Genomic DNA, 83773 nt, shown 5'->3' with positions numbered 1-83773 from the left:
CCGCGTACAAGACCAAGGTGGAGACGGAGCAGCTCGTCGCGTCGCTGCAGCCGCGACCGGCGCCGCGGGAGGGGCTGCGGCGGCTCCCGAGGCCGGAGCAGGCGCCGGCTGCCCTCGCGAAGCCGATCGAGGCGGGCTGCGTCGAGGTCGACGGAGCCGGGGGACGAGCCCCCGCCCTACGGCCCGGGACGGCGTCGGTGGAACCCGTGACGCTCGAGGCGCCTGCGGTGCAGGAGTTCCGGCCAAGCGACCCGCCGCGACTCCCCGCCCCGCGCCGGGCCACGCTCGAGCCGGTCGATGTCGACAGCTACTCGCTGCGGGTCACCGTCGATGCCGAGCTGAAGAAGGACCTCGACCAGCTGAAGTCGCTCCTGGCCCACAAGGTCCGGAACGGCGACCTCGGCGCGCTCCTCCGCGAGGCGGTGAAGTGCGCGCTCGAGAAGCACGGCAAGCGCCGCGGAGCGGTGGAGCCCTCGCGGAAGCTCAAGAGCCCCGCGCCGGCTGAGAAGGCGCCGCCGCTGGCCCCGGGCCAGCGCGAGCCCATCCCGGCCGCGGTGCGCCGCGAGGTCTGGAAGCGGGACGGCGGGCGCTGCGCCTGGTGCTCGCCGGATGGCCGCCGCTGCGGGAGCACCTGGATGCTGGAGCTCGATCACATCCAGCCGGTGGCGCTCGGCGGGCGCAGCACCGCCGACAATCTGAGACTGTGTTGCCGCAGCCACAATTCGCTGCACGCGGAGCGCGTCTTCGGGAGGAAGCACATGAACAAGTTCCGGAGGAACGCGGACCGGCGCGCTCCACCTACCGCCGCCAGCGGAAGCACTTCTGGGGCGTGCGGCAAGGGCGCTGAGCTGGCTGGCTCGACGCGGACGCAGGGACGGTGCGGTACCGGATCGTGAGCCGATCTTGCGGCCGGCGCCGCGGCCGGGGAGTGGCGCCTCGCTGGCGCCGCTCGCCGGACGGTGCCCTGCCTCGACGAGGCGGCGGGCCGCGAGACGGGCACGCACCTCTCTGCTGGCTTTCACGGGCCGAGGGGGACTTGTGGGCAATCATGAGCCCGGCGGGGGAGAGGGGTCTTTCACCCCATGTATTCTCGGGTTCAGTTCATCCCCGGCGTCGGGAAGTGCGGCGTGTCGCCGAGGTCGATGGTCCCGAAGCGCGCCTCGTACTTGGCCAGGTTGTCCTCGAGCGCGTGGAGCAGGCGCTTCAGGTGCTTGGGGGTGGTGATGACGCGCGAGCGGACCACCGCCTTCGACGGTTGCGGCTGGAGGTAGAGCAGGTCGAGCGTGAACTCGGTCTCGTTGTGGTTCACGAGCGCCATGTTGACGAACACCCCGTTGGCGGTGACGGGGTCGATCTCGATCTGGAGCTGGATGGCGGCGGGGGGCGGGGTGGGCTTGTCGGCCATCCCGGCAGGATCCCCGAAACCGGGCCCGGCATGAAGGGCCGTCTGGCGGCGGCCCGGAAGGGAAGTGGCCTCCGGGCGGCCTGAGAGGGTACACGGGAGAGGTGACCGCGCCCATCGCTCGCGCCGTCGCCGCTGCACCGCCCGGCGGCGCGCGCGGCGCGGCCTTCGACCTCGAAGGCGGCCCCGACGCTGCGCTCCTCCTGCACGGCCTCACCGGCTCGCCGTTCGAGGTGCGCCACGTGGCCGAGCGGCTGCAGCAGGACGGGCTCCGCTGCCTGGGCCCCGTCCTGCCGGGCCACGGGGGCTCGCCCGAGGCGCTCGCGCCGGTCGCCTGGCGCGACTGGGTCGAGGGCGCCCGGCGCGACCTGGCGCGGCTCGACGGCGCGCGCCGCGTCTTCCTGGTGGGCTGCTCCATGGGCGCGCTCGTCGCCTGCGCGCTCGCCGCGGCGCGGCCGGGGCGCGTGGCGGGCCTGGCGCTGCTCGCGCCGGCGCTCCAGCTCTCCGGCGCGGCGCGGGTGGCGGGGGCGGTCGCGCGCGCGCTCCCCTTCGGCCGGCGGCTGCCGCCCGTGCCCAAGCTGGGCGGCTCGGACGTGCGCGATCCGGTCGCGCGCCGCGACAACCCGGCCATGGCGGCGGTGCCGCTCTCGGCGGTAGGAGAGCTGCTCGCGCTGGCGCGCGAGGTCGAGCGGCTCCTGCCCGCGGTGCGCGCGCCGGCGCTGGTGGTGGCGGGCGGGCAGGACCACACCGTCGCGATGGAGGGCGCGCGGCGGCTGGCGGCGCGGGTGGGGAGCGGCCCGGCGCGGCTCCTCGTCTTGCAGGAGAGCTTCCACCTGGTGGGCATCGACGTCGAGCGCGACCGCTGCGCCGGCGAGGTGGCCGCCTTCTTCTCGTCCATCCCGCCCTCCGCGGCGGAGGGAACCTCACCATGACGACCTCGCGGCGGCTCGCCTCGTACGTGCTCGCGATCGACCAGGGGACGACCGGCACCACCGCGCTCATCCTCGACCAGCGGCTCGGGGTGCGCGCCAAGGTGAACGTCGAGTTCCGCCAGATCTTCCCGAAGGCAGGCTGGGTCGAGCACGATCTCGACGACGTGTGGGGCTCGGTGCTGGCGGCGGTGCAGAAGGCGCTGCGCGAGGCGGGGCTGCGGGGCGCCGAGATCGCGGCCATCGGCATCACCAACCAGCGCGAGACCGTCGCGCTGTGGGATCGGCGCTCGGGGAAGCCGGTCCACAACGCCATCGTCTGGCAGGACCGGCGCACCACCGAGCAGTGCGTGCGGCTCAAGGGGGAGGGGCGGGAGGAGACCATCCGCGCCAAGACGGGGCTGGTGCTCGACCCGTACTTCTCGGCCACCAAGCTCGACTGGCTGCTCGAGAACGTCCGCGGCGCCCGCGCCAAGGCGGAGGCGGGGCAGCTCGCCTTCGGCACCGTCGACAGCTACCTCACCTGGCGGCTCACCGGCGGCGCCGCCCACGTCACCGACGTCTCGAACGCCAGCCGCACGCTGCTCATGGAGCTGCGCGGCTGCGCCTGGGACGACGAGCTCCTCGACCTGTTCCGGGTGCCGCGCGAGGTCCTGCCCGAGATCCGCTCCAGCTCGGAGGTGTACGGCGAGACGAAGGGCGTCCGCGTGCTCCCCGACGGGATCCCGGTGTGCGGCATCGCCGGCGACCAGCAGGCGGCGCTCTTCGGGCAGGCCTGCTTCGCGCCCGGGGACGCGAAGTGCACCTACGGCACCGGCGCCTTCCTCCTGCAGAACGTCGGGCCGGAGCCGGTGGTCTCGAAGCACGGCCTGCTCACCACCGTCGCCTGGCGGGTAGGGGGCGAGACGCACTACGCGCTCGAGGGGAGCGCCTTCATCGCCGGGGCGGCGGTGCAGTGGCTGCGCGACCAGCTCAAGATCATCGAGAAGGCCTCCGACGTGGAGGCGCTGGCGCGCACCGTGAAGGACTCGGAGGACGTGGTGTTCGTGCCGGCGCTGGTGGGGATGGGCGCGCCGCACTGGCGCCCGGGGGCGCGCGGGCTCATCTCCGGGATCACCCGCGGCACCTCCGCCGGCCACCTCGCGCGGGCGCTGCTGGAGGGGATCGCCTTCCAGATCCACGACCTCGTCGAGGCCATGGTGCAGGACGCCGGCCGCAAGGTGCCGGCCTTCCGCGTCGACGGCGGCGCCTCCGCCAACGACCTCCTCATGCAGTTCCAGGCGGACATCCTGGGCGTCCCGGTGGAGCGGCCGCGGATGATCGAGACCACCGCGCTCGGCGCGGCCTTCCTGGCCGGCCTGGCGGCGGGGGTCTGGTCGTCGCGCGAGGAGATCGCGAAGAGCTTCAAGGTGGGCAAGCGCTTCGAGCCGAAGATGAAGCAGGACGAGCGCGAGCGCCACCTCGCCAAGTGGCGGCGCGCCGTCCAGTCCGCCTGAGGGCGCGCTACGGGAAGAGCCGGTCGAGCGCCTCGGCCACGGTCTCGACCGGCTCCACGCTGAACCCGGCCGGCGCCTCGGCGTGGCGGGCGTTGCCGGCCGGCACGAGCGCCCGGACGAAGCCGAGCCGCGCCGCCTCGGCCAGCCGCGCGTCGCTCTGCGCCACCGCTCGCACCTCGCCGGCGAGCCCCACCTCGCCCAGCACCAGCGTCCGGCCGTCGAGCGGGCGGTCGCGGAAGCTCGAGGCGAGCGCCGCCACCGTGGCGAGGTCGGCGGCGGGATCGTCGAGCGTGAGCCCGCCCGCCACGTTCACGAAGAGATCGCAGCCGAGGATGTCGATCCCGACCTTCTTCTCCAGCACCGCGGCGAGGAGCGCGACCCGGTTCGAGTCGACGCCGAGCGCGGTGCGGCGCGGGGTGCCGAAGGTGGTCGGCGAGACGAGCGCCTGCACCTCGACGAGCAGCGTGCGCGTGCCGGAGAGGGCGGCGGCGACCGCGCTGCCGGGCGCGCCCTCGGGGCGCTCGGAGAGGAAGAGCGCGGAGGGGTTCTGCACCTCGGCGAGCCCGCGCGACTTCATCTCGAAGACGCCGATCTCGCTGGCCGAGCCGAAGCGGTTCTTGTGCGCGCGCAGCACGCGGTACGGGTGGGCGCCGCCGCCCTCGAAGTAGAGGACGGTGTCCACCATGTGCTCGAGGACGCGCGGGCCGGCGATGGCGCCGTCCTTGGTGACGTGGCCGACGAGGAAGGTAGGGGTCTCGGTGGTCTTGGCGTAGCCCATGAGTCGCGCCGTCACCTCGCGGATCTGGGTGACGGTGCCGGGGGCGCTGGTGAGCTCCGGCAGGTACTGCGTCTGGATGGAGTCGATCGCCAGGGCGGCCGGCTCGAGCTGCTGGGCGGCGTGCAGCACCTTCGCCGCGTCGGTCTCCGGGAACAGGTGCAGGTTCTCGGCGCCGACGCCGAGCCGGTCGGCGCGGAGCTTCACCTGCCGCGCCGACTCCTCGCCGGTGACGTAGAGGATGGGCCGGCCCTCGACCGCGCCCGCCAGCCGCTCCAGCGCGGCGAGGAGGAGCGTGCTCTTGCCGATGCCGGGGTCGCCGCCGAGCAGCACCAGCGAGCCCGGCACGACGCCGCCGCCGAGCACGCGGTCGAGCTCGCCGATGCCGGTCTTGAGCCGCGCCTCCTCGCTCGCCTCGACCTCGCGCAGGGGGATGGGGCGGGCCGACCGGGCGACGCCGCCGAACCCGCGCGGCGCGCCGCGCTCCTCCGGCGGCGGGAGCTCCTCGTGCAGGGTGTTCCACTTGCGGCAGGCGGGGCACTGGCCGAGCCACTTGGGGGAGGCGTGCCCGCACTCGGCGCAGGCGAAGACGGTCTTCTGCTTGGGCGCGAGCTTGGCCACGGCCACCCGTAGCATGCAGGTCCGACGCCACCGGCCCGCCGGCGCGCCGCGCCGAGTCGTAAACCAACCCGGGCGGCACGGTTGACGACCGCCCCGGCGCTGGTAGGGTGACCCGCCATGTGCACGGACTCCTGCGCGAACCCGAAGCCGCTCCCCCCCGGCGTCGAGCCCATCAGCGGCGAGGAGGCGCGCCGGCTCATCCACCACACCGCCGGCCCGGAGCTGGAGGCGCTGCTCGCCCGCGCCCGCGCGGTCCGCGAGGCGGTCCACGGCACCGGGGTCTCCCTGTGCGGCATCGTCAACGCGAAGAGCGGGCACTGCCCGGAGGACTGCGGCTTCTGCCAGCAGTCGGCGCACTTCAAGGACACCGGCGCGCCGGAGTACCCGATGATGAGCGCGCGCGAGATCGCGGACCAGGCCAAGGCGGCGGAGGCGGCCGGCGCGCGCGAGTTCTCGGTGGTCACCTCCGGCACGCGCCTCGCCAAGGAGAGCGAGCTCGCCACGCTGGAGGAGGCGATCCGGCTCATCCGCGCGGAGACGACGGTGGAGCCGTGCGCCTCGCTCGGCCTCATGCGGCGGCCGGAGCTCGAGCGCCTCAAGCGCGCCGGGCTCCAGCACTACCACCACAACCTCGAGACCTCGCGCAGCCACTTCGACCAGGTGTGCACGACGCACAGCTACGACGAGCAGCTCGAGACCATCCGCGCCGCCAAGGAGCTCGGCTACCAGCTCTGCACCGGCGGCATCCTCGGCATGGGCGAGACGCCCGAGCAGCGGGTCGAGCTGGCGGAGACCCTGCGCGAGGTGGGCACCCACTGCGTGCCCCTGAACTTCCTCAACCCCCGGCCCGGCACGCCCATGGCGCACCTCCGGGCGATCACCGCCGGGGAGTGCCTGGCCGCCATCGCCGTCTTCCGGCTGATGCTCCCCGCCGCCCACCTCTTCGTCATGGGCGGGCGCGAGGTGAACCTGGGCGCGGAGCAGCACCGGATCTTCGACGCCGGCGCGGACGGCACCATGGTCGGCAACTACCTCACGAGCGCCGGGACGCAGCCGCACGAGGTGGTGGAGATGGTGCGCGGCAAGGGGTACGAGCTGCGCCCGACCCCGGACGCCGAGCGCTGGGCCTTCCACGGCGAGGCGCCGCGCGAGACCGGCTGGAACCGCCGCGCCGCCGAGGGCGATCGCAAGCGGGCGCTGCCGGTGGTGCGGTAGTGCCCGGCGCGCTCTCCTGGCTCGACGGCGCCCTCGCCGGCCTCTCGGCGAAGGGGCTCCGCCGCGCGCTCGAGCCGCTCGACGGGGCGCAGGGCCCGGTGGTGAGCGTCGGCGGGCGCGCGCTCGTGAACCTCTGCTCGAACGACTACCTCGGCCTCGCCGCCGACCCGCGGCTAGTCGCGGCGGCGGTGGCGGCAGCCCAGCGCGAGGGGGCGGGGGCGGGCGCGGCGCGGCTCGTGGCCGGGGACCTGCCGGTCCACGGTCAGCTCGAGCGCCGGCTCGCCTCGTTCAAGCACGCCGAGGCGGCGCTGCTCTTCTCCTCCGGCTACCACGCGAACGCCGGCATCCCGGCGGCGCTGGCGGACCGCGAGGACGCCATCTTCTCCGACCGGCTCAACCACGCCTCGCTCATCGACGGCTGCCGGCTCTCGCTCGCCAAGACGCACCGCTACCCGCACGGCGACGTGGACGCCTTGGCGCGGCTCCTGCGCGGCACGCCCGCGCGCCGCAAGCTCGTCGTCACCGACGCCGTGTTCGGGATGGACGGCGACGCGGCGCCGCTGGCGGCCATCGCCGGGCTGTGCCGCGACGAGGGCGCCATGCTCTACGTCGACGAGGCGCACGCCACCGGCGTGCTCGGCCCCACCGGCGCGGGCTGGGCCGAGGCGGAGGGGATCCGCCCGGACGTGCTCATGGGCACCCTCGGCAAGGCGCTCGGCAGCTTCGGGGCCTTCGCGGCGGGGTCCGCGAACCTGTGCGAGTGGCTCACCTCGCGCGCCCGGACCTTCATCTTCACCACCGCGCTGCCGCCCGCCGCCTGCGGCGCGGCGCTGGCGGCCCTCGACGTCCTCGCCGCCGAGCCCGACCGGCGCGCGCGCGTCGCGCGGCTGGCGGCCCGGATGAAGGAGGGGCTGGCCGCGCTCGGCTTCGACGTGTCGCGGGTGGTGGCGCCCATCTTCCCGGTGGTGCTGGGGGAGGAGGCGGTGGCGCTCGAGGCGTCGCGCCGGATGCGCGAGCGCGGGTTCCTGGTCCGCGCCATCCGCCCCCCGACGGTGCCGGCCGGCACGAGCCGCCTGCGGGTGTCGCTCACCGCCGGCCACACCGAGGCGCAGGTGGACGCGTTCCTGGCGGCGCTGCGCGAGGTGGTGGCCGGCCTGCGCCGGTGCTAGACGCGCTCCACGTGGTAGCCGCGCTCTCGCAGCGCGCGCAGGATCTCCTCCACGTGGTCGTGGCCGCGCGTCTCGAGCGTGAGCTGGAGCGTGGTGTCGCCGAACCGGTGCGAGAACGCGCGGGTGTGGTGCACCTCGATCACGTTGGCGCGGTGGCTCGCCACCGCCGCCGAGACCTTGGCGAGCTGCCCCGGCTTGTCGGGCAGGTGCACGATGATCCGCACCAGCCGCCCTTCCTTGGCCAGGCCGCGCTCGATGATGCGGGCGATCACGTTCACGTCGATGTTGCCGCCGGAGACGAGCGCCACCACCCGCTTCCCCTCCAGCCCGTGCACCTTGTGGTTGAGGAGCGCCGCCACCGCCACCGCCCCCGCGCCCTCGGCGACCGTCTTCTCCTTCTCGAGCAGGTAGAGGATCGCGCTCGCGATCTCCTCCTCGGAGACGGTGACCACCTCGTCGACGAGCTGCTGGACGTGCTGGAAGGTGAGCTCCCCGGGGCGCTTCACCGCGATGCCGTCCGCGACGGTGGTCGCCGCCTCGACCGAGACGAGGCGCCCCTCCTCGAGCGAGGCGAGCATGCAGGGGAGCACCTCGGTCTCGACGCCGATCACCCGCACCTGCGGCGCCTTGGCCTTGAGCGCCGCCGCCACGCCCGACACGAGCCCGCCGCCGCCCACCGGCACCAGCACCGCGTCGAGGTCGGGCACCTGCTCGAGGAGCTCCAGCGCCAGCGTGCCCTGGCCGGCGATGACGGCCGGATCGTCGAACGGGTGGACGAAGGTGAGCCCCTGCGTCGCCTCGAGCCGGCGCGCCTCGGCGTACGCCTCGTCGTAGTTGGCGCCGTGCAGCACCACCTCGGCGCCGTGGCCGCGCGTGTTCACCACCTTGAGCAGCGGCGTCGCCTCCGGCATCACGATGGTGGCGGCGACCCCGAGCCGGCCGGCGTGGTAGGCGACGGCCTGCGCGTGGTTGCCGGCGCTGGCGGCGACGAGCCCCTTGGCCCGCTCGGCCGGCGGCATGGTGAGGAGCTTGTTGAGGGCGCCGCGCTCCTTGTAGGCGCCCGTCATCTGGAGGTTCTCGAGCTTCAGGAACCCGTGGGCGCCGATGGCGCGCGAGAAGGTCTCGCTGCGAGCGCACGGCGAGAGGTAGATGTGCTCGGCGATGCGCTGCCGCGCGGCCTGGACGTCCTCGAGGGTGACCAGCATGGGAACCGCCGACGCTACCGCCGACGGTCCCCGAGGGCAAGGTGAGGAGGCGAGCGAGGCCGTCGCCGAGCCCGCCCGGCGCAGGCCAGCGTCGTTCGCCGGCGGCTAGCGCTGCTCGAGGCGGCGCGCCAGCTCGACGCGGTTCCGCACGCCCAGCTTGTCGAAGATGGTCTTCAGGTGGCTCTTCACCGTCTGCGAGGCGATGCCGAGCCGCTCGGCCACCTCGCGCGACCGCAGGCCGTCGGCCACGAGCAGCGCCACCTCGCGCTCGCGCTGGGTGAGGCCGTCGGCAGCGGTGGCGACGACCGGCTCACCGGGCGAGGGCACGGCGGTGGGGACGCCCTCCCGCCAGAGGTGGAGCTGCGTGCGCCCCTTGCCGACGGCGGTCACCTCGATGCGAAGCCGCTCGCCGAGGCGCTCGACGGTGAGGCAGCGCCGGATGCCGGGCTCGCTCGACTGCGCGCCCTCCGCCAGGCCCCTGAGCTCGACCGGAAGGGCTACCCCGTCGGCCGCCACGTTCCAGAAGGAGCGGAGGATCTCCTCCGCCTGCCGATCGCACTGCAGATGGAACTCGGGGTCGCAGTAGGCTGAGGCACCTCTCGGCGAAGAAGCGCGGGACGTCGCTCGCAGCATGGGCCAACCCCCTGTTCCAGCGCACCGGGTCGGCCACATCATACCTTGTCCCGGCGCACCCACACGGTAGGGTAAACGGACCTACCGTCTACACCTGAAAAGTGGGGATGCCCTGAACGGGGGGTGACGTAGATCAAGTGGCCGGAACCTCAGGGGAACCGGCCGAAGCTCTCAGTGAAGCTCCACCTCGAACCCGAGCCTCCGGGCGGCCTCGAGCAGCTCGTCCGAGGGCCGGATGCGCTGCGGCACGCGGATGGTGGTCTCGGTCTCGCGGGGCACGACCGCGCGCACGGTCACCGCGCAGCCGCCGCCGTGGCGGCCGAGCAGCGCCTTGAGCTCGGTGGCGCGCTCGGGCGTGAGCGCGTCGGCGTCGATGCGCAGCGACACCTCCTTCGTCTTCTGCGTGCGGACGGTGGAGAGGAGCTCGATCTCGAGGGCGGTGATCTCGGCCCGGGGGTTCTCCTCGTCGCGCGAGTTCATCCGGACCTGCCCGTGGACGATGATGGGCTCGTCCCGCTTCACGATCTCCTCCCAGTCGGCCCAGCCCTTCTGCGCGGGGCGGTTCCCCTGCGCGGGCCGGCTGCCCCAGCAGATCACCTCGGTGGTACCGGTGAGGTCCTCCAGGGTGAGGAAGCCGAAGCGGGTGCCCTTCTCCTTGTTCTGTTTCTCTCTGAGTGAAGCGACCACCCCTACCACGGTGACCTTGTCGTCCTGCCGCTTCGCGGCGACCTGCGCGCAGGTGCACGAGGCGTAGCGCCGCGCCTCCTTCTCCGAGCCCTGCAGCGGGTGACCCGTGAGGTAGAACCCGAGCGCCTCCTTCTCGAAGGCGAGCCGCACCCGCTCCGGCCACTCCTCGACCCGGGCCTCGCCCACCAGATCGCCGGGCAGCGGGTAGCGCGGCTTCACCTCCACCGCCGCGGTGAGCGCGCCGAACAGGCTCTTCTGCCCGGAGAGCCGGTCGGCCTGGGCCGACGAGCCGGCCGCGAAGGCCGCCTCGATGCCGTGGAAGAGCTGCCAGCGCGGCACGCCCTCGAAGTCGAGCGCGCCGCACTTCACCAGCGCCTCCACCACCTTCTTGTTGATGCGGCGGATGTCCACCCGGCTGGCGAGGTCGAAGAGGCCCTTGAACGGCCCGCCCTCGGCGCGCGCCTTGAGGATGGCCTCGACCGCCGACTCGCCGACGCCCTTCACCGCGCCGAGCCCGAAGCGGATCTGCCCCTTGTGCTTTGCGCCGGGCGCCGCCGGCAGCGCGCTGAACGCCGCCTGGCTCTCGTTCACGTCCGGCTGCAGCACCTCGATGCCGCTCTGGCGCGCCTCGGAGATGTGCACCACCACCTTGTCGGTGTTGGAGGCCTCGCTCGAGATGAGCGCGGCCATGAACTCCACCGGGTGGTGCGCCTTGAGCCAGGCGGTCTGGACGGTGAGGAGGCCGTACGCCGCCGAGTGCGACTTGTTGAAGCCGTAGGCGGCGAACTTCTCCATGAGGTCGAAGATGCCGCCCGCGACCGTCGGGTCGATCTGGCTCCGCGCGCACCCCTCCATGAAGCCGGTGCGCTCCTTGGCCATGACCTCGGCCTTCTTCTTGCCCATCGCCCGGCGGAGCAGGTCGGCGCGGCCCAGGCTGTAGCCGGCCAGGACCTGCGAGATCTGCATCACCTGCTCCTGGTAGACGATGACGCCGTAGGTGTCCTCCAGGACCGGCTCGAGCTTCGGGTGCGGGTAGGCGACCTTGTCCTTGCCGTGCTTGCGGTCGATGTAGACGTCGACCATCGTCCGCCCGTCCTCGAGCTTCTGGTCGAGCGGGCCCGGCCGGTAGAGCGCGCCGGCGGCGATGACGTCCTCGAACCGCGAGGGCTTCATCTTCATCACCATCTCGGTGAAGCCGGAGGACTCCATCTGGAAGACGCCCGCCGTGTCGCCGCGGCTGATGAGCTCGTAGACGGCCGGGTCGTCGATGGGGATCTGGTCGGCGGTGAGGTCCTTCCGGTCGGGGTGGTTCTGCCGGATGAGCCGGATGGCGTCGTCGATGACGGTGAGGGTCTTGAGGCCGAGGAAGTCGAACTTCACCAGGCCCGCCGCCTCGGAGTCGTCCTTGGCGAACTGGCTCACCAGCTGGCCGGAGTCGGCGTCCTTGGTGACCGGCACGTACTCCCAGAGCGGCTTGCCGGCGATGACCACGCCGGCCGCGTGCAGCCCGGACTGGCGGTTGAGGCCCTCCAGCGAGATCGAGATGTCGAGGATGTCCTTCTCGGTGACCTGCTGCTGCTTCCCCTCGGCGTCCACGAAGGCGTGGACGACCTTCGGGTGCTCGTAGAGGTCGGCCAGCCGCGGCTCCGCCGGGTACTTCTCGGAGCCGAAGACCAGGTCCTTGAGCGGCGGCGTCTTGCCCTGCACCGGCTCGGGGACGAGCTTCGCGATCCGGTCGCCCTCGGCGAAGGGCAGGCCCATGACCCGCACCACGTCGCGGATGACCGAGCGCGCCTTGAGCGAGCCGAAGGTGATGATCTGCCCGACGTTGTCCCGCCCGTACTTGCCGGTGACGTACTGGATGACCTCGTCGCGCCGGTTCTGGCAGAAGTCGACGTCGAAGTCCGGCATCGAGACGCGCTCGGGGTTGAGGAAGCGCTCGAAGAGGAGGTTCCAGCGCAGCGGGTCGAGGTCGGTGATGCGCAGCGCCCAGGCGACGATGGAGCCGGCGCCCGAGCCGCGGCCCGGGCCGACCGGGATCTGGTGCCCCTTCGCCCAGTTGATGAAGTCCTGCACGATGAGGAAGTAGCCCGCGAACCCCATCTTCTGGATGACGCCGAGCTCCATCTCCAGCCGGGCGCGGTAGCCGTCGGCGTCGAAGACGTACCGTCCATCGATCTCGCGGAAGCGGCGGTCGAGCCCCTGGCGCGCCAGCTTGGCGACGTACTCCTCCTCGGAGAGGCCGTCGGGGAGCTGGAACTGCGGCAGGTAGTTCTTGCCCAGCTCGAGCTCGACGTTGCACATCTCGGCGATGCGCATGGTGTTGGCGATGGCCTCGCCCATCCCCGGCAGCGCCGCCACCATGTCGTCGGGCGAGGTGATGTAGAGGCCGTCCGTCTCGTGCCGCAGCCGCTTCGGGTCGGAGAAGGTCTTCCCCGACGCGATGCACATGAGGACCTCGTGCGCCTTGGCATCCTCGCGCTTCGCGTAGTGCGCGTCGGCGGTGGCGGCGAGCGGGATGCCCTCGGACTCGGAGAGCTCCTGCAGCCGCGCGTTCACCTCGAGCTGCTCCCGCATTCCGTTCGACTGCACCTCGAGGAAGAAGGAGCCCGGCTCGAAGATGTCGCGGTACTCGCGCGCGACCCGGCGGGCGCCGTCCATGTCGCCCTGGCGGCAGAGCCGCGGCACCTCGCCCGCCAGGCAGGCGGTGAGGCCGACGAGCCCCTTCGAGTGCTCGCGCAGGAGCTGCTTGTCGATGCGCGGGTCGTAGTAGAAGCCCTCGGTGAAGGCCATCGACGAGAGGTAGCGGAGGTTGCGCCACCCCTCCTGGTTCTTCGCGAGCAGGATGAGGTGCCGGCCGATGCGCTCCGAGCGGTCCTGCCGCCCCTTGTCGCCCGCGACGTAGGCCTCGAACCCCAGGATCGGCTTCACCCCGGCCGCCTTCGCCTGCTTGTAGAAGTCGACCGCGCCGAAGAGGTTGCCGTGGTCGGTGACCGCCACCGCGTTCATGCCCTTCGCCTTCACGCTGGCGAGCAGGTCCTTGATGCGGATCGCGCCGTCGAGGAGCGAGTAGAGCGTGTGCAGGTGGAGGTGGGTGAAGTCGGCCAAGGTGCGGGACTCCTTCGGGAAGTCCCTTCATAGCAGGGGGGGCTGACGGTTCCTACCCGCGGCGTGAGACGCGGGCGTGGAAGTCAGTCCGCGCGCACGAGTCGCTCCAGGTCGCCGATCGAGGCACCGCGCTCCGCCGGCCCCGAGAAGCCGAAGGGGAGGCCGGCCAGGACGAGGCGCGCGCGGCGGGCGCCGACCGGGAGGTCGGCCGCGGAAGGCATCGAGAGCGCGCCGCTCCGGACCGGGTAGGCGAGGACGGTGTCGACGCGAGGGGCGGCGGAGAGCGCCGCGTACGCGAGCGCCTGGTGGACATCGGCGCGGTGGGACTCGCGAACCTCCTGTGAGACGCCGTCCCAGCCCAGCCGCCGGACGTCCATCAGGTGAGGCTTGTACTTCGCGTCCACGAAGATGTGGTGGTCGGGCATCACGAGGAGGAAGTCGGGGACGAGGTGTCGGAGCGTCCTCGGGCGGCCGCTCCACGCCAGCGCGCGGCGCGTCTCGCCGCGGCGCCCGGAGAGCAGCTCGGCGCCGAGGCGGCGGGCGACGTCTGTGAGCCAGCTCTCGACCCATGCCTCCCACAGGGCATCCGCCCGCAGCGACCACGGGAGCCCGTCGAGCGTCTGCTCACCCCCGAGCCCGCGCTCGTCCGCGACCCAGCCCATCGCCTCCCACGCCGCGGTCAGCCAACCGGAGTGGAGGAGCTGCGGGTTTGTCGCGAGCGCTCCCGGCCCCGGCCGCGCCTCGGGCCCGGGGCCGAGTCGGTGAAGCAGGAGCAGGGCCTCGTCGAGCAGCGCGCGTCCCACCGGCGCGTCGGCGGCGCGCTCCAGCTCGCGCCGGACCCGTCCGACCGTCCACCGCATCGCGGAGAAGAGCACCCGATCGTCGGAGAGATCGGGAAAGCTACAGCTGAAGCGCTGCCAGGCGCCTGAGGGCAGCGAGACGCGGGCGTAGTCGCCCCAGTCCACGGTGCCACGCGGCCGCGAGCGGATCTCGCGGTTCAGCTCGAACCGGCGGGAGGCGTGCCGCAGCACGTCGGCCAGGCGGGTCAGCACGGGCCCGGCCAGGATCCAGGGGGGCACCTCCCGCGCCGACCCTGGCACCAGCGCCGCACCCCCGACATCGGGCTCCACGCGAAAGGCCACGCCGCCCAGGACGCGGCCCAACCCCTCCCACTCGAAGCGGGAGCGGACGATGACCCCGAGCGCCACGCGCCGGGTCACCGCGGAGCGAAGCGGCATGGCCCCTAGGCGCGCGCCGGGGACGAGGCGGAGCGCGGCGCCGGTGCGGGTCGTGGAGATCTCGGGGCGCAGGTCGAGCCGGGCGAGCGTGTCCGCGTTCGCGCCGAGGAAGGGCTCGATCCAACCGTCGTTTCCGATCTCTGGCGCGACCAGCGCGTGCGGGACCTCGACCGACGCGCCGTGGTCGAGGGCCCGGAGCGGCTCAGGCGCCTGGCGCGTGCGCTCCCAGACGCGGGTCAGCTCGGCGCGCGTTCGCCCGCGGCGGGTGTGCCCGCGCGGTCGTGCCGCGCGGCTCATGCCAGCGCGCCGTCCAGGGCAGCCTCGACCCGGTCGGCCAGGCCCGCGACCTCGCTGCTGGCGGGGCCGAGGAGCCGCTCGTCGACGTAGGTGCGCAGCAGCGGCAGCAGCTCGTGCCTGAGGCGCAGGCGGATGCGGGAGGCGCGCAGGGGCGTGGGCGCGTCCGGCCGCGGATCGAGGAAATAGGCGTGGCCGGGGACGAGCGCGAGGCCAGCCTCGTCGGCGTGCTCGCTGAAGGTGTCGAGCGTGTCGGCGAACAACTCGGTCGCGAGCTCGTCGCCTTGCGCCCGCACGACCTCCAGGTCGGGCCAGAGATCGAGGAACGCGAACCGCCGGCGGATGGCGAGGTCGACGTGGGCGATGGACCGGTCCGCGGTGTTGAGCGTGCCGAGCACCCTCAGGCCGGGCTCGAGCTGAAGGCGACGCTCCCCTGACGGCCCGATCCCGTGTGGCAGCTCGACAGCGCGGTCGGGCTCGCCCGGCTCGAAGAGCGTGATCGCCTCCCCGAGCACCCGCGCGAGGTCGCCGCGGTTGAGCTCGTCGATGACGAGGACGTGCTCCTTCCCGCGGGCGGCGGCGTTGGCGCGAACGAGGTCGCCCGGGCGCACCTCGAAGGTGAGGCCTCCCGGCGCCGGCCGCGGCGCCAGCCCGACGACGAAGTCCTCGTAGGTACGGGCGGGGTGAAACTGAATGAAGGTGGGCTCACCATGCCGTCGCGCGACGCGCAGCGCGAAGCGCGTCTTGCCGGTGCCCGGGGGGCCTTGCAGCACCACGAACCGCCGCTCGGCGAGGAGCGCGTCGACCTCGTCCTCCGAGTGCCGCGGGAAGAGGCGCGCCAGCATCTCGCGCTTGCGCTCGTCCCACTCCTCCTTGGCGGCCCCCTTGAACCGGACCCCGTGCTCGTGCACGAACAGGTCGAGCAGGTCGCGGACCGTCGAGCGCGCGGCGTCTCCTCTGACCGGGACGGCGGCGTAGATCACCTTGTTGTACGTCTGCAGGGCCTTGTCGATGGTGGGCCACTCGCGCGCGGCCGCGTCGGGCACCGCCGAGCCGAGGTCGAGTAGATCGGGCTTCACCCAGAGGCTGCCGTGGATCCGCTGCAACGCGCGCAGCCGGCGGCGATGTCCCTGCCGCGCCAGGATGTGCGCATCCGGCCCGAACCCGCCCGTGCCGATGACCAGCACCGCGACCGAGCCGCCTTCACCGGGGAACCAGACGAAGGAGGTGCCCTGGTAAGCGCCGGAGTCGTCGTTCTCCGCGATGATGAGTCCGGAGTAGGCCGCGTCCTTCAGATCGCGCGAGACGAACGCCCGGGTCTTGAACTTGTCCCAGTCGCTCGCGTGGCAGCGCTCCTTGAAGGCGGCCTCGATGCGATGCTTCACCTCGTCCTTCTCCGCCTCAGCGGCGCGGCCGAGCGCCATCAGCTCGTACAGATCATCGAACGCGGTGCGGGAGGACATGGGGGCGAAGGTCGCACGGCCCGGCGAAGGAGGGAACGGGAAACGATCGCGAGCACTCGGCAGCAACCGCTAGTGCTGCTTGCGAGCGGCGGGCTTCGCCGTCGTTCTTCGAGCAGTGGGACTCTTGCGGGCGCCGTCCTTTGCCCGCTTGGCAGGACTTGCTGCGCAGATACCCAGTGCGAGGCATTCAAGAACGGAGAGGAGGCGCTCTGACTCGCGTATCTCCTTGCGCACCTTCGGATCGTCGCTGCCCGGGTCGAAGACATAGCCGCTGTGGCGGTAGTACTCGTCCGAGAGCTCCCAGTAGATGTGCGAGTCGAGCGCGCTGGTCAGGAGACCGAGTTGGCGAACCGTGAGGCGGACGGGGAAAGTTCGTGGCATGGGCGGCCCTCCCGAACTCAGCCTAGCTCGAGGCCAGGGTCGTCGGAGTGGACCACTCGAGTGCCTGGAAGAGTGGGGCGGGGCTTCGCCTGCTCGTCCGGAGCGCGCGCGAACTGGGCCATGTGCTTCGGCCCGAACTCCTCCCTCGCCGCGAGCTGGTTGTGGAAGGCGCAGCACACGCGGAGGTTCTCGACCGTCGACGCGCCGCCGCGCGCCACCGGCACCACGTGATCGAGCTGCAGCCGGGTGGTCGAGCCGCAGATGCCGCCGGACGCCATCCTCCACTGGCAGCGCGCGCCGTCGCGCTTCCAGACGGCGCGCTTCACCTCGGCCAGGACGTGACGCGGGTCGGCGGAGGGCCGCGGCGGCGCCGCGCGGGGCTTCTTCACCAGGGCGCGCTTCTTGTCCTGGGCGGCGAGGAGGAGGTCGAGGGCAGCCTCCAGCACCGCCTCCGTGCTGGCGCCGGGCTGGGCGTGCGAGAGGGCGTCCCGCGCGGCGGCGAGCTTGTCGAGGAAGCGGCGAGAGACGGTGGTGTGGAGCCGGCGCAGGTCGGCGGTGAGCGGCTCGACCTCGTCGCGCGGCCGGGGCGGGGCCGCGGGTTGGGCGGTGGCGGCCTGCTCGGCTCGGGCGGAGCCAGGCGTGGAGTCTGGTTCATCCGGATGAACCAGTTGATCGCCGGTCAAGTCGCGAGCCGGCAAGTCGGCGACGGGAGCCGCTGCGGCCGCGCCGCGCGCTGCCGGGGCGCTCGCGCGGAGGGCGGCCGCGGCCGCCGGGACGGCGGGTTCGAGGGCGGTCACGACGTCCCGCAGCGGCACGAGCTCCCGCGGGCGGAGCTCAGCCGCCACCGCCTGCGCCTCCCGCTTCGAGGCGTGGAAGAAGCGCGCCACCACCTCGGCCCGGTTCTCGGGGGTGATCACCTTGGCGAGCTCCACCACACTCGAGAGGCACAGGCGCCCGTCCCCCAGCGGCTCGATCAGCTCGGGGTAGCGCTGGAGCAGCTCGGCCGCGGTCTTGCGGTAGAAGGCGGCGCCCTTCGACAGGCCGAGCTCGCGGTGCAGGAAGTAGAAGAGGCTGGTGTGGCCGAGATCCACCCATCGGCGATCGCGGTCGAACGCTGCGAGGGCGACGAGGAACTCGGCCATGGCCACCTGTTCGCGGCGAAGGAGGTCGGCGAGGTGCCGGGTGAGGGCGCGGGCGTCATCGTTCATGACGGAGAGTGTCGCACGGATTTTCGGGGGCTCCGGGGAGGCCTCTGGCGGGCGCGCTGGAGGGTTTCCGGGGAAGGGTCGCGGCGGGAGTGCGCGGGGCGCACGTTCGGCCCACGGACGGCGCGCTGCGCGCCGGGGAGGGGCGTTTATACGGGGAGCCCGGAGCGAGGACGCGATCGGCCGAGGAGTGCGTCAAGGGAAATGTTCACTCACGGTTGGGTGGGGTGCCTACGGGTGGTGGCCGTCGCATGGGCGAGCGCACTCGGTGTGGCCCCTCTCCCCGGCCCTCTCCCCGGTTCGCGGGGCGAGGGGGACCGACACACGCGGTGGCGCGTGGAGCGGGGCGCCGCGGGGTCGCGGGGCGAGCGAGACCGGGCACCCGCGGCGGTGCGAGGCCTGACACTGGTGGTGACGGTGTCTCCTCGCGGGGCCTTCGGCCTGGCCTCACCGGGCGAGTCGAGGGGTACCCGCGTCCCCCCTCGGCCGCTTTCGGCAAGAGCCCCGCTCGGGATCTCTAGGCCCGTCCCGAGCCGTCGACATCGGCCATCCAGGCGCCTAACACTACGGCCCAACCTCCGAGATGCCCGACCTCGCCGCTACCTGGACGGAGAAGCTCCTCGACGTCACGTCGGCCTTCTCCCGCGCCCGGACCGCGCACGAGGTGGGCGCGGTGGCGGTCGCGTTGGGGGTGGAGGCGCTCGGCGCCTCGACCTCCGTGCTCGCGCTCCGCTCGCGCGACGGCGCCCACCTCGAGCTCATCGCCTCGGCGGGCCTGGCGGAGGAGGAGCGGCAGCAGTTCGCCCGCCTCTCCTTGGAGGTGCGCCATCCGGGTACGGACGCCCTCCGCGAGGGGCGCCCGATCTTCCTCGAGACCCAGGCCGAGACGTCCGCGCGGTACGGGCAGGCGGAAGAGGCCAAGCCGTCGAGCCCGCACCGGGAGGGCAGCTGCATCGCCGTCCCCATCCTGTCGGGCGACCGGGCCATCGGCTTCCTGGGGTTCGGGTTCCGCGCCTTCGTCCCGCTGCCGGGGGCGCAGCGGTCGTTCGCCCTGGCGCTCGCCGCGCAGGGGACGCAGGCGCTGGAGCGGGCGCGGCTGCTCGACGCCGAGCAGCAGGCGCGCCGCCGGCTCAAGGTCCTGGTCGACGCGGCCGAGGCGTTCAGCGCGCCCTCGCTCTCCATGGCGGCGGTGCTCGACGCCATCGCGCGCAAGGTCACCGCCGCCGCCGGCGACGCGTCGGTGCTGCGGCTGCTCACCCCGGACGGCGCCTGGCTCGAGCCGAAGGCGTGGTGGGCGAACGACCCGGCGGCGCGCCGCGAGCTGGGGCGCGCCGTCGCGGGCGAGCGCGAGTCCACGCTCTCCGGGCTGGCGGCCGGTCACCTCCGCGCCGGCGAGGCGCTGCTCATCCCGGCGGTGGACGAGCAGGTGCTGGCCCGCGTCTCGGAGCCGCTGCGCGGGTGGATGGTCCGGCACGGGTTGCACACCCTCATCATGGTCCCGCTCCAGCTCAAGGGGCGCTGCATCGGCATGCTCTCGGTCGGCCGGCTCCAGCCGCACGAGCCGTACACCGACGAGGACCGGATGCTGGTCGAGGGGCTGGCCGCCCGCGGCGCGGCCGCCATCGAGAAGACGCGCCTCTACGAGGAGGTGGTGCGCAGCCAGCGCCTCTTCGAGGGCATCGCCGAGGCGAGCCCGGACGTCCTCTACCTGTACGATCTGCGGCGGCGCCGGAACGTCTTCGTCTCGCAGAGCGTGGAGCAGGTGCTGGGGCGCTCTCCGCGCGACATCGGGGCGCTGAGCGAGGGGTTCATGACCCTCGTCCACCCCGAGGACCTGGCCCGGCTCGTCCAGGAGCAGCGCCGGTTCTCCGCCGTGGCCGACGGCGACATGCTGGAGCACCAGTACCGGATGCGCCACGCCGACGGCAGCTACCGCTGGGTGCGCAGCCGCGACCGCATCTTCTCGCGCACTCCGACCGGCGAGGTGGAGCTGGTGCTGGGCGTGGTGCGCGACGTCTCGGAGCAGGTGCGGGCGGCGCAGGAGCGCGAGGAGCTGCTCGCGCGCGAGCAGCAGGCCCGCCGGGAGGCCGAGACGGCCAGCCGCGCCAAGGACGAGTTCCTGGCCATGCTCGGGCACGAGCTCAGGAACCCGCTCTCGCCCATGATCACCGCGCTCGACCTCATGCGGCTCCGCGGCGGAGACGCCTTCGGCCGCGAGCGCACCATCATCGAGCGCCAGGTGCAGCACCTGGTGCGGCTGGTGGACGACCTGCTCGACATCTCGCGCATCACCCGCGGCAAGGTGGAGCTGAAGCGTCGCGCGCTCGAGCTCGGGGACGCGGTGAGCGCCGCCATCGAGATGGCGAGCCCGCTCCTCGAGACGCGGCGGCACCGGCTGGAGGTGGAGGTGCCGCGGCGCGGGCTGGTGGTCGAGGGCGACCCCGACCGGCTGGCGCAGGTGGTGGCGAACCTGCTCACCAACGCCGCCAAGTACACCGAGCCGGGCGGGGTGGTGTCGGTGCGCGCCGCCCGCGAGGGCGGCGAGGCGGTGGTGCGCGTGCGCGACTCGGGCATGGGCATCCCTCCCGACCTCCTGCCGCACGTCTTCGACCTGTTCGTCCAGGGCCACCGCGCGCTCGACCGCTCGCAGGGCGGCCTCGGGCTCGGGCTCGCCATCGTGCGGAGCATGGTCGAGATGCACGGCGGCCGCGTGAGCGCCGACAGCTCCGGCTCGGGGCGGGGCAGCGAGTTCGTGGTGCGGCTGCCCGCCGCCCGCGTGACCTCGCTCACCCCGGCGCTGCCGCCGCGCCCGCCGGTGGCGCCGCTCGGGCTCGTGCGCGCGCGCCGGGTGCTCGTCGTCGACGACAACCAGGACGCCGCCGACGCGCTGGTCGAGGCGCTCTCCACGCAGGGGCACCTCGCCACCGTGGCCTACGACGGCCCGAGCGGCCTGGAGGCCGCGGCGCGGGCGCGCCCGGAGGTGGCCTTCCTCGACATCGGCCTGCCGGTGATGGACGGCTACGAGCTGGCGCGGCGCCTGCGCGAGGTGCTCGGCTCGGGGGTGAAGCTGGTGGCGCTCACCGGCTACGGGCAGGACCGCGACCGGGCGCTGTCGCGCGCGGCGGGCTTCGACGAGCACCTGGTGAAGCCGGTCGAGCTCGACCAGATCATGGCCGTGGTGAGCGCGCTCGGGCGCGCGGCGATCGAGGCCTCCGGGGCGGCGAGCCCCTAGAGGTGCACCACCGACAGCCCCGGCGACGCCTCGGACAGCCGCTCGGCCAGGACCGAGCGGTGGCAGCGGCGCGGGTTCGCCTCGGCGCACAGCAGGGCGGTGCGGGCGCCGGCCGCCGCCTCCAGGACCGCGGTCAGGATCTCGGGACGCGCGGCGAGGTGCTCGCGGTACCGCGCCAGCGCCCCGGGCAGGTCCCGGGCGGCCTCCTCGCGAAACGGGTTCCCGGCCTCGGGCAGGTGCCGGTACTCGAACCCCTCGGCCGCGAGCGCGCGCCCCAGCGGCGCCTTCGAGAAGCCCGGGCGCGGGGAGCGCGCCGAGGCCCGCACGTCGAGGACGCGGGTGACGCCCGCCTCGCGGAGCCGCAGCACGAGCTGCGCCTGGGTCCGGCCCTCGTACCCGACCGTGAACAGGCGCGCGCGTTCCACGGATGAACGGTAACGGCGGTGCTATACGGGGGCCCGTGAACGGCACCTCCCCCTTCGCCGCGCGCGACGTGCGGCTCCTCTTCGCGACCCGGGCCGTCCGGCTCTTCGCCTACGGCTTCCTCTCGGTGGTGCTCGTGCTGTACCTGGCCGCCGCGGGGCTCTCCGAGGCGCGCATCGGGCTCCTGCTCTCCCTGACCCTGGCCGGCGACACCGCCATCTCGCTCTACCTCACCACCCGCGCCGACCGGCTGGGGCGCCGCGCGATGCTGCTCGCCGGCGCCGGCCTGATGGTCTTCGCGGGCGCGCTCTTCGCCGTCACCGGCAACTTCTGGCTGCTCCTGCTCGCCGCGACGGTGGGCGTCATCAGCCCGGCCGGAAACGAGGTCGGGCCGTTCCTCGCCATCGAGCAGGCAGCGCTCTCCGAGGCGCTCCCGGCCGAGCGGCGCACCGGCGCCTTCGCCTGGTACACGCTCTTCGGCTCCTTCGCCACCGCGCTCGGCTCCCTCGCCGGCGGCGCGCTCGCCTCGGCGCTGCAGCGCGCCGGCGCGGCGCCGCTCAACAGCTACCGGGCGGTGGTGGTGGGCTACGGCGCGCTGGGGCTGGCGCTCGGGGTGCTCTTCACGCGCCTCTCGCACGGCGTGGAGGCGCCCGCGGCCCGCCGGGCGGCGCCCCCGGGGCGGCCCTCGTTCCTGCAGCGCAGCCTCGGGCTCTCCAGCTCGCGCGGGGTGGTGCTGAAGCTCTCGGCCCTCTTCAGCGTCGACGCCTTCGCCGGCGGGTTCGTGGTGCAGGCCTTCGTCGCCTACTGGTTCCACCGCCGCTTCGGCGCCGACCCGGCGCTGCTCGGCGCCATCTTCTTCGGCGCCAACGTGCTCGCCGGCGTGTCGGCGCTCTCGGCGGCGTGGGTGGCGCGCCGGATCGGGCTCGTCCGGACCATGGTGTTCACGCACCTGCCGTCGAACGTCCTCCTGTTCCTCGTGCCGCTCATGCCGACCCTGCCGCTCGCCATGGCGGTCCTCTTCCTGCGCTTCTCCATCTCGCAGATGGACGTGCCGACCCGCCAGTCCTTCACCATGGCGGTGGTCGACCCCGGCGAGCGGTCGGCCGCGGCCGGCGTGACCGGCATCGCGCGCACCGTCGGGTCCGCGCTCTCGCCGCTCGCCGCCGGGCCCCTCTACGCCGCGCCGGCGCTGGCGAGCCTGCCCTTCTTCATCGCCGGGGGGCTCAAGATCCTCTACGACCTGGCGCTGCTGGTCGCGTTCGGGCGGGTGGCGCCGCCCGAGGAGCGGCGCTGATCGCGGCGGAACCAGCGCGCCACCAGCACGTCGGTCGAGGAGTGGGCCAGGATCGAGCCCGCCACCACCAGCGCCACGAGGTGCGCCAGGGCCCGCGCGCGGGGCAGGCCCGAGGCGAGGATGAGCAGCCCGTACACGACCGACGAGAAGCCCTTCGGGCCGAACCAGGCCGCCGCCACCCACTCGCGCCAGGAGAGGCCCCCGCCGACGAGCGCCAGGGCCAGCGCGGCGGGGCGGACCACCAGCAGGACGAGCAGCGCGTAGGCGTAGCCGGAGAGCGGGATCTCGGCGAGCAGCCGCGGCGAGAGGACCGCGCCGAAGACGAAGATCGCGGCCAGCTTGGCGAGCTCGGCGGCCACCTCGCCCACCCGCGCGAAGGCGCGCGCGATGCGCGGCGCGGTGGTGGCCACCACCACCCCCGCCGCGAAGACGCCCAGGAAGGCGTTGGCGTGGAGGGCCGCGGCGGCGGCGTAGGCGAGCAGCCCCGCCGCCACCGCCGAGAGCGGCTCGTAGAGCGGCGCGGCCCCGAAGAAGCGGCTCCGCTCGAGCCGCAGCACGGCGAGCGGCAGCGCCACCCCGAGCGCCACCCCGAGCGCGACCTCGCCCAGCGCCGCGCCCAGCGGCGCGCGCTCCGGCCGCAGCACCGCCAGCAGCACGATCACGAGCGGCAGCGCCAGGCCGTCGTTGAGGCCGCTCTCCACGTTGAGCAGGTGCCGCAGCCGGCGCGGGACCTCCCGGGCGCCCACCACCGCCGCCGCCAGCACCGGGTCGGTGGGGGAGAGCGCGGCGCCCACCAGGAACGCCTCGCCCCAGCCCAGCCCCGCCACGTACCGGCCGAGGAGCGCGTTCCCCGCCACCGTGAGCGGCAGCCCGAGCAGGAGCGCGCGACCGGGGAGCCGCCAGCCCTGGCGGAGCTCGCGCGTGGTGAGCTGGGCGCCGTCCGTGAAGAGGACGATCACGAGCGCCGCCTCCGCCAGCGGGCCGACGATCGCCCGGACGTCCGGGCGCAGCACGAGCTGCGCCGCGGCGCCCGCGAGCAGGAACAGCACCGCCGTGGAGAGCACCGTCCGCTCGGCGAGCGCCGAGACGAGCACGGCCGCGACCAAGGTGAGGGCGAAGGCGAGGAGGAGCATGCGAGGCGAGCCGCCGCCTCACAAGCTCCGCATCAGTGCTTCAGCCCGCCGCCGTGCCCGCCCTCCTCCTGGAAGGCGTGGGTGAGGACGAAGTGGTACACGGCGAAGGGCTCCTCCTTCGAGCCGCCCACCAGCTCGAACGAGAACTGCCCCTCCTCGCCCGACTCCTCCGGCGTGGCCTCCACGTAGAGGACGTCGCGCACGTCGAGCACCAGCTCGGCCACGAGCTGCTTCGCCCAGACGAGCTGGACGACCGGGTTCCGGTCCTCGTCCTCGTCGAGCTGCCAGTGGAACGCGTCCTGGTCGTAGAGGAAGGTGTCGACGGTGCCGGCGCGCACGATGCAGTTGGCGTGCTGGCGCAGCCAGCGCCAGAACTGGTCGAAGGAGAGGGTGGTCCCGGTCTCGACGGTGACGGCCATGGCCGGAATATAGCCGCACTTCCCCCGGGCCGCGGCGCCAAGCGCGCGGAGGCGGCAGGCGCGCCGGGGCCGGCGCCCGGCCCCGACAGCTTCAGAACAGCTCCCACGTGATCGAGGGGACGGCGACCGACATCGTCGAGCCGGCGCCGCTCCCCGAGAAGATCCCCCACCCGGCGGCCGAGATGTCGCCGCCGCACCACACCCACAGGGCGTACCAGTGGCTGCTGTCGACCGTGAACCACGCGTCCAGCGGGTGGGCGGAGGTCGAGCCCGTCTGCCACCCGGTGCCCGACCACCAGGAGTCGTCACTCCAGAGGTCGAGCTGCTGGTCGACCGACCATCCGTCGAGGCCGCCGCTCAGGTTGTAGCGGCCGACGATGAGCCCCAGCCAGCCGTCGGTGTGGGCGCCGTCGAGGACGCACCAGTCTCCCCAGCCGAAGTTGAGCGCGGGGGCCGAGGTCAGGTGGAGGATCCCGTTCTCGGTCTGCGGGCGGAAGTAGATCCCCAGCGCGGCGCGCACGCTGGCGCTGGACCCGTGATCGAAGTTGGCCCACGCCGCGAAGCTCATCCGGCCGGTGCCGCGGTCGGCCGACGAGGCGGCCTCGTCCGGGCTGTTGGAGCTCGCCTGCCAGCTCCAGTCGTAGCTGAACGGGGGGACCACCGTCGCGCCGATGGAGCCGGTGAAGATGCGCTCCTTCGCTTCCGGCGCGGCGGGGGCGGCGAGCTGCTCCTTCGCGTACCGCGCCTGCAGCGCCCGGAGCTGCTTCACCCCGGCCGCCACCTTCTCGTTCTCCCCGAGCAGGTCGCGCAGCGGCCCGTGCACCTTGGCCAGCGCGGCCAGGTGCTCGCGGCGCGCCGCCTCGCCGGCCCGGAAGCGCTGGTTGAGCCGCTGCTCCAGGTCGGCCATCCCGCGCTTCACCAGCGCCGGTGGGGCGATCTTCCCGCCGAACAGCGCCTCGACCGGAAACACCAGGCCCTTCCCGTTTCGCTGGATCGCCATGTGCCGCTCCCTTCGGTCCGAGGCCAGGCCGGCTGCGCAGCCGCTGGCTGTCGGGTGGACCGCTGGAGCCAGCCGTTGTGACGCTTCCCCCCCGGGGGCGGCTGTGGTCTCATCGGGCCGTGGAGCTCCCCGAGACCGCAGCCCGCGCGCTCGCCACCGTCCGCCGCGACGGCGCGGACCTCTCGTTCCCCGTGGACGAGATCTGCCACTCGAAGCGCTTCCGCCTGTCGGTTCGGTACCGCGCGCCCTCGGGCGAGCCGATCCGCCTGGGCCTCCTCTACGCGGAGGACCGCGCCGCGCTCGAGGCGCTCGCCCGGGCGCTCGCGGCCGAAGCGGCCCCCGCCACGCAAGGGGCGCCGCCTGGGGGTTGCACGCGCCCCGGTGGCGCGGATAACGACCCGGCGTGACGCCCCGCACCGTCGCCGAGCACCTCGCAGACGTCCGCCGCGGCGGGAGGATCGCGGGCGCGGACCGGATCGGCGAGGCCGCGGCCGGCGGCCTGCTCGTCCGCGTCGGGCTGTGGGTGGACGGGGAGGGGAGCGTCGTCCGCGCCCGCTACCTCGCCACCACCTGCGCGGCCCTCATCGCCTACGCCGAGGCCGCCTGCGCGCTCGCGGAGGCGCCCGGCGCCGCGCTCCCCGACGCGGCCCGCCTCCGGCGCGCCGTGCGCGGGGTGCACCCCATCCACCACGGCCGCGCCGACCTCGTCGCGCTCGCCCTGGCGCGCGCCCTCCAGGGCTCGCGCCAGCTCGCCCCCACCCCGGAGCCCACGTGAACGTCGCCTACGTCTTCTCCACCCCGAACGCCTCCTTCATCCTCGAGAAGATGATCGCGCCGCAGCTGGAGGAGGGCCGCCACGGCGCGAACGTGGTCGGGATGTTCTTCTTCGTCGACAACAACTACCTGCTCGTGCGCGGCAACCCGACCGGCGAGCGGCTCGCGCGCGTGGCGCGCAAGACCGGCATGCTGCTCATGGGCTGCGACCAGTGCTGCTACCAGCGCGAGATCGCCGACAAGCTCATCGAGGGGGTGCCCGTCGGCTGCTTCCCCGATCTCTACCGGGCACTCTCCGGCGTGCAGGTGGACCAGGTCATCACGCTCTGAGGCCGCGGCCGGTCAGCCGCGCTCCATCCGCGGCAGGAGGTACGCGAGCGAGCGGTCGTAGCGGTAGTCGAGGCCGCGGTGGCCGTCGTCGAACTCCTCGTGGAGGACGTCCACGCCACCCTGGCGCAGCGCCTCCGCGACCATCCGCGCGCCCCAGCGCAGGTTGAACTCGTCGCGGCGGCCGCAGTCGAGGAAGACCGAGCCGAGCCGCCGGAAGGCGTCGAGGTGGCGCGGCACGAAGCGGACCGGGTCGGCCTCGAGCCAGCGCGCCCACACCTCCTCGCGCAGCCGCGCGGTGTCCGGGTCGAACGGCAGCTCGAGGCCGAGGGGCGCGCCCGCGCGCGGCGAGTAGGCGGCCGCCATGGCGACCACGTTCAGCACCGTGTGGTCCTCCCCGGCCGGCTTCGTCTCGCGGGCGCGGCGCAGGAAGCCCTCGAACCAGGCGGCCGGGTCGCTCCCGGCGAGCGCGGCGGCGGCGCGAGGGAAGTCGGGGAGGTAGCAGTACTCGAAGGCGGCGTCGCCGGCGTGCGAGGCGAGGTGGCCGAAGACGCCGGGGTGGAGCGCGCCGTGGAGCAGCGCGCCGTAACCCCCCGAGCTCTTGCCGACGAGCGCCCGCGCGCCGGGGCGCGGGACCGTCCTCCAGCGCGCGTCGGCGAAGGCCACCACGTCCTCGGCCAGGTAGCGGCCGTAGCGCCCGGTGGCCGCGCTGTCCCTCCACTGGCTCCCGCCGAGCCGCGTCCAGCCGTCGGGGAAGACGCCCACGAACGGCGGGACCGCCCCCGCGTGCACGAGCGCGTCGAGCCGCTCCGGGAGCGTGGGCTGAAACGGGGTGACGTTCGCGTACCCGCGCGCGCTGCCGCTGAAGCCGTGGAGGAAGTAGACGGCGGGGTACCGGCCGCCGGCCTCGTAGCCGGGCGGCAGGTACGCGAGCAGCGGGCGCCGCGGCGGGTCGCCGAGCGGGTTCGACGCGAGCGCGGCGGAGTCGAGCTCCGCCCAATCCAGCCGGCCGTGCATGCCGGGAGCATACACGGCCGGCCGTCCCGGCTCGCCGCCCGTCAACGGGTGGCGGGGCCGTGCCGCCGGCGCGAGCTCATCGCCCACCAGATGATGGCGAGCACCACCAGCGCCGCGATGATCCAGAGCCACCCCGAGCCGCCGGCCTGCCGGCTGGTCGGGTCGTTGATGGGCGCGGGAGCCGAGCCTGGCTGGGCGCCCGCCTGGGCGAGCGCCAGGGCCGGCGCGGCCCACAGCGCGAGCGCGGTCGCCTGGAGCGCGGCGGCGAATGCCTTCATGGTTGCCATGCGTACACCTCCGTTCGACCCTTCACGGTCGGCATCGGAGGCGCCGCGCACAACCGGGCGCGGGGCCGCGGGCGGCTAGTGGCCGAGGAACGGCGCGAGCTGGTAGACGCGCGCCAGGAGCTCGTCCGGCAGCGCGGTGTGCCAGTGCCCGGTGAGGCGGGCGCAGGCCCAGGCGCCGAGCATGACCGCCAGCGCGCCGGCGGGCACGAGCCAGGGGCTCATGCCCTGCTTCGCGCGCCGGTTCACGGTGAGGCAATCCGCGACGGTGCAGGCGGCGACGCACGAGAGGCAGCCGGTGCACTCCGCCGTCCACACCGAGGCGCGGCGGTGGACCGGGATCTGCGCCGGGCAGGCGCGCGTGCACGCCTGGCAGTCGTTGCAGGTGGCCGGATCGCGGACCACCCGCTGCGGCGAGCCGAGGCTGGCGAGCCCCAGCAGCGCGCCGTAGGGGCAGAGGTAGCGGCACCAGAAGTGCTTCACGACCACCGAGAGCACCACCAGGACGCCCAGCACGACGCCGGCGCCGGCGGAGAGGCCCTGGAAGAAGAGCAGCATCTTCGCGTCGGCCGCGAGGTTGAACGGCGCCTTCATGAAGCCGTCGATCGCCTCGAGCGGCATCTGCACCCAGACGATCCAGAGGAAGAACGCCAGCAGGAGGTACTTGAGCGAGAGCAGCGGCAGGTCGAGCCAGCGCGGCACCACGAGCTGCCGGCCGCGCCGCCAGAGCGTCTTCTTGCCCACCCACTCCAGCGCGCGCGAGAAGGTGCCCACCGGGCAGACCCAGGAGCAGAACGCCTTGCGCGCCGCGAAGGCGGTGCCGAGGGCGGCGAGCAGGATGACGAGGCCGGCCGGGTGGATCTCGTCCCACTGCCCGCTGTGGACGAACCGCTTCAGGCCGACGAGCGCGCTGATGGGGAGGAACGCCTCCACCGCCGGAGGGCGCGCGACGGTGAGCGGCTCGCCCGCGGCGGCCTGCTCGTAGAAGCGCCAGAACTCCCAGCCGGTGACCGTGAGGAAGAGCGCGTAGGCGGCCTGCACCGCCCAGCGGACGGCCGGCAGCCGCCGGTACGGGTTCTGCCAGCGCGCGGCCGGGGCGGAGGCCGCCGGCGCCGCCTCGCCCTCGCCGGGCGAGCGGAGGGTCACCAGTTGATCGGGCACAAGTGCCCTTCTACCGGACGCGGCCATGTAGGAGGAAGAGGAGCGCCCGGTCGGGAGAGGGCTCGCCCGCCGTGCTAGAAGTCCCCGTGCTCCGCCGCCTCCAGGACGCCGTCCGCGGCTACGCGGGCGGCCTGCCGCCCACGTTCTGGTGGCTGTGGGCGGGCATGCTGGTGAACCGCCTCGGCGGCCTCGTCGTCCCCTACCTCGCCATCTACCTCACCGAGCGGCGCGGGGCGACGGTGGCGCAGGCGGGCCTCGTCGCCTCGCTGTGGGGCCTCGGCTCGATCGCCTCCGGCCCGGTGGGCGGGCTGCTCGCCGACCGGCTCGGCCGGCGCTCGACGCTGGTGGCGGCGCTCGGCGCGGGCGGGATCGGGATGATGGCCCTCGGGTTCGTCGAGCGCATCGAGGTCATCGCGCCCGCCGCGCTCGTGCTCGGGTTCGCGGGGGAGTGCTTCCGCCCCGCCATGCAGGCGGCGGTGGCCGACGTGGTGACCGAGCCCGCCGCGCGGGTGCGCGCCTACGGGCTCGTCTACTGGGCGGTGAACCTCGGCTTCGCGGTGGCGCTCGCCTTCGCCGGCCTGCTCGCCGGCGTCTCGTTCACGCTGCTCTTCCTCCTCGACGGCGCGACCACGCTGCTCTTCGCGGCCATCGTGCTGCAGCACGTGCCGGAGACGCGGCCGCAGGGCGGGGCGCACGAGCCGGCGCTGCGCGGCCTCGCCGCCGCCTTCGCGGACCGGACGCTCTGGCCGCTGCTCGCCCTGAACGTCCTCTTCGCCTCGCTCCTGTGGCAGTCGCACGCGGCGCTGCCGGTGGACATGCGCCGCCACGGCCTCTCGGCGGCGACCTACGGCGCGCTCGCCGCCATGAACGGCCTCGCCATCGTCCTCCTGCAACCGGTCACCACCCGGCTCGTGGCGGGGCGCGACGAGGGGCGGGTGCTGGCCCTGGGCGCGCTCCTCGTCGGCGCGGGCTGGGGGCTCAACGCCTTCGCGGGCGGGACCGCCGTGTACGCGTTCGCCATCCTGGTCTGGACGGTGGGCGAGGTGCTCACGACGCCGGTGGCCTCGGCGGTGGTGGCGAACCTCGCCCCGGCGCACCTGCGCGGCCGCTACCAGGGAGCGTGGAGCATGAGCTGGGCGGTCGCCGCCGCGGCCGGCCCGGGCGCGGGCGCGTTCGTGCTGGGCCGCTTCGGCCGCTCGGCGCTCTGGCTCGGCTGCGCTGGCGTCGGCGTCGCGATGGCGGTGGGGCACCTGCTCGCGGGCCGCTCGAGGCTCCGGGAGCCGCGGCGCGGGGCGAGCTAGCCGCGCCGCACCCGCGCCAGGAGCACCTTCAGCTCGGGGGCGTGGCACCGCGGATCGAGCGGGCCGAGGACGCGGGCGTTGACGACGCAGCGGATGACCCCCTGCACCTCGGGCGCGTCGCAGCGGAGCGGCTCGAGGCCGCTCTGGGCGAGCTCGGCCCGGCTGTCCCGGATCGCGTACAGGAACGCGTCGGCCGCGGCGCGCTGGGGAAGCGGCGCCTCGCTCAGCTTCTCCTCGACGTAGGCCAGGTGCCGCGAGGCGAGGCAGGCCTCGGCCGAGCGCGCCACCAGGTAGGCGCGGTCGAGCTCGTAGGCGAGGCGGACGAGGGCCCGCGGGGCGACCTCCCAGTGCGGCACCCGGTCGCCGAGGCGCACCAGGCCGGCGAGGGCGCGCAGCTCGTCCGAGGAACAGAAGCGATCGATGGCCTCGGCGGGGCTGCCGGCGGGGATGGCGCCCAGCTGCCGGTATCCGGCGCAGAGGGCGGCCTTCTGCACGAGGGGATCCTCGCAGCCGAGCGGCGCTCTCCCGGAGTCCGCGATCTCGGTGCGTACGGCCGCGGCCGCCTCATCGACGTGCTGCAGCTCCTCCAGGAGCTCGGCCCTCCGCGACGGGCCCGCCATCCCGCGGCGCCGGTCCAGATCCTCGGTGCGGAGGTCGGCGGCCAGCTGCGCGCGCAGCTCCCGGAAGAGCCAGAGGGCCGTCGACGCGGCCGCCAGCCGGTACTTGGGCTGCCGCTGGAGGCTGCGCTGCGCGAGGTAGCGCTCCACCGCCTCCGGGGTGGTCGAATCGCCGGCCGCGGGCGCCGTTCCCGCTCCATCGACGTGGACCGGCTCGGGGCGGTGGCGAGCGGTGCGCGGGCAGCGGTCGGGCTCGGCGCCCGCTGCGCCTGGCGATCCCCCCGGGCGCTGCGCCGAGGTGGAGCCCGGCGCACGCAGCATGGCGACGAGGGGCCCGCGCGCCACCGGGGGGGACTTCCGGGGGGGCGAGAGGCGCTCCTGAGGCGCGGCCGGCGCGATCGCCGGGACCGGCGCCGGCGCGCCTGCGCTCCTCGGCCGGAAGGCCCAGTGCGCGCCGAAGGCCAGGAGGGCCAGCACGGCGATCACGGCTGTCCCCTTCACCCATCGGCGCACCGCAAGATCTTACCGTGGCGCGCTCGCCGCGTGTCGAGATTGCGGCGGCCGCTCGCCCGCCGCGTTAGGCGAGTGGGTGGGAGTGTGATGCCCTACGCGCAGGCCGCCGGCGGGACGACCTGGAGGTTCGAGGACCTCCGGGAGCTGCTCGCCAAGGCGACGCCGCACCGCTCGGGCGACGCGCTGGCCGGGATCGCGGCGCGGAGCGCGGAGGAGCGCGTGGCGGCCCGGATGGCGCTCGCGGATCTGCCGCTCTCCACCTTCCTCCGCGAGGCGGTGGTGCCCTACGAGGAGGACGAGGTCACCCGGCTCATCCAGGACCGGCACGACGCGGCCGCGTTCGCCCCCCTCGCGCACCTCACCGTGGGCGGCTTCCGGGAGTGGCTCCTCGACGACGCCACCGGCGAGGCGGAGCTCGCCCGCGCGGCGCCGGGCATCACGCCCGAGATGGCGGCGGCGGTCTCGAAGCTGATGCGCAACCAGGACCTCGTGCTGGTGGCGCGGAAGTGCCGCGTCGTGACGCGGTTCCGGAGCACGATCGGCCTGCCCGGGCGGCTCTCGGTGCGGCTCCAGCCGAACCACCCGACGGACGACCCGCGCGGCATCGCGGCGTCGGTGCTGGACGGGTTGCTGCTCGGCGCGGGCGACGCCGTGATCGGCGTGAACCCCGCCAGCGACGGCCTCGCCGGGCTGGGCGAGCTGTGGCGGATGCTGGACGAGCTCGTCCGCCGCCTCGACATCCCGACCCAGACCTGCGTCCTCACCCACGTCACGACCCAGCTCCGCGCCATGGCGGCGGGCGCGCCGGTGGACCTCGTCTTCCAGTCCATCGCCGGGACCGAGGCGGCGAACCGCAGCTTCGGCGTGTCGCTGGCGCTCCTCGCGGAGGCGCGGGAGGCGGCGCGCGCGCTCCGGCGAGGGACGGTCGGCGACGACGTCATGTACTTCGAGACCGGGCAGGGCAGCGCGCTCTCGGCCGGCGCGCACGGCGGCGTCGACCAGCAGACGCTCGAGGCGCGCGCCTACGGGGTCGCCCGCGCCTTCGGCCCCCTCCTGGTGAACTCGGTGGTGGGCTTCATCGGCCCGGAGTACCTGTACGACGGCAAGCAGATCATCCGCGCTGGGCTCGAGGACCACTTCTGCGGGAAGCTGCTCGGGCTGCCGCTCGGGGTGGACGTCTGCTACACGAACCACGCCGAGGCCGACTCCGACGACATGGACGTGCTGCTCACGCTGCTCGGCGCGGCCGGCGTCACCTTCGTCATGGGCGTGCCTGGCTCCGACGACGTGATGCTCAACTACCAGAGCACCTCGTTCCACGACGCCCTCTACCTGCGCGCCCTGCTCGGGCTGCGCCGCGCGCCCGAGTTCGAGGCGTGGCTCGAGCGGATGGCGCTCGCCGACGCGGCCGGGATGCCGCGGGCGCCGGGGCAGGGGAGCCGGCTCCTCGCCGCGGCGCTGGAGCTCGGGCGGCCGTGAGCGCGCCCCTCGCGCCCCCCGGAGGCGACGGGCCGCTGGCGCAGCTCCGCCGCTACACGCCCGCCCGCATCGGCCTCGGGCGCGCGGGACCGAGCCTGCCCACCCGGGAGGTGCTGGCGCTCGCGCTCGCGCACGCCCGGGCGCGGGACGCCGTCCACGCTCTGCTCGACCTCGCCGCCCTGGACGTCGCGCTCCGCGCGATGGGCGTCGAAGCGCCGGTGGTCCGCAGCGCCGCGCCGGAGCGCGCCGCGTACCTCGCCCGGCCCGATCTCGGCCGCAGGCTCTCGGACGGCGCCGCCGAGGCGCTGCCGAGGCCGGCGGCTGCGCCCGCGGTCGCGGTCGTCGTCGCGGACGGGCTGTCCGCGGTCGCGGCGCAGCGCCACGCGCCGCCGCTCCTCGGCGCGCTGCGGTCGCTCGCGCCGGAGCGCTGGGAGGCGGCCCCGGTGGTGGTCGCCCTCCAGGCCCGCGTGGCGCTCGGCGACGCGGTCGGCGCGGCGCTCGGCGCGCGGCTGGTGGCGGTGCTCATCGGCGAACGCCCCGGCCTCTCGTCGCCGGACAGCCTCGGCGTCTACCTCACCTCCGACCCGCGGCCCGGCCGCTCCGACGCGGAGCGCAACTGCGTCTCGAACATCCGCCCGGAGGGGCTCCCGTACGGCGAGGCCGCCCGCCGGATCGACTGGCTCGCCCGCGAGGCGCTCGCCCGGGGCGGGACCGGCGTCGCGCTGAAGGACGAGAGCGACGCCTCGGCGAGCGCCGGACGTCAGCTCGAGTGAGCGGGAGGAGGGGCATGCTGGCGAGATCCCTCACCGGTCCGAGGGCCTCTGCGGACCTCGAACGAGCGCGTCCGGTGAGAGGCTAGGGATCGCGGTCGCGGAGCAGGCGGATCTCGCCCGCCTGCTCCGGATGCCTCCCGACCTTCCCCGCGTAGACCGCGCGCACCCGCGCGAGGTCACGCTCCACGTCGCCGGTGAGCGTCAGGTAGGTGCGGAGCCCGACCACCTTGGCCCGGTAGTCGATGAAGGCGAGCCCGACCGGCACGCCCGCCGCGAGCGCGAGGCGGTAGAAGCCCGACTTCCAGTGGTCGGTCCGCGCGCGGGTGCCCTCCGGCGCGAGGGCGAGCCACATGCGCGGGCGCCCGCGGAGCTCGGCCGCGAGCCGCTCGGTGAGCCCGGTGCGCTCGCGCCGGTTCACCGGGATGCCGCCCATGCGCCGGAGGAGGCCCGCGACCGGCCAGCGGAAGAGCGTGTCCTTGCCGATCCAGTGCACCGGGAGCCCCGTCGCGAGCTTCGCCAGGTAGCCCAGGGCGAAGTCCCAGTTCGAGGTGTGCGGGTAGACGACGATGACGCAGCGGGGGACGGGCGGCCAGGCGACGTCCACCGTCCATCCGAACGCGGCCAGGACCCACCGCGCCAGGCGCCCGATCCGCGCCGGCACGAGCGGGCGGCTCATCCGATGAAGCTCTCCTGGTAGCCCTCGTCCTCGACGCCCAGCGCCGCGGGGGTGGCGGCGAGCGGCTGGTAGCAGTCGAGCATCACCGCCAGCTCGTTCGTCGTCCGCGCGCCGATCGAGCCCTCGTAGGCGCCGGGGTGCGGGCCGTGCATCACGCCGGCCGGGTGGTGCGAGATGGAGCCGGGGCCCACGCCGCGGCGGCTGGTGAACTCGCCGCGCACGTAGAACAGGAGCTCGTCCACGTCGACGCTCGCGTGCGGGTAGGGGCAGGGGATGGCCTCCGGGTGGAAGTCGACCACCCGCGGCACGAACGAGCAGACGAGGGCGCCGCGCGCCGCGAAGGTGCCGTGCCAGGTCGGCGGCAGGTGCACCAGCCCCGCCCGCGCCTGGAACTTCAGGATGGGGAAGGCGACCGGGTAGACCGCGCCGTCCCAGCCCACGACGTCGAGCGGGGAGGTCTCGTGGCGCAGGCCGTGGAAGGCGCCGTTCCGCTTCACCACCTGCTCGCGGATCCCCTCGTCCATGGGCCCCTGGAACTCGGGGAGGCGGAAGTCGCGCTCGCAGTAGGGCGCGTCCATGCGGAGCTGGCCCGCCTCGTTCCGCCACTGCCTCGGCAGCCCCACCCCGCCGAGGCACTCGAGGGAGAGCCAGCGCTGCGGGCCGGGATCGGGGAGGAGCCGGTGGAGGAGGCCGCGCGGCACGTAGAGGTAGTCGTCCTGCCCGAAGCGTAGGTCGCCGAGCGGCGTCCGCAGGAGCCCGCCGCCCTCCTGCACGAAGTACAGGTCGTCCCCGTCGCCGTTCGAGAAGTAGACCGGGTCCTCGGCCGCCGGCGCGACGAGCCCCACCACCACGTCGGCGTTGTGGAGGAGCGGCACGCGCGCGTCCACCGGCGCGCCGCCGGGCGCGGGCAGATCCTGGGTGCGGTAGTGGCGCTTGGCGATGGGGCGCGGCGGCGCGGGCGGCGGCACCTTCCAGCCGTGGCGCGCCGGCGCGAGGTGCTGCGCGTGGGGGCGGTGCACGTGGTAGGCGATGGTGTACGGACCGTCGAAGCCGGCGCGGGTGAGGCACTCCTCGTGGCGCAGCCGGCCCTCCGCGTCGCGGAAGGCGAGGTGGTGCTTGGGGGGGACCTCCCCGCGGACGACGCGCTCGATCACGTGCTAGGTCCTGCCCGCCCGCTGCTGCTCGCGCTCGATCGACTCGAAGAGCGCGCGGAAGTTGCCGGCGCCGAAGCCGAGGTCGCCCTTGCGCTGGATGATCTCGAAGAAGAACGGCCCCGCCTCCGGCTCGCCGTAGAGGCCGGCCGCGTCCTTGAGGAAGATCTGCAGGAGGTAGCTGCCCGGCGCGCCGCCGTCGACGAGGATCTGGAGGTCGCGCAGCACCGCCACGTCCTCCTCGACGCGCCCGACGCCGATCCGCGCCAGCCGGTCAGGGAGCAGGTCGTAGTAGCTGCCCGGGGTGGGCATGAACTCCACGCCGCGCGCGCGCATCTCGCGCACCGCCCCCAGGATGTCCTTCACGGTCAGCGCCGCGTGCTGCACGCCGTCGCCGCGCTGCTCCTCGTGGAAGATGTTGATCTGCGAGCTCTTGAAGGCGGGCCGCCACGGCTCGTTGTTGGCGAACTTCACCCCGCTCTTCGGGTCGCGCATCACGATCGAGCGCAGCCCCGAGCCGTGCGCCTGCATCGCCTTCTTCCGCGCCTCGCCGGCGGCGTCGGCGGTGTGGAACGCCACCTCCCAGAACTCCTCGAACCCGAGCACGTGCTCCATCCACAGCAGCGCCGGCTTCATGGTCTCGAAGTTGGAGGTGACGTGGTCGATCTGCCCGAAGCCGAGCCGGTTCTGCCCGCCGCGCGGGGCGGGGGGCGGAGCGAGGCCGGGGTAGACGCCGCGGAAGCCCTCCCGCTGCACGAACCGGAAGGTGGTGTCGCCGAAGGGCGTCGTGATGTTGAAGGTGTGCAGCGCGCCGCCGTCGTCCTCGAAGCGCTCGACGTCGGTGACCGGGGTGCCGCCCCGCTCCTCGAGCAGCCGGAAGGCGCGCTGGATGTCCTCCACCTCGAAGATCAGCGTCCCCACGCCGTCGGGGTGCTTGCGCAGCCAGCGCCAGGCGCGGCCGCCCTCGCCGACGGGCTGCGAGCAGAGCACCCGCACCGCGCCGGCCTCGAAGACCGCCGAGCGCTGCCGCCCCTCCCGCTCCAGCTCCGGGGTGGAGAGGGCGGTCTCGGCGAAGTCGAGCTTCTCGGTGTAGAAGCGGCGGCTCCGCTCGAGGTCGTGCACGTAGTAGTGCAGCCCCTCCAGGCGGACGATGCCGATCGGCTCCGGGGCCATGGCTAGCTCCTCTTCTCCGGCGGGGGGGCGTCGGGCTGCGCTTCGGGCTCGGCCCGGCGGAACGCGTCCAGCTCCCGGCAGGCGGCCTCGACGCGCAGGAGCGTCGGGAAGGCGGAGACGTCCACCCCGAACCGCCGGCAGCCGTAGAGCTGCGGGACGACGTAGACGTCGGCCAGGGTGGGCGAGTCGCCGTGGCAGAAGCGCCCCGCGCCGTCCGCGACCGCGCGCTCCAGGCCGCCCACGAAGAGCGGCAGCCAGTGCGCCGTCCACGCCTGGTCGAGGCGGGGCTCGCGCTCGCGCAGCCAGCGGAGCGGCGCCGCGTTCTGGTAGGGCTGGATCCCGGAGTTGACGTGCTCGGCCAGCGCCCGGACGCGCGCCCGGCCGAAGGCGTCGGGCGGCAGGAGGGGCGGCGCCGGGAAGCGCTCCTCCAGCCACTCCAGGATCGCCATCGACTGGACGAGGTGGCGCGCCGCCCCGCCCTCCTCCACCGTCAGCACCGGCACCTGGCCGAGCGGGCTCACCGCCCGGTGCGCCTCGCCGCGCTGCTCCCCTTCGGCGAGGTTCACCGCGCGGTAGGTGAACGGCAGGGCCTTGAGGTGGAGCCCGATGCGGACCCGCCAGGCGGAGGAGCTGCGCCAGTAGCCGTGGAGCGTGAGGTGCGGTGCGGTCATGTGACCACCTGATCGATGCGGCCGAACACGCTCCGGCCGGAGGCGTCGAGCATCTCGATCGCGACCCGGTCGCCGCGCTTCAGGTAGGGCGTCGCCGGCCGGCCGCCCGGGCCGGCGTCGATGATCTCGAGCATCCGCTGCTCCGCCAGGCAGGAGACGCCGCGCGCGCGGTCGGCGTTCGACACCGTGCCCGAGCCGAGGATCGTGCCCGCCGTGAAGGCGCGCGTGCGCGCCACGTGCTCCAGGAGGTCGTAGAACGAGAAGTGCATCTCGGGGCCGGCGTCGCAGTCGCCGACCAGCCGGCCCTGGCAGGTGACCTGGAGCCGCAGGTGGAGGCGGCCCCCGCGCCAGGCGGCGCCGAGCTCGTCGGGCGTGGCGGCGAAGGGCGAGAAGGCGGTGGCCGGCTTCGACTGGAAGAAGCCGAAGCCCTTCGCCAGCTCGCCCGGGACGAGCTCGCGCAAGGTGACGTCGTTCGCGAGGCAGAGGAGGCGCACGTGGCGCGCGGCGTCGCCGGCGCGCGTGCCCTGCGGCACGTCGCCGAGGATGACGCAGACCTCCCCCTCGAAGTCGAGGCCGTACCGCTCGTCGAGGAGCGGGAGCGGGGCGCGGGGGCCGAGCAGGACGCCCGAGCCGCCCTGGTAGACGAGGGGATCCGTCTCGAGGGTGGCCGGCGGCTCGGCGCCGCGCGCCTTGCGCACCAGCCGGACGTGGTTCAGGAAGGCCGAGCCGTCCACCCACTCGTAGGCGCGCGGCAGCGGGGCGGCGAGGCGCTCCTCGTCCAGCGGCTCCCCCGCCAGCCGGCCGCCGTCGAGGTCCGCGGCGAGCGCGCGGAGCCGCGGCTCGCACCGCTCCCACCCGTCGAGCGCCTCCTGGAGCGAGCGCGCGACGGCGCCCGCCGGCGCGACGGCGCGCCCGTCGGCGCGGACCACCGCCAGCCGCCCGTCGCGCGTGCCGTCCTGCAGGGTGCAGAGGCGCATCCGGTGCTCTTAACCGGCTGGCCGGCACTTGTCCGGCGCCTCCGCGGTGCCCATTCCCATCCCAGGATGACCCAGCTCGAACACCTGCAGCGGCACGGGATCCGCCGGGTCGGCACGCCGCGGAGCGGCTTCCGGTTCGTCGCGCCGGGCGGCAAGCCGGTCCGGAACGGCGCGCGCCGGCGCCTCCACGACCTCAAGCTGCCGCCGGCGTGGTCGGACGTGTACGTGAGCCCCCACCCCGGCAAGAAGCTGCAGGCGGTGGGGCGCGACCGGGCCGGGCGCTGGCAGTACCGCTATCACGCGAGCTACCGGCGCCGGCAGGAGAGCGCGAAGTACCGCCGGCTGGTGCGCTTCGCGGCGGCGCTGCCGGCGCTCCGCGCGGCGGTGGACCGCGACCTCCGCCGGCGGGGGCTGCCGCGCGAGAGGGTGCTCGCGCTGGCCGTCCACCTGCTCGCGACCGCGTTCATGCGCGCCGGCTCGCAGCAGTACGCCCGGAAGAACCGGAGCTACGGCGTCGCGACGCTGAGGACGCGCCACGTCCAGGTCGAGGGCGACACCGTCCGCTTCGACTACCCCGGGAAGTCCGGGAAGCGGCAGGTGCGCGAGGTGAAGGACGCGCGCGTGGCGCGCCTCGTCCGCCAGCTCCTCGCCGCGCCCGGCCGCGAGCTCCTCAAGTTCGTCGCGGACGACGGCACGGTGGTCGACGTTCGCCGGCGCCACATCAACGCGTACCTGCGCGAGCAGATGGGCGGCCCGTTCACCGCCAAGGACTTCCGCACCTGGGCCGGCACGCTCATCTGCGCCTGCGAGCTGGCGCGCGGCGCGGCCTCGGTCGTCCCGGGGCGCACCGACCGGAAGCGGATGGTGGTGGCCGCCGTGAAGGCGACCGCGGCGAAGCTGGGCAACACCCCCGCCGTGTGCCGCTCGTCCTACATCTACCCGGCGGTCCTCCAGGGCTTCTCGCGCGGCGAGGTCCTCGCCGACTCCTTCGGGTCGGTCGAGGAGCTCGCGCACCAGCGGGGCCTCCACGCCGCCGAGAAGGCGCTGCTCGCGCTGCTGGCGCGAGGCTGCTGACGGCCCTGGCCCGGGCGGGGCTTCACCACCGTCCCGCGCCGGCGCCGGGCGGGAGGGCTACACTGTCTGGCAGGAGGCCGACATGGCGTTTCCCTGGATGAAGGTCCTCTGCCCGATCGACTTCTCCGACCCGGCGCGCGCCGCGATGCGCGCGGCGGTCGAGGTGTGCCGGCTCACCGGCGGCGAGCTCACGCTCTTCCACGCCTACGAGCTGCCCGGCTACACGCTGCCGGAGGGTTCGGTGGTGGCGAGCCCGAAGATGCTGCAGGACCTCTCCGACCAGGCCGAGGTGCACCTGGCCGAGTGGAAGAAGCTGGCGGAGGGGATGGGCGCGGCGAAGGTGAGGGTGGAGAAGGGCATCGGCGAGCCGGCGCTCTCGGTGGTCGAGCTGGCGCAGGAGCGCGGCTTCGACCTCATCGTGGTGGGGACGCACGGCCGGACCGGCCTGCGCCACGCGCTCCTCGGATCGGTGGCCGAGCGGGTGGTGCGCCGGGCGGGCTGCCCGGTCCTCACCATCCATCCCGAGGGGTACGCGCGCAGGGCGTGATGCGCTGCGCCGCCGCGAGAAGCGCGTGAGGGCGCGGGCGGGTTCTGGTAGGTTCCGGCGTACCTACCCCCCCCCCGAGGAGCCCGATGTCCCGCTTCCAGGACGTGAACAAGGCGTTCGCCCTCGCCCGCAAGAAGTACGACGGCTACTACTCCCAGTGCGCCTACTTCGCGGGCGCCTTCTCGCGCGCGCTGGTGGACGGCTTCGGCTGGCCGCGCGAGCTCGTCACCTGGGAGCGCCCGGGGGCGGGGCCGGTGGCGCACGTCGAGGACGCGCTGGTGCTCGAGGAGGACAGCTACTGGCACCTCGGCCTCCTGCTGCGGCTCTCGGAGGACACCGGCCCGCAGGACGCGCTCCGCATCGCGGTGCGCTTCAAGCGCGCCGGCGAGCGCTACCTGCTCGAGCTCTTCCCGGGCGTCGAGTTCGACCTGACCGAGCCGACCGCGGTCGCGTTCCAGCCCGCGCTCGACGCGCTGTACGACGAGCTCGCGCTGCACTACGAGCGCGGCCTCGAGCTGTTCCTCGAGAACCGCGCCGGGAAGCTGCGCATCCCCTTCTCGCCCCCCGAGCCGAAGCCGCTGCCCGACAGCGGCACGCCGGAGGGCGAGCGGTAGGTCACCAGGTCTTCGCGTCGGAGTGGCAGCCCACCCCGGACTGCGGCGTGCAGCTCGGCTTGGCCCAGGTGGCGATCTTGGTGCCGCTCCCGCCGACGTCGCGGACGCCGTTCACGTGCAGCGCCTTGTTGACCGCGCTCGCGCTGTACCCGCTGTGGCAGGCGCCGCAGCCGGCGCTCACGTGCTCCCCGACCGACAGGTGGTGCCCCGTGTTCGGGGCGAGGCCGTGGCAGCTGGTGCAGGCCGTGATCGCGCCGTTCCAGGCGGGCTTCGGGAGCGTCCCGCCCGAGCTCGTGCCCGAGCTGCTCGTCACCGCGTGGCAGGCCGTCCCGGAGCAGCTCGCCGCCGTGGTGCCGCTGCGCGGCGTGTAGGTCCCGGCGCGCAGGGCCGCCGGCGTCGCGCCGGTGAAGCCCACGTCGGCGACGCCGTTCGCGTGGCTCGTGGTGTAGGTCGCCACGTTCGCGTGGCAGGTCTGGCAGGCCATGCCGCTCGAGTACGTCCCGCCGAGGAGGTGCTTCTGGTGGGCGCCGACGCGGAGACCGGTGGCGGCCCCGGTCGAGTCGGTCGGCGGCGCGGCGGCGAGCGGCGACGACGGGGAGGCCGTCTGCCCGGCCTGGCCGTGGCAGGAGGTGCAGCTCGCGCCCGTCATCTGGAGCTTGCCGTCGATGTGCTTGCCGCCCGCGACGTTGATGGTGCCGTCGGCGTTCATCGTGTCGGGGTGGCAGCCCGCGCAGACGGTGAGGCCCCCGGCGACGCTCGGGTGGCCCTGCGCGGTCGAGGGCGGCAGGGCGTGGCAGGTGCCGCAGGCGGCCTGCGTGCCGTCCACCCGGGTCCACACCGGCGTCTGCAGCGTGCCGCCGGCGTTGAGCGTCGCGCCGTGGCAGTAGACGCCCGAGCAGGTGGCGGTGGCCGGCGCGAAGGTCGGGGCCGCGTTGCCGGTGGTGGCGAGGGCGCCGAAGGTGACGTTGACGGTGCCGGTCGGGTGGCCGGTGGTCGAGGCCGGCACCACGTGGCAGTCGCCGCAGCCGAGCGGGCCGCGGAGCGCGCCGCCCGTGAGGTGGCGCTGGTGCGCGCCCACGGCCAGGGTGGTGGTGGCGGTCTCGCCGTGCGTGCCGGTCGGCGGCGCGGCGTTCGCGCTGCCGCCGTGGCAGGAGGTGCAGGCCGCGCCGTTCACCTCGACCTGCCCGTCGAGGTGGGTGGCGAGGTTGACGGAGGTCTGGGTGTAGCCCGCGTGGCAGTTGCCGCAGGTGGTGAGCTGGACGTGCGGCGCGGGCGGCGGCACCCCGTGGCAGGTGCCGCAGGCGGCCTGGGTCCCGTCCACCTGCGTCCAGCGCGGCGCGGTGTTCGCGCCGCCGGTGAGCGTCGCGCCGTGGCAGTAGGTGGTGCAGGTGGCGCTCGTCCGATCCCAGCTGGCGGCGGCGCCGAGCGAGGTCGCCAGCGGCCCGAAGGCGACCGCGGCGTGCTCCTTGCCCTGGTGGCCGGGCTCGTTCACGGTCGCCGGCACCACGTGGCACTCGCCGCAGGCCACCGGCTCCGCCAGCGCGCCGCCCGCGAGGTGCGCCTGGTGGGCGCCCACGCCGAGCTGCGCGGGGTCGGTGAGGCCGGCCACGGAGCGCGGCGGGGCGGCGTTCCCCTGCGCGGCGTCGCCGTGGCAGCGCGTGCAGTCGGCGAGGGCCGAGGTGGAGGCGGCCGCGGTCCCCGGGCGCGGCGCGCTGCAACCGGCGAGCGCGAGCGTGGTGGCGGCGGCGGCAACGGTCAGCGCGGCGGCGGGTCGGCGGAACATGGGCGTCTCCCTCTCCGCCGCGCGAGGCTCCGCGGGGCGGCTCGTCGAAGGCCGGCAAAAGGCTGTCACCGAGGCAAGGGACGTGCCCGATGAGGTGCGACCTAGACGCGCATCCGGATTCCGCGATGTTGCAAACCCCGAGGAAACATGCGGACATCGACGCACACGCAGCGTTTGCGCGGGTTGACGATAAGCAGTCGTTGGCCGCAGAGTTGTCGCGTGTTCAGGTGATGCGTTCGGGCGAGGGCGACTGGACCCGCCGCGGTGCCCCGCCCCGACCGGCCTCAGTCGAGCGCCGGCTCCGGCTCCTCCCGCGGCGGCCGCTTCCCCCGCAGCGCCTCGTACGTGTAGAGCGCGAGCGAGACCCAGATGCAGCCGAAGGCGAGGGCGTGCGCCGCCGTGAACGGCTCGCGGTAGAGCGCCACCGCGAGCAGGAACTGGCTCGTCGGCGTGATGTACTGGATGAGCCCCATGGTGGAGAGGCGCAGCGCCTTCATCCCGATCGCGAACCAGATGAGCGGCACGGCCGTCACGACGCCCGCCGCGGCGAGGAGGCACGTCACCGCCGCGCCGCCCGTCCCGAACGCGCCGGCGCCGCGCCCCGCCAGCGCGAGGAGGTAGGCGAGCGCGAGCGGCGCGAGGAGCGCGGTCTCGACGAGGAGGCCGACGACCGCGTCGATGCGCGCCTTCTTCCGGACGAGGCCGTAGAGGCCGAAGGTGGCGGCGAGCGCGAGGGAGAGCCACGGGAACGCGCCCAGGCGGAGCGCCAGCGCCAGCACGCCCACCGCCGCGAGCGCCACCGCCGCGCCCTGGCGCCGGGTGAGGTGCTCGCGCAGGAAGATCACCCCGAGCAGCACGTTGACGAGCGGGTTCACGAAGTAGCCGAGGCTCGCCTCGAGCACGTGGCCGGTGTTCACCGCCCAGATGTAGATGAGCCAGTTGGCGGAGATGAGCGTGGTCGAGGCGAGGTAGATGGGCAGCCGCCCGCCCGCGAAGACGGTGCCGAGCTCGCGCCAGCGCCGCTGCCACGTGACGAGGCCGGCGAGGAGCACCATCGACCACACCACCCGGTGCGAGAGGATCTCGAGCGGCGGCACGCTCCGGATGGACTTGAAGTAGAGCGGGAAGAGGCCCCAGGCGACGTACGCCGCCAGCGCCGCCGCGAAGCCGCGCCGCGCGCGGTGCGAGGGATCGGGCGGTGGGGTGGGCGAGGGCATGGACCGCTTCTAGCGTGGCCGCCCGGCTGCTGTCCCGGTAGATTCGCGGCGCGAGGAGGAGCCATGGCGGAGCGCCGAGGGGGAGTGGTGCCGGGCAGCGACGCGCTGAAGAGCGCGCTGCGGTGGCTGTCGGAGCAGCGGACGGCCGACCCGGCCGCGTCGCGCCTCAAGCTCATCGACGAGGCGGCGCTGCGCTTCGACCTGGCGCCGAACGACGTCGAGTTCCTGGCGATGAACTGGAAGGAGTGACCGGGACCTCGGCCCGTTGGGGTCGCGCCCGCGCGCGGCCTTCCCAAGCTCCGGAGGGAGGCCGAGGATCCGGGCATGGCCGACCTCACCACCTCGTACCTGGGCCTGTCCCTGCCGAGCCCGCTCCTCCTCGCGAGCTCCTCCCTCTCGAACCGCGTCGAGAACTTCCAGCTGGCGGAGGAGAGCGGCGCCGGCGCGGTCGTGCTGCGCTCGCTCTTCGAGGAGCAGCTCGAGGCGGCCGAGTCCGCGCTGCAGGAGGCGCTGTCGCTGGGCGAGGGGCTCGGGGCCGAGTCCACCCGCAGCTTCTTCCCGTCGCAGCGGATCGGGCCGGTCGAGTACCTGCAGCTCGTGTCCCGCGCCAAGCGCGCGGTGCGCATCCCCGTCATCGGGAGCGTGAACTGCGTCGCCGCCGGGAGCTGGAGCGCCTACGCGCGGCAGGTCGTCGAGGCCGGCGCGGACGCCCTGGAGGTGAACCTCTACGCGGTGCAGGCCGATCCGGAGCTCTCCGCCGGAGAGGTCGAGGCGCGCTACGAGGAGGTGGTCGCGTCGATCGTGCAGACGGTGCGGGTGCCGGTCTCGGTGAAGCTGTCGCCCTACTTCACCTCGCTCGCCCACTTCGTGCGCCGGCTCGACCGCGCCGGCGCGAAGGGCTACGTCCTCTTCAACCGCTTCCTGCAGCCGGACATCTCGCTGGAGCGGATGAGCCTGCAGAACGTGATGCCCCCCAGCGAGCCGCACGAGATGCTGCCGTCCTTGCGCTGGATCGCGCTCCTCTACGGCCGGACCCCGGCCGACCTGGCGGCCTCCACCGGGGTCCACGACGCGGGCGCGGTGGTGAAGCAGCTCCTCGCCGGGGCGGCGGTGGTGCAGCTCGCCTCGGCCCTGATGAAGCACGGCATCCCGTACCTGGCGACGCTCCGCGAGGGCCTCGAGGACTGGATGGACCGGCGCGGCTTCTCCGACCTGTCCGACTTCCGCGGGACGCTCTCGCAGCGCGTCATCCGGGACCCGGGCGCCTTCGAGCGCGCCCAGTACGTGCACCTCATCCTGTCGCAGAACGGCTAGGCGGCGCGCCCGCGCTAGGGCCGCTTCGGGATCTGCGACTCGGAGCGCTCGCGCGCGGCGCGCTCGTCGTCGCCGTGCACCTCGCCCGCCGCGCGGTCGTCCTGATCGCCGGTCCAGCTCGTGTGCGCGCCCGAGAACCCCTCGAGCGGCCGCTGGCCGATCGTCCGCTCGGTCTCGAGATCCTTCTGCTCCTGCTCGCGGCGGAGCTCCAGCTCGCGCCGGCGCTGCTTCTCGTTCGAGTCCATGCCCGAACCTGGGGCGCCGGCCGGGCCGGCACAAGGCCGGACGGGCCGCGCGGAGGGCAACGGCCGAGTCGGGCGCGCGGCCTCTTGCCGCAGCGGCCCACCGGGGCGCACCCGGACCCCGGTCGACGGGGCCGCGCCGGAGGGCTGAAATGAGCGTGGGGGTCGTGCGTAGGACTGCCTGAACGGAATGGGAGGCACACCATGACGAAGGCGCTCGCGATCATCATCCTGACCTTCGCGCTCGAGGCGGGGTTCCTCCTCCAGATCGCGGTCCCGGCGTAGCGGCGGCCGCGCGGCCCTCAGCGCAGGTCGCGCAGCGTCCGCGCGCCGAGCTCCCTGCGCAGCACGAGGAAGAGCTCGGCGGTGGCGATGGCGTCGGTGAGGGCGTCGTGGGCGCCGTAGGCGGGCAGGCCGTAGCGCGCCCGGGCCGCCCACAGGTTGAGGTCGGGCTCGTGCTCCTGCGCGGCGGGGTCGATGAAGCGGGCCTTCCGGGCGGCCTTCACGATGAGATCCACCGTGTCCACCACCGCCGGCGAGGGCCAGCGGAGGCCCGTCTCGCGGTGCGCGCGGCGCAGGAAGCGCACGTCGATGGCCGCCTGGTGGACGAGCAGCACCCCGTCGCCGAGCCGCCGGTCGATCTCGCCCAGCACCTCCTCGAGCGGCGGCGCCTCGCGCACCTCGCCCGGCACGAGCTGGTGGGCCGTCACCGAGGCCGCGGAGATGGCGCGCGCGCCGTCCGCCCGCACCAGGCTCTGGTAGCTCTCCCCGAGCCGCACCGTGCCCTCGCGCAGCGGCACCATCCCCACCGCCACGATGGGGTCGCGCCGCGGGTCGAGCCCGCCGGTCTCGAGGTCGAGCGCCCAGTAGACGACCTCGTCCCAGGGTGGAGAGGGCCAGAGCATGCGTCAGCGAGCGACCCCGCTCCACGCTCCCCGCGCGCGGCTCATCAGAACAAATCCGTCTTGAAGTGGTAGGCGGCGGTGTCCTGCCAGTCGCGGATCGCCCGCAGCGAGTCCTTGAGTCGGCTGCGCTCGATCGACGACAGCGCCGAGAGGGAGACGCGGTTCACCGGCGGCTTCCCCTCGGCCAGCATCCGCGCCTGCTCGCGCAGCCGGAGCCCCAGGAGGAACCGGTAGGCCTCGCGCAGCGTCGCGCGCACGTCCTCGCCGATGAGCCCGGCCGCCACCACCGCGTCGAGACGCGCCAGCGTGTTGCGCGCCGTCGAGCCCACCTCGAGCGCGTACGGCCGCGCCAGGAAGACGATGGGCGAGATGCCGTGCAGCTTGAGGTCCACCTCCTCGCCGCGCAGGCGCATGAGCAGGGAGGGCGGGGGCCGGAACTCGAGCGCCGCCTTGGCCATGCAGGCCAGGAAGACACGCGCCTTGCTCGCCCGCGCCAGCACCGCCTCGAGCGGCCCGAGATCGAGCGCGCCGTGCACCTTGCGGAAGTCGAAGAAGATCGCGGCCTGCAGGAGCGCCTGCGGCTTCGGGTCGTCGATCCAGCCCCGGAAGCGCGCCTCCCACTCCGGCAGGGGCGCGTGGTGCTCCCGCGCCATGTAGCCGCCGGGGCAGCGCGGGAAGCCGGCCGCCTCGAGGTCGGTGTTGGCGCGCTCCGCCAGCGCGGCGAAGTACGGCTCGCAGCTCGCGTCGCCGCCGTGGACGAGCGCGTTGTCCTGGTCGGTGAGGAGCGTCTGCTCCATCCGCCCCTCGGAGCCGAACGCGATCCAGGCGTACGGCGCGGGCGGCGGGCCGAGCTCCGCCTCGGCCCAGCGCAGGATGCGGGTGAGCAGCGCGTCGTTGAGCCGCGCCACGAACCCCGCGATGACGGTCGCGTCGAGGCCGCCGGCGAGGAGCGACGAGGCCATCTCGCTCACGCGCCCGCCGTAGCCGGGGAGCGCCTCGCGCGAGCCGAGCCGCTCCACCGAGCGCAGCACCGCCGGCGGTCCCTGCGCCGCCGAGCGGAGGAGGTCGCTCGAGGTGAGCACGCCCAGGATCTCGCCGCCGCGCGCGATGGGCAGGTGGTGCACCCCGGTGTCGAGCAGGATCTGCCACGCCTCGTAGACGGCGGTCTTCTCGGGGACGGTGCGGAGCGGCGCCGAGTAGACCCGCGTCACCGGCGTGTCGGGCCCGAGCCCCTCGGCCAGCACCTTGTTGCGGAAGTCGCGGTCGGTGACGATCCCCGGCGGCGCCGTCTCCACCAGGACCGAGGTGACGTGGTGCTCGCGCATGACGCGCGCCGCCTCGCCCACCGTGGCGCCGGCGCCCACCCGCACCGGCGGCCGGCGCACCAGCGTCTCGACCGCCGCGCCCAGGTCGGCCGAGGCGGTCACCACCTGCGCCCGCTCCAGGCTGTGCTTGAGCCGCTCGGCCAGCCCGCTCGCGAAGTGGCTCGCGAAGCGCGCGTCGGTCAGGAGCTCGTGGAACACGGCGCCGGGGAGGCGGTACGCCAGCAGGTCCTCCTCCACCTGTACGTCGAGCGTCGCCTTGCCGGTGATGAGGGAGGTGTAGCCGAAGATCTCCCCCTCCTCGAGCAGCTGCAACATCTGCCCGTCGCGCTCGATGCGGACCGCGCCCTTGCGGATGACGTAGAGGTGGGCGAGCGGGACGGTGCCGCTCGCCGCGAGGCGCGCCCCCGCCGGGAAGTAGGCGATCTCGAGCGAGCCGGCGGCGCGCTCGAAGAGCGGCGCCGGCAGATCGCCGAAGGGGCGGGTCGCCCGCAGGAAGGCGATCGGGTCGAGCGCGGCCATGGTGGCCGGGGGAGCATAGCAGCGGCCGGGGCTCCGCCGGGGGCCTGCGCCGGGAGCCCCGCCCGGGGCGGCGGCGCCGGACCGCCCGCGCGACGCGCCGCGGCGCGCTAAGCCGAGGCCATGGCCAAGCCCCGCGCTCCCCGCCGTCGCCGTCCGGCGACCCGCCCCCCCGCCAGCACCACCGCCCTCGCCCGGAGCCGCCCCGGCGCCGGCGGGCGCGCCCTGGCGCAGGCCGAGCACGCGCTCGACGGCGCGGATCTGGCCGGCGCCGACCTCACCGGCCTCGCGCTGCGCGGCCGGGCCCTCCGCGGCGCGGACCTCACCGGCGCCGACCTCACCGGCGCGAGGCTCCTCGCCTGCGACCTGCGCGGCGCGCGGCTCGCCGGCGCCAAGCTCGGCGGGGCGCGGCTGGCGCTGTGCGACCTGCGCGGCGCGGAGCTCGAGGGGGCGCAGCTCCGCGAGGTGCGCCTCGCCGCCTGCGCCTTCACCGAGGCGCAGCTCGCGCGCGCCGATCTGGCGGAGGGGCGGCTGGCGGCGGTGTCGCTGGCCGGGGCCGACCTCTCCCGCGCCAGCCTCGCCGGCGCGAAGCTCCTCCTCTGCTCGCTCGCCGGCGCGGACCTCACCTCGGCCAAGGTCGAGGGCGCGAGCTTCTTCCTCTCCTGGCTGCCCGGCGCCGACTTCACCCGCGCCCGCCTCGCGCGCGCCCGCTTCGCGCTCTCCGCGCTCGGGGGCGCCGTCTTCGACCGGGTGACCGGGATCGACGGCGAGAGCTTCGCGCTCTCGTGGGGCGGCGCGGCCCAGGGCGCCTGAGGCCGGGCCCGCCGCGCGCTTTCCCTTGCTGGCGGGGGCGGGCGGCCCGATACTCCGCGGCGCCGTGATCCCCTACTTCGAGCTCCCCACCGTCCACCTCGGCCCGTTCACGCTCCAGGCGTTCGGCCTCTTCGCCGCGCTGGGCGTCTACGCCGCCGCCCGCATCGCGGTGAGCGAGGCCGCCCGCCGCAAGCTCGACCCGCAGCCGCTCTCCGACTTCGCGGTGTGGGGCGTGGCGGCCGGCGTGATCATGGGGCACGTGGTGCACCTCGTCCTCTACCACCCGGAGGAGCTCCACGACTGGCGCCGCGTCCTCTACTTCTGGGAGGGGCTCTCCTCGTTCGGAGGGCTGCTCGGCGGCGTGCTGGCGGCGATGGTCTTCTTCGGCCGGCGCCCCATCCGCTTCGACACCTACGCCGACGCGCTGGCGCTGGGGATCGCGCCGGGGTGGGGCATCGCGCGCGTCGGCTGCTTCGTCATCCACGACCACCCCGGCGTCCTCACCAGCTTCCCGCTCGCGGTGCGCTTCCCTCCCGAAGCGGCCTACACCCTCGGCTTCAGCGGCACCCGGCACGACCTGGGGCTCTACGACGCCCTGGCGCTCTTCGCCTTCGCGGCCATCCTCTTCGCGCTCGACCGGCGCGGGCTCCTGCGCGGGCGCCTCCTGGCGCTGCTCGCGCTGATGTACGGCACGAGCCGCTTCCTCTTCGACTTCCTCCGCGCCACCGACGTGCCCTACGCCGACGCGCGCTACCTCGGGCTCACCCCGGCGCAGTACTTCTGCTTCGCGCTGTGGGCGTACGGCCTCTGGAAGCTCCGCACGGTCCGGCAGTAGAAGGGAGGGGTGGCGCCCTCCTGCGCGATCGTCCTCCGCCCGTGCGACCCCCCGTCGCCGCTCGTCCTCGCGGCCGAGCAGCGGCTGGCCGGGGTGGTCGCGGAGGTGGTCGCGGCCGAGGCCGCCGTCGAGCTCCTGGCCCGGGAGCTCTCCGCCTTCGAGGCGAGCTGGCGCGAGGCGACCGAGGCCGCCTTCGCCGAGCTCGAGCGCGCGCAGCGCCTCGGGCGGAGGCTGCAGCGGCTCCTGGACGAGCTCGCGCGCCTGACCGGGCTCGCGCGCGACGGCGAGCCGGCGGCGGATCGCCGGACCGCGCCGCCGCGCCCGCAGGCGGCCCGGCGGGCACGCGCTCGCGCCGGGGCGCGGGACGAGGAGCGCCGGGCCGCGCCGCGCGCGCCGCCGGGGCCCGACGCCGCGCCCGAGGACCTCAAGACCCTCTACCGGCGCCTGGCGCGGCTCCTCCACCCCGACCTGGCCCGCGGCGGCCCCGCCGAGCGGCAGCGCCGCTCGGACCTCATGGCGAAGGCGAACGAGGCCTGGCGGCGCCGGGACCGGGTGGCGCTGGAGCTGCTCGCCGAGCGGCTCGGCGCCGGTGAGCCGGGGCCGCTCGCCGAGCTCGACGACCGGGCGCGGCTCGCGCACCTGGCGCGGCGCACCGGCGCGATGGAGGCGGCGCTGGCGCGGCTCGCGGGCGCCCGCGCGCAGCTCGAGCGCTCGACCGAGGCGCGGCTCCGCGCCGACGCGGCGCGGCGGCGGGAAGCGGGCGGCGACGCGCTGGCCGAGGCGGCCCAGCTCGCGCGCGAGCAGGCCGCTGCGCTGCGGGCGGCGGCCCTCCCGCGGCTCGACGCGCTGGCGCTGGCCGCCCGGCTGCTGGAGAAGGAGCTGGCCAAGACGGGCGGCCGGGCGGCCGCCAGCCCGCTCGTCCGGGAAGCGGCCGGGGCGGGGCGCGCGCTCACCTCGGGCGCGCGCGCGCTCGCGGAGCGGCTCGCCGAGGAGGCGCGCGGGCCGGCGCCGTGGCAGGCGGCGCTCACGCTCCTCGCCTGGCTGGCCGAAGAGGCGGGTCGGCCCCCGGCGCCGCTGGAGGAGGCGGCGGAGCTCGCGGCCCGGTGGGAGGCGCTCTGCGCCGGGTGGACCGGCGCCCCCGACCTGGCCACCGCCCTCGCCGAGCCGCCGCGCGCCGTGGAGGTGGGCCTGCGCGAGCGCGGCGAGGGGATCGCCGCCGGGCTCCAGCTCGCCGCGCCCGACCTCGCCGCGGGCGTCCGCGCGGCGCTCGCCGACGAGGGGGTGAGGGCGCTCGCGGCGCGCGTGCTGGTGGCGCTCGGGCCGCGCGAGGCGTGCCGCGCCTGCGGCGAGAGCGTCTACGCCGTCCACCTGCTCCGCGTCCGCGGCATCGAGGACGTCCACGGGCTCGCCTGCCCTCGCTGCGCGGCGATCCTGCGGAGCTTCTTCGTCTACGGGCCGCCGGAGGGCGTGGCCGCGCTCGGGCCGGCGGCGGTGGCCTGCGGGCTCGTCGCCGAGCAGGAGGTCCGCCTCGACGGCGCGACCCTGGCGTTCCAGATGCTCCCCGCCGAGCGGGCGCGCCTCACCGCGCGCGCGCTCGTCCGGCGCGCGACCGAGCTGTGCCTCGCGCCCCACGGCATCGCGCTGCCGCGCGGCGCGCTCCACGTGCTCGCCGGCCGCGCGCCGCTCGCGGCCGGGGCGCGCGTGCCCGAGGGCGCTCGCCTCCGGCTCGCCTGCGCGCCCTCCGCAGGGGTGAGCGAGCGCGAGCTGGTGCGCCTGGTTCGCGCCGGCGCGCGGCGCCGCTTCCGGGCGTGACGGCCGGCGCCGCCGGCGCCGCCGGAAGCCCGCGCGGGTGCTCTCCCGCCCGCCCACCGAGGCGGCGAGCACGGCGGCGCGGCGAGGCTTACATGAAAGCGGAGCCGTGAAGTCGATGAACGAGGAGGCTCCGCATGAAGCTCTGCCCCTACTGCGCGGAGGAGATCCAGGACGCCGCGATCCGGTGCAAGCACTGCCGCAGCGACCTGCCGGCCGCCACCGCCTCGGGCGGGCCGGAGCGGAGGACGCGGCGGCGGCTCGTGGCGAGCATCGGGCTCCTCGCCGCCCTGCTCGCCGCCGCGCCGGTGCTGGCGTGGCCGCTCCTCCGGCACCTCCAGCCGGACCGCTGCGAGCCGACGAACTGGGTGGAGTGGCACCGCGCCATGCGCCAGCAGTGCCTCACGCCCTCGTACGTCTGCGAGCACATGACGACGCCCGGCATGCTGCAGGATCCCGAGGTGGCGCGGTCGTTCGGCGCCGGCGCCGAGGCCGAGCCCTCGCACCTGTCCGAGCTGGTGGGCCGGATGCGGAGCGCCTTCGGCTGCGCGCCGGAGGGCGGGCCCGCGTTCCACGCGGAGCCGCCGGCGAACCCGCACGCCTTCCCGCTGCCCGCCTTCCCCATCCCGCAGGACGGGCCGCGGAGCCTCTAGTCCTCCCGCGCCCGCTGCCGCGGGGGCGGCGTGACGCGCACGCGCCTGACCTGGCGCGCGGTCGCCTCCACCACCTCCAGCGCCGCGCCGTCGGGCAGCGCGAAGCGCGCGCCGGCGGCCGGGATGCCGCCCGCGAGGGCGATGCAGAGCCCCGCGACCGTGGAGTACCCGTCACCCTCCGGCAGCGCGAGGTCGAGCTCCCGGTTCACCTCGCGCAGCGGCGCGTCCCCCCGCAGGAGCGCCCGGCCGTCCGGCTCGCGGGTCGCCCACGGCGAGACCACCTCGGTCTCGGCCAGGATGTCGCCGACGAGCTCCTCCACCAGGTCCTCCAGCGTCACGAGCCCCGCCACGCCGCCGTGCTCGTCCACCACGATGCTGAGCTGGAGCCGGCGCGCCTGCATCTCGCGCAGCACGTCCACCGCCCGCGCGCTCTCCGGCACGAAGTGCGCGGGCCGCAGGAGGTCCTCCATGACGACGAGGCCCTTCTCCCAGACGAGCGCGAGCGCCTCCCGCGCGACGAGGTAGCCGACCACGTCGTCGAGCGTGCGCTGGTAGACCGGCAGCCGCCCGTGGCCCTCCTCCAGCAGCACGCGCCGCAGCTCCTCCTCCGAGGCGTCGCGGCGGATGGCGGCCATCCGGTTGCGCGGGACCATGACGTCCCCCGCCGTCAGCTCGCCGAACTCGAGCGCCCGGGACGCGATCTCGCCCGACTTGGCGTCGAGCGTGCCGCTGCGCGTCGCCTCCTCCACCATCTGCGAGATCTCCTCGACCGAGACGCGCGCCTCCGTGAACGTCGTGCGGTCGCCGAACGGGGCGAGCACCAGGTTCGAGCTCCGGGTGAGCAGCCAGACGAGCGGACGCGCCAGCGCCGAGAGCGCCTGGAGCGGGCGCGCCACGGCCAGCGCGACCGGCTCCGGCGAGCGGAGCGCGAGCGACTTGGGCACGAGCTCGCCGAGCACGAGGGAGAGGAACGAGACGAGCGCGACGACGGCGCCGAGGGCCAGGTCGTGCGCGTAGGCGCCGAGCCCGGGGATCCCGGCCAGCAGCGGCGTGAGCCGCGCCGCGAGGGTGGCGCCGCCGAACGCGGCGGCGGTCGCGCCCACCACCGTCACCCCGATCTGGACGGTGGCCAGGAACTGCTCGGGGGCCCGCCGCAGGGCCGCCACCGCGCGCGCGCCGCGCCGCCGCTCCTCGACGAGCGTCGCCAGCCGCGCCCGGCGCACGGCCACCACCGCCATCTCCGCCCCCGCGAAGAACCCGTTCGCGAGGATCAGCACGACGAGGATGGCGATCTCGGCCAGCACCCCACGGTTGTACCCCGAGCCCGGGGGCACGCGCCCGCCCGACCGGTGCGCGCCGCTGTCCGGGCTCCGAGCGGGGCTTTGATCCGGCCCTCACCAGCGGCGTAGCCTCGACTTCACGCGGCGGGGAGAGACGGTGATCGAGCAGCGGACAGCGGCCGTTCCCGGGGGCGTGGCCCCCGCGCCCGAGCGCGCGCCGGAGCTGCTCGCCCACCTCGTCCGCTACGCCGTCCTCGCCCCCTCCCGCCACAACACCCAGCCCTGGCTGTTCGAGATCGAGGGGCCGGAGCTGCGCGTGTACGCCGACGCCCGGCGCGCGCTGCCCGCCGCCGACCCCGACGGGCGCGAGCTCGCCATGGCCTGCGGCGCCGCGCTCCACAACGTCGAGGTGGCGGCGCTCCACTTCGGCCGCGCCACCTCCGTCGAGCTCCTGCCGGCCGTGCGCAAGGACGCGCTCGTCGCCCGGCTCACGCTCGAGGAGCGGTGCTCGGCGGGGCCGCTCGACGAGGCGCTCTTCCGGGCGTTGCCGGAGCGCCGGACCAACCGCCTCGCCTTCGACGCGCGCGAGCCGCCGCCGGGGCTCCTCGCCCTGCTGGCCCGCGACGCCGGGGCCTGCGGGGCCTGGCTGCGCGTGGTCGAGCCGCCCGCGCGGCCGGCGGTGGCGGAGCTGGTGGCGGAGGGCGACCGGATCGAGTGGTCGAACCCGCGCTTCCGGGCGGAGGTGGCGGCCTGGTCGCGCCAGGGCCGCGCGCCCACCGGCGACGGGATGCCCGGCTACGCGGAGGGCCTCTCGGAGCCCGCCGCGGTGCTGCGCCAGCTGCTCCTGCGCCTGCGGCCGGACGTGAGCGGGGAGACGCGGCGCGACCGCCACTACGCGCTCCACACCCGCGCGCTCCTCGTCCTCTCCACCGCCCGCGACCACGGCCAGGACTGGGTCGCCGCGGGGCGGGCGCTCCAGCGCGTGCTCCTGCGGGCGGCCGCCTGCGGGCTCTCCGCCTCCTACTTCAGCCAGGCGGTGGAGGTGCCGCGGCTGCGGGCCGGCCTGCGGCAGGCGCTCGGAGAGCGCGGGCACCCGCAGCTCCTCTTCCGGCTCGGGTTCGGCCGGGCGCTCGCGCCCACGCCGCGGCGCCCGGCGGCCGAGGTGCTGCGCTCGCTGCGGGCCGCGGCCCCGAGCTGCGCGCTCATGGGGCCGGTCGCTCACGCCCTGAGCCCGTAGAGCACCGTCCGCTCCTCGGCGCGGGCGCGCGCCAGCGCGTCCTCGCCCCCGCGCGCCCGGGGGTGGGTGGGCCGCGCCTCGAGCGTGAAGGCGACCTTCAGGCCCGCCCGCTCGAAGTGCCCCGCGAGCTCCCCCTCCGCGCGGAGCCCGAGCCGCTCGGCCAGGTCGGAGAGCACGAGCCAGCCTTCCCCGCCCGGCGCGAGGTGCTCCGGCAGCCCGGCGAGCAGCCGCGCCAGCACCTCGCCCCCCGGATCGTAGATGGCGCGGTCGAGCGCGCCCTGCGGCGCCCCCGGCAGCCAGGGCGGGTTCGCCACCACGAGCTCGGCGCGGCCCGCCGGGTAGAGGTCCGCCTCGATCACCTCCACCGCGGCCGCCACCCCGAGCCGCCGCGCGTTGTCGCGCGCGCAGGCGACCGCCCGTGGGTCGAGGTCGGTGGCGACCACGCGCGCCCCGGCGCGCGCGAGCAGCCCCGCGAGGACGCCGGTGCCGGTGCCGACGTCGAAGGCGGTCGCGCCGCGGAGCGGCCCGCGCCGCGAGAGGGCGCGCGCCACCAGCTCGACGTACTCGCCCCGCACCGGCGCGAACACCCCGTACGCAGGGTGAACGGCCCCGCCCAGCGCCGGGACCGGCACGCCGCGCCGGAGCCACTCGTAGGCGCCGACGGCGCCGAGCAGCTCCCGGAGCGGCATGAGCGCGGGCGCGTCCGGCGGGGCGCCGAAGGCCGCCGCGAGCGGCGCCTCCAGCGGCGGCGCGCGCCGGAGCGGCGAGCTCCAGCCCGGCCCGAGCGGGACGCAGAGCCGGGAGAGGACCTCGTGCTCCAGCCGGCGCCGCTCGCGCTCGGCGCGGTAGAGCGCGGCGGCCCCGGGACCCGCGGGAGGCGGCGCGCGCAGCCGCCGGCCCATGGCGGCGAGCAGCTGCCGCCCGTTGTGCCAGTCGCCGCCGTAGACGAGCCCGGTGCCGCCGGCGGCGAGCCGCAGCGCGGCGCCGGCGGTGGTGCGGTCGTCCGCCGCGGCCAGGCGGCCCGGCGGCGGCGTACCCTCCGACCACCACGCGGCGCGCCGCTCGGCGCCGCCGGCGCGGTACACCAGCTCAGGGTGGGTCCCGATGGCCATCGAGCCTCAGAGTGTCACGCGCCCGGCGCGGCGCGCCATTAGATAGGTGGCCATGACGCCCGAGCCGGAGCCGATCACGGCCAGCCCGAGCTTTTCGAACCTGGCCTTCGTCGAGAAGCTCTACTTCGACTACCTCCAAGATCCCGAGTCGGTCGACCCCACCTGGCGGGCCTACTTCAGGGAGCTCCCCGCGCCGGCGGGGCGCGCAGCGCCCGCCTCCTTCCCGCGCCCCGCGAACGGCGCCGCGCGGGCGCCCTCCGGCGCCGCCCTCGCCGCGGCGGAGGACCCCGGCCGCGCGCGCGGCGAGGCGTTCCAGTTCAAGGTCGACCGGCTGGTGCAGGCCTACCGCGAGCACGGGCACCTGCACGCGCGGCTCGACCCGCTCGGGCTGGAGCGGCGCGGGACCGAGGCCGCGATCGGCCTCGCCACCTTCGGCCTGTCCGAGGCGGACCTCGACCTGCCGGTGGCCGACGTGGGCCGCTCCGCCGGCGCCCGGACCCTGCGCGAGCTGGTGGCGCGCCTGCAGGAGACCTACTGCCGCACGCTGGGGGTGGAGCTGGCGCACCTGCACGACATGGACCTGCGCTCCTGGCTCGAGGAGCGGATGGAGCGGACCCGCAACCACATCACCCTCACCCCCGACGTCGAGCGCTTCATGCTCCGGAAGCTCACCGAGGCGGAGCTGTTCGAGCAGTTCCTCGGGACGCGCTTCCTGGGCGCCAAGCGCTTCAGCCTGGAGGGGGGCGAGGGGCTCGTGCCCATGCTCGAGCTCGTCATCGACCGGGCGGTCGGGCACGGGGTGAAGGACATCGCCATCGGGATGGCGCACCGCGGGCGGCTCAACGTGCTCGCCAACGTGGTGGGCAAGCCCGTCCGGCAGATCTTCGCGGAGTTCCGCGACCGCGCCATCATCTCGGCGGGCGGCGGTGACGTGAAGTACCACCTCGGCTACCAGGGCGAGCACGCCACGCCCGAGGGCGCCCCGGTGACCCTCTCGCTCGCCTTCAACCCCTCGCACCTGGAGTGGATCGACACGGTGGTGCAGGGGAAGGTGCGCGCGCGGCAGGACCGGTACCGCGACCTCGCGCGCTCCGGGGTCCTGCCCATCGTGATCCACGGCGACGCCGCCTTCGCCGGCCAGGGCATCGTGGCGGAGAGCCTCAACATGTCGCTCCTCGACGGCTACACCGTCGGGGGGACGATCCACATCGTGGTGAACAACCAGGTAGGCTTCACCACCTCGCCCCGCGACGGGCGCTCCACCTTCTACGCCACCGACGTCGCGCGCATGCTGCAGATCCCGGTCTTCCACGTGAACGGGGAGGATCTCGAGGCGGTGGCGCAGGCGGTGCTGCTGGCGGTCGACTTCCGCCAGCGCTTCCGCTCGGACGCCGTCATCGACTTCTGGTGCTACCGCAAGTACGGCCACAACGAGGGCGACGAGCCGGCCTTCACCCAGCCCGTCATGTACCAGGCCATCCAGCGGAAGCCCTCGCTGCGCCAGGCCTACGCCGCGCAGCTGGTGGAGAAGAAGGTCGTCTCCCCGGAGGACGTCGACGCGCTCTCCGCGGAGGCGCGGCGCAAGCTGGACGAGGCCTACCAGGCCTCGTCGGCCATCGCCGTCTCGCCCGGGCCGCCGGTCATGGAGGGGGTGCGGGCGCGCTACCGCGGCGGCCCGATCGCGGGCACCTCGGCCCGCATCGCGACCGCGGTGGCGCCGGACGTGCTGTCCGCGGTCGGGCGCGGCCTCACCTCCACCCCGCAGGGCTTCCACGTGCACCCCAAGGTCGCGAAGCTGCTGGAGGCGCGCGCGGAGATGGTCGACGGCCGGCGCCCCGTGGACTGGGGCATGGGCGAGGCGCTCGCCTACGGGACGCTCGCCTGGGAGGGGGCGCGGGTGCGTCTCTCCGGCCAGGACGTGCGGCGCGGGACGTTCAGCCACCGCCACGCGGTGCTGTTCGATCAGCAGACCGGGCGGCCCTACGCGCCGCTGTCGAACCTGCGCGAGGGCCAGGGGGTGGTGGAGCTGCGCGACAGCCCGCTCAGCGAGGCGGGCGTGCTCGGGTTCGAGTACGGCTACAGCCTCGAGATGCCCGACGGCCTCACCATCTGGGAGGCGCAGTTCGGCGACTTCGTGAACGCGGCCCAGGTCATCATCGACCAGTTCCTCTCGTCGTCCGAGGCGAAGTGGAACCGGCTCTCGGGGCTGGTGCTGCTCCTGCCGCACGGGATGGAGGGGCAGGGGCCGGAGCACTCCTCGGCGCGGCTGGAGCGCTTCCTCGAGCTGTCGGTGGACGACAACTGGCAGGTGATGAACCTCACCACCCCCGCCCAGATCTTCCACGCGCTGCGGCGGCAGGTGCTCGCCGACTGGCGCAAGCCGCTCGTGGTGATGTCGCCGAAGAGCCTGCTGCGCCACCCCGAGGCCGTCTCGTCGCTCGCCGACTTCACGCAGGGGGGGCTGCGCTACTTCATCGCCGACGAGCTGGGCGACCCGTCCGAGGTGACGCGGGTCGTGCTCTGCTCGGGCAAGATCGCGTACGAGCTCCGGGCGGCGCGGGCGGCGGCCGAGGCGCGCCAGGTGGCGATCGTGCGGCTGGAGCAGCTCTACCCGCTCAACACGTCCGACCTGCTCGCGCAGCTCGGGCGCTACGGCGGGCTGCGCGAGGTGGTCTGGGTGCAGGAGGAGCCGCGCAACATGGGGGCGTGGGAGTTCGTGAACCTGCACCTGTCGCCGCTCCTGCGCGGGGCGGCGGAGCTGTCGTGCCTCTCCAGGCCGCCCTCGGCCAGCCCGGCGGCCGGCTCCGCCACCCGCCACAAGCTGGAGCAGGCGGCGCTGGTGCAGCAGGCCGTCGGCGCGCCGGTCGAGCCGGTCGCCGCGCAGGCTTCCCGTTGACGAAAGGTGGATGAACCGATGTCGATCGAGCTGCGCGTCCCCGCGCTGGGCGAGTCCATCACCCAGGCGACGGTGGGGACCTGGCTGAAGAAGGAAGGCGACGCGGTCCAGGTGGACGAGCCGGTGGTGGAGGTAGAGAGCGAGAAGGCCACCGTGGCGCTCCCCGCGCCCGCCGCCGGCGTGCTGCGGCGGATCGTGAAGGCGAGCGGCGCGAACGTGGCGGTGGGCGAGGTCATCGGCGAGCTGGAGGAGGGGGCGGCCGCGATCGCGGCGCCGCCGAGGCCGGGCGCCCCGCAGCCCGCGGTCCGGGCGGTGCCCGCGCCCGCGACACCGGCCTCGGCCTCGACCGCGGCCCCGGCCGCGAATTCGACCGCGACCTCGACGGCGACCGCCGCGGCGGCAGCGGCGACCTCGGGACGCGGCGGCGACGGCGCACACGGGCGCGTCCGCGCCCCGCCGTCGGTGCGCCGGCTCATGGCCGAGCGCGGGCTCGCCGCGGCGGACGTGGCGGGCGGCGCGGTCGTGCGCCGCGCCGACCTGGATCGCGCGCTGGAGGCGCGCCCCGCGCCCGCGCCCGGGGCCGGTCGCGACGGCGCGAGCGCCGCGCGCGAGCGGGTGGTGCCCATGACCCCGCTCCGGCGCACGGTGGCGCGGCGGCTCCTCGAGGCGCAGCAGGGCGCCGCCATCCTGACGACCTTCAACGAGGTCGACATGTCGCGGGTCCTCGCCCTGCGCGAGAAGCACGGCGCCGCGTTCCTGGAGGCCCACGGCGTGAAGCTCGGCTTCATGTCGTTCTTCGTGAAGGCGTCGGTCGAGGCGCTGCGCGCCTGGCCCGGCGTGAACGGCGAGGTCCGCGGGCAGGACATCGTCTACAAGGACCACTACGACATCGGCGTGGCGGTCGGCGGGGGCAAGGGGCTCGTCGTCCCGGTGCTGCGCGACGCCGACCAGCTCTCCTTCGCCCAGATCGAGCAGGCCATCGGCGAGCTCGGCAAGAAGGCGAGGGAGAACCGCATCACCATGCAGGACCTGGAGGGCGGCACGTTCACCATCTCGAACGGCGGCGTCTACGGCTCCTTGCTCTCGACCCCCATCCTCAACCCGCCGCAGTCGGGCATCCTCGGCCTGCACAAGATCGAGAAGCGCGCGGTGGTCGGGCCGGGCGACGCGGTGGTCGTGCGGCCCATGATGTACGTCGCCCTCAGCTACGACCACCGGCTCGTCGACGGCCGCGAGGCGGTCTCCTTCCTGGTGCGGGTGAAGGAGTGCATCGAGGACCCGGAGCGGCTGCTGTTCGAGCTCTGACGCCGGCTCACCTCGGCGGCGCCCTGGAGTCGAGCGGTGCCGCGCGTTGCGCCCGCGGCTCCCGGACCTCCCGCGGCAGCATCGCCAGGAGGTCGCGCGCGTCCTGGATCGCGTGGCCGCCGAGGTCGTTGTTGAAGTAGACGAAGGCGTCGCCGCGCGCCGCAGAGCGGGCGAGGTCGCGGGCCACCGGGGCGAGCGCCTCGGCGCCGTAGCGCCCCCGGTACCGGCCGGTGGTGCCGTGGAACCGGAGGTAGCGGAAGCCGCCGGTGAGGCGGGGCGGGGGCCGCGGCACGAGGTCGTGCTCGCAGAACGCGGCGCCGTGGCGGTCGAGGACCTCGCAGATCGCCTCGTCGTACCAGCGCGCGTCGCGGAACTCGACCGCGTGGCGGAGGCCGCGGGGGAGGGCGGCGAGGAAGGCGTCGAGGCGCGCCGCGTCCGCGCTCCAGCGCGGGGGGAGCTGCCACAGGACCACCGCCAGCTTCGGGCCGAGCCGCGACACGGGCTCGAAGTACCTCGCGACGCCGGGCCTCGGGTCGAGGAGGCGCTTCATGTGCGTGAGGTAGCGGCTGCCCTTGGCCGCGAAGACGAAGTCGTCCGGCGTCTCGGCGCGCCAGCGCGCGACCGCCTCGGGCCGCGGCAGCCGGTAGAAGGTGGCGTTGAGCTCCACCGTGGGGAACTCGGCGGCGTAGCGCGCGAGCCAGCGCCGCGGCGGGAGGTCCCGCGGGTAGAGGACGCCGCGCCAGTGCTGGTAGACGAACCCGCTCGTCCCGACGAGCACGCGGCCCATGGGGCGAAGGTAAGCACGCGGGGAGCGGGGCCTCGCTCACCGCCTGCGCGGCTGCGGGGGCTCGGCGCGCAGCGGGTCCTCGGGCCAGGCGTGGCGCGGGTAGCGGCGCATGAGCTCGCGGCGGAGCGCAGGGTAGTGGCGCGACCAGAAGCCGGCCAGGTCGGTCGTCACCTGCTGCGCCCGCCCGTTCGGCGCGAGCAGGTGGAGCACGAGCGGCACCCGCCCCTGGGCGAGCCGGGGCCCGTCCGCCAGGCCGAAGAAGTCCTGCAGCCGGCTCGCGATCCAGGGCGGCTTGTCGCCCGCCTCGTACTCGACCTTCACGCTCCGCCCGCCGGGCAGGGTCACCCGCTCGGGCGCCAGCCGCTCGAGCAGCGCCCGCGCCGGGGGCGCCAGCGCGCCGAGGAGCGCGCCCTCCAGCCCCACCTCGCGCAGCTCGGCGAAGCTGCGCCGCCCCACGCACGCCGCGCGCAGCGCCGCCTCGACCCCGTCCTCCCCGGGCGCGGGCAGCCCCGCGTCGGGAGCGTGGCGGGCGGCGAAGGCGAGCCGGGCGAGCAGCCGATCGAGCGCGCCCTCGCCCGCGAAGGAGCGCGCCCCGCGCGCGCGCGCCGCCTCGAGCAGCGCCGCCGCGGCGCGGTCGGGGTCGACGCGCGCGGCGCGCGCCTCCTCCAGCACGAGGTCGCGGTAGACGAGGCGCTCGAAGCCGTCGGCGCGCTCTGCGGTTGCGTCCCAGCGCACCTCCTCCTCGTAGCGGAGCGCGTCGGGGAAGAGGTCGAGCAGCATCTCCTGGGTGACGGCGCTCGCGAGCCGCACCACCGCCCCGCCCGCGCCGGGCCGCCCCGCGACCCGCACCCGGCGCTCCTCCGCGTCGACGGCCACGAGGAGCGGCGCCTCGCGCACCGCGCTCTCCGGCGCGAGCCGCGCGCTGCCGCCGCCCGCCAGCACCACCTCGTCCGACCCCGGCGCGCGCCGCCGCGCCACGCGGTCGGGGAAGCCGGCCAGGGTCGCGCGCAGGAGGGCCTCCTCGGCCGCCGTCGCCGTCGCAGTCGCGGTCGAATTCGCGGTCGAGGTCGACCGCCGCTGCACCAGCCGCTCCAGCTGCCGCCGCGCCCGCTCCACCGCCTGCACTGCGCCCGGCGCGAGGCGGAGCCGCCGCAGCGCCCCCTCCGCGAAGCGCGCGCGCGCCGCCTCCTCGAAGAGCGAGGCCAGCTCCAGCAGGTCGGAGGGGCCGGTGGGCACGTCCCGCCGCGGCGCGGGCGCGCCCGGACCCGCGAGCCGCCCCGCCTCGAAGGCGCGGATGTCGCGCTCGCCGAGCAGCGCCGCCAGCAGCGCGCCTCCGGGTCCATCGCCCGCCTCCTCCGCGGCGACCACCAGCCGCGCCAGCCGCGGGTGGAGCGGGAAGCGCGCGAGCCGCCGGCCGAGGGCGGTGATCCGGCCCGCGGCGTCGAGCGCGCCGAGGTCGCGCAGGAGCGCGTGCGCCGCCTCCCACGCCGCCGGTGGCGGAGCGTCGAGCCAGAAGCCCTCGCCCGCCGCGACGCCGAGCTGGGCGAGCGCGAGCGCGGTCCCGGCCAGGTCCTCGCGCCGGATCTCCGGCAGGTCGAACTCGGGCCGCGCGTCGTGGTCGTGGCGCGTGTAGAGGCGCAGGCACCGGCCCGCCCGCGTCCGCCCCGCGCGCCCTGCCCGCTGCGCCGCCGAAGCGCGGCTCACCTTGCGCAGCTCGAGGGTGGGGAGCCCCGACCACGGCGAGTGCGCCGCCACGCGGGCGAGCCCGGAGTCCACCACCGCAGCCACGCCCTCGATCGTGACCGAGGTCTCCGCCACGTTGGTGGAGAGGATGACCTTGCGCCGGGCGGACGGGCCCACGGCGCGGTCCTGCTCCTCGGGCGGCAGGTCGCCGTGGAGCGGCAGGACCTCCGCCAGCGTGAGGCCGGAGAGCGCCTCGCGCGCGCGCCGGATCTCGGCGGCGCCGGGCAGGAAGACCAGCACGTGCCCGTCGGGCTCGTCGCGCAAGGCCCGCCGCACCGCCGAGGCCACCCGTTCCTCGAGCCGCTGGTCGCGCGCGGCCTCCTCGGGCGAGAGGTGCTCCAGCTCGACCGGGAAGGCGCGCCCCTCCGAGCGGAGCGAAGGCGCGCCGAGGAAGCGCGCCACCGGGCCGGCGTCGAGGGTGGCCGACATGACGACCAGCTTCAGGTCCGGGCGCCGGGCGGCGAGCCGCGCCAGGAGCGCCAGCGCCAGGTCGCCGTCGAGGTGCCGCTCGTGGAACTCGTCGAGCACCACCGCCCCCACCCCCGGCAGCTCGGGCGTGGCCAGCAGGCGGCGCGTGAGCAGCGCCTCGGTCACGTAGCGGAGGCGGGTGCGGGGGCCGGAGACGTCCTCGAAGCGGACCTGCCACCCCACCGTCTCGCCGGGCCGCTCGCCGAGCTCGGCCGCCACCCGCCGCGCCGCCATGCGTGCGGCGAGCCGCCGCGGCTCGAGCACCACCACCTCGCCGTCGCCGGCGAGCCCGGCGGTGAGCAGCGCCGGCGGGAGGCGGGTGGTCTTGCCCGCGCCCGGCGGCGCCTCCACCACCAGCGCCGGCCCGGCGCGCAGCGCCGAGACGACCTCGGGCAGGAGGGGGTCGATGGGGAGCGGATCCACCGCCGCGTCATAACCCGGAAGCGCCTCCCCCGGAGGCGCGACCGGGCGGCGGGCGACCCAGGACGCCCAGGACCCGGCCCGAACTGCCTGGTCTACGCGAGGTTAGGCGCGCCGGCCCTGGCACGGAGGTCGCTAACGCCCCCGGCGGAGGAATGCCCTTGCCGAGCGAACTCATCGTCGCCACCGCGCCCACCGCCGAGGTGGATCCGCTCGAGCTCACCGCGGCGGTACAAAAGGCGCTCGCCTCGCCGAGCTTCCGCGCCCCGACGCTGCCGGCGGTGGCGCTCGAGGTCATGCAGCTCGCCTCGCGCTCCAACGTCCAGTTCGACGAGGTGGTGAGCGTGCTGCAGCGCGACCCGGTGCTCGCGGCCCGGGTGCTCTCCATCGCCCAGTCCGCCTTCTACGCCACCCGCTCGCCGGTGATGACCCTGCACCAGGCCGCCATCCGCCTCGGCCTCAAGACCCTGCGCGACCTGGTGCTGGAGGCGGCGCTCCACCTCGAGGTCTTCCGCGTCCCCGGCTACGACGAGATCATGGCGCGCCTCTACCGCCACTCGACGGCGGTGGCGCACGTCTCGCGCGCGGTGTGCCGGCGCACCCTCGTCAACGCGGAGTATGCCTTCCTGTGCGGGCTGCTCCACGACGTGGGGTTCGCCGCCGCCCTGCTCGCGATCGTGGAGCGTCCGGCGTGGCGGCGCCTCTCCATGCGCACCCTCAGCCCGGTCCTGGACGCGGTCCACGTCGACGCCTCGGGCCTGCTCGCCCGCCAGTGGAAGCTGCCGCCGCCCCTGCAGCAGCTCGTGGCGCACCACCACGACGTGGTGGTGAACGGGCGCGCCGAGCAGGCGAACGCCGCGCTCGTGCTGGCAGAGCAGCTGTGCTGGGAGGCGGGCGCGGGCATGCTCCCGCCGCCGGACGACGCGGACCCGCTCTCCACCGCCACCCCCGAGCCGCCGCTGGAGGGCCTCGACGTCAACTGGCACGGCGTCTTCCACGAGGCCCGCAAGGCGCTCAAGATGGACGACGCCGCCCTCGGCGCGGCGAGGGCGGAGGCGTTCGAGCTCGTCGCGCAGCTCGGCTAGCGCCCGCCGCCGCTACGCGAGCGCGGGGGCGGGCGGGACCGGCGCGGCCGCCGGGTCGATCTCGAGGTGGAGCGCGCCGTCCTTCACCCCGACCCGCACCGTGCCGCCGTGCCGGAGCTCGCCGAACAGGATCTTCTCGGCCAGCGGCTTCTTCACCTCGTTCTGGATGAGGCGGGCCATGGGCCGGGCGCCCATGGTCTTGTCGAAGCCGTGCTCGCCCAGCCAGGCGCGGCCGGCCTCGGTCAGCTCGACCGCGATCTTCTTCTCGGCGAGCTGCTCGGCCAGCTCCTTCACGAGCTTGTCCACCACCCGGCGGATGACCTCGGCCGGCAGGGCGTCGAAGGCCACCCAGGCGTCGAGCCGGTTGCGGAACTCGGGGCTGAAGGTCTTCTCGATGGCGCTGCGGGCGTTCCCGAGGTTCTGCCCCTCGGCCCCGAAGCCGAGCCGCCGCGCCGACAGCTCGTGGGCCCCGGCGTTGGTGGTCATGATGAGGACGATGTGCCGGAAGTCCGCCTTGCGGCCGTTGTTGTCGGTCAGCGTGGCGTGGTCCATCACCTGGAGCAGGATGTTGTAGATGTCCGGGTGCGCCTTCTCGATCTCGTCGAGGAGCAGCACGGCGTAGGGCGTCTTGCGGATGGCGTCGGTGAGGAGCCCGCCCTGGTCGAAGCCCACGTAGCCGGGCGGCGCGCCGATGAGCCGGGAGACGGTGTGCTTCTCCTGGTACTCGGTCATGTCGAAGCGCAGGAACTCGACCCCCAGGATGCGGGCGAGCTGCTTCGCGAGCTCGGTCTTGCCGACGCCGGTGGGGCCGGAGAAGAGGAAGCAGCCGATGGGCTTCTCGGGGCTGCCGAGGCCCGAGCGCGAGAGCTTGATGGCGCTCGCGATCGAGCCGATGGCCGCGTCCTGCCCGAAGATGACGCGCTTCAGCTCGGGCTCGAGCTGCGCCAGCGCCAGCTCGTCGTCCGCCGAGACGGTGCGCTCGGGGATCTTGGCGATCCGGGCGACCACCCGCTCCACGTCGCGGGCGGTGATCTTGACGTGCCGCTTGCCCTCGGGCCGGAGGCGGTCCGCCGCGCCGGCCTCGTCGAGCACGTCGATGGCCTTGTCCGGGAGCTGGCGGTCGTTGATGTGCTTCGCCGAGAGCTCGGCCGCGGCGCGCAGCGCCTTGGGGGTGAAGGCGACGCCGTGGTGGTCCTCGTAGACCTTCTTCAGGCCCTTCAGGATCTTGATCGTCTCCTCCACCGTCGGCTGCACCACCTCGATCTTCTGGAACCGGCGCGCCAGCGCGTGGTCGCGGTCGAAGGTCTGCTTGTAGTCGTGGAAGGTGGTGGAGCCGATGCAGCGCAGCTCGCCCGAGGCGAGCCCCGGCTTGAGCAGGTTCGAGGCGTCCATCGAGCTGCCGGTGGTTGCGCCGGCGCCGACGATGGTGTGGATCTCGTCGATGAAGAGGATGGCGCCGGGCGTCTTCTTCACGCCCGCGATGACGCCCTTGAGCCGCTGCTCGAACTCGCCGCGGAACTTGGTGCCGGCGAGCAGCGCGCCCATGTCGAGCGAGAAGATCTTGGCGTCCTGCAGGACGGCCGGGACGCGCTTCTCGTGGATGGCGAGCGCGAGCCCCTCCACGATGGCGGTCTTGCCCACGCCCGGCTCGCCCACGAAGACCGGGTTGTTCTTGCGCCGGCGGCAGAGCACCTGGATGGTGCGCGCGATCTCGGAGCGGCGGCCGATGAGCGGGTCGATGAGGCCCTTGGCCGCCCGCTCGTTGAGGTTCACGGTGAAGGTGCGGAACGGGTCGCGGACGGTGCGCGGCGCCTCGTCGCCGCCCTCGCCCCCCTCCGACTCGTCCTCGCCCGGGCCGCCGCCGTCCTTGGCGATGCCGTGCGAGATGTAGGACAGGATGTCGAGCCGGCGCACGCCCTGCCGCTCGAGGAGGTAGACGGCGTGCGAGCCCCGCTCGCGGGTGATGGCGACGAGCACGTCGCCGGCGTTGAGCTCGTTGCGGCCCGAGCCCTGGACGTGCCAGGCGGCGCGCTGCAGCACGCGCTGGAAGGCGGCCGTCTGCTCCGGGTCCTGGGCGCGGTTGGGCAGCGCCTCGAGGGTGCGGTCGAGGTAGTCCTCCAGCTCGCGCTGGAGCAGCTCGAGATCGGCGCCGCAGGCGAGGAGGATCTCCGTCGCGACCTTGTCCTTCGTCATCGCGTGGAGCAGGTGCTCCAGCGTGACGTACTCGTGCCGGCGCTTCTTCGCGTCGGCGACCGCCGCCTGGAGCGTGAGCTGCAGTTCCTTCGTGACCGTCACCATCGACTCCTACTCCGGCTCCACCGTGCACAGCAGCGGGAACTGCGCCGCCCGCGCCAGCGACATGACCTTCTCGGCCTTCGTCTCGGCGATCTCCATCGGGTAGGTCCCCGCCACGCCGACCCCGCGGTGGTGGATCGCCAGCATGATCCGCGTCGCGCGCTCGGCGTCGTGGTGGAAGACCGTCCTCAGCACCTCGACCACGAACTCCATGGTCGTGTAATCGTCGTTGTGCAACAGAACCTTGAAGAGCGGCGGCTTTGCGAGCTTCTTCGCGGTCCGGGTCTTCGGGATCGCGACAGCCGTGTCGCCCGGGGAGCGGGGGGGCTCGGCCATGGGGCCATCATTGTAAGCAAAATGGCGACGCCCCGCCCGCGGGGCGAGGCCGCCTCCTCGCCGGGCGTGCGTCCGCGCCGCAGAAGCGCTCACCCGGCCGGAGGACCCGCGCGGTGCCCGAGGTCCCAGCGGCCCCGGAGCGTGGGCCGCCGGAGCGCGGCGGCCAGGCGCGCCAGGAAGGCCGGGCGCGGCACCTCGACCGCGCCGAACCGGGCGAGGTGCTCGGTCCGGACCTGGCAGTCGACGAGCTCCACCCCCCGGGCGGCGAGCCAGCGGACCCCCTCGACGAAGGCCGCCTTGGAGGCGTCGGGGCGGTCGGCGAACATCGACTCCCCGAAGAAGGCGGCGCCGAGCGAGACGCCGTAGAGGCCGCCGGCGAGCGCGCCGTCCTCCCACGCCTCGAAGGCGTGAGCGAACCCGAGCTGGTGCAGGCGCTCGTAGGCCGCCACCATCGCCCCGGTGATCCAGGTCCCGTCCTGTCCCGGGCGCGCCTTGCCGGCGCAGCGGCGGATGACCTCGCCGAAGGCGGTGTCCGCGCGCACCTCGAACCGGCCGCGGCGGAGCGTCCGCGCCAGCGAGCGCGGGACGTGCAGCGCGGCGGGGTCGAGGACGAGCCGCGGGTCGGGCGACCACCAGAGGATGGGGCTGTCCTCGGAGTACCAGGGGAAGATCCCGGCCGCGTACGCCTCGAGCAGCCGCTCGGGCGAGAGGTCGCCCCCGACGGCCAGGAGCCCGTCGGGCTCGGCCTCCTCCGGCTCGGGGAAGACGGGCTCGCGCGGCAGGCGGTAGACGGGCACGGCGGGGGAGTCTAACGCCCGCCGCCCGCGCCGTCCCCCGGGCGCTGGCGCCCGGCGGCGCGGCGGCCGTGGCCGCGCCGGTTCACCGAGGGGAAAGCCGGGTGCCTGGAAAGCAAGCGCTCGACCCAAGAGGGAACTGCGCCGTGCCCGGTGAAACGACAGTTACACGCCACCCGAGCCCAGGGCGGCGCGCGACGGAGCCGCCGGAGTGAGTGGGCCACACCCACGGTCAATGAGCTCTCTCTTTCGTCCCCGCTCCAACACTGCATTCAGGCTGGTCCTCCTCCTCCTCGTGGGTGGCGCGCTGGGCACCCTCGGCGGGCTCATGGTGTGGGCGCGGGTGCCGGCCGGCACCGGGCAGGCGGAGGAGATCGTGCAGCCGGTCCAGTTCGACCACCGCCACCACGTGGTCGACGACGGCATCGACTGCCGCTACTGCCACACCAGCGTCGAGCGCGCCCCCAGCGCCGGCCTCCCCTCGACCGCGCTCTGCATGAACTGCCACTCGCAGGTCTGGAACAAGAGCCCCCGGCTCGAGCCGGTGCGCGTCAGCTACTTCACCGGGCAGCCCATCGCCTGGGAGCGGGTGCACCGCCTGCCCGACTTCGTCTACTTCAACCACGCCATCCACGTGAACAAGGGGGTGGGGTGCGAGACCTGCCACGGCCGCGTCGATCAGATGCCGGCCATCCAGCAGGTCGCGCCGCTCACCATGGGGTGGTGCCTCGCGTGCCACCGCAACCCCGCCCCGAACCTCCGTCCGCTCGACCAGATCACGACCATGGGCTGGCGGCCGGAGGGTGACCCCGCAGCGCTCGCGCAGGAGCTCATGAAGCGCCTCGACGTTCACTCCCGGACGAGCTGCACGACATGCCATCGCTAGGCTCGAAGCTCCCCATCTACGGCCAGGAGAGCGCCACCGGCCGTCCCGGCGCCGACGGGCGCGCCCGCTGGCGCAGCCTCGACGAGCTCGCGAACCGCGCGCTCCCCTCGCCCGAGTTCCCGGAGGGCGCGGCCGAGCCGCCGGAGGGCGTCTCGCGGCGCACTTTCCTCCAGCTCCTGGGCGCGTCGGCCGCGCTGGCCTCGCTCGACGCCTGCCGCCCGCCGCGGCACAAGATCCTCCCCTACGTGCGGCCGCCGGAGAAGGCGCTCCTGCCCGGCACCGCCGTGCACTACGCCACCGCGCTCGCCTGGGGCGGCCACGCCACCGGGCTCCTCGTCACCTGCGTCGACGGCCGGCCGGTGAAGGTGGAGGGGAACCCCGACCACCCCTCCAGCCTGGGCGGCGTGGGGAGCTTCGAGCTCGCGACCCTGCTCGACCTCTACGACCCGCGCCGCGCCAAGGGCTTCAAGAAGGGGCAGGCGCCGGTCTCGTACCGCTCGCTGCTGCGCGACCTGGCGGCGCTCGCCGCGACCCACGAGGCGGACGGCGGCGCCAGGCTGCGCTTCCTCACCGGGGACCTCGGCGCGCCGGTGCTGGTCGAGCTGCGCCGGCGCATCCTGGCGCGCTTCCCCAGGGCGCGCTTCACCGCCTTCGAGAGCGCGGGCGCCGACCAGGCCTACGAGGGGGCGCGGCTCGCCTTCGGGCGGCCGCTCGAGGTCCGCCGCAAGCTCCTCGAGGCGCGCGTCATCCTCGCGCTCGACGACGACTTCCTGCACCACGGCCCTGAGGCGCTGCGGCTCGCCCGCGAGTTCGCCGCCCACCGCGAGCCGGGCGCGGAGATGAACCGGCTCTACGTGGCCGAGGCGCACCACTCGGTCACCGGCACCTCGGCCGACCACCGCTTCCGGATGAAGCCCTCGGAGGTGCTCGGCTTCGCCCGCGCGGTGGCGGCGCGCCTCGCCTCGGCGCACGGGCTCTCCGAGCTCGCCGCGCTCGGGGGCGGCGAGACCCGCCTCGGCAAGCAGGCCCAGGCGGTGGCGGACGATCTCGCCCGCGCCCGCGGCCGGTGCCTGGTGACGGCAGGGCCGCGCCAGCCGGCGGCGGTGCACGCCCTCGCCCACGCCCTCAACGCGGCGCTCGGCAACGCCGGCAAGACCGTCGAGTACGCGCCCGCGCTCCACGACGTGGCGGCCGGCCCCGGCGCGCTGCGCGAGCTCGCGGCCGAGCTCGCCGCCGGCCAGGTCGACACGCTGGTCGTCACCGCCCAGAACCCGGTGTACGCGGCGCCGGCCGACGTCGACCTGGCGGCGCTGCTCGGGAAGGCGAAGGACTCCGTCTACCTCGCCTACCGCGACGACGAGACCGCGCCGCGCGCGAGCTGGGTGCTGGCGCGCAGCCATCCGTTCGAGACCTGGGGCGACGCCCGGGCCCACGACGGGACCGTCTCCATCGTGCAGCCCCTCATCCAGCCGCTCTTCGAGAGCCTCTCCGAGCTCGAGCTGCTCGCCTCGTTCGTCGACCTCGGCGACGCCGGCGCCTACCAGGTGCTGCGGGAGACCTGGCAGAAGCGGGCGCCCGGCGCCGACTTCGAGGCGCGGTGGGAGCGCTGGCTCGCGAAGGGGGTGCTGGAGGGCACCGCCACCCCGGCCGAGCGCGCCGCGCCGGACGCGGCCGCGGTGGCCGCGGCGGTGGAGGCGGTCCCGCCGGCCGCGGCGGGGATCGAGGCGAGCTTCATCCCCGACTACAAGCTGCTCGACGGGCGCTTCGCCGAGAACGCCTGGCTGCAGGAGCTCCCCGATCCGCTGCTCAAGATCACCTGGGACAACGCGGCCCAGGTCTCCCCCGCCACCGCCGAGAAGCTCGGGCTCGAGAACGGCACCCGGGTCGAGCTGCGTCTGTCCGGGCGGACGGTCGAGGCGGCGGCCTGGGTGGTGCCGGGCCACGCGGACGACGTCGTGACGCTGCCGCTCGGGTACGGCCGGCGCCGGGCCGGGCCGGTGGGCACCGACGTCGGCTTCGACGCCGGGCGGCTGCGCGCCGCGGGCGCGCCCTGGTTCGCGGGCGGGCTGGCGGTCGCGAAGCTCGGGCGCAAGAAGCACGACTTCGCGGTGACGCAGGAGCACTTCTCGATGGAGGGGCGCGAGATCGCGCTCGCCTTCGACCGCAAGGAGTGGAAGCCGGAGCACGTGGCCGGGCTGCGGGGTCCGGTCGAGACCATCCAGGAGCCGGTCGACTACCAGCACCAGCAGTACAAGTGGGGCATGGCCATCGACCTGACGAAGTGCATCGGGTGCGGGGCCTGCTCCACCGCCTGCCAGGCCGAGAACAACATCCCGGTGGTGGGCAAGGAGCAGGTGATGCGGAGCCGCGAGATGCACTGGCTGCGCGTCGACCGCTACTTCGAGGGACCGCCCCAGGATCCGCAGGTGGTGGCGCAGCCGATGCTCTGCCAGCACTGCGAGGCCGCGCCCTGCGAGTACGTCTGCCCCGTGAACGCCACCGTCCACTCGGACGAGGGCCTGAACGAGATGGTCTACAACCGCTGCGTCGGCACCCGGTACTGCTCCAACAACTGCCCGTACAAGGTCCGCCGCTTCAACTACCTCGACTACCGCGGCGACCTCTCGCCCACCGAGAAGATGGCGATGAACCCGGACGTCACGGTCCGGACGCGCGGCGTGATGGAGAAGTGCACCTACTGCGTGCAGCGCATCGAGCGCGCCCGCATCGACGCGCGGGTGGAGGGGCGGCTCATCCGCGAGACGGACTTCACGAGCGCCTGCGCCCAGGCCTGCCCGAGCCGCGCCATCGTCTTCGGCAACCTCAACGACCCGAAGTCCCAGGTGTCCCGGCTGCACCAGGACGAGCGCCGCTACGACGTCCTGCACGAGCTCGGCACCCGCCCGCGCACCGCCTACCTGGTCCGCATCCGCAACCCGAACCCCGAGCTCACATGAGCGTCGAGACCCGAGAGATGGCCGCCCACGCGGCGGAGCTGGAGCGGCTGGAGGGCCCGCCGGTCCTGGTGGGCCGCCCGAGCGACCGCCAGCTCACCGAGGACCTGTTCCAGCCGGTGTGGGCGCGGACGCGCAAGGGCTGGCTGGCGCTGCTCACGGTGTGCGCGGCGCTGACCGGCCTCCTCTTCACCGCCATCGGCTACACCTTCGCGGTGGGCGTCGGCGCCTGGGGCAACAACATCCCCGTCGCCTGGGCCTTCGGCATCATCAACTTCGTCTGGTGGATCGGCATCGGCCACGCCGGCACGCTCATCAGCGCCATCCTCCTCCTCTTCCAGCAGAAGTGGCGCACCTCCATCAACCGCTTCGCCGAGGCGATGACGCTCTTCGCCGTCATGCAGGCGGGATTGTTCCCCATCCTGCACCTCGGCCGGCCCTGGTTCGCCTGGTGGCTCTTCCCGTACCCCGCCACCCTGGGCGTCTGGCCGAACTTCAAGAGCGCGCTGATGTGGGACGTCTTCGCCGTCTCCACCTACTTCACCGTCTCGCTGCTCTTCTGGTACGTGGGGCTCCTGCCCGACCTGGCCGCGCTGCGCGACGCCTCCAAGTCGAAGGCGGCCCGCGTCGCCTACGGCATCTTCTCCCTCGGCTGGCGCGGCTCGGCGCGGCACTGGCGCCACTGGCGCATCGCCTACCTGCTGCTCGCCGGCCTGGCGACGCCGCTCGTGCTCTCCGTCCACACCATCGTCTCCTTCGACTTCGCCATCGCGCAGGTCCCCGGCTGGCACACCACCATCTTCCCGCCCTACTTCGTGGCCGGCGCCATCTTCAGCGGCTTCGCCATGGTGCTGACGCTCATCATCCCGGCCCGGAAGGTGTTCCGGCTCGAGCACGTCATCACCGCGCGGCACCTCGAGAACATGTCGAAGGTGCTGCTCGCCACCGGGCTCATGGTGGCCTACGGCTACCTGTGCGAGCACTTCATCGCCTGGTACTCGGGGAACAAGTACGAGGCGTTCGTCTTCTTCAACACCCGCCAGCGCGGCCCGTACGCGCCGGTCTACTGGCTCATGCTGTTCTGCAACGTGCTCGTGCCCCAGATCTTCTGGTGGGGGCGGGCGCGGGCGAGCGTGGTGGTGCTGTGGGTGGCGTCGATCCTGGTCAACGTCGGCATGTGGACCGAGCGCTTCAGCATCATCGTGACCTCGCTCCACCGCGACTTCCTGCCCTCGTCCTGGGCCATGTACCGGCCCACCATCGTCGACTGGAGCATCTACGTCGGCACGATCGGGTTCTTCGGCTTCCTGTTCCTGCTCTTCCTCCGCTTCGTCCCCTCCGTCTCGGCGAGCGAGGTGAAGGAGCTCCGCCGCGAGCTGGAGCACGAGGCGCACGCGCCGCCCCACGAGCCGGGGCCGGCGCCGGCGCACGGGAGATAGGCGATGGCGTACGTGCTGGCGGAGTTCAAGGACGACCAGGCGCTGTTCGCGGCGGCGCGGCGGCTGCGCGCGCTCGGCCACGCGCGCCTCGACGCGCACTCGCCGTACCCGCTGCACGGGGCGGACGAGGCGCTCGGGCTCTCGAAGTCGAAGGTGCCGCTCATCGCGCTCGTGGGCGGCGTCGCCGGCGCGAGCGGCGGGTACCTCATGCAGTGGTGGATGAACGGCGTGGACTACGTCCTCAACGTGGGCAACCGGCCGCCCCACAGCCCGCCCGCCAACATCCCGGTCACCTTCGAGTGCGGCGTGCTGCTCGCCTCGCTCTGCATCGTGCTCGGCCTGTTCGCGCTGTGCGGCTTCCCGCGCACCTACCACCCCACCTTCGAGCTGGAGGCGTTCCGCACCGCCTCGGTCGACGCGCTGTGGCTCTCGGCCGAGGTGAAGCCGGAGGAGAGCGCGGCGGTGGTGAAGGAGCTCCAGGGGCTGGGGGCGCTGCAGGTGTCGGCGGTCGAGGAGGCGGCGCGATGAGGCGGCTCCTCCTGGCGGCGGCGGCGGTGGCGCTCCTCGGCGGGTGCGAGGTGTTCGACCCCATGATCTCGCAGCAGAAGGTGAAGGCCTACCGCGAGAGCGAGTTCTGGCCCGACCGCATCTCGCAGCGGCCGCCGCAGCCGGGCGCGGTGTCGCGCGAGGACGTGCTCGCGCCCGAGATCGCCACCGGCCGGGGCCCGGACGGCAAGGCGCTGGCGCGGGTGCCGGTGCCGCTCACGCGCGCGCTGCTCGAGCGCGGCCGGACGCGCTTCGACGTGAACTGCGCGGTCTGCCACGGCTACCTCGCCGACGGGGTGAGCCTGGTCGCCCGCAACATGGCCCTGCGGCCGCCGCCCTCGCTGCTCGCGCGCGCCCAGATGCCCGACGGCTGGTACTTCCAGGTCATGAGCGAGGGGTTCGGCGTCATGCCCTCCTACGCCAGCGCGCTCACCCCCGAGGACCGCTGGGCGATCGTGGCCTACCTGCGGGCGCTGCAGCTCAGCCAGTCGAGGACGATCGGCGAGCTCGCCCCCGATGACCGGGCCCGGCTCGAGAAGGAGGGGCGATGAACGCGACGCGCTTCGAGGGCGGGCAGACCACCATCCGGCGCGCGCTGGTGCTGGCGGCGGCCGGGCTCGGGCTCACGCTCGTGGGCGGCCTGTTCGACGCGAGCCGCGCGCTGCAGGCCTACCACGTGGCCTTCACCTACTGGGCCGGCATCGCGGTGGGGGCGCTCCTCATCAACATGGCGTTCCACGCCGGCAAGGCGAAGTGGTACGTGGTGCTTCGCCGGGTGCTGGAGAGCATCCCGCTGGCGGCGCCGCTCCTGCTGGTGCTGGCCCTCCCGGTGCTGCTGGGGATGGCGCGCCTCTTCCCGTGGGTGAACCCGGCCGGCCTCGACGACGAGCTGCGCCACCTGGCCGAGCACCGGCGCGGCTACCTCAACGTGCCGTTCTTCGTGGTGCGGACCCTCGTCTACTTCGCGGTCTGGATCGGGGTGGGGCACCTGCTCCACGGCTGGTCGGTGCGCCAGGACACCGAGGGCGGGGTCGAGCTCACCGCCAAGCAGCGCCGGCTGGGCGCGGGCGCGCTGCCGTTCGTGGCCATCGCCATGACCTTCGCCGCCTTCGACTGGCAGATGTCGCTCGACCTCCACCTCGCCTCGACCATCTTCGGCCTCTACTACTTCGCCGGCTCGTTCCTGTCCGCCTTCGCGGTGGTCATCCTGGCCGTGAACGCGTCGCGCGGCACCGCCGGGATGCCCGGCGCGCTCATGAACGAGAACCACTACCACTCGCTCGGCAAGTATCTGCTCACCTTCGTCGCCTTCTGGGCCTACATGGCCTTCTCCCAGTACCTCCTCATCTGGATCGCGAACCTGCCCGAGGAGGTGCCCTGGTACCTGGCGCGCAACCGCGGCACCTGGGTGCCGGTGAGCGTCGCGCTGGTGCTGTTCCACTTCGTGGTGCCGTTCTTCATCCTCCTCTCCCGCAAGCTCAAGCGCAGCCCCGGCAGCCTCGGCTTCATGGCGGTGTGGATCCTCGTCATCCACTACGTCGACGTGTACTGGGTCATGATGCCGGCGCTGCGCCACGACCCCGCGCACGCGCTCGCCGTGCACTGGACCGACCTGCCGGCCGTGATCGGCGTCGGGGCGGCCCTGCTCGCCTTCGTGGTCTGGCGCATGCGCGGGCGGGCGGTGGTGCCGGTCGGCGATCCCTACCTCCCCGAGTCGCTGAGGTACGACCCGTCATGAGCGACGCCCCCATCCGCCAGCCGCCGTCCCCCGAGGAGCAGGCGCACGGCTTCGCGCACCCTCCCGCCGAGGAGGACTTCGTCCCCTCGAAGCGGATCGTCCTCGTCGGCGCGGCGGCCCTGATCGTCTTCTCCGTCGGCGCGCTGGCGGCCGGGCTGGGCATGCGCACGCTGCGGCGCGAGCTCAACCCGGACGGCCCCGCCCCGCGCCCGGCGGCCGCCGGCCAGGCCAAGATCGGCATGGTCGAGCAGCGCCTGTTCGAGCACTCGAACCAGGGCCCGGCCTGGCGCGCCCAGGCCCAGCGGCGCCTCGAGTCCACCGGCTGGGTGGACCGCCAGAAGGGCCTCGTCCACATCCCGATCGACCGCGCGATGGACCGCGTGGTGAAGGGGGAGCACCCGTGAGGCGGCTCGCCGCGATCGCGCTCCTCGCGCCCGCGCTGGCGCTGGCGCTCCCCATCGGCCAGGCGCTGCACAAGCCGGTGCCGGTGGAGGGGAACGCCCAGCTCCCGCCCGCGCTGCAGAACGTGGAGATCGAGGAGAAGCTCGGGTCGAAGCTCCCGCTCGACGCGCGCTTCACGGCGCAGGACGGCCGGGCCGTCCGCCTGGGCGACCTCCTCGGCGGGCACCGCCCGGTGGTGCTCTCGCTCGTCTACTTCGACTGCCCGATGCTGTGCGGCCTCATCCTCACCGGCGCCGCGCGCGGCATGCGCGAGACCGGCCTCGCGCTCGGCAAGGACTTCGACGCCGTGACGGTCAGCTTCGACCCGCGCGACTCGACCAGGACGGCGGCGGAGCGGCAGCGCGGGTACCTGCAGGCGTTCGGCGATCCCACCGCGAAGCAGGCCTGGACGTTCCTCACCGGCGCCGCCCCGGAGATCAAGGCCGTCACCGAGGCGGTCGGCTTCAAGTACGCCTGGGACGAGCGCTCGAAGCAGTTCGCGCACGCGGCCGCCATCTTCGTGCTGACGCCGGACGGCCGGGTGTCGCGGTACCTGTACGGCATCGAGTTCCCCGCCCGCGACCTGCGGCTCGCGCTGGTCGAGGCGAGCGAGGGGCGCGTCGGCACCAGCTTCGACCGGCTGCTCCTCACCTGCTTCCGCTACGACCCGGCCAGCCGCAAGTACGAGCCGTACGTGATGGGCGTGGTGCGGCTCGCCATGCTGGGGGTGCTGGGCGGGCTCGGCATCATGCTGGGCGTGTTCTGGCGGCGCGAGATCAAGGCCAAGCGGGTGAGCGGCGGGGGGGCCGGCCAGCCCACCGCGGCGCACCCCGAGGACGCGAAGCGATGAACGACCTCATGCGCAGGATCCTGTTCCTCCCGGAGCAGGGATCGGCGTACGCGACGGAGGTGGACCACCTCCACTTCTTCGTCATCACCATCACCATGATCGGCGCGACCGGCGTCGCGCTGGCGGCCGTCCTCTTCTACCTGCGCTACCGCCGGCGCGCGGCGCACCAGCCGACCCCGCACGTCGAGCCGAAGGCGATCCACGAGGTGCTCTTCATCGGCGTCCCGCTCGCCTTCTTCCTGCTCTGGTTCGCCATCGGGTTCCCGCTCTTCGTGCGCCTCCAGACGCCGCCCAAGGACGCGATGGACGTCTACGTCCAGGGCAAGAAGTGGATGTGGAAGTTCGCCTATCCCGGCGGGCCGAACGGGGTGGACGTGCTGCGCGTCCCGGCCGGCCGCCCGGTCCGGCTGCTCATCACCTCCCGCGACGTGATCCACTCCTTCTTCGTGCCGGACTTCCGGCTGAAGCAGGACGCCGTCCCGGGCCGCTACTCGCAGATCTGGTTCACCGCCAAGGCGCCGGGCAGCCACCAGGTGCTGTGCGCCGAGTACTGCGGCATCGGCCACTCGGCCATGCTGGCCGAGATCGTCGCCATGCCACCGGCCGAGTTCGACGCCTGGCTGGCCGAGGCGCGCCGCGCCACCCAGGTCGCGGCGCAGGACTCGCCCGACGACCGCGCCGACCCGCGCACCAGCCTCGCCGAGCAGGGGCGCCGGCTGGCGGCGGAGTACGGCTGCTTCAAGTGCCACACCGTCGACGGCACGCGGCACATCGGGCCCACCTGGCTCGACCTGTACCGCAAGAACGAGAAGCTGCAGGACGGCAAGACCGTGATCGCCGACGAGGCCTACCTGACCGAGTCGATGATGGATCCCGCGGCCAAGCTGGTGGCGGGCTACCAGAACGTGATGCCCACCTTCCAGGGCCGCGTCCCCGGACCGGAGATCGCCGCCATCGTGGAGTTCATCAAGTCCCTGCGCACCGACGCGGTGCGCCCCGAGCCGTCCAAGGGCCCCGTCTATGTCCCAGTCCCCGGCTACGACCCCACCATCTCCCGCTGACGCGCCGGCCTACAACCCGCGCAACTACCTCAACGCGGAGGCCGGGATCCGCTCCTGGCTGCTGACGCGCGACCACAAGCGCATCGGCATCATGTTCCTCGCGCTCACCACGCTCTTCTTCTTCGTGGGCGGGCTGTTCGCGCTGCTGGTCCGGATCGAGCTCCTCACGCCCGGCCCGACCATCATGAGCGCGATGACCTACAACCGGATGTTCACGCTGCACGGCGTGGTCATGATCTTCCTCTTCATGATCCCGGCCATCCCCGGCATCTTCGGCAACTTCTTCCTGCCGATCATGCTGGGGGCGCGCGACGTGGCCTTCCCGCGCCTCAACCTGCTGTCGCTCTACCTCTACGTCATCGGGGCCGGCATCGCGCTGTACGGGATGATCCACGGCGGCACCGACACCGGCTGGACCTTCTACGCGCCCTACAGCACCACCACCATCACCAAGGTGGTGCCGGTGCTGCTCGGCGCGTTCGTGCTCGGGTTCTCCTCCATCGTCACCGGCCTCAACTTCATCGTCACCGCCCACACGCTCCGCGCCCCCGGGATCACCTGGATGCGCATGCCGCTCTTCGTGTGGTCGATCTACGCCACCTCGATCATCCAGATCCTGGCCACCCCGGTGCTCGGCATCACGCTGCTCATGGTGGCGGTGGAGCACGCCTTCGGCTTCGGCATCTTCGACCCGGCGCGCGGCGGCGATCCCATCCTCTTCCAGCACATGTTCTGGTTCTACTCGCACCCGGCCGTCTACATCATGGTGCTGCCGGCGATGGCGGTGATCTCGGAGGTCATCTGCGCCGCCGCGCACAAGAACATCTTCGGCTACAAGGCGGTCGCCTTCAGTTCGCTCGGCATCGCCTTCGTCGGGTTCTTCACCTGGGGCCACCACCTCTTCACCTCGGGGCAGTCCACGCTCGACGCCGGCATCTTCGGCGTGCTCTCGATGTTCGTGGGCATCTTCACCGCCATCAAGGTCTTCAACTGGACGGCCACCCTCTATAAGGGGTCGGTCGCGTTCACCGCCTGGTTCGCCTACTTCTGCGGCTTCCTGTTCTTCCTGGTCTTCGGCGGGATGACCGGGATCGCGCTCGCCACCGTCTCGCTCGACGTGCACTGGCAGGACACGTACTTCGTGGTGGCGCACTTCCACTTCATCATGGTGGGGGCGACCATCATGGCCTGGCTGGCGGCGCTCCACTACTGGTGGCCGAAGATGTTCGGCCGCATGTACCCGGAGCGCTGGGGGCTGGTCGGGGCGGTCACCATCGTCTTCGGCTTCAACGCCACCTTCATCCCGCAGTTCCTCCTCGGGAACTACGGCATGCCCCGCCGCTACTACTCGTACCCGGAGCGCTTCTGGCCGCTCAACGTCGCCTCGACGCTCGGCGCGACCCTGCTCGGCTTCGGCTTCCTCCTCATCCTCATCTACTTCCTGTGGTCGCTGAAGTACGGGCGGGTCGCGAGCGCGAACCCGTGGGGCTCGCGCGGCTACGAGTGGGGCACCCTCTCGCCGCCGCCGCCGGAGAACTTCATCGGCCAGCCGGTCTACCCGTCCCCCCCGCACGACTACACCGAGGGGTCGGTCCAGTCCGGCGACCCGCACGCCGCCGAGGTGACGCATGCAGCCTGAGGCGTACGTCGCGCACCACTTCCCGAACCTGCGCCAGCAGGAGCACGCGGCGCGCATCGGGATGTGGCTGTTCCTCGCCACCGAGCTGCTCCTCTTCGGCGGGCTGTTCACCGCCTACTCGGTGTACCGGTTCCTCTACCCGGCGGGCTTCGCGGCCTCGAGCGAGCACCTCAGCGTGGCGGCGGGGACGATCAACACGGTCGTCCTCATCACCTCCTCCTTGACCGTGGCGCTCGCGCACCACTTCGCGCGCCACGGCAAGGGCCGGACGGCGGCGCTCTGCCTCGCCATCACGCTCGCCTTCGCGGCGGTCTTCCTCGTCATCAAGGGCTGGGAGTGGACGCACGACTTCGAGGAGGGCCTGCTCCCCGGGCGCTACTTCCACTCTTCGGAGCTCACGGCCACCGGCGCGCCGATGTTCTTCACCCTGTACTTCATCCTCACCGGGCTCCACGGGATCCACGTCCTCATCGGCATGACGGTGCTGGCCATCCTGATGGTGCTCTGCTGGCGCGGCGCCTACGACCACGGCTACTCGACCCCGGTCGAGCTGGGCGGGATGTACTGGCACCTCGTCGACCTCATCTGGATCTTCCTCTATCCGCTGCTCTACCTGATCTGACGGGAGCCCCATGGCCATCGCCACGCACGACGGTCACGCGGAGCACGAGCACGGCCCCGGCGCGCTGCGCTACTGGGTGGTGTGGGTGCTGCTGCTCGTCGGCACGATCCTCACCTTCGCGCTCTCGCGGGTGCACCTGCCGCCGCCCTTCCACCTGCTCGTGGCGCTGGCCATCGCGAGCGGCAAGTCCATGCTGGTGGTGCTGTTCTTCATGCACCTGTGGGATCACACCGGCGCGACGCGCCTCATCTTCGCCACCAGCATCTTCTTCATTGCCCTGCTCATCTCGCTCGTGGTGCTCGACAACGCCACGCGCTTCGAGCTCACGAACCCCGGCCACGAGGGCACGCTGCAGGCCGAGCCGCCCGGCCCCGACATCCTGACCCCCCGCGGCCCGCCCGCGCCCGAGTCCCGCGTCGACGCCCCCGGCGCCGAGCAGGAGGGCCGCGACGTCCCCAAGCCGAGCCCCGCGCCAGGGCCGATGAGGTGACGGGAGCCGCGGACGCAGGTCCCGCGGCGCCGACGGCGACGGGCGGTCCCCCCGCCCCGACCCATGGGCGTGAGCGAGGCGTGAGCAGAGGGGGGCGGAGGGGTGGCCCTCCGCCGGAGCGCAGGCCGACCTGCGGACGACCCCGACCGCCAGACGGCGCGCTGCACCGCCGGTGCCGCGCCGACGCGTGAACCCTCGGTCCTCGCCGGCGCGGCACGATGCGGTGCAAGCCGCGGAGCGTTTCCGGGACGGCAGCCGGAGCAAGCCGTCAGGTCGTCTGCCGAGCACCGCCGGAGGGCCACCCCGCAGCCCCCCGGCCTCGCGCGTTCCGCGGCCGCTAGGCGGTGGCCCGCTCCGGTGGCGGCTCGGGGAAGAGGAGCATGGTGACCGGGACGAGCCCGAGCCCGATGGCCACCATCGCCTCGTTCCAGCTCGCGAACGGGTGGTGCGAGAAGAGCCAGATGGACGCGGTCAGCCAGGCGGCGAGGAGCAGGTCGAGGTAGAGCACGCCCGGCCGGCGCCGCGCCGCCAGCCCGATCCCCACCGCCAGGAGCCCCACCAGCCACGCGGTGACGAGGTGCACGGCGTCGTGGTGCCAGAGGAACGACGTCGCCACCAGCCACGCTCCCAGGAGCGCGTTGAGCGCGCTCGCCGCCACGTCCCTGTGCATCCGCAGCCTCCTCATGGAAGGGTAGGGGCCGCCCGCCCCTCCGGCAGCAGGCGATCGCGCGCGGGGCACCCGCTCGCCGCGACCGGCGGTGCGGCCCGCGGCGCGCGTCCCTAGCTTCGCAGCACGGGGGCGCGGATCGGTGATGGGGGGGCAGGTCGGGCGGAGGACGTGGGCGATCCCGGAGGGATTCCTCCCGGAGCGGCTCCACGGACGGGGGCGCGAGCTGGAGAGCCACGAGGCGGCCTGCCTGCTCAACGCCGGCGACGCCGACGCCCACGTGAAGCTCACGGTCTTCTTCGCCGACCGCGAGCCCGCCGGGCCGTACCAGGTGACGGTGCCGGCGCGCCGCACGCTGCACCTGCGCTTCGACGACCTGCGCGACCCGGAGCCGATCCCGCGCGCCACGGACTACGCGAGCCTGGTCGAGTCCGACGTGCCGATCGTGGTGCAGCACACGCGCCTCGACGCGCGGCAGGCGGACACGGCGCTGCTCAGCACCATCGCGTTCGCCGGCGACTAGGCGAGGCGGGAAGGATTCCACATGGCGACGACGGTGGGGCAGTACATCCTGGAGCGTCTGGTGCAGTGGGGCATCCGGCGCGTGTTCGGCTACCCCGGCGACGGCATCAACGGCATCTTCGCCGGCTTCCACCACGTGAAGGAGCTGGAGCTGGTGCAGGTGCGCCACGAGGAGATGGCGGCGTTCATGGCCTGCGCCCACGCCAAGTTCACGCGCCAGGTCGGCGTCTGCATGGCCACCTCCGGCCCCGGCGCCATCCACCTCCTCAACGGCCTCTACGACGCGAAGATGGACCACCAGCCGGTGGTGGCCATCGTCGGGCAGTCGGCGCGGACCGCCCTGGGCGGCGACTTCCAGCAGGAGGTCGACCTCCAGAACCTCTTCAAGGACGTCGCCAAGGAGTACGTGCAGACGATGATGGTGCCGCAGCAGGCGCGGCAGCTCGTCGACCGCGCCATCCGCTCCGCGCTGGCCGAGCGCACCGTCACCTGCCTCATCGTCCCCAACGATGTGCAGGAGCTCCCCGCCGGCGATCCCCCGGACAAGCACGCCACCGTGCACACCGGCATCGGGCGTGGCTGGCTGCCGCCGCGCGTCGTGCCGCGGGAGGAAGACCTCGGCCGCGCGGCCGAGCTCCTGAACGCGGGCCAGCGCGTCGCGATGCTGGTGGGCGCCGGCGCCAAGGGCGCCGCGGCCGAGGTGGAGGAGGTGGCCGACCTGCTCGGCGCCGGGTGCGCCAAGGCGCTGCTCGGCAAGGACGTCCTCCCCGACGACCTGCCCTGGGTGACCGGCGCGATCGGCCTGCTGGGCACCAAGCCGAGCTGGGACCTCATGATGGAGTGCGACACGCTGCTCATGGTCGGCTCCAGCTTCCCGTACTCGGAGTTCCTGCCCACCGAGGGCCAGGCGCGCGGCGTCCAGATCGACCTCGACGGCCGGCTCCTCTCCCTGCGGTACCCCATGGAGCTGGCGCTCGTCGGGGACGCGAAGGAGACCTTGCGGGCGCTGGCGCCGCGGCTCCGGCGCAAGACCGACCGCGGGTGGCGCGAGAAGCTGGAGAAGGAGGTCGCGCGCTGGTGGCGGGTGCTCGAGACGCGCGCCATGGCGAAGGCGAACCCGGTCAACCCGCAGCGCGTCTACTGGGAGCTCTCGCCGCGGCTGCCGGACGGCTGCATCCTGTGCGCCGACTCCGGCTCGTCCGCCAACTGGTACGCGCGCGACCTCAAGATCCGGCGCGGCATGATGGCGTCGCTCTCCGGCAACCTCGCCACCATGGGGCCCGGCGTCCCGTACGCCATCGGGGCCAAGTTCGCGCACCCGGACCGGGTGGTGCTGGCGCTGGTCGGCGACGGCGCCATGCAGATGAACGGCAACGAGGAGCTCATCACGGTCTCGAAGTACTGGAGGCGCTGGAAGGACCCGCGGCTGGTGGTCCTCGTCCTCAACAACCGCGATCTCAACCAGGTGACCTGGGAGCAGCGCGTGATGGAGGGCGACGCGAAGCTGAAGGCCTCGCAGGACATCCCGGACTTCCCGTACGCGAGCTACGCCGAGTCGCTCGGACTCATGGGCGTGCGGGTCGACCGGCCGGAGCAGATCGGGCCGGCGTGGGACGCCGCCCTGCGCGCCGACCGGCCGTGCGTGGTCGAGGCGGTCACCGATCCGGAGGTGCCGCCGCTCCCGCCGCACATCACCGTCGAGCAGGCGAAGGGCATGCTGTCCGCCATCCTCAAGGGCGACCCGGAGCGCGGCGCCATGATCCGCCGCTCGTGGAAGCAGATGACGGACACCTGGTTCCCGGACAAGGCGTAGCGGTGGCGAGGCTCCGCGCCGCCGCGCCCGTCGAGGCGATCGAGGTCCGGGCCGCCACGATCCCCACCGACGCGCCCGAGTCGGACGGCACCTTCGCCTGGGACCGGACGACGATCGTCCTGGCGCAGGCGCGCGGGGGCGGCGCGACCGGGCTCGGCTGGACCTACGCCGACGCCGCGACCGCCCGGCTGGCGCGCGAGCTCCTGGCGCCGCGGCTGGCCGGCCTCCCGGCCCTCGACGTCGAGGGCGCCTGGCTCGAGCTCTCGCGCGCGGTGCGCAACCTGGGCCGGCCCGGGGTCGCCGCCATGGCCATCTCGGCGCTCGACGCGGCGCTCTGGGACCTGAAGGCGCGGCTGCTCGAGGTCCCCCTCTTCCGGCTGCTCGGCGCGGCGCGCCCGGCCATCCCAGCCTACGGCTCCGGCGGGTTCACGTCCTACACGGTGGCGCGGCTCCAGGCGCAGCTGGGGGGCTGGGCCGAGCAGGG

76 protein-coding genes (1 of these 76 only partly in view) are annotated in these 83773 nt (G+C 74.4%); 41 read left to right on the top strand and 35 right to left on the bottom strand.

Annotated features, from left to right (window positions below; all coding sequences use genetic code 11):
- On the top strand, positions 1 to 896 hold an 896-nt coding region (locus HWY08_RS19345), incomplete at its 5' end, for an HNH endonuclease (protein WP_176068301.1).
- Between the two features lie 200 nt (positions 897 to 1096).
- On the opposite strand, the gene HWY08_RS19340 is transcribed toward HWY08_RS19345, so the two are convergent.
- Positions 1097 to 1405, bottom strand: a complete 309-nt coding sequence (locus tag HWY08_RS19340; protein ID WP_176068299.1) for a DUF3467 domain-containing protein — start codon at positions 1403 to 1405, stop codon at positions 1097 to 1099.
- Positions 1406 to 1506: 101 nt separating this feature from the next.
- Here HWY08_RS19340 and HWY08_RS19335 point away from each other — a divergent pair, with 101 nt between their 5' ends.
- Together HWY08_RS19335 and glpK are read left to right on the top strand one after the other, a co-directional pair.
- Positions 1507 to 2334: an alpha/beta hydrolase gene (locus HWY08_RS19335; RefSeq protein WP_235969711.1), complete on the top strand. Its 828-nt coding sequence runs from the start codon at positions 1507 to 1509 to the stop codon at positions 2332 to 2334.
- Entirely contained in the window at positions 2331 to 3827 is a 1497-nt protein-coding gene (gene glpK / locus HWY08_RS19330; protein ID WP_176068297.1) for a glycerol kinase GlpK, read from the top strand. Before HWY08_RS19335 ends, glpK begins: the two co-directional genes overlap by 4 nt.
- Positions 3828 to 3834: 7 nt before the next feature.
- Here glpK and radA read toward each other — a convergent pair whose 3' ends face one another.
- Positions 3835 to 5223 carry a DNA repair protein RadA gene (gene radA / locus HWY08_RS19325; protein WP_371869357.1) on the bottom strand — a complete coding sequence of 463 codons (1389 nt, stop codon included), beginning with the start codon at positions 5221 to 5223 and terminating at the stop codon, positions 3835 to 3837.
- Positions 5224 to 5340: 117 nt separating this feature from the next.
- Here radA and bioB point away from each other — a divergent pair, with 117 nt between their 5' ends.
- Both bioB and bioF read left to right on the top strand, forming a co-directional pair.
- Positions 5341 to 6438: a biotin synthase BioB gene (bioB, locus tag HWY08_RS19320; protein WP_176068293.1), complete on the top strand. Its 1098-nt coding sequence runs from the start codon at positions 5341 to 5343 to the stop codon at positions 6436 to 6438.
- Complete coding sequence (gene bioF / locus HWY08_RS19315; protein WP_176068291.1) at positions 6438 to 7607, top strand: 8-amino-7-oxononanoate synthase; 1170 nt, start codon at positions 6438 to 6440, stop codon at positions 7605 to 7607. Before bioB ends, bioF begins: the two co-directional genes overlap by 1 nt.
- Here the strand turns inward: bioF and HWY08_RS19310 are convergent.
- From HWY08_RS19310 to HWY08_RS19280, 7 genes are all read right to left on the bottom strand, one after another.
- The gene (locus tag HWY08_RS19310; protein WP_176068315.1) at positions 7604 to 8809 is read right to left on the bottom strand and encodes a threonine ammonia-lyase; all 1206 of its coding nucleotides are present in this window, start codon (positions 8807 to 8809) and stop codon (positions 7604 to 7606) included. The two genes, bioF and HWY08_RS19310, sit on opposite strands and share 4 nt — an antisense overlap.
- Positions 8810 to 8917: 108 nt before the next feature.
- A complete protein-coding gene (locus HWY08_RS19305) occupies positions 8918 to 9445 on the bottom strand; it encodes a helix-turn-helix transcriptional regulator (RefSeq protein WP_176068289.1) in 528 nt (175 codons plus the stop codon).
- Positions 9446 to 9616: 171 nt separating this feature from the next.
- Complete coding sequence (gene dnaE / locus HWY08_RS19300; RefSeq protein ID WP_176068287.1) at positions 9617 to 13240, bottom strand: DNA polymerase III subunit alpha; 3624 nt, start codon at positions 13238 to 13240, stop codon at positions 9617 to 9619.
- An 83-nt stretch (positions 13241 to 13323) separates the two neighbouring features.
- Positions 13324 to 14775: a hypothetical protein gene (locus HWY08_RS19295; protein ID WP_176068285.1), complete on the bottom strand. Its 1452-nt coding sequence runs from the start codon at positions 14773 to 14775 to the stop codon at positions 13324 to 13326.
- Entirely contained in the window at positions 14772 to 16235 is a 1464-nt protein-coding gene (locus HWY08_RS19290; protein ID WP_176068283.1) for an McrB family protein, read from the bottom strand. The genes HWY08_RS19295 and HWY08_RS19290 overlap by 4 nt, the downstream gene beginning before the upstream one ends.
- A gap of 69 nt (positions 16236 to 16304) precedes the next feature.
- Positions 16305 to 16616 carry a hypothetical protein gene (locus tag HWY08_RS19285; protein WP_176068282.1) on the bottom strand — a complete coding sequence of 104 codons (312 nt, stop codon included), beginning with the start codon at positions 16614 to 16616 and terminating at the stop codon, positions 16305 to 16307.
- Positions 16617 to 16633: 17 nt separating this feature from the next.
- A complete protein-coding gene (locus HWY08_RS19280; RefSeq protein ID WP_176068280.1) occupies positions 16634 to 17824 on the bottom strand; it encodes an HNH endonuclease in 1191 nt (396 codons plus the stop codon).
- 580 nt (positions 17825 to 18404) lie between these two features.
- Here HWY08_RS19280 and HWY08_RS19275 point away from each other — a divergent pair.
- Positions 18405 to 21053 (top strand): ATP-binding protein, encoded by a 2649-nt coding sequence (locus HWY08_RS19275; RefSeq protein WP_176068278.1) that lies wholly within the window; start codon positions 18405 to 18407, stop codon positions 21051 to 21053.
- Here the strand turns inward: HWY08_RS19275 and HWY08_RS19270 are convergent.
- On the bottom strand, positions 21050 to 21478 hold the full coding sequence (locus HWY08_RS19270; RefSeq protein WP_176068276.1) for a DUF488 domain-containing protein: 429 nt from the start codon (positions 21476 to 21478) through the stop codon (positions 21050 to 21052). The genes HWY08_RS19275 and HWY08_RS19270 overlap by 4 nt on opposite strands.
- Before the next feature lie 35 nt (positions 21479 to 21513).
- On the opposite strand from HWY08_RS19270, the gene HWY08_RS19265 reads away from it, so the two are divergent.
- Entirely contained in the window at positions 21514 to 22770 is a 1257-nt protein-coding gene (locus tag HWY08_RS19265) for an MFS transporter (protein ID WP_235969710.1), read from the top strand.
- On the opposite strand, the gene HWY08_RS19260 is transcribed toward HWY08_RS19265, so the two are convergent.
- The 3 genes from HWY08_RS19260 to HWY08_RS19250 all read right to left on the bottom strand — a co-directional run bounded on the left by HWY08_RS19260 (position 22710) and on the right by HWY08_RS19250 (position 25322).
- Positions 22710 to 23903 carry a cation:proton antiporter domain-containing protein gene (locus tag HWY08_RS19260; RefSeq protein ID WP_176068272.1) on the bottom strand — a complete coding sequence of 398 codons (1194 nt, stop codon included), beginning with the start codon at positions 23901 to 23903 and terminating at the stop codon, positions 22710 to 22712. The genes HWY08_RS19265 and HWY08_RS19260 overlap by 61 nt on opposite strands.
- Before the next feature lie 32 nt (positions 23904 to 23935).
- On the bottom strand, positions 23936 to 24322 hold the full coding sequence (locus HWY08_RS19255; protein WP_176068270.1) for a hypothetical protein: 387 nt from the start codon (positions 24320 to 24322) through the stop codon (positions 23936 to 23938).
- A 91-nt stretch (positions 24323 to 24413) separates the two neighbouring features.
- The gene (locus HWY08_RS19250) at positions 24414 to 25322 is read right to left on the bottom strand and encodes a hypothetical protein (RefSeq protein ID WP_176068268.1); all 909 of its coding nucleotides are present in this window, start codon (positions 25320 to 25322) and stop codon (positions 24414 to 24416) included.
- A gap of 119 nt (positions 25323 to 25441) precedes the next feature.
- On the opposite strand from HWY08_RS19250, the gene HWY08_RS19245 reads away from it, so the two are divergent.
- From HWY08_RS19245 to HWY08_RS19235, 3 genes are read left to right on the top strand one after another with little or no spacing between them, the layout of a single operon-like run.
- Positions 25442 to 25729: a hypothetical protein gene (locus tag HWY08_RS19245; protein WP_176068267.1), complete on the top strand. Its 288-nt coding sequence runs from the start codon at positions 25442 to 25444 to the stop codon at positions 25727 to 25729.
- The gene (locus HWY08_RS19240; RefSeq protein WP_176068264.1) at positions 25726 to 26097 is read left to right on the top strand and encodes a hypothetical protein; all 372 of its coding nucleotides are present in this window, start codon (positions 25726 to 25728) and stop codon (positions 26095 to 26097) included. Before HWY08_RS19245 ends, HWY08_RS19240 begins: the two co-directional genes overlap by 4 nt.
- Positions 26094 to 26426: a SaoD/DsrE family protein gene (locus tag HWY08_RS19235; protein ID WP_176068262.1), complete on the top strand. Its 333-nt coding sequence runs from the start codon at positions 26094 to 26096 to the stop codon at positions 26424 to 26426. Before HWY08_RS19240 ends, HWY08_RS19235 begins: the two co-directional genes overlap by 4 nt.
- Positions 26427 to 26438: 12 nt before the next feature.
- On the opposite strand, the gene HWY08_RS19230 is transcribed toward HWY08_RS19235, so the two are convergent.
- From HWY08_RS19230 to HWY08_RS19220, 3 genes are all read right to left on the bottom strand, one after another.
- Positions 26439 to 27440 carry an alpha/beta hydrolase-fold protein gene (locus HWY08_RS19230; RefSeq protein WP_176068260.1) on the bottom strand — a complete coding sequence of 334 codons (1002 nt, stop codon included), beginning with the start codon at positions 27438 to 27440 and terminating at the stop codon, positions 26439 to 26441.
- Positions 27441 to 27481: 41 nt separating this feature from the next.
- Complete coding sequence (locus HWY08_RS19225) at positions 27482 to 27718, bottom strand: hypothetical protein (RefSeq protein WP_176068258.1); 237 nt, start codon at positions 27716 to 27718, stop codon at positions 27482 to 27484.
- An 84-nt stretch (positions 27719 to 27802) separates the two neighbouring features.
- Complete coding sequence (locus HWY08_RS19220) at positions 27803 to 28885, bottom strand: 4Fe-4S binding protein (protein WP_235969709.1); 1083 nt, start codon at positions 28883 to 28885, stop codon at positions 27803 to 27805.
- Positions 28886 to 28971: 86 nt separating this feature from the next.
- Here HWY08_RS19220 and HWY08_RS19215 point away from each other — a divergent pair, with 86 nt between their 5' ends.
- On the top strand, positions 28972 to 30186 hold the full coding sequence (locus HWY08_RS19215; protein WP_176068254.1) for an MDR family MFS transporter: 1215 nt from the start codon (positions 28972 to 28974) through the stop codon (positions 30184 to 30186).
- Here the strand turns inward: HWY08_RS19215 and HWY08_RS19210 are convergent.
- On the bottom strand, positions 30183 to 31316 hold the full coding sequence (locus HWY08_RS19210; protein WP_176068252.1) for a hypothetical protein: 1134 nt from the start codon (positions 31314 to 31316) through the stop codon (positions 30183 to 30185). The two genes, HWY08_RS19215 and HWY08_RS19210, sit on opposite strands and share 4 nt — an antisense overlap.
- Positions 31317 to 31403: 87 nt before the next feature.
- Here HWY08_RS19210 and HWY08_RS19205 point away from each other — a divergent pair, with 87 nt between their 5' ends.
- Positions 31404 to 32795 (top strand): ethanolamine ammonia-lyase subunit EutB, encoded by a 1392-nt coding sequence (locus HWY08_RS19205; RefSeq protein ID WP_176068250.1) that lies wholly within the window; start codon positions 31404 to 31406, stop codon positions 32793 to 32795.
- Positions 32792 to 33568, top strand: coding sequence for an ethanolamine ammonia-lyase subunit EutC (gene eutC, locus HWY08_RS19200; RefSeq protein ID WP_209005191.1), 777 nt, complete (start codon positions 32792 to 32794; stop codon positions 33566 to 33568). The genes HWY08_RS19205 and eutC overlap by 4 nt, the downstream gene beginning before the upstream one ends.
- Positions 33569 to 33650: 82 nt before the next feature.
- Here eutC and HWY08_RS19195 read toward each other — a convergent pair whose 3' ends face one another.
- From HWY08_RS19195 to HWY08_RS19175, 5 genes are read right to left on the bottom strand one after another with little or no spacing between them, the layout of a single operon-like run.
- Complete coding sequence (locus HWY08_RS19195; RefSeq protein ID WP_176068247.1) at positions 33651 to 34244, bottom strand: 1-acyl-sn-glycerol-3-phosphate acyltransferase; 594 nt, start codon at positions 34242 to 34244, stop codon at positions 33651 to 33653.
- Entirely contained in the window at positions 34241 to 35398 is a 1158-nt protein-coding gene (locus HWY08_RS19190; protein ID WP_176068245.1) for a homogentisate 1,2-dioxygenase, read from the bottom strand. The genes HWY08_RS19195 and HWY08_RS19190 overlap by 4 nt, the downstream gene beginning before the upstream one ends.
- Positions 35399 to 35401: 3 nt before the next feature.
- Positions 35402 to 36568, bottom strand: coding sequence for a 4-hydroxyphenylpyruvate dioxygenase family protein (locus HWY08_RS19185; RefSeq protein WP_176068243.1), 1167 nt, complete (start codon positions 36566 to 36568; stop codon positions 35402 to 35404).
- Positions 36569 to 36570: 2 nt separating this feature from the next.
- Positions 36571 to 37239 carry a maleylacetoacetate isomerase gene (gene maiA, locus HWY08_RS19180; protein ID WP_176068240.1) on the bottom strand — a complete coding sequence of 223 codons (669 nt, stop codon included), beginning with the start codon at positions 37237 to 37239 and terminating at the stop codon, positions 36571 to 36573.
- The gene (locus tag HWY08_RS19175) at positions 37236 to 38216 is read right to left on the bottom strand and encodes a fumarylacetoacetate hydrolase family protein (RefSeq protein WP_176068238.1); all 981 of its coding nucleotides are present in this window, start codon (positions 38214 to 38216) and stop codon (positions 37236 to 37238) included. The genes maiA and HWY08_RS19175 overlap by 4 nt, the downstream gene beginning before the upstream one ends.
- Positions 38217 to 38282: 66 nt before the next feature.
- On the opposite strand from HWY08_RS19175, the gene HWY08_RS19170 reads away from it, so the two are divergent.
- The 3 genes from HWY08_RS19170 (at position 38283) to HWY08_RS19160 (ending at position 40451) form a co-directional block, all read left to right on the top strand.
- Positions 38283 to 39290: a DNA topoisomerase IB gene (locus HWY08_RS19170; protein WP_176068236.1), complete on the top strand. Its 1008-nt coding sequence runs from the start codon at positions 38283 to 38285 to the stop codon at positions 39288 to 39290.
- An 82-nt stretch (positions 39291 to 39372) separates the two neighbouring features.
- Complete coding sequence (locus HWY08_RS19165) at positions 39373 to 39837, top strand: universal stress protein (protein ID WP_176068234.1); 465 nt, start codon at positions 39373 to 39375, stop codon at positions 39835 to 39837.
- 86 nt (positions 39838 to 39923) lie between these two features.
- Positions 39924 to 40451, top strand: coding sequence for a hypothetical protein (locus tag HWY08_RS19160; protein WP_176068232.1), 528 nt, complete (start codon positions 39924 to 39926; stop codon positions 40449 to 40451).
- A gap of 1 nt (position 40452) precedes the next feature.
- Here the strand turns inward: HWY08_RS19160 and HWY08_RS19155 are convergent, their stop codons facing one another.
- Complete coding sequence (locus HWY08_RS19155; RefSeq protein ID WP_176068230.1) at positions 40453 to 42234, bottom strand: CxxxxCH/CxxCH domain c-type cytochrome; 1782 nt, start codon at positions 42232 to 42234, stop codon at positions 40453 to 40455.
- A 284-nt stretch (positions 42235 to 42518) separates the two neighbouring features.
- On the bottom strand, positions 42519 to 43451 hold the full coding sequence (gene rarD, locus HWY08_RS19150) for an EamA family transporter RarD (protein ID WP_176068229.1): 933 nt from the start codon (positions 43449 to 43451) through the stop codon (positions 42519 to 42521).
- Between the two features lie 63 nt (positions 43452 to 43514).
- Here rarD and HWY08_RS19145 point away from each other — a divergent pair, with 63 nt between their 5' ends.
- On the top strand, positions 43515 to 43700 hold the full coding sequence (locus HWY08_RS19145) for a hypothetical protein (protein WP_176068227.1): 186 nt from the start codon (positions 43515 to 43517) through the stop codon (positions 43698 to 43700).
- 75 nt (positions 43701 to 43775) lie between these two features.
- Entirely contained in the window at positions 43776 to 44765 is a 990-nt protein-coding gene (locus tag HWY08_RS19140; protein WP_176068225.1) for a dihydroorotate dehydrogenase-like protein, read from the top strand.
- Positions 44766 to 44779: 14 nt separating this feature from the next.
- Here HWY08_RS19140 and HWY08_RS19135 read toward each other — a convergent pair whose 3' ends face one another.
- The 3 genes from HWY08_RS19135 to HWY08_RS19125 all read right to left on the bottom strand — a co-directional run bounded on the left by HWY08_RS19135 (position 44780) and on the right by HWY08_RS19125 (position 47756).
- Entirely contained in the window at positions 44780 to 45010 is a 231-nt protein-coding gene (locus HWY08_RS19135; RefSeq protein WP_176068223.1) for a hypothetical protein, read from the bottom strand.
- 299 nt (positions 45011 to 45309) lie between these two features.
- A complete protein-coding gene (locus tag HWY08_RS19130; protein ID WP_176068221.1) occupies positions 45310 to 45912 on the bottom strand; it encodes a 3'-5' exonuclease in 603 nt (200 codons plus the stop codon).
- 44 nt (positions 45913 to 45956) lie between these two features.
- On the bottom strand, positions 45957 to 47756 hold the full coding sequence (locus tag HWY08_RS19125) for a DUF294 nucleotidyltransferase-like domain-containing protein (RefSeq protein WP_176068219.1): 1800 nt from the start codon (positions 47754 to 47756) through the stop codon (positions 45957 to 45959).
- 120 nt (positions 47757 to 47876) lie between these two features.
- Here HWY08_RS19125 and HWY08_RS19120 point away from each other — a divergent pair, with 120 nt between their 5' ends.
- From HWY08_RS19120 to HWY08_RS19105, 4 genes are all read left to right on the top strand, one after another.
- Complete coding sequence (locus HWY08_RS19120) at positions 47877 to 48566, top strand: pentapeptide repeat-containing protein (RefSeq protein ID WP_176068217.1); 690 nt, start codon at positions 47877 to 47879, stop codon at positions 48564 to 48566.
- A 64-nt stretch (positions 48567 to 48630) separates the two neighbouring features.
- Positions 48631 to 49401 (top strand): prolipoprotein diacylglyceryl transferase, encoded by a 771-nt coding sequence (locus HWY08_RS19115; protein ID WP_176068215.1) that lies wholly within the window; start codon positions 48631 to 48633, stop codon positions 49399 to 49401.
- 9 nt (positions 49402 to 49410) lie between these two features.
- Positions 49411 to 51213, top strand: coding sequence for a J domain-containing protein (locus HWY08_RS19110; protein ID WP_176068213.1), 1803 nt, complete (start codon positions 49411 to 49413; stop codon positions 51211 to 51213).
- A 134-nt stretch (positions 51214 to 51347) separates the two neighbouring features.
- Positions 51348 to 51863 (top strand): hypothetical protein, encoded by a 516-nt coding sequence (locus HWY08_RS19105; RefSeq protein WP_176068211.1) that lies wholly within the window; start codon positions 51348 to 51350, stop codon positions 51861 to 51863.
- Here the strand turns inward: HWY08_RS19105 and HWY08_RS19100 are convergent.
- On the bottom strand, positions 51860 to 53167 hold the full coding sequence (locus tag HWY08_RS19100) for a hemolysin family protein (protein ID WP_255499720.1): 1308 nt from the start codon (positions 53165 to 53167) through the stop codon (positions 51860 to 51862). The two genes, HWY08_RS19105 and HWY08_RS19100, sit on opposite strands and share 4 nt — an antisense overlap.
- A 169-nt stretch (positions 53168 to 53336) precedes the next feature.
- Here HWY08_RS19100 and HWY08_RS19095 point away from each other — a divergent pair, with 169 nt between their 5' ends.
- Positions 53337 to 54380, top strand: coding sequence for an Acg family FMN-binding oxidoreductase (locus HWY08_RS19095; RefSeq protein ID WP_176068209.1), 1044 nt, complete (start codon positions 53337 to 53339; stop codon positions 54378 to 54380).
- Here the strand turns inward: HWY08_RS19095 and HWY08_RS19090 are convergent.
- Positions 54362 to 55492, bottom strand: a complete 1131-nt coding sequence (locus tag HWY08_RS19090; protein ID WP_176068207.1) for a methyltransferase — start codon at positions 55490 to 55492, stop codon at positions 54362 to 54364. The genes HWY08_RS19095 and HWY08_RS19090 overlap by 19 nt on opposite strands.
- Before the next feature lie 52 nt (positions 55493 to 55544).
- Here HWY08_RS19090 and HWY08_RS19085 point away from each other — a divergent pair, with 52 nt between their 5' ends.
- Positions 55545 to 58388, top strand: coding sequence for a 2-oxoglutarate dehydrogenase E1 component (locus HWY08_RS19085; RefSeq protein WP_176068205.1), 2844 nt, complete (start codon positions 55545 to 55547; stop codon positions 58386 to 58388).
- An 18-nt stretch (positions 58389 to 58406) separates the two neighbouring features.
- Entirely contained in the window at positions 58407 to 59693 is a 1287-nt protein-coding gene (gene odhB, locus HWY08_RS19080) for a 2-oxoglutarate dehydrogenase complex dihydrolipoyllysine-residue succinyltransferase (RefSeq protein ID WP_176068203.1), read from the top strand.
- A gap of 7 nt (positions 59694 to 59700) precedes the next feature.
- On the opposite strand, the gene HWY08_RS19075 is transcribed toward odhB, so the two are convergent.
- Together HWY08_RS19075 and HWY08_RS19070 are read right to left on the bottom strand one after the other, a co-directional pair.
- A complete protein-coding gene (locus HWY08_RS19075; RefSeq protein WP_176068201.1) occupies positions 59701 to 60480 on the bottom strand; it encodes a DUF72 domain-containing protein in 780 nt (259 codons plus the stop codon).
- 36 nt (positions 60481 to 60516) lie between these two features.
- Complete coding sequence (locus HWY08_RS19070; RefSeq protein ID WP_176068200.1) at positions 60517 to 63114, bottom strand: ATP-dependent RNA helicase; 2598 nt, start codon at positions 63112 to 63114, stop codon at positions 60517 to 60519.
- Positions 63115 to 63272: 158 nt separating this feature from the next.
- Between HWY08_RS19070 and HWY08_RS19065 the strand changes: the two genes are divergently transcribed.
- On the top strand, positions 63273 to 64196 hold the full coding sequence (locus HWY08_RS19065; RefSeq protein WP_176068198.1) for an HDOD domain-containing protein: 924 nt from the start codon (positions 63273 to 63275) through the stop codon (positions 64194 to 64196).
- Positions 64197 to 64208: 12 nt separating this feature from the next.
- On the opposite strand, the gene clpA is transcribed toward HWY08_RS19065, so the two are convergent.
- The 3 genes from clpA to aat form a co-directional block, all read right to left on the bottom strand.
- Entirely contained in the window at positions 64209 to 66494 is a 2286-nt protein-coding gene (gene clpA / locus HWY08_RS19060; protein WP_176068196.1) for an ATP-dependent Clp protease ATP-binding subunit ClpA, read from the bottom strand.
- A 6-nt stretch (positions 66495 to 66500) separates the two neighbouring features.
- Entirely contained in the window at positions 66501 to 66827 is a 327-nt protein-coding gene (gene clpS, locus HWY08_RS19055) for an ATP-dependent Clp protease adapter ClpS (protein ID WP_176068194.1), read from the bottom strand.
- 89 nt (positions 66828 to 66916) lie between these two features.
- Positions 66917 to 67624, bottom strand: coding sequence for a leucyl/phenylalanyl-tRNA--protein transferase (gene aat / locus HWY08_RS19050; protein WP_176068192.1), 708 nt, complete (start codon positions 67622 to 67624; stop codon positions 66917 to 66919).
- 232 nt (positions 67625 to 67856) lie between these two features.
- Between aat and HWY08_RS19045 the strand changes: the two genes are divergently transcribed.
- Genes HWY08_RS19045 through HWY08_RS18990 form a run of 12 tightly spaced genes read left to right on the top strand, consistent with a single transcriptional unit; the run spans position 67857 to position 80287 of the window.
- Positions 67857 to 68507, top strand: coding sequence for a cytochrome c3 family protein (locus HWY08_RS19045; RefSeq protein ID WP_176068190.1), 651 nt, complete (start codon positions 67857 to 67859; stop codon positions 68505 to 68507).
- The gene (locus HWY08_RS19040) at positions 68495 to 71464 is read left to right on the top strand and encodes a TAT-variant-translocated molybdopterin oxidoreductase (RefSeq protein WP_176068188.1); all 2970 of its coding nucleotides are present in this window, start codon (positions 68495 to 68497) and stop codon (positions 71462 to 71464) included. The genes HWY08_RS19045 and HWY08_RS19040 overlap by 13 nt, the downstream gene beginning before the upstream one ends.
- Positions 71465 to 71481: 17 nt before the next feature.
- Positions 71482 to 72900, top strand: a complete 1419-nt coding sequence (nrfD, locus tag HWY08_RS19035) for an NrfD/PsrC family molybdoenzyme membrane anchor subunit (RefSeq protein ID WP_209005192.1) — start codon at positions 71482 to 71484, stop codon at positions 72898 to 72900.
- Between the two features lie 3 nt (positions 72901 to 72903).
- Positions 72904 to 73428: a DUF3341 domain-containing protein gene (locus HWY08_RS19030; RefSeq protein ID WP_176068184.1), complete on the top strand. Its 525-nt coding sequence runs from the start codon at positions 72904 to 72906 to the stop codon at positions 73426 to 73428.
- A complete protein-coding gene (locus HWY08_RS19025) occupies positions 73425 to 73997 on the top strand; it encodes a c-type cytochrome (RefSeq protein ID WP_176068182.1) in 573 nt (190 codons plus the stop codon). The genes HWY08_RS19030 and HWY08_RS19025 overlap by 4 nt, the downstream gene beginning before the upstream one ends.
- Positions 73994 to 75184 (top strand): hypothetical protein, encoded by a 1191-nt coding sequence (locus HWY08_RS19020; protein ID WP_176068180.1) that lies wholly within the window; start codon positions 73994 to 73996, stop codon positions 75182 to 75184. The genes HWY08_RS19025 and HWY08_RS19020 overlap by 4 nt, the downstream gene beginning before the upstream one ends.
- Positions 75181 to 75588 carry a hypothetical protein gene (locus HWY08_RS19015; RefSeq protein ID WP_176068178.1) on the top strand — a complete coding sequence of 136 codons (408 nt, stop codon included), beginning with the start codon at positions 75181 to 75183 and terminating at the stop codon, positions 75586 to 75588. Before HWY08_RS19020 ends, HWY08_RS19015 begins: the two co-directional genes overlap by 4 nt.
- The gene (locus tag HWY08_RS19010; RefSeq protein ID WP_176068176.1) at positions 75585 to 76475 is read left to right on the top strand and encodes an SCO family protein; all 891 of its coding nucleotides are present in this window, start codon (positions 75585 to 75587) and stop codon (positions 76473 to 76475) included. Before HWY08_RS19015 ends, HWY08_RS19010 begins: the two co-directional genes overlap by 4 nt.
- Positions 76472 to 77536 carry a cytochrome c oxidase subunit II gene (coxB, locus tag HWY08_RS19005; RefSeq protein WP_176068174.1) on the top strand — a complete coding sequence of 355 codons (1065 nt, stop codon included), beginning with the start codon at positions 76472 to 76474 and terminating at the stop codon, positions 77534 to 77536. Before HWY08_RS19010 ends, coxB begins: the two co-directional genes overlap by 4 nt.
- On the top strand, positions 77496 to 79175 hold the full coding sequence (locus HWY08_RS19000; RefSeq protein ID WP_176068172.1) for a cbb3-type cytochrome c oxidase subunit I: 1680 nt from the start codon (positions 77496 to 77498) through the stop codon (positions 79173 to 79175). The genes coxB and HWY08_RS19000 overlap by 41 nt, the downstream gene beginning before the upstream one ends.
- Complete coding sequence (locus tag HWY08_RS18995; RefSeq protein WP_176068171.1) at positions 79165 to 79797, top strand: cytochrome c oxidase subunit 3 family protein; 633 nt, start codon at positions 79165 to 79167, stop codon at positions 79795 to 79797. Before HWY08_RS19000 ends, HWY08_RS18995 begins: the two co-directional genes overlap by 11 nt.
- Before the next feature lie 10 nt (positions 79798 to 79807).
- Positions 79808 to 80287, top strand: coding sequence for a cytochrome C oxidase subunit IV family protein (locus HWY08_RS18990; protein ID WP_176068169.1), 480 nt, complete (start codon positions 79808 to 79810; stop codon positions 80285 to 80287).
- 337 nt (positions 80288 to 80624) lie between these two features.
- Here HWY08_RS18990 and HWY08_RS18985 read toward each other — a convergent pair whose 3' ends face one another.
- Positions 80625 to 80957 carry an SPW repeat domain-containing protein gene (locus HWY08_RS18985; RefSeq protein ID WP_176068167.1) on the bottom strand — a complete coding sequence of 111 codons (333 nt, stop codon included), beginning with the start codon at positions 80955 to 80957 and terminating at the stop codon, positions 80625 to 80627.
- Positions 80958 to 81099: 142 nt separating this feature from the next.
- On the opposite strand from HWY08_RS18985, the gene HWY08_RS18980 reads away from it, so the two are divergent.
- The 3 genes in view from HWY08_RS18980 to HWY08_RS18970 are tightly spaced (at most 21 nt apart) and all read left to right on the top strand, a layout consistent with a single transcriptional unit that may run on beyond the window.
- A complete protein-coding gene (locus HWY08_RS18980) occupies positions 81100 to 81477 on the top strand; it encodes a sensory rhodopsin transducer (RefSeq protein ID WP_176068165.1) in 378 nt (125 codons plus the stop codon).
- A gap of 21 nt (positions 81478 to 81498) precedes the next feature.
- Positions 81499 to 83289: a thiamine pyrophosphate-requiring protein gene (locus HWY08_RS18975; protein WP_176068163.1), complete on the top strand. Its 1791-nt coding sequence runs from the start codon at positions 81499 to 81501 to the stop codon at positions 83287 to 83289.
- 2 nt (positions 83290 to 83291) lie between these two features.
- A protein-coding gene (locus tag HWY08_RS18970) for an enolase C-terminal domain-like protein (protein ID WP_176068161.1) crosses the window boundary here: on the top strand, positions 83292 to 83773 show its 5' end (the start). It continues 628 nt past the right edge of the window; only the first 482 of its 1110 coding nucleotides appear in the window; its start codon is at positions 83292 to 83294; the stop codon falls past the right edge of the window.

Source organism: Anaeromyxobacter diazotrophicus (assembly GCF_013340205.1).
GTDB lineage: Bacteria > Myxococcota > Myxococcia > Myxococcales > Anaeromyxobacteraceae > Anaeromyxobacter_A > Anaeromyxobacter_A diazotrophicus.
This window is presented reverse-complemented; position numbering and strand designations above follow the sequence as displayed.

Excerpts from the sequence above, each read along its gene's own strand:
- HWY08_RS19340 (WP_176068299.1), bottom strand. The coding sequence starts at position 1,405 with ATGGCCGACAAGCCCACCCCGCCCCCCGCCGCCATCCAGCTCCAGATC.
- glpK (WP_176068297.1), top strand. The coding sequence starts at position 2,331 with ATGACGACCTCGCGGCGGCTCGCCTCGTACGTGCTCGCGATCGACCAG.
- bioB (WP_176068293.1), top strand. The coding sequence starts at position 5,341 with ATGTGCACGGACTCCTGCGCGAACCCGAAGCCGCTCCCCCCCGGCGTC.
- HWY08_RS19305 (WP_176068289.1), bottom strand. The coding sequence starts at position 9,445 with ATGCTGCGAGCGACGTCCCGCGCTTCTTCGCCGAGAGGTGCCTCAGCC.
- HWY08_RS19295 (WP_176068285.1), bottom strand. The coding sequence starts at position 14,775 with ATGAGCCGCGCGGCACGACCGCGCGGGCACACCCGCCGCGGGCGAACG.
- HWY08_RS19290 (WP_176068283.1), bottom strand. The coding sequence starts at position 16,235 with ATGTCCTCCCGCACCGCGTTCGATGATCTGTACGAGCTGATGGCGCTC.
- HWY08_RS19285 (WP_176068282.1), bottom strand. The coding sequence starts at position 16,616 with ATGCCACGAACTTTCCCCGTCCGCCTCACGGTTCGCCAACTCGGTCTC.
- HWY08_RS19280 (WP_176068280.1), bottom strand. The coding sequence starts at position 17,824 with ATGAACGATGACGCCCGCGCCCTCACCCGGCACCTCGCCGACCTCCTT.
- HWY08_RS19275 (WP_176068278.1), top strand. The coding sequence starts at position 18,405 with ATGCCCGACCTCGCCGCTACCTGGACGGAGAAGCTCCTCGACGTCACG.
- HWY08_RS19260 (WP_176068272.1), bottom strand. The coding sequence starts at position 23,903 with ATGCTCCTCCTCGCCTTCGCCCTCACCTTGGTCGCGGCCGTGCTCGTC.
- HWY08_RS19255 (WP_176068270.1), bottom strand. The coding sequence starts at position 24,322 with ATGGCCGTCACCGTCGAGACCGGGACCACCCTCTCCTTCGACCAGTTC.
- HWY08_RS19250 (WP_176068268.1), bottom strand. The coding sequence starts at position 25,322 with ATGGCGATCCAGCGAAACGGGAAGGGCCTGGTGTTTCCGGTCGAGGCG.
- HWY08_RS19230 (WP_176068260.1), bottom strand. The coding sequence starts at position 27,440 with ATGCACGGCCGGCTGGATTGGGCGGAGCTCGACTCCGCCGCGCTCGCG.
- HWY08_RS19225 (WP_176068258.1), bottom strand. The coding sequence starts at position 27,718 with ATGAAGGCATTCGCCGCCGCGCTCCAGGCGACCGCGCTCGCGCTGTGG.
- HWY08_RS19205 (WP_176068250.1), top strand. The coding sequence starts at position 31,404 with ATGCCCTACGCGCAGGCCGCCGGCGGGACGACCTGGAGGTTCGAGGAC.
- HWY08_RS19195 (WP_176068247.1), bottom strand. The coding sequence starts at position 34,244 with ATGAGCCGCCCGCTCGTGCCGGCGCGGATCGGGCGCCTGGCGCGGTGG.
- HWY08_RS19185 (WP_176068243.1), bottom strand. The coding sequence starts at position 36,568 with ATGGCCCCGGAGCCGATCGGCATCGTCCGCCTGGAGGGGCTGCACTAC.
- maiA (WP_176068240.1), bottom strand. The coding sequence starts at position 37,239 with ATGACCGCACCGCACCTCACGCTCCACGGCTACTGGCGCAGCTCCTCC.
- HWY08_RS19175 (WP_176068238.1), bottom strand. The coding sequence starts at position 38,216 with ATGCGCCTCTGCACCCTGCAGGACGGCACGCGCGACGGGCGGCTGGCG.
- HWY08_RS19170 (WP_176068236.1), top strand. The coding sequence starts at position 38,283 with ATGACCCAGCTCGAACACCTGCAGCGGCACGGGATCCGCCGGGTCGGC.
- HWY08_RS19165 (WP_176068234.1), top strand. The coding sequence starts at position 39,373 with ATGGCGTTTCCCTGGATGAAGGTCCTCTGCCCGATCGACTTCTCCGAC.
- HWY08_RS19160 (WP_176068232.1), top strand. The coding sequence starts at position 39,924 with ATGTCCCGCTTCCAGGACGTGAACAAGGCGTTCGCCCTCGCCCGCAAG.
- HWY08_RS19155 (WP_176068230.1), bottom strand. The coding sequence starts at position 42,234 with ATGTTCCGCCGACCCGCCGCCGCGCTGACCGTTGCCGCCGCCGCCACC.
- rarD (WP_176068229.1), bottom strand. The coding sequence starts at position 43,451 with ATGCCCTCGCCCACCCCACCGCCCGATCCCTCGCACCGCGCGCGGCGC.
- HWY08_RS19145 (WP_176068227.1), top strand. The coding sequence starts at position 43,515 with ATGGCGGAGCGCCGAGGGGGAGTGGTGCCGGGCAGCGACGCGCTGAAG.
- HWY08_RS19140 (WP_176068225.1), top strand. The coding sequence starts at position 43,776 with ATGGCCGACCTCACCACCTCGTACCTGGGCCTGTCCCTGCCGAGCCCG.
- HWY08_RS19135 (WP_176068223.1), bottom strand. The coding sequence starts at position 45,010 with ATGGACTCGAACGAGAAGCAGCGCCGGCGCGAGCTGGAGCTCCGCCGC.
- HWY08_RS19130 (WP_176068221.1), bottom strand. The coding sequence starts at position 45,912 with ATGCTCTGGCCCTCTCCACCCTGGGACGAGGTCGTCTACTGGGCGCTC.
- HWY08_RS19125 (WP_176068219.1), bottom strand. The coding sequence starts at position 47,756 with ATGGCCGCGCTCGACCCGATCGCCTTCCTGCGGGCGACCCGCCCCTTC.
- HWY08_RS19120 (WP_176068217.1), top strand. The coding sequence starts at position 47,877 with ATGGCCAAGCCCCGCGCTCCCCGCCGTCGCCGTCCGGCGACCCGCCCC.
- HWY08_RS19105 (WP_176068211.1), top strand. The coding sequence starts at position 51,348 with ATGAAGCTCTGCCCCTACTGCGCGGAGGAGATCCAGGACGCCGCGATC.
- HWY08_RS19090 (WP_176068207.1), bottom strand. The coding sequence starts at position 55,492 with ATGGCCATCGGGACCCACCCTGAGCTGGTGTACCGCGCCGGCGGCGCC.
- HWY08_RS19085 (WP_176068205.1), top strand. The coding sequence starts at position 55,545 with ATGACGCCCGAGCCGGAGCCGATCACGGCCAGCCCGAGCTTTTCGAAC.
- odhB (WP_176068203.1), top strand. The coding sequence starts at position 58,407 with ATGTCGATCGAGCTGCGCGTCCCCGCGCTGGGCGAGTCCATCACCCAG.
- HWY08_RS19075 (WP_176068201.1), bottom strand. The coding sequence starts at position 60,480 with ATGGGCCGCGTGCTCGTCGGGACGAGCGGGTTCGTCTACCAGCACTGG.
- clpA (WP_176068196.1), bottom strand. The coding sequence starts at position 66,494 with ATGGTGACGGTCACGAAGGAACTGCAGCTCACGCTCCAGGCGGCGGTC.
- clpS (WP_176068194.1), bottom strand. The coding sequence starts at position 66,827 with ATGGCCGAGCCCCCCCGCTCCCCGGGCGACACGGCTGTCGCGATCCCG.
- HWY08_RS19045 (WP_176068190.1), top strand. The coding sequence starts at position 67,857 with ATGAGCTCTCTCTTTCGTCCCCGCTCCAACACTGCATTCAGGCTGGTC.
- HWY08_RS19040 (WP_176068188.1), top strand. The coding sequence starts at position 68,495 with ATGCCATCGCTAGGCTCGAAGCTCCCCATCTACGGCCAGGAGAGCGCC.
- nrfD (WP_209005192.1), top strand. The coding sequence starts at position 71,482 with ATGGCCGCCCACGCGGCGGAGCTGGAGCGGCTGGAGGGCCCGCCGGTC.
- HWY08_RS19030 (WP_176068184.1), top strand. The coding sequence starts at position 72,904 with ATGGCGTACGTGCTGGCGGAGTTCAAGGACGACCAGGCGCTGTTCGCG.
- HWY08_RS19025 (WP_176068182.1), top strand. The coding sequence starts at position 73,425 with ATGAGGCGGCTCCTCCTGGCGGCGGCGGCGGTGGCGCTCCTCGGCGGG.
- HWY08_RS19020 (WP_176068180.1), top strand. The coding sequence starts at position 73,994 with ATGAACGCGACGCGCTTCGAGGGCGGGCAGACCACCATCCGGCGCGCG.
- HWY08_RS19015 (WP_176068178.1), top strand. The coding sequence starts at position 75,181 with ATGAGCGACGCCCCCATCCGCCAGCCGCCGTCCCCCGAGGAGCAGGCG.
- coxB (WP_176068174.1), top strand. The coding sequence starts at position 76,472 with ATGAACGACCTCATGCGCAGGATCCTGTTCCTCCCGGAGCAGGGATCG.
- HWY08_RS19000 (WP_176068172.1), top strand. The coding sequence starts at position 77,496 with ATGTCCCAGTCCCCGGCTACGACCCCACCATCTCCCGCTGACGCGCCG.
- HWY08_RS18995 (WP_176068171.1), top strand. The coding sequence starts at position 79,165 with ATGCAGCCTGAGGCGTACGTCGCGCACCACTTCCCGAACCTGCGCCAG.
- HWY08_RS18990 (WP_176068169.1), top strand. The coding sequence starts at position 79,808 with ATGGCCATCGCCACGCACGACGGTCACGCGGAGCACGAGCACGGCCCC.
- HWY08_RS18985 (WP_176068167.1), bottom strand. The coding sequence starts at position 80,957 with ATGCACAGGGACGTGGCGGCGAGCGCGCTCAACGCGCTCCTGGGAGCG.
- HWY08_RS18980 (WP_176068165.1), top strand. The coding sequence starts at position 81,100 with ATGGGGGGGCAGGTCGGGCGGAGGACGTGGGCGATCCCGGAGGGATTC.
- HWY08_RS18975 (WP_176068163.1), top strand. The coding sequence starts at position 81,499 with ATGGCGACGACGGTGGGGCAGTACATCCTGGAGCGTCTGGTGCAGTGG.